Consider the following 113735-nt stretch of genomic DNA (forward strand, 5'->3'; position numbering starts at 1 on the left):
CGAGTTGGTGCTGAAGTCGCGGCGCATGGTCGAGTTGCGCCATTTCACCGATAAATCCTTGAACGAACCCGATTGCACTACATAGGCCAGTTCGGTCTCCCGCGCCCATTCCTTGCCATCGTCAACACCGCCCGCGGTGACATTGTCACCCTTGATATAGCGGTTCATCAGCGTCAGCCCAGGGATACCGACACTGACGAAATTGAAGTCGTGGCGCACCTGCCAGGAGCGTTCCTTGGCGTTGTCGAAGCTCGAGTTGTAACTGTCGTTGGCCAAGGTGCCACCGCTGGTGCCGTTGACCCGCAGCCAGGCATCGTCGCCGCTGACTTTCTGCAAACCGACGTAGAAAGTGTTGCCCTTGTAGCGCGCCGAGAGCATCGCCGAAGCGGTGCGGTTGTCGAGTTGGCCGGCGCGTTCGGCGCCATCTTCCTTGCCGATGAAATAGCCGAGGTTGGCGCCCAGTGTCCATTCGCCGAGTGGCTGGCTGTGCACCAGGTTGAGGTATTGCTGGCGGTAGATGTCCTTGAGCTGGGCATCCCACAAGCCGATCATGGTGCGCTTGTCGTTGAAGGTGTACTCACCGCCGCCGAAGTTGAAGCGGTCGGAGGTGAAGGCCGCACGGCCGTTGAGCGACATGTCTTCCATGCTGGCATCGTTGCGCGGGCTGTTGCCGCGGAACTGGCCGGCATACAGGGTCAGGCCGTCTATTTCCTTCGAGGTAAGCTGGCCGCCGCGGAAGGTCTGCGGCAGTGAGCGGCCGTCATCCGAGCGCAGGATCGGCAACACCGGCATCCATTCACCGACTTTCAATTCGGTTTGCGATAGCTTGGCTTTCAGTGCCACGCCCAGCCGGCCGAAGTCGTCGGCGGGGCGGCCATCGTCGTGTACCGGCAGCAGGTGGGTATTGGTGGTGCCTTTACCGCCATCGAGCTTGACCGAGTACAAACCCAGTACGTCCACGCCGAAACCCACGGTGCCCTGGGTGAAACCGGAGCGGGCATCGAGGATGAAGCTTTGCGTCCATTCTTCGCCTTTGGCCTGGGGGTGGGCCGGGTCGACGAAGTTGCGGTTGATGTAGAAGTTGCGCAGGTTGAGGCTGGCTTTGGCGTCCTCCATGAAACCGCCTTCGGCGGCAAACGCGGGGAACGCGCAGGACATGGCCAACAGGCCGGGCAGCAGCTGGCGTGCGGGGTGCGAAGTGCTCATCTGTCGTGGATCTCTTGTTTTTATTGGCGAACCGCTGTGCTGCAGGATGCGGCCTGCAGGGCGGTCTTTTTTGATGAACGTGGGCAACGTTGCTGGGTGCGATGGTGCGGGGAAGGGAAGGGGCGAGGCAATTCGTCGCACACGGTAGCGGGCGATAATCGAACGGAATGTTCCGGTTGGTTAATTTTTTGTGGTGGCAACAAAAAGCCCACCGCGAGGGTGGGCTTGAGGTTGCAGCCGTTGGTTCAGCCCTTCGGTGTATTCACCGAGGCCTGCTGATTGGCTTGGCCGGTCCGCTCGTACCAGCCGCCACCCAGCGCCTTGTACAAGTTGACCTCGCTGGTCAGCTGCGACAGGCGATCGGTGATCAGTGCCTGCTGCGCGCTGAACAGGTTGCGCTGGGCGTCGAGGAAGGTCAGGTTGCTGTCGATGCCGATGCGGTAACGGCGTTCAGCCAGGCGGTAGTAGTCCTGGTTCGCTTGCACCAGGTCACGTTGCGCCTGCAACTGCTCTTCGAAGGTCTTGCGCGCCGCCAGGCCATCGGAGACTTCCTGGAAGGCGGTCTGGATGGTCTTTTCGTACTTGGCGACGTTGATGTCCTTCTGAATCTTCGAATAGTCCAGGCTGGCCTTCAGGCTGCCGGCGTTGAAGATCGGCAGGTTGATCTGCGGCTGGAACAGCCAGGTACCCGAACCGCCCTTGAACAGCCCGTCCATGTCCGGGCTCAGGGTACCCGCGTTGGCGGTCAGGCTGATGCTCGGGAAGAACGCAGCACGCGCAGCGCCGATGTTGGCATTGGCAGCTTTCAGCAGGTGCTCCGCTTCCTGGATGTCCGGGCGGCGGGTCAGCAGGTCGGAGGGCAGGCCCGCCGGAACCTCGGCCAATTGGTCGGCATCGAGTTTCAGCGGGGCCGGCAGGTTGGCCGGCACGCCGGTGCCGAGCAGCACGGCCAGGCTGTTGACGTCCTGGGCGACCAGGCGCTGGTACTGCGAGTACTTGACCCGGGCGCCTTCCACGGCGGTGCGTGCCTGGCTCAGGTCCAGCGCCGACGCCACACCTACCTCGTTGCTGCGGCGGGTGAGGTTGTAGCTTTCCTCATAGGTCTTGAGGGTGTCTTCGGTCAGCTTGAACAGCGCCTGGTCGGCCTGCCAGGTGTAGTAGGCGTTGGCCACGCTGGCCACCAGGGCGATCTGCGTGGAACGACGCGCCTGCTCACTGGACAGGTAAGTCTCCAGGGCCTGCTCGGTCAGGCTGCGTACGCGGCCGAACAGGTCCAGCTCATAGGCGCTGACGCCCAGGGTGGCCGAGTACTGGCTGGTGATGTTGGATTCGCCGGTGGTCGACATGTTGGCCGGTACGCGCTGGCGGCTGCCGCTGCCGGTGGCCGAAACCGCCGGGAACAGGTCGGCACGCTGGATGCGGTACTGGGCGCGGTAGGCGTCCAGGTTCAGCGCCGCGACGCGCAGGTCGCGGTTGTTCACCAGCGAGGTCTGGATCAGCTGCTGCAGGGCCGGGTCCTGGAAGAACTGGCGCCAGCCCTGTTCAGCGGCGGCCACGTCGGCCGACTGGGTCGGCGAGTATGCAGGGCCTTGCGGCCACTGCTGGGCCACCGGGGTTTCCGGGGTCTGGTAATCAGGGATCAGCGAGCAGCCGCCAAGAATGAAAGCGGTTACCGCCAGGGACAACAAAGACTTGGTCATTGCCCAGCCTCATAACGTGGAGTTTCAGGGGTGGCGTCTTTTTTCGGCTCTTTGCTGCCGAACAGCGACGACACTGCGACGAAGAATAGCGGTACCCAGAAGATTGCCAGGATGGTTGCGCTGATCATGCCGCCGATCACGCCGGTGCCGATGGCGTGCTGGCTGCCCGCGCCGGCGCCGCTGGCGATGGTCAACGGTACCACGCCGAGGATGAACGCCAGCGAGGTCATGATGATCGGGCGCAGACGCATGCGGCACGCCTCGATCGCTGCGTCGTACAGGCTGCTGCCTTGCTCATGCAGTTCCTTGGCGAATTCGACGATCAGGATGGCGTTTTTCGCCGCCAGGCCGATGGTGGTCAACAGGCCCACCAGGAAGTACACGTCGTTGGACAACCCGCGCAGGCTGGTGGCAATCAGCGCACCGATGATACCCAGCGGTACTACCAGCACGACGGCGATCGGGATCGACCAGCTTTCATACAGTGCTGCCAGGCAGAGGAACACGAACAGTACCGAGAGGGCGAACAGCGCCGGCATTTGCGAGCCGGAGAGTTTTTCCTCGTAGGACATGCCGGTCCAGGAGAAGCCGATACCGTCCGGCAACTCGCCCGCGATACGCTCCACCTCGGCCATGGCGTCACCGGTACTGTAGCCCGGGGCCGGTGCACCGAGGATTTCCATCGCCTCGACGCCGTTGTAACGGGACAGCTTGGGCGAACCGTAGGTCCACTCGCCTTTGGCGAACGAGGAGAACGGCACCATCTCGCCAGCACCGTTGCGCACGTACCACTTCTGCAGGTCTTCAGGGCTCATGCGGGCGTTTGGTTCACCCTGGATGTACACCTTCTTGACCCGGCCGCGGTCGATAAAGTCGTTGACGTAGCTGGCACCCAGGGCAATCGACAGGGTGTTGTTGATGTCGGCGATGGTCACGCCCAGGGCGCTGGCACGTTCGTCATCGATGGTCAGCTGGTACTGCGGCTCATCGTTCAGGCCGTTCGGGCGCACGGCACTGAGCACCTTGCTTTGTGCCGCTTTGGCCAGGAACTGGTTGCGTGCTTCCATGAGTTTGGCATGGCCGACACCGCCGCGGTCCTGCAGGAACACGTCGAAGCCGGTGGCGTTACCCAGTTCGAGTACGGCAGGCGGCGCGAAGGCGAACACCATCGCATCGCGGAAGGTAAAGAAGTGCTGCTGGGCGCGCTCAGCCAGGGCGAACACACTGTTCTCCTTGGACCGCTCGCCCCACGGCTTGAGCATGATGAACGCCATACCGGAGCTCTGGCCGCGGCCGGCGAAGTTGAAACCGTTGACGGTGAACACCGACGATACGGTGTCTGCTTCGTCTTTGAGCAGGTATTCACGCATCTGGTCGACCACCACCTGAGTGCGCTCGGCACTGGAGCCTGCCGGGGTTTGCACCTGGGCGAACAGTACGCCCTGGTCTTCCTCAGGCAGGAACGCCGTTGGAATACGGGCGAACAGCCAGATCATGCCGACCACGATCAGGGCATAGGCGAGCAGGAACGGCACCTTGTTGCGCAAGATGGTACCGACGCTGCGCTCGTAGCCGTTTACGCTGCGGTCGAAGTTGCGGTTGAACCAGCCGAAGAAACCGCCCTTGGCCACATGGTGCTCGCCCTTCTTCAGCGGCTTGAGCATGGTGGCGCACAGCGCCGGGGTGAAGATCAGCGCCACCAGCACCGACAGGCCCATGGCCGAGACGATGGTGATGGAGAACTGCCGGTAGATCACACCCGTGGAGCCGCCGAAGAAGGCCATCGGCAGCAGTACCGCCGACAGCACCAGGGCGATACCCACCAGGGCGCCCTGGATCTGCTCCATCGAGCGCTTGGTCGCCTCCTTGGGCGGCAAGCCTTCCTCGGACATCACCCGTTCGACGTTTTCCACCACGACGATGGCGTCGTCCACCAGCAAGCCGATGGCCAGGACCATGGCGAACATGGTCAGGGTGTTGATGCTGAAGCCCGCAGCGGCAAGGATGCCGAAGGTACCCAGCAATACCACCGGTACGGTCATGGTGGTAATGATGGTGGCGCGGAAGTTCTGCAGGAACAGGTACATCACCAGGAACACCAGGACCACGGCTTCGATCAGGGTGTGGATTACCCCGCTGATCGATTCGGTGACCACCGGGGTGGTGTCATACGGGAATACCGCTTTCACCCCAGGCGGGAAGAACGGTTCCAGGTCGCTGATGGTCTGGCGCAGCGCCTTGGCGGTGTCCAGGGCGTTGGCGCCGGTCGCCAGCTTGACCGCCAGGCCGGATGCCGGCTTGCCGTTGAACTGGGCGCTGACGGCGTAGTTCTCGCCACCCAGGCCTACCTGGGCGACATCACCCAGGCGCACTTGCGAACCGTCCTTGTTGACCTTGAGCAGAATCTTCTCGAACTGCTCGGCGGTCTGCAGGCGGGTCTTGCCGATGATGGTCGCGTTGAGCTGGGTACCCGGCAGTGCAGGGAGGCCGCCGAGCTGGCCGGACGACACCTGCACGTTCTGCGCGGCAACTGCGGTCTTGACGTCGACCGGGGTCAGCTGGAACTTGTTCAGCTTGGCCGGATCCAGCCAGATACGCATGGCGTACTGCGCACCGAACACCTGGAAGTCACCTACACCGGCGGTCCGCGAGATCGGGTCTTGCATGTTGGAGACGATGTAGTTGGCCAAGTCATCCTTGGTCATGCTGCCGTCTTCGGACACCAGGCCGATCACCAGCAGGAAGTTCTTCACTGCCTTGGTCACGCGGATACCTTGCTGCTGCACCTCTTGCGGCAGCAGCGGGGTGGCCAGGTTCAGCTTGTTCTGTACCTGTACCTGCGCGGTGTCGGCATTGGTGCCTTGCTCGAAGGTGGCCGTGATGGTCATGCTGCCGTCGGAGTTACTCTCCGAAGACACATAGCGCAGGTTGTCGATACCGTTGAGCTGCTGCTCGATCACCTGCACCACGGTGTCCTGCACGGTCTGCGCCGAAGCGCCCGGGTAAGTCACGGCGATGGCGATGGCCGGCGGCGCGATGCTTGGGTACTGGTTGATCGGCAGCTTCAGGATCGACAAGGCGCCGACCAGCATGATCACCAAGGCAATCACCCAGGCGAAGATCGGGCGATCGATAAAGAACTTCGACATGGTTTACTCCGCTTTGGCGTCTGCTTTGGCCGCGTTGGCCTGATCAGGGCTGCCTGGCTTCTTGACGTTGGTGGCATCGCTGACCTTGACCTCGACACCAGGGCGCACGTACTGCAGGCCTTCGGTGATCAGGCGGTCGCCCGGGTTCAGGCCTTCCTCGATCAGCCAGTCGCTGCCCAGGGTGCGGCTGGCCTTGAGCTGGCGCAGTTCGACCTTGTTCTCCTGGTTGACCACCAGCGCGGTCGGTGCACCCTTGAGGTCACGGGTGACGCCTTGCTGCGGGGCCAGGATAGCTTGGCTGTTGACCCCGGCCTTGAGCCGCGCATGCACGAACATGCCTGGCAGCAGGGTGTGGTCCGGGTTGGGGAAGATGGCGCGCAGGGTCACCGAGCCGGTGGTCTCGTCGACCGCGACTTCCGAGAACTCCAGGCGACCTTCCTGCTTGAACAGGCTGCCGTCTTCCAGCACCAGCTGAACCGATGCGGTGTTGGCGCCGGACTTCTGCAGTTGGCCGCTTTCCAGCTCACGGCGCAGCTTGAGCAGCTCGGCGGTGGACTGGGTGACGTCGACGTAGATCGGGTCGAGCTGCTGGATGGTGGCCATGGCGTTGGTCTGACCATTGCTCACCAATGCGCCTTCGGTGAACGACGAGCGACCGATGCGACCGCTGATCGGCGCCAGTACCTTGGTGTAGCGCAGGTCGATCTGGGCGCTTTTGAGCGATGCATCGGCCTGCAATCGTTTGGCATTGGCGTCGTCGTATTCCTGCTTGGACACCGCCTGTTCGTCGATCAGCTGCTTGTAGCGCTCGGCCAGCGAGCGGGTAGCTTGCAGGTTGGCCTGGGCGTTGGCCAGGTTGGCCTCGTACACGGCAGGGTCGATCTGGTACAGCTGCTGGCCTTCCTTGACCTCGCTGCCTTCCTTGAACAGGCGCTTGAGGATGATGCCATTGACCTGTGGGCGGACTTCAGCGACGCGGAACGCGCTGGTGCGCCCCGGCAGTTCCGAGGTCAAGGTGAAGGCTTGGGGCTGAATGGTCACTACGCCGACCTGAGGAGCCTGTGCTGCGGGCGCGGCTTCTTCTTTCTTGCAGCCACTGAGCAGGGTTGCCAGGGCGACGGCGGAAACCAGAGCGGTAACGGCTGGCTTGAATTGCATGAGGATCCTCGGATCGCTAGAGCTGGGAGATGCTCAAGGGTAATGGAAGAGTCTTGACGGAAAAAATGCTACCAGGTGGATAAATAGCTTACTAACGAATATACTTACATTCATGGTTGTTTGTAAATACCGTTGGGTGGTACTTGGCTACTACCCCGGCCCCTTTGTTAGCCAATCCGGGAAGCACCCTGCAGAGGTGTGGCCCCGGCGGATTCCCTGCACGCGATGCGCCTGCGGGCCCAGATGAGGTTGTACTGCCATGGTCCGTCGAACCAAAGAAGAAGCCCAGGAAACCCGCACGCAAATCATTGAGGCAGCGGAAAAGGCCTTCTACAAGCGCGGGGTTGCGCGCACCACCCTGGCGGACATCGCCGAGCTGGCGGGCGTGACTCGGGGTGCGATCTACTGGCATTTCAATAATAAGGCAGAGCTGGTGCAGGCGTTGCTCGACAGCTTGCACGAAACCCATGACCACTTGGCGCGTGCCAGTGAAAGCGAGGACGAAGTCGACCCGCTTGGGTGCATGCGCAAGCTGCTGCTGCAAGTGTTCAACGAGCTGGTGCTGGACGCCCGTACCCGTCGTATCAACGAAATCCTGCATCACAAGTGCGAGTTCACCGATGACATGTGTGAAATTCGCCAGCAGCGCCAGAGCGCTGTACTGGATTGCCACGTGGGCATCAACCTGGCGCTGGCCAATGCCGTACGCCGCGAACAATTGCCGGCCGAGCTGGATGTAGAGCGCGCAGCCGTGGCCCTGTTTGCCTATGTCGATGGCCTGATCGGGCGCTGGTTGCTGCTGCCGGACAGCTTCGAGCTGCTGCGCGATGCCGAAAAATGGGTCGACACCGGGCTGGATATGCTGCGCTTGAGCCCGGCCCTGCGCAAATGACACTTTGTTAAGGATTGTGAGGGAGTGTTTCCTCCTGATGTTAAGGGGGGATTAATACCTCAGGCTGCTCCCTCACGCCCGCGCAATTGCCGGTCCGGTAATGCCAGGGCCGCCATCAGGCCGAGCAACGCCACCGCCGCACTGCCCAGTAACAGATGCCGGAAGGTTGCCAGCAACCGCGCCTGGGTTGCCGGGTCTGCTTCGCCGGCCTGCAGGCTGCCCAGCAACGGGTTACCCTGCAACTCGAAACCGCCTTGGTGCAACAGCGCCAGCAGCAGGCTGGACATGCACGCCACGCCCATCGCCCCGCCCAGTGAGCGGAACAGGTTGGTGGTGCTGGTGGCCACGCCGATGTCCTTGCTGCCCACCGCACTCTGCGTGCCCACCAGCGAGGTCGGGAACTGTAGGCCGCAGGCGATGCCGGTCAGCAGCATGAACGCGGCACTGAGCAGGGCCGACTGTGGCGGGGTGATGGCCATGGCGAAGACCGCGACCGGCATCAGCAGCGCGCCGGCGAGGATCTGCGGTTTGTAGCGGCCCGTGATGCTGGTCATGCGCCCGCCGGTAAAGGCCCCTATGGGCAGGCCAATGGCCAAGGGCAGCAGGTGCAGCGCTGCACTGTCGGCGCCGGCGCCGGTGATGCCCTGGTAGCGCAGAGGCATCAGCATGGTCAGTGAAATAGACTGGAAGCTGGCGAAGAAAATCACCCCCCAGCACAGCACGGCAACCCGGTTACCGAACAGGCCTAGCGGCAGCAACGGTTCCTGGCAGCGGCGTTCGTGGGCGATGAACACGGCCGTGCCAAGCCCGGCGCAGGCAAACAGGCCCATGACCGCGGGCGCGGTCCAGGCCTGGCCTTGGCCGACCAGGGTAATGCCCAGCAACAGGCTGCCCAGGCCAACGATCAGCAACACGGCGCCCAGGTAGTCCACCCGTGCTTCGCGGCGTTGCACCGGCAGGCCACTCAAGGCACGGTGGATCGCCCACAATGCGACCAGGCCCAGCGGCAGGTTGATCCAGAATACCCAGCGCCATGACAGATACTCGGTCAGCCAGCCGCCCAGCACGGGCCCGGCAACGCTTGCTGCGGCGTACATGCTGCTGAAATAGCCCTGGTAGCGGCCCCGCTCACGCGGTGGCACGAAGTCACCGATGATCGCCTGGCTGACCGAGACCATACCGCCCGCGCCGACCCCCTGCAGTACGCGCGCCAGCACCAGCTGCTGCATGTCCTGGGCCAGGGCGCAGGCGATTGAAGCCAGGGTGAACAGGCTGATACCGGTAAGGATCATGCGCCGACGCCCGTACAGATCACCCAGCTTGCCGTAGATCGGCACCGCCACGGTCATCGCCACCATGTACCCGGAGATCACCCACGCCAGCAAGCCGACGTCATTGAACTGGGCGGAGATGGCCGGCAAGGAAACGGCGACGATGGTCTGGTCGAGGGCACCTAGGAAGATGGCCAGCATCAACGCGGTGAGTACGTTGCGCAGGGCGGTGGGGGGCAGGGCAGCTGTCACGGAGCACCTTGTCTAATGGCGGTGACTTTTCCGGCCCCTTCACGGGTAAAGCCGCCGCCGCAGGTTCAGCACTGGCCGTAAGAACAGTGGCGAGCCTGTGGCAGCGGCTTTACCCGCACAGGGGCCGACATGAATAGCCGGATTGTAACCCGACTTAGGTAGCTTCCTATGTACTATCTGCATCCCCTATGCAAGATCGGCATTGGCGCATTCATCCAGTGGTGCATGGCCGCGTGATATCGTGCATGGGCCGCAGGGGCTGAAATCCGGGGCTTGCACCAGCTTGGTGCAGCAAGATGTCGCAGGATTTCGGTGCCGCTGTATCCCACACCTTTTATTCCTCTGCCTGCATGTCGAGCATGACCGCCCAGATGGCGACGGTTGGAACAGGTCAGGTAGACCCGATTCAGGGGTCGGTAGCAACCGTTCAATTTCACGTATAAGCGGAGTGATCATGCCCAGGGCTTCCCACCAAGATTTGCGTTTTGCATTCCGCGAGCTGCTCGCTTCAGGTTCCTGCTACCACACAGCGTCTGTGTTCGACCCGATGTCGGCGCGTATTGCCGCCGACCTGGGTTTCGAGGTTGGAATTCTCGGCGGCTCGGTCGCTTCGTTGCAGGTGCTGGCTGCGCCAGACTTCGCCTTGATCACCCTGAGCGAATTCGTCGAACAGGCTACCCGCATCGGCCGCGTGGCCCAATTGCCGGTGCTCGCCGATGCCGACCATGGCTACGGCAATGCGCTGAATGTGATGCGCACGGTCATCGAGTTGGAGCGCGCCGGCGTGGCTGCGCTGACCATCGAAGACACCCTGCTGCCGGCCCAGTTCGGGCGCAAGTCCACCGACCTGATCCCGGTCGACGAAGGTGTCGGCAAGATCCGTGCAGCCCTGGAAGCACGCGTGGATTCGTCGCTGTCGATCATTGCCCGCACCAACGCCGGGGTGCTCAGCACCGAAGAGATCATCGTGCGCACGCAGAGCTACCAGAAGGCCGGTGCCGACGGCATCTGCATGGTGGGTGTGAAGGACTTCGAACAACTGGAGCAGATTGCCGAGCACCTGACCGTGCCCTTGATGCTGGTGACCTACGCCAACCCCAACCTGCGTGACGACGAGCGCCTGGCGCGCCTGGGCGTGCGTATCGTGGTCGATGGCCACGCCGCGTACTTCGCTGCGATCAAGGCCACTTACGACTGCCTGCGGCTGCAACGCGGCCAGCAGAACAAGTCGGAGAACCTCACCGCCACCGAGCTCTCGCACACCTACACCCAGCCTGAGGACTACATCCGCTGGGCCAAGGAGTATATGAGCGTCGACGAGTGACCGGCGTGGCGCCGTTCAGCTCAACGGACGGCGCTCAAGGTGGCAGTGTGCGGCACGCAATGCGCCTGCTCGCAACTCGCTGCCGCGTTAGGCTGGCTGCGTAGCAGCTCGGCGCGCCAGCAGGCGGAGCCGTAAAGCCCGGCAACGGCGGTCAAGGCCATGACAAGGGCGACTCTTCTGGACTTGATACCCATGATGCTCACCTCCTGTTGCAAAAACAGGTGATACCTCAAGCATAGGTCAACTGCAGGCGGGCGCTTGCCGCCACGGCCTGCTTGCGCGCCAGTTCACAACAAATCTGTCATGGATCGGGCAACTAAGCTGGGGGGAGATCAACTGTTAAGTCTATCCAGCTGAAGGAGTGTTCCTCATGAGCAACATCGCAATCATCGGTGCCACCGGCCGCGCTGGCAGCCAACTGCTGGAAGAAGCCCTGCGCCGGGGGCACAGTGTGCTGGCCATCGCCCGCGACCCTTCAGCACTGCAGGGGCGTGGGGGGGTTACCGTGCAGGCGCTTGATGTCAACGACAGCGCGGCGCTGCAAAAGGCCGTCGCCGGCATGGATGCGGTGCTGAGTGCGGCGCATTTTTCGACCATCGCGCCGCACGCGATCATCGAACCGGTCAAGCGTGCGGGCGTGAAGCGCCTGTTGGTGGTGGGCGGCGCCGGTAGCCTGTTGCTGCCTTCCGGGCATCGGGTCATCGACAGCCCGGATTTCCCCGAGGCTTACAAGGCCGAAGCCAGCGCGGGTGGGCGTTTTCTCGAGGCGCTGCGCCAGGAGCAGAACCTGGACTGGACCTTCCTGTCGCCGTCGGCCGAATTCGTCGAAGGGGAACGCACCGGGCACTACACCTTGGGCAAGGACCATCTGCTGATTGGTGCCGATGGCAAGAGCTGGATCACCTTTGCCGACTTTGCCATTGCCATGATCGATGAGCTGGAGAAGCCGGCGCATTCGCGGCAACGCTTCACCGTCGGTTACTGAACCGACCTGTCACTGTTCGGCACGCCCTGCCAGCCAGTCCATCAGCTCGACCAGCCCTGCTGGCAGGCTCTTGGCCTGGCTGACCAGGTAGTAGCCCTTGCCGGTGCTTACCTTCAAGCCGAATGGCATGCACAAGCGCCCGCCGCGCAGGTCATCGCCAATCAGCGCCCAGTCGCCAATGGCCACCCCTGTGCCTTGGGACGCCATCGCCATGGCCATGTCCAGGGTCTCGAAATGCTGCTTAGGGCCGTGCAGCTCGAACGACGCGCCGGCCGCCTGCAGCCACAGGCGCCAGTCGTGCCCATCCCGTGAGGGGTGTAACAGCATATGGCGCGCCAGGTCTTCAACCTGCTTCAACGGTACAGGGCCTGCCAGCAGCGAGGGTGCACACACGGGCGTCAGCTGCTCATCGAACAGCTTGAGCGCCCGCAGCCCGTGATTGGGCAAGCCGCCATAGACCACCGCCGCATCGAACCCTTCACGGCGAAAGTCCACGCCATGCTGCACGGTGGTGGTCAGCTCCACGGGTACGTCCGGGCGCAGGGCCTGCCATTCCATCAGCCGCGGCAACAACCAGCGCATCACACAAGTTGGCGCCTTGAGCTGCAGGGTAGTGCTGCGCCCACCTACCTCACGCACGCCTTGTTCGATCAGGGCGAATACCTGCTGAACGCGTGGCAACCAGTCCTGCCCCTCACGCGTAAGGGTCAAGCCGCGGGCCTGGCGCTGGAACAAGGCGTAACCCAGGTGTTCTTCCAACCCAGCGATCTGCCGGCTGACGGCGCCTTGGGTGATATGCAACTGCTGAGCGGCACGGGTGAAATTGCAATGCTGCGCGGTGATGAGGAACGTGTGCAGCGCGGGGAGGGGCGGAAGGCGTTTCATCGTGGCGAGCCATGATTAAAGGACATGGCTAGTATGTGTTTTTTTGCCTTGTGGCGATAGCTGCACGTTGGGTCCAATGCGCACAGATTCCAACAAGATCCAAGGTGAAACCCGATGGCAACTTGCGGCGAAGTATTGGTCAAACTCCTCGAAGGCTATGGCGTTGACCATGTTTTCGGTATCCCGGGCGTACATACCGTGGAGCTCTACCGAGGGCTGGCGGGCTCGTCGATCCGCCATATCACGCCACGCCACGAGCAAGGTGCTGGTTTCATGGCTGACGGCTACTCGCGCACACGTGGCAAGCCCGGGGTGTGTTTCATCATCACCGGCCCTGGGATGACCAACATCACCACCGCCATGGGCCAGGCCTACGCCGACTCTATCCCGATGCTGGTGATTTCCAGCGTGCAGTCGCGTGACCAGCTGGGCGGTGGCCGTGGCAAGCTGCACGAGCTGCCCAACCAGAGCGCGCTGGTGGCAGGTGTGGCGGCGTTTTCGCAGACGCTGATGAGCGCCGACGACCTGCCGCAAGTACTGGCCCGTGCCTTTGCCGTATTCGACGGCGCCCGCCCGCGGCCGGTGCATATCGAGATCCCGCTGGATGTACTGGTTGAGCCTGCCGACCACCTGCTGCCGGGCCGCCCGGTGCGCAGCAGCCGCGCAGGCGCCGCACCACAGGCCGTGGCGCAGATGGCCGAACGCCTGGCCAAGGCGCGCAAGCCGTTGATCCTCGCAGGGGGGGGGGCGCTGGATGCAGGTGCTGCGCTGGCGGGCCTGGCCGAACATCTGCAAGCCCCGGTGGCGCTGACCATCAATGCCAAGGGCCTGCTGCCTTCCAGCCACCCGCTGCAGCTCGGTTCGACCCAGTCGCTGGTCGCCACCCGCGCGCTGGTGGCGGAGGCCGATGTGGTGCTGGCGATCGGTACCGAGCTGGCCGAAACCGACTACGACGTGACATTCAAGGGCGGCTTCGAAATCCCTGGCAGCCTGCTGCGCATCGATATCGACCCGGACCAGACCGTGCGCAATTACCTGCCGGAGCTGGCGCTGGTTGCCGATGCGGCGTTGGCGGCTCAGGCGTTGCTCGACTGCTTGCAGGCGCTGCCGCAACCGGCCCGCGACGGAAGCTGGGGGGCTGCACGTGTTCGGCACCTGCGTGATGCGCTGAATGCTGGCTGGGATCAGCCGACCCTCAGCCAGACTCGCCTGCTGACCAGCATCCTGGAGCGTCTGCCCAATGCCATCCTGGTCGGCGATTCGACGCAGCCGGTGTACACCGGCAACCTGACGCTGGACATGGATCAGCCACGTCGCTGGTTCAATGCCTCGACCGGCTACGGCACTTTGGGCTATGCACTGCCCGCGGCGATGGGGGCCTGGCTGGGCAGCGCCGAGCAACCGGCCGCGCGTGCACCGGCGGTTTGCCTGATTGGCGATGGTGGGCTGCAGTTCACCCTGCCGGAACTGGCCAGCGCGGTGGAGGCCCAGGTGCCATTGATCGTGCTGCTGTGGAATAACCAGGGCTACGAGGAAATCAAGAAGTACATGGTCAATCGCGCCATCGAGCCGGTCGGGGTGGACATCCATACCCCGGACTTCATCGGCGTGGCCCGTGCCTTGGGCGCTGAGGCCGAAGATGTCGGCGATGTGGCGCAATTGCACGCTGCCCTTGGCCGGGCCGTAGAGCGCAAGGGGCCGACCCTGATTCAGGTTGATCAGAACCGGTGGCAGGCAGCTGTACTGGGCTGAGGATAATCAGCCGGTACTGGCGCGCAACCGCGCAACATCGCGGATCGGTGGCGCGCCATACAACCGGCTGTACTCGCGGCTGAACTGGGACGGGCTTTCATACCCTACCCGATACCCCGCCACCGCCGCCTCCAGGCCATCGTTGAGCATTAGCCGGCGCGCCTCCTGCAGGCGCAACTGCTTCTGGTACTGCAACGGGCTCATGGAGGTAACGGCCTTGAACCTGTGGTGCAGGGTCGAGGTGCTGAGGTTGACCTCCCGCGCCAAGTCCTCGATGCGCAGCGGTTGCTGGAAGTTCTGGTTGAGCCAGGTGATGGCCTGGCACACCCGGTGCGTCTGGCTGTTGGCCAGAGCAATCTCGTACAGGCGGTAGCCCTGGGGGCCGCGCAGCAGTCGGTAGAGAATTTCCCGACGGATCAGCGGCGCCAGCATGGCGATGTCACGTGGCGAGTCCAGCAGGCGAATCAACCGCAGCAAGGCGTCGAGCAGTTGCGGGTCAGTCCTTTCCACATAAAGGCCGCGGCCGGAAGGCAGGTTGGGCACCAGCATCGGCCCGCTTTCGGCAATCAGCTGGCTGATCTCGGCCGGGTCAAGGTCCAGGCGCAGGCCGAGGCTCGGGTTTTCCGGGCTGGCATCGAGCCTCGCGCCGCTCAGCGGCAGCGTCACCGACACCACCATGTAGTGCAAAGGGTCGTAAGCGTACTGTTCGTCGCCGAGGAACAAGCTTTTGCTGCCCTGGGCCAGGATGCACAGCGCGGGTTGGGCCAAGGTTGGCACAGAGCGGACATTCTCGGTATAGCGCACCAGGTACAGGTCGTCGATGGCGGACGCCGGGCCGTGAACGTCGCTGGCATGGCGGCCGATCAGCTCGGCCAGCTCTTGGCGCTGCACTTCCAGGGTCGGGTCGATGGACGGGGTGGTGGTCATGATGGCTTTCCTCTACTGACCGACGCAGCATAGGTTTGGGCAATGGCGGGCGCTAGTCGAAAGCTGCACGTCGATTGCCTGATCCTGCACCGCTGCAGGATCAGGCAATCGACGTGCAGTATTGGCCTAACGCGCCGCGCGGGCGCGGCCCTAACCTTGGCAGCCTGGTTTTTCCGTCCGCCTGCTTCAAGGAGATTGTGCAATGGCCCTTTCCCAACCGGTCACCCACTTGGCTTTCATCCGTGCCAGCAGCGGTCGTTCGGCGGAGCTTGGCGCGCGCCTGCGTGACCTGCTCGAGCCGTCGTTGCGCACGCCCGGCTGCCTGAGTTTCACCGTACAGCGCTCGCAAGCCGATGCCGACCTGTGGCTGCTCAGCGGCAGCTGGCGTGACCAGCAGGCAATGAGCGGCTATTTCGCCTCGCCGACCCTGCAGGTGTTTGGCGATCTGGTGCAGGCCCAGGTGGTCAGCAGCCTGGATCTGCATACCTTCGATTGAAAGGCACACGCCACGGGTTAGAATGCCGCCCCTCGATCAATCACGCGGATAGCGACATGGCACGTAGAGAATTCCCGCATTTTGAAGCGGTTTCGGCGATGGTCCCGGTACACGGCGGTGGCTACAACGCCGCCATCGCAGTCAAGGCTTTGGGCATGGGCGGTGCGCCGCGCTTTCACAAGGTGCTGGAAGGCCAGGTGTTCAAAGGCGCCATTGCGGCCGATGAGGCCGCCTGCGCCGAGCTCGAGCGCCTTCAGGGCGTGGCTGAAGACGGCGAGCTGATCTGGTAACCCGCCCTGTCGATCAGGCCTGCGGCCTGCGCATCTTGAACAGGTTGCCCAGCTCGAAATAATCCGCCGGCCCACCGCCACGCAGAATCGGCTCGGCGGCGGCGGTGTCGTAGATGCCGTCCTTGAGCAGGTGTTCGGCAATGTGCACCGCCACCACTTCGCCAAGGATCAGCCAGCTTGGCACCAGCTCCTGGTCCGCCCGCTTGAGCTGGACGATCTGGCTCACCTTGCATTCGAACGCCACGGGGCTTTCGCCCACACGTGGCACCTGGACGATGCTCGACGGCGCGGCAGTCAGGCCGCTCAGCTGGAATTCATTCACATCGGCGGGCACTGCAGCGCAGCTCTGGTTCATCTGCTCCGCCAGCGGGCGGGTGGCCAGGTTCCAGACGAACTCACCGGTCTGCTCGATGTTGTTCAGGCTGTCTTTACGCCCGACACTGCAGAACCCGATGATCGGGGGGATGTAGTTGAACGCGTTGAAAAAGGAGTAGGGCGCGAGGTTCAGTTGGCCTTCGCTGCTCTGCGAGGAGATCCAGCCGATCGGGCGCGGGCCGACGATGGCATTGAACGGGTCGTGGGGCAGGCCGTGGCCTTTGGCGGGTTCGTAGTAATACATCTGCGTTGGGCTTGCTGGCCCTACCTCTGGTTGGACGAGGCGCCTAGTGTGCCAAGTCTGCGGCCGCCTGCAAATGATCAAGCCCGGCCAAGGCCGGGCTGGTTGCACGCATCCGTTATCAACTGATGCGGTGGGCGTTGGTGCGGTCGAAACCATCTTCGGCAAAGCGTTGGCCGCCAGTGCGGTCGAAGCCGTCTTCGGCGAAGCGTTGTGCACCTGTGCGGTCAAAACCATCTTCAGCGTAAGTGGCGGTTTGCGTTTGCACCGCAGTGAAGCTGTGGGCGTTGGTGCGGTCGAAGCCATCTTCGGCGAAGGCGCCAGCCGCGAAAACCGAAAGGGCCAGGGTGAGGATCAATTTGTTTTTCATGGTCGTTGCTCCGTTGGATGCGAGAAGTTGTTTGTTTCTATGGATTCAATGCTACGCCAATTAATTTGATTAAAAAGCGCAAAAAATAGCGCTTAAGAATCGAATTGATAGATGTATATTGGCGTGAGCGTCGCCATTCAGCATTCGGTTTTGGTACCTCTTGAGATACAAGCGCCTCGAGTGCTGAATGCTTTGCCAGCCTCTGCAGGATGCAGACGCTGAATTAATCGGGGGTTAAGAGCAGAAAATCGAGTAGGGTCGTCGGCCGTGATGGGAGGGGTGCTGCTGGTGCGGGTAATGATTGCCAGCTGGTATCAGCTACGTGAACCGCGTCAGGGGGTGGGGATACCCTGGGTATTGATCTGATAACGCGTACTGCGTCCTCCACCGGCTAGTTTCACCAGGCATGCTTTGTCCAGCAGGTCAGTGAGGTGGCGCGTTGCAGTGGCCTTCGACACCTTAGCCACTGCCTGGTATTGCGCTGCATTGATGCCATCTTCGAAACCGCGTGGGCCTCCATCGAGCAACCTGTTCAGTACCTTGACCTGCTCAGGCAGCAAACCGTCAGCGCGGTGCGCATTCCAGAACCGCGCCTTGACCAGTACACGGTCGATACGCAAAAGGGCGTGCTCGAGGCTGCGCAGCAACGTTTCGAGAAACCAGGCCAGCCAATGGGTAATGTCCATCCCACCTTTCTGGCTGTTTTCCAATATGCGGTAATAGCCCGCTCGATCTTCGAGAATGCTCGCCGACATGGCGTAGAAACGAATGGCCTGACGCTCCCCCTGAGCGAGTGCCAAATCAGTCAGGGCGCGGGTCAAGCGCCCATTGCCATCGTCGAAGGGATGCAGGGTGACGAACCAGAAATGAGCGATGCCGGCCCGCAGCAACGGATCGAGTTCAACGCTGCTTTGGCTGTTCTCAAACCAGTCGAGAAAGCCTGTTAGCTGGTCTTCAAGGCCAATACGCGGTGGTGCTTCAAAATGTACGGTGGGTTTGTCGAGACGACCGGAGATGACCTGCATCGGTGCTTCGTCGCGCAGTTGGCCAACCAGTATCGGCTTCGACAGGCCATCGTTGCTGTCTGGGAACAAACAGTGGTGCCATGTGAACAGCCGCTGCAGGGTCAGGGGTTGGTCGTATGCCTGCGTCGCATCCAGCATGAGTTCCGCCAGGCCTTCACTTCGCGCATTGGTGGCACCTTGCTCCTTGATGCCAAGACGACGGGCGAGGGAAGAGCGTACTGAGCCAACATTCAGTTGCTCGCCCTCGATGGCAGATGAGGTGACGATATTTTGCAGGAGGGTATCGAGGATATTCTGGCTCTCGCTGAACGCATCGACGGCTCCCATCCTGCCCAGCAGACGGCCTTGAGCCTCTACACAACTGCGCAACAATGGCGCGAGCTGCTCACTCTGCCATTGGAAGTGGGGCCATTTCGGCTGCTGCCAGATCCATCGATGAGCGTTCATGGTTGCCTCGCAATCTATGGTGAGCCGAATAATAACCCTATTCGGCTCATTTTGTGAGCCGAATAGGCTGGATATTTGGCTCAGGATTGGCTAGACAAAAGAAAAAAGGCGCCCGTTGTCCACGAGGCGCCTTTTGTTCAAGCTGGCGGCAGGGTCAGTCAGTCGTAATCCGCGAATGCTGCTTGGTGTCTTTCATAGTCGCGTACACCAACAGCGAACACGCGATGCACGCGGTGACGTACCAGTAGAAACCGCTCTCCATGCCTGCACTCTTGAACCACAGGGCCACGTATTCCGCGGTGCCGCCGAAGATCGAAACGGTCAGCGCGTACGGCAGGCCAACCCCCAGTGCGCGGATTTCGGTGGGGAACAGTTCGGCTTTGACCACGGCGTTGATCGAGGTGTAGCCGCTGACGATGATCAGCGCTGCCATGATCAGGAAGAACGCGCCCCACCAGGTCTGGATGGTGTGCAGGGTGGTGAGGATCGGTACGGTGAACAGCGTGCCGAGTACACCGAAGGCGATCAGGATCGGGCGACGGCCGATCTTGTCCGACAGGCCGCCGATGATCGGCTGCAGGCACATGAACAGGAACAACGTGGCCGCCGAGATGGTGGTGGAGTCACTGATGCTCATGCCCACGGTGTTGACCAGGTACTTCTGCATGTAGGTGGTGTAGGTGTAGAAGGCCAGGGTGCCGCCCATGGTCAGGCCGACCACGGTCATCAGTTCCTTGGGGTGGCGCAGCAGGGTGCGCATCAGGCTTTCCTTGGCCTTTTCCTTCTTGGTGAACGAGGCGGTTTCTTCCATGCCACGGCGCAGGTACAGGGCGACCACTGCGCACAGCGCGCCGATCACGAACGGTACACGCCAGCCCCAGGCATACAGCTGCTCGGTGGTCAGCGTCTGCTGCAGGACAATCAGCACCGCCAGGGCGATGAGCTGGCCGGAGATCAGGGTCACGTACTGGAAGCTGGAGAAGAAGCCGCGGCGCTCCTTGCTGGCCATCTCGCTCAGGTAGGTGGCCGAGGTGCCGTATTCACCACCCACCGACAGGCCCTGCAGCAGGCGGGCGACCACCAGCAGCACCGGCGCGGCGACGCCGATGGTTTCATAACCTGGGGTCAGGGCGATGACGAGGGAGCCGGCGCACATCAGCAGGACCGAGGCCATCAGTGCGGCCTTGCGCCCCTTGCGGTCGGCGTAAAGGCCCATCAGCCAGCCACCGATCGGGCGCATGAGGAAGCCCACGGCAAAGATGGCGGCGGTGTTGAGCAGTTGTGCGGTGGAGTCGCCGGCAGGGAAGAACGCTTTGGCGAAGTACAGCGAGAACGCGGCGTAGACGTACCAGTCGTACCATTCGACCATGTTGCCGATGGAGCCGCTGAAAATCGACTTGAGGCGGCTGGCGGTGGTTTTTTCTGCGGCGGGCGCGACGGCCGCCCCGGTTGGCAGGGAGGTGGCGTTATCCATCAGGGATACCTTCTCGTTGTTTTTGTGGAGCGCGCCTGAAGCGCTGCTTGCCAGGACGATTGCAGAAGGTGTGCCAAATGGGTGCGGGATGATCCAAATGGGGGCGTAGAGCGTGCGGCCGCTGGCGTGCCGGTGATTGACTGGTCAGCGGCTTATCGTGTCGTGATGACCTGGGTGAGCGGATTTCCGCTTATCGATTGGTGTTGATCGGCAATAATCCGCTCATCAGAGAAAGTCCTCACGCACCAGGCCGTGCCGCTGCATCTTCTCATTCAGCGTACGCCTGGGTAGCTGCAACGCCTCCATCACCGCCTTGATCTCGCCAGCATGCTGGCGCAAGGCTGCCCGCAGGCACTGTGCCTCGAACGCCTCCATCTGCTCGCCCAGCGATTGCCCGGCCGGTGCTGCCTCGATGCTGGGTGACCCCAGGCCCAAGGCATGGCGCTCGGCCGCGTTGGCAAGCTCACGTACGTTGCCAGGCCAGTCATGGGTCAGCAATTGCGCCAACTGCGTCGCCGACAGCGGCGGGGCTGTGCGGCTCAGCTTCTCGGCTGCAGCGTGGGCGAAATGCTCGAACAGTAACGGGATGTCTTCACGCCGTTCGCGCAGCGGCGCCAAGCGCAATTCCGCGACATTCAGCCTATAGGCCAGGTCTTCGCGAAAACGCCCGGCGCGGGCTTCTTCAAGCAGGTCGGGCTTGGTCGCGGCGATGATACGCAGGTCGACACTGATGCTCTGGTTGGCCCCCAGCCGTTCCAGCTTCTGCTCCTGGATCACCCGTAGCAGCTTGGCCTGTTGGGCCAGCGGCATGCTTTCGATTTCGTCGAGGAACACCGTACCGCCATTGGCATACTCCAGCTTGCCGATGCGCTTGCCCTGGGCCCCGGTAAAGGCGCCGCTCTCGTGGCCGAACAGCTCGGCTTCGAACAGCGATTCCGGGATCGCTGCGCAGTTGAGCGCGACGAAGGGCTTGCCTGCACGCGGGCCGAAGTCGTGCAGGCAGCGCGCCACACGCTCTTTGCCACTGCCGGTTTCGCCGCGGATCAGCACATTGACCGGCAGGCTGGCCAGGTCGAGCACCTGCCGGCGCAGTTGCTGCAGGCCTTGCGACATGCCCAGCAGCGCGGCCTCCAGGCGTGACTTCAGGTCAGCCTGCTCGTGCAGGCGGCGGTTCTCCAGCACCAGTTGGCGTTTCTCCAGGGCACGGCGCAGGCTGCCCAGCAGATGCTGCGGCGTGAAGGGCTTTTCGAGAAAGTCATAGGCGCCGTTACGCATGGCCTCGACGGCCATCGGCACATCGCCATGGCCGGTCAGCAGGATTACCGGCAGGTCCGGGTCATCGGCCTGCAGGCGCTCCAGCAACTGCATGCCACCCATGCCCGGCATGCGCACATCGCTGATGACGACGCCTGGAAAGTGCCGGGGCAGGTGAGCCAGGCATTCCTCGGCGCGCGCGAACAACTGCACGCTGAACCCGGACAGGTTCAGCCATTGCTCGACTGCACTGCGGATGCTCGCCTCATCATCGACGACGATCACTGAATTCAACATACAGGCTCCAGGTCACGGGGTAGGGTGAAGCTCAGGCGCGCGCCGCCCGGCAGGTTCTCTGCCTGCAGCTGGCCGCCGGCCTCGTGAATGATGCCATAGGAAATTGCCAGGCCCAGACCGAGCCCTTCACCCACCGGCTTGGTGGTGAAGAAGGGGTCGAAGACCTTGGCCAGATGGGTGTCGGCAATCCCCCCGCCAGAGTCGAGGACGCTAAGGCGCCATTGATCCTGTTCGGGTTCGATACGGATTTCCAGGCGTTTGTAGCGTTTGTCGGCCATGGCGTCGAGGGCGTTGCGCAGCAGGTTGATCAGCACTTGCTCCAGGCGGATCGCATCGCCCCGCACCCAGGCGGGGCGTGCCAGGTACAGGGCCACGTCGACCTCGTCGCTGCGCAAGCGCGTATCCAGCAGGTGCAGGGCCTGATCGACCACGGTCGCCAGGTCCAGCCGTTCGCGCAGGCCGACCGGGCTGTTGCGGGCGAACGTCTTCAGATGGCTGGTGAGCGCGGCCATGCGTGTGAGCATCTGCTCCAGCGGCTCCAGTGCCAGGCGCGCTTCGTCGTAGCGGCCGTGGTCGAGCAGCAGGCGCAGGGTTTCCAGCTGCATGCGTTGGGTGGTCAGCGGCTGGTTGATCTCGTGGGCCATGGCCGCAGACATTTGCCCAAGCGCAGCCAACTTGGCCGACTGCACCAGGCCTTCCTGTGCGGTGCGCAGTTCGCGGGTACGCTCCTCGACCTGGCGCTTGAGTTCTTCACGGCTGCGCTGGCGCAGGCGGGCCAGGCGCAGGCGCTGGCTGACGAACAGTGCGGCGAACACCAGGCTCAGCCATACGGCGGCGGCGCCCAGGCCAGCGTTGCGCCCGGCAGCGCTGACCTGCGGTTTGCGCAACAGATGCAGGGTCCAGGCCTCACCCGCGAGCGGCAGGCTCTCCCACAGGTACTCGGCAGTGCCGGCGGGGCCCTGCACCCGGCTCAGGTGGCTGTTTTCGGCAAAGCGGGTGAGGACCTGATGCTGCAACGGCACCAGTGGTTGCTTGTCGTATTGACGCGTTTCGGCCAGTTCGGCGCGGTCGGCGCCGCTCAGCGGTTGCAGCTCGCGGTAGCGCCAGCCGTCCTGGTTGGCGATGAAGGTGATGCCGCGCGCGTCGCTGACCAGCAACACATCACTGCCCTGGCGCCACTCGCGCTCCAGTTCGGGAAACTCCAGCTTGACCACCATGGCGCCGAGGAAGCGCCCCTGTTCGTCGGTGACGGCGCTGGACAGGAAGTAACCCGGTACGCCGCTGGTCACCCCAACCGCATAGAAGCGGCCGCTGCCCTGGCTGCGGGTTTGCTTGAAGTAGGGGCGAAAGCCGTAGTTTGAACCCACGTAGGTAGTGGGCAGGCGCCAGTTGCTGGCGGCGATGGCCAGGCCGGTACGGTCGAGCAATTCGAGGGTGGAGGAATTGGCCGCGCCATTGATGCGTTCGAGTTTGCGGTTGAGGGCGTCCTGCATGGCGTCGTCGACCGGCCCACGCAGGGCCTGGATCAGCTCCGGGTCCAAGGCCAGCACGGCGGGCAGGGCGCGGTAGCGGTCGATCAAGGTATGCAGGGCCGTGGCGTACAACCCCAGCTGCTGGCTGGCGCGGCGGGCGTCGTCCTCCATGGCCTGGCGCTTGGCCTGATGCATGGCCCAGCCCGCGCTGAGCGCAGTGCCGGCCACAATCAGCAGGATGATCAGCCCCAGACGCAGGGCGCGAAAGGAAAAGGGCATGGGGCAGATCCGGATGATTGAGTGGCGGGTAGGGCCCTATCGCCGGCAAGCCGGCTCCTACAGGTACTGCGCTGGGCCATCGCGCGGTGGAAGCCTGTGGGAGCCGGCTTGCCGGCGAGAGGGCCAGTGCGGCTTACAACAATTCGAAGCTCTGCTGCTGTACAGCTTCGGAATCCAGCCCGACCTGAACATTGAACTCGCCAGGCTCGGCGACCCGCTGCAGCTGCCCATTGTAGAACTTCAGGTCGTCCTCGCTGATGCGGAAGGTCACGGTTCGCGACTCGCCAGCCTTGAGCAGCAGTTTCTGGAAGTTCTTCAGTTCCTTGACCGGGCGGCTCATGGAGCCCGCGACATCCTGCAGGTACAACTGCACCACGGTCTCGCCATCTAGCTTGCCGGTGTTCTTCACCGTCACCTTGGCCTCCAGCGTGTTACCGCGCTTGAGGTCCTTGCCCGACAGGGTCAACCCCGACAGCTCGAAGCTGCTGTAGCTCAGGCCATAACCGAACGGGTACAGCGGGCCGTTTGGCTCCTCGAAATACTGCGAGGTGTAGTTGCCTGGCTTGCCCGGCGTGAACGGCCGGCCGATGCGCGTGTGGTTGTAGTACATCGGAATCTGCCCGACCGAGCGCGGGAAGGTGATGGCCAGCTTGCCCGACGGGTTGTAGTCGCCGAACAGCACGTCGGCGATGGCGTTGCCGCCCTCGGTACCGGCGAACCAGGTCTCGAGGATGGCGTCAGCCTGCTCACGCTCCCAGGCAATCGACAGCGGGCGGCCGTTCATCAATACCAGCACCAGCGGCTTGCCGGTGGCCTTCAAGGCCTTGATCAGCTCGCGCTGGCTGGCCGGGATCTCCAGCGTGGTGCGGCTGGACGACTCGTGGGACATACCGCGGGACTCACCGACTACGGCCACCACCACGTCGGACTGTTTCGCAGCCTTGACCGCTTCGTCGATCAGCACCGCTGCCGGGCGCGGGTCATCGACGATTTCCGGGGCATCGAAGTTGAGGAAGTTCAGGTAATCGAGAATCGCCTTGTCGCCGGTGACGTTGGCACCTTTGGCGTAGACCAGCTTGGCCTTGCCCTCGACAGCGCGGCGCAGGCCTTCGCGTACGGTGACCGAGTGCATCGGCTTACCGTCGGCAGCCCAGCTGCCCATCATGTCGATCGGTGCATCGGCCAGCGGGCCGACCAGGGCGATGGTGCCGGCTTTGTTCAGCGGCAGGGTCTGCTGGCGGTTTTCCAGCAGCACCAGGCTGCGGCGGGCCACGTCGCGGGCGGCATCACGGTGCAGGCGGTCTTCGCTGTAGTAGTCCTTGAGGTCGGTTTCGGCCTTGCCGATGCGCACGTAGGGGTCCTTGAACAGGCCCATCTCGTACTTGGCCCCCAGCACTTCGCGCACGGCCTGGTCCAGTTCACCCTGGGTCACTTCGCCGGTCTTGAGCAGCCCGGGCAGCTCTTCGCCATACAGGGTGTCGTTCATGCTCATGTCGATGCCGGCCTTGATCGCCAGCTTGGCGGCCTCGCGGCCGTCGCGCGCGACGCCATGGCGGATCAGCTCCTGGATGGCGCCGTGGTCGCTGATGGTCACGCCCTTGAAGCCCCACTCCTTGCGCAGCAGGTCGTTCATCAGCCAGGTATTGGAGGTGGCCGGCACGCCGTTGATCGAGTTCAGCGCCACCATCACCCCGCCGGCGCCGGCGTCCAGCGCGGCGCGGTAAGGCGGCAGGTAGTCGTTGTACATCTTCGGCAGGCTCATATCGACCGTGTTGTAGTCGCGCCCGCCTTCCACTGCGCCATACAAGGCGAAGTGCTTGACGATGGCCATGATGCTGTCGGCGTTGGCCGGGCTGCTGCCCTGGAACGAGCGGACCATTACCTGGCCGATCTTCGAGGTGAGGTAGGTGTCCTCGCCAAAGCCCTCGCTGGTGCGGCCCCAGCGTGGGTCGCGGGCGATGTCGACCATCGGCGCGAAGGTCATGTCCAGGGCGTCGGCGGAGGCCTCGATGGCCGAGGTGCGGCCGACCTTGGCGATGGCGTCCATGTCCCAGGTAGCGGCCAGCCCCAGGCCGATCGGGAAGATGGTGCGTTCGCCGTGGATGGTGTCGTAGGCGAAGAACATCGGGATCTTCAGGCGGCTGCGCATGGCGGCGTCCTGCATCGGCCGGTTCTCGGGGGCGGTGCGCGAGTTGAAGGTGCCGCCGATGCGCCCGGCGGCGATTTCTTCACGGATCTTCTCGTGTGGCATCTCCGGGCCGATGCTGATCAGGCGCAGCTGGCCGATCTTTTCGGCTTCGGTCATCTGGCTGATCAGGTGCTCGATGAACGCCTGCTTGTCTTGCAGGGGCGGGGCGGTTTGGGCGGCAAGGGCCGCCTGACTGGCAAGGCTCATCATGGCCAGGCCCAGCAAAGACAGTTTCATCATGAATTCCGTTGTCGGGGCCTGTGCCGTATCCACGGTGATACGTGCGCGGCCGAAGTTTTCAGGCGGCTATTGTTGTACGATTCACGGGCATTAATTCCAGCGGCGGATTATGCCTGAATATGTCGCTCGCTGAGGAACACCCGAACGCCGGGACAACAACAATAAGAACGATCGAGAGACCGAAGGCATGACCCCCCTCAACGAATACCAGCAGCGCCAGATCGCCGAGGCCATTGCCCGCGTGGAGCGGCGCACCGATGCCGAGCTGGTGACCGTGCTGGCGCGCCGCGCCGATGACTATGCCTACCTGCCGCTGCTCTGGGCCGCCGTGCTGGCCCTGGCCGTGCCAGGGCTGTGTCACCTGCTGCTGGGCTGGCCGGGTGTGCGCGGCCTGCTGGTGGCGAATGTGTTGCTGTTCTTTGGCTTGTGTGTGCTGCTGCGCAACCCGCGCCTGGCCGCCTGGCTGATCCCAGGCGCGCTGCGCCGCTGGCGGGCATCGCGCCTGGCCCGGCAACAGTTTCGCGAACAGAACCTGCAGCGCACTGCCGCCGGCACCGGGGTGCTGATCTTTGTCGCCGAGGCTGAGCGGCATGTGGAGATCCTCGTCGATCAGGGCATCGATCGCCATCTGGATGCCAAGGCCCGTGCGGTCATCGTTGCCCGTTTTGCCGAGCAGGTACGCCAGGGCCGCACCTTGCAGGGCTTTGTCGAGTGTATCGAGGCCTGCGGTGAGCGGCTGTGCGAGCACGTGCCGCGCACCCATGCGCGCAACGAGTTGCCCAACCGCCTGGTCGTTCTCGACTGAGCCACGCCCATCGCGAAAACCTTCGCCTGAGGCGGCCATCGACGTAGAATGCGCGGCATTGCGCAACGCGCTTCCCGCTACCCGAGGCACCTGTTTTCCATGTCCGCCAATCCTTCCGCTTCTTCCGCGCCGGATGCGCGCGCCCAGTTTCTCGACCTGCTGAGCGCTGCCTTGCACGGCAACACCCTGGTCAAGCTGGTGCTGGCGCGCCACGTTGGTGCCGACCCGACCTTGCAGCGGATCATCGCCAAACCGGTGCAGGTGAAGGGGCAGCCGAACCTGTCGCTGGTGTACCGCCACCAGACCCGCGACATCACCCGCAACCTGCCGCTGGACCAAGCCCTGGCGCTGGTCGCCGAACTGCTGCCGGCAAGCTTTCGCAATGCCCACCTGTTCGATGCCGAGGGGGAGCAGCAGCTGACTTTCAGCAAGAAGGGCAAGCCGATGCTCCAGCGTCACGGTGCCCAGGCGCCCCGCGAGGCGGTCACCAGCAGCGGCCACGACCGTGAGAAAAAACGCCACCTGGAGTTGTCACGGCCCTTCCTGCGCGACCTTGGGGTGACCGACGCGCAAGGCGCGCTGATCCCCTCCATGTCGCGCAAGTGGAAGCAGATCAACAAGTTCATCGAAGTCTTCGAACATGCCCTGGCCAATGCGCCGGTGCCTGCAGAGCAGGCGTTGCGGGTGGCCGACTTCGGCTCCGGCAAGGGTTACCTGACCTTTGCCATGCATGACTACCTGCGCAACACCCTGGGTCGTGACGCTCAGGTGACGGGCGTAGAGTTGCGCCAGGACATGGTCGACCTGTGCAACGCCGCAGCTTCGCGCCTGGAGCACCCGGGCCTGGAGTTCCAGTGCGGTGACGTGCGCAGCGTGGTGCCCGAGGCCATCGAGGTGATGATCGCCCTGCATGCCTGCGACATCGCCACCGATTACGCGATCCATACCGGCATACGCTGCAATGCCGCGATCATCATGTGCTCACCGTGCTGCCACAAACAGATCCGCCCGCAACTGCACAGCCCGGGGCTGCTGCAGCCGATGCTGCAATACGGGCTGCACCTGGGCCAGCAGGCCGAGATGCTGACCGACAGCTTGCGCGCCTTGTACCTGGAGGCTTGTGGTTACGAGACCAAGGTGTTCGAGTTCATCTCGTTGGAGCACACCAACAAGAACAAGATGATTCTTGCGGTGAAGCGTAAGCAGCCGGTGGAAGCGGGGGCGTTGCTGGAGAAGATCGCGCAGCTGAAAGGGTTTTATGGCGTGCAGGAGCATTGCCTGGAAACGTTGTTGCGGGGGGATGGGTTGATCGCCGGGCAATGAACGTGTGCTGGGCATCATTCCCAACAGTGCGTAGGACGATTCCCAAGTGCATCAAGTGGCTGATTTGATCGTCAACAGACCTGTAGTGTGGTCGACACCAAACGGTACCATGGTTGTCATTTGACAACCTTGAGGTCCGAGCCCACACTGGAGAAGATTTGATGTCACGGCCGGTTCATGCCAAGAAAGAGGTCGAGCATGCCTTGAGGCACGCTGAGTCACAGGGATGGCGGATCGTTGTGGGGGGCGGGCACTGTTGGGGAAAGATGTACTGCCCGTTCAACGATGCCGATTGCCGGTGCGGGGAGCGTTGCATTACCAGTGTCTGGAGCACCCCGAAGAATCCTGGCAATTTTGCGCGCCAGCTAAAGCGTGTAGTGGACCATTGCACAGGCAGCAGTGAAACCGCTACCGCAGCGAAGGGTGGTGAGGAGCAGTAGCGATGGAATACGAGTTTACCCTCAAGTACCAATTGGTCGAGGACGAAGATATCGATGCGCTCCTGGAGCGCCTGGCCGAGGCGGGTTGTGATGACGCACTGGTCGGGATCGGCCAGCCGGGGCGCCTTTCACTTGAATTTGTACGGGAATCTGCTGGTGCACACGAGGCGATCGAAAGCGCTCTCAGGGATGTCCGTACGGCAGTGCCTGGCGCACGACTGATCGAGGCGACGCCAGACCTCGTCGGTTTAACAGATGTGGCAGAGATCGTCGGTGTATCGCGTCAGAACATGCGCAAGCTGATGCTCGCGCATATTCACAGTTTCCCGGCTCCCATACATGAAGGCAGCACTTCGCTGTGGCATCTCGCAGACGTCCTGGCCTGGTTGCTGGCCCGAGGGAGTTACACCATCGGCCAAGAGATGCTGGACCTGGCTCGGGTTGCGATGGCCGTCAATGTGTCAAGCGCACATGCACGGTTAGTCAAAGGTGCCACGGGTTTCGCTCATTGAAGTTGCACCGCTGGTGCAGTGTTAGTGGCGCACCGTCTGCACTTCGATCGCCAACGCCACTGCCCCCAGCGGATGGGTACCCGCATCGAAGAAATGCAGCGCAGTCCCCGTCAGGTCGCCAAACCGCTCCACAAAATGGCGTTTCTGATTCATCACCGAGGCCTCGCCCAGCGCCCTGATGGCAATCGAAAGATGCGCCGGCCGCGCTTGGCGAATCGCTTCGAGCAGGTGTTGGTCACTGCTGTCCAGGTGCTGCCCGAACAGGCAGAGGCCTTGGCTTTCCTGCGCCAGCTGCCCCAGGCACCAGCCCAGGTAATCCGAGTTGCGGATCGCACGCAGTTTCTCGTCGCTGCGGTCTTCGTTGACGAACAAGGGCACTTCACCCGGGATGTTCACGGCAAAGCCATCGAGCAATTCAGCGCTTTCGGCGCTGCGCTGGCGGGTGGCGCCGTCGGGCAGCTTGAGCAGGTGCAGCCCGCCGTGCAGGTGCAGCACGCGTGTCCCTGCACTTCGCGTGCGGCGCACGTCGAAGAAGCCTTCCTCATCGAACAGGGCGGCAAAGCCCTGTGGGTCGTGCTGCACGGCCCACGGCAGGATCAGGTCGTAGTTGCTGGTATAGACACTGCGATAGCTGCGCAACGCCTGGTTGATCGCTGTCAGGGTGGCTGCAGGCATCAGCGGCCACGGCACGTGCACGGTGCGCATGGCGTGGATCAGTGCTTCCTTGATCGAGTAATAGCGGTTCAGCGGCGCGGTGGAGTTGATCGCCAGGGCGGCGTTGGCGCGCACGGTGTGGTTGAGGGTGCTCAGCACAGGCTCGAACAGCTCGGTGCCCAGCGACTTGAACAAGGCCTGGTCGCTGATCGCCAGGCCTTTCTTGCGCCCGGCGCGCTGGGCTTCCTCGAACAGCGAGAAGTAGCCGAACGGCTTCCACAGTGCACGGCTGGCGCCGTTGCCCAGCAGCAGGGCGTCGCAGGGGTGGCGTTGGGCGAGTTCCTGCCAGGTGGCGAGGTGGGCGTCTAGTGCGGGCATGATGGGTCCATTCGCTGGAGCGGAAAACGGTGGCGACTTTAGCATGTCATGCAAGGTGTGCGAGGGTTGGCTCAGGTACGACACGGTTGGCAGGATGAAAGAGGACTTCACCATGCGCAAAAGCTTGATCGCAATGTTGGGCTTGGCGGCCCTGGGTTCGGCCTCGGCGGGCTGGGCAACGGAGGGCAAAAGCCTGGCTGCGGCTCAGGGTATTCCATACCCCTCCGTGATCGCTCACCGCGGTGCCTCTTATGATGCCCCCGAATCAACCACACCTGCGTACCTGCTGGCGCGCGATCTGGGTGCTGACTACCTGGAGCTCGACCTGCAACGCACGCGTGACGGGGTGCTGGTGGTGGTCCATGACGATGAGCTGTCACGCACCAGCGATGTCGCCGAGCGCTTTCCCGAGCGTAAGCTCAGCCCGGTCAGCGCGTTCACCTTGGCCGAGCTCAAAACCCTGGACGCGGGCAGTTGGTTCAACGAGGCGTATCCGGAGCGTGCCCGGCCGTCGTTCAGCAAATTGTCCATCCTTACCCTGGACGAAGTCATCGACATCGCCGAAGGCAACCCCGAGCGTCAACCGGGCTTGTATATCGAGACCAAGGTGCCTAACCAGTTCCCGGGGATTGAAAAGCAGCTCAAGCAGCGGCTCGAGGCCCGTGGCTGGCTGAGCCGCCCTGGGCGTGTGGTGTTGCAGACATTCGATCGCAACAGCCTGGCGCTGCTGCACGAGGCCATGCCCCAGGTGCCGAAGATTCTCCTGCTGTGGGTGGGAACCAAGGCCATCGCACCCGCCTCTGGCCAGGATTTCGCTGATTCAGGCGAAAGCGACAAGGCCGCCTTTTCCGCGCGACAACAACCGAAGGATCGGGCGGAATTCCTGCGCTGGCTGAACATTGCCAAGCAGGGCGGGGCGATCGGCACCGGCCCCTCGGCCAAGCGCGGCAAGCTGGGTGAACAGAGCTATGCCGACCTCATTCAGCCGTGGATGAACCAGGCCAGCCATGAGCGCGGGTTGCTGGTGCATGTTTACACGCTCGATGAGCCGCAGGACTACGCCAACGCCATGCAGGCCGGGGTGGACGGGATCTTCACTAACCGGGCTGCGCAATTGCTGCGCTTCTACCAGCGCCCCACCGAAAACGAGTCGGCGTTACTGGACAAATCAGGTTACTGAGCGAGCCAGGTTTTTGCCCTGGGATGATCAACCAAAGGACAGAAACGAAAAAAGGAGCCAAGGCTCCTTTTGACAGCGATGACGTTGCTGGAACGCCATGCGGGAATGCGGTGTGGAGCGGGTAGAGGGAATCGAACCCTCAACTAAAGCTTGGGAAGCTTTCGTTTTGCCACTAAACTATACCCGCGTCTGCGATCGACTTTGTACCAGAACGCTCCTCGAATTAGAAGCCCCAGTTATAAACCAGGCCTAAAAAAAGCTGTCGGCGCCCATAGCCTGCGGGTCATGGCTACAGGACGCCGATGCACTCAGATCGCCCATGCATGCTGCCCTTGGGTGTTGCTGTAGAGGTTACGAGCCCTGGATTCGCGCACGGTCGGCTTGAGGAAGCCAAGCAGGGCGCTGCGCGTGGCTTCGCAAGCCGTCTTGTTTTCCATGTCGAGGAAGTGGCCGGCATCACGGATCACCGTGAAGTGGCTCTTGCCGACATGGTTGCCGAACTGTCGGGCGTCTTCGGCGGTGGTGTATTCGTCACGGTCGCCGTTGATGAACAGCACCGGGATATCGATGTTGCGCGCACCCTTCAGCGCCCGGTCCAGGTCATGCTGCAGCACCTGGTTGATGTGGTAGTGCATCTGCGCGTACTCGTGCGTGTCCAGGCTGCTGACGTGCCGATAGTTGAAACGCTTGAACAGCGAGGGCAGGTGCTTGCCGATGGTGTCGTTGACCAGGTTGCCGACCTGGTAGCGATCGCAGGCGGCCAGGTACTGGCAGCCGCGGTCGAGGTAGTCGCGCATCGGTTCATTGATCACCGGCGAGAACGAACTGACCACTGCCTTTTTCACCAGCCGCGGCTGGTGCGCCAGCGCCAGCAGGGTGCAGGCACCGCCCCAGGAAAACGACATCACGTGGTCGGCGCGGAAGTGCTCGATCAGCTCCAGCAGGATATGCGCTTCGTCCTCTTTGCTGATCAGGCGCTCCTGGCGGTTGTGCGGTTTGGACTTGCCGGCATACGGCTGGTCGTACAGCACCACGTTGAATTGCGGGTGCAGGTTACGCACCGTCTGGGCGAACGAGGCCGTGGTAGCCAGCGAGCCGTTGATCAGGATGATCGTTTTCTCGGCGGCATCGGCGCGATGGAACTCCGTGTAAACCCGATACTGACCTTGGATATCAAGTACAGCGATTTCTGGCCTCATGTCATCGACTCCTGGCGCAAAAAGGGTATTCGCGTCACCTAGGGTGCACGTTCAATATGACAGGTAGGCATTTGCCTGAAGAAATTACCGGGGCCCTGTGTCGATCCTTGGCACACGTGTCGACGGTATTGTTTTTGGCGGGCAATTTGCCGTGCCCCAAAGCATCGAGGCCTTGGGTGGCCGGCAAAAAGTGTCCTGGTCCGCGTTTGTGACTCGTGAGTCACGTGCAGACCGACAAGTTAGGATTCAAGCAGTGGGTTGGGGATCCCGCAAGGGTCGCCTGGGGAAATTTGTGACTTTTGCCGCTGGGCGGTCGTATGACCGCTGCGCAGCGCCTGTGGCGGGCTATACCGCGGCGATTTCCTCGGCAGTCAGCGCCCGGAATTCACCCGGCGCCAACCCTGGGTCGAGGCGTATCGAACCCATGCTTTCCCGGTGCAACCCCACCACCTTGTTGTCGAAATGCCCGAACATCCGCTTGACCTGGTGGTAGCGGCCTTCGACGATTGCCAGCCTTGCATGGCGCGGGCCAAGTATGTCCAGTTGCGCGGGGAGAGTGGTGAGGTCTTCGAAGGCGAAGTAGAACCCTGCACGAAACTTGTCGACGTAATGGCCACCGATTTCGTCCTCGGTCTGCACCAGGTAGTGTTTGGGCAGTTTGGTCGCTGGCTGGGTCAGGCGGCGCGACCATTGGCCATCGTTGGTCAGGATCAGCAGCCCGGTGGTGTTGTAGTCCAGCCGGCCGGCGATGTGCAGATCGTCGCGCAATTCGGCGGGCAGCAGGTCAAGCACGGTGCGGTGCTGAGGGTCCTGGGTGGCGCTCACGCAACCGGCCGGTTTGTGCAGCATCAGGTAACGCGCCGGGCGGCCGGCCTGCAGTACCTGGTCATCCACCTCGATACGGCTGAATTCGCGTACTTCGGTGCGCGGGTCGGCGACGGCCGCACCATCCACACGCACACGCCGCTGCACCAGCAGCAGGCGGGCTTGCTGGCGGTTATAACTGGGCAGGTTGGCGAGGAAGCGGTCGAGGCGCATGGGGCACGAGCGTAGGTAAAAGGCCGCGCAGTCTAGCGCTTTTCACTGTCGACCGGGGTGGCGGTGTTCGCCGCCAGGCTGGCGCCCGCCGCACAGCGCGGGCACAGGCAGGACTGGTCACGCAGCTCTGTTGGCAGCGCCTGCAGCACCGCCGGGTCGATGGCCACGGCAAAGCACCAGCACGGCTCAGTGGCGGTGCGTGGGTCGGCCAGGGTGCACTGGTTGAGGGCGCCGCAAGCGGGGCAGCGCTGGTTTTCATTCATAAACGAGTCCGGGTGTTTCACTGCATACACGGTTGCGGCCGGCCTGCTTGGCACGATAAAGCGCGCGGTCGGCGCGGGTCAGCAGGGCGTGCAGGGTGTCGCCTGGCTGCAGGCCACTGAGGCCGATGCTGGTGGTCAGGCGCAGCGGCTGTTCGTCGTAGATGAAGGTCAGCTGCTCGGTGCGCCGACGGATCTTTTCCGCCACGTCGAGCGCTTGCCGGCCTTCGGTTTCGCGCAGCAGCACGATGAATTCCTCGCCGCCCCAGCGGCAGAGTATATCCGACTGGCGCAGGCTGCCTTGCAGCACATTGGCGAACTGGCGCAGCACTTCGTCGCCGGCCAGGTGGCCGTGGGTATCGTTTAGCGCCTTGAAGTGGTCGAGGTCGATCAGCAGCGCCACCAGCGGCGCGCAATCACGCTGGGCCTCCTGCAGGGCCTGGGCCGCCAGCAGGTCGAAGCTGCGCCGGTTGGGCAGCCCGGTGAGGCTGTCGAGGGTGGCCAGGGCCTCGATGCTGGCCTGATGACGCCTGAGCATGGCATGCAACAGCGACAGCACCACCAGCGTGATCATCGCGCAGATCGCAAGGTTCAGGTACAGCGAGTGGCGTACCCGGTCCAGGGCGCCAGTCTCGCGCTTGTCCACCAGCAAGTACCAGTCAAGCTCCGGCAGGTGCCGCACATTCAGGAAATGGCTGTGGCCCTCGCTGTCCCTGTATTCATGGCTGCCTTCGGCGGGTACCGGCCCCTGCATCAGCAGCTCGTCCAGGCCGGGGTTGTCGCGCAGTGGCTGGCCGGCCCGCAGGCCATGTGGGCCGCCATCCGAACCGCTGAGCAAGACCTTGCCCTTGGCATCGGTGAAGAACACCGAGCGTTGGTAACGCCGCTGGTAGGTGTCGATCAGTTTGACCACCGCGTCCACGCTAAGGCCTACCCCCGTTGCGCCGATGAAGCGCTGCTGGTAGTCCAGCACCTTGTAGTTGATGAAGACCGTGAGGCTGTCGTGGTTGGCCATGTCCAGGTCGACGTTGATTTCGTAAGGCGCCTTGAGCGCGCGCAGGCGGAAGTACCAGGCATCACGCCAGGTGCCCGGCTCGACATGCTTGAGTACCCCCTTGGCCTGGTAATAGGTCAGGCTGCTGTCAGAGACGAAGAAGGAGGTGAAGGTATCCTGCTTGCCCATCACCTCGCCGAGAAAACGCGTGACGCGTTGGGGATCCTGTTCGCCGGCGAGCACCCAGTCGCGCAGGAATGTGTCCTGGGCCATCATCGACGCGATCAGCACCGGGCGGATGAGGTCTTTTTGAATTTCCGAATAGACGGTATCGGAGGTCAGCGGCAACTCGGTGTTGACGATGCCATCGCGGATTGCGCTGCGTGAAGCGAAGTAGCTGAGCAGCGAGGTGGCGAGAAAGCCACAGGCCAGCAGCATCAGCAGGGTGAGGATCAACGAGCGCTGCGAAAACAATGCGGAGCGTGAAGGCATGATCGTCCCGTGATGTGTGCCGAGGCGATCATTCTAGTGACATGACCGGAAAAAGACTGCAGGTTTTTTGTGGGTATCCGTGCTGTTTCAAATTGTTGCAGAAATGGCACTGCACGTTGGCCGTAATGTCTTATTCAGTGTCGATGAACGCTTTGCGGTCGACGCTCGCCAGCGCCGCTGTTCGGGCACCCCAGCGGTCCAGGAGGCCGCCATGTCCTATCGAATTCTGTTGATCGCCCTGTTGGGTCTGATGACAACCGCCTGTGTACCCTACTACCAGGGGGGCAGGTACTACCGCTCCGATTACTACACCACCGACCGCTATGTGTCGCCGGGTTACTACCGCCATGACCGCTACTATGTAGCGCCACAACCGCGCTACTACTATCAACCGGCGCCGCGTTACTACCGGCCGGCGCCCGTGCCTCAATACCGGCCACATCCGCAGCCGGGGATGAACCAGTGGCATGGCAACCCGCGCTATGACTATGGCAACCGTCAGCGCTATGACTACGGGCGCGATCGCGACCGGCACGACTACCGCAATGACAGCCGGCGGTATCAGAACGACCGCTGGCATTCCAACGGCCGGGGTGATCGTGACCGCCGGCCTGATGGTAGGCGCGGCGGTGATCGCAACTGGCAACGCTGAGCATGAAGGGGCCGCTGCTGCGGCCCTTGTTCATGCCAGGTCAGCCAGCGGATGTCGCCCCTCCCATATCTTGACGAAATGCGCCTCGACCACCGCGTCGGGCACCTGCGCCACATCTGGCCAGTGCCAGCGCGGCTGGTTGTCCTTGTCCAGCAGGCGGGCGCGCACCCCTTCGCTGAACTCGGGGTGACGGCAACAATTGAGGCTCATGCTGTACTCCATCTGGAACACCTGCGCCAATGACAGGTGCCGGGCGCGGCGTATCTGCTCCCAGACCAGGTGCGCCGTCAGCGGGCAACCCTGGTGCAAGCGTTGGCCTGCCTCGGCCAGCAGCGGGTCTTCATGGTGTGCAAGCCCTTCGAGTGCCCGCCATGCGGCCGCAGGGTCCGCGACATCCAGCAGCGCATCGATCGCCTGGCGCCGCGGCAGCCATTGCGCCTTGGGCAGTTCGGCAAAGGCACGGTGCTGCTCTGACTTGAGCAGGCTGTTGAGCTGCAAATCGGTCTGCTCCTGCCAGTTCATCTGCAGCAACTCTTCGATCAGGCCTTCTTGCTGATGCTCGCCAAGGAACCGGTCGGCCAGGCCCAGGTCGAGGGCGTCTCGGGCATTGATGGGCGCGCCAGTCAGCCCGAGGAACAGCCCCAGCTTGCCCGGCAGGCGGGCAAGGAACCAGCTGGCACCCACGTCGGGGTAAAGGCCGATGCTGATCTCCGGCATTGCCAGTCGGCTGCTGGGCGTGACGATGCGTACCCTGGCACCCTGCAGCAGCCCCATGCCGCCACCCAGCACATGGCCATGGCCCCAGCACAGCAGCGGTTTGGGGTAGGTGTGGATCAGATAGTCGAGGCGATACTCGGCGGCAAAGAACGACGCCGCCAGGGGTGGCACGCTGCCTGGGTGTTTGCGGCAGGCCTGGGCCAGCGCACGCACGTCGCCACCCGCGCAAAACGCCTTGGCGCCATTGCCACGCAGCAATACGCAGACCACGCCCGGGTCGCGGGCCCACTCATGCAACTGTTCGCCGAGCACCTCGATCATCGGCAGGTTGAGGGCATTGAGCGCCTTGGGCGCATCCAGGGTGGCAATGCCGATTCGGGCGCCGTCGACGCCGGTGAGTACCTCGCAGTGAATGGCCATGGACTACCTCGCTCCAGTCGTCCCCCTAGTATGGCCTGCCTGGCCGATCACGCCGGTCGTCGGTCGGACCGATTGACAAGGGGGGATGGCTTACCTAGTGTCGCGCCATTGATTACGGACGCTCCCATGACTGACGACGATCGCATCAAACTCGAGCCCGGCTGGAAAGACGCACTGCGTGCCGAATTCGACCAGCCCTACATGCACCAGTTGCGTGAATTCCTGCGCCAGGAATACGCTGCCGGCAAGGAAATCTACCCGCCAGGGCCGCTGATTTTCAACGCGCTCAACTCCACGCCGCTGGAGCGGGTGAAGGTGGTGATCCTCGGCCAGGACCCGTACCACGGCCCGGGTCAGGCCCACGGCTTGTGCTTCTCGGTGCAGCCAGGCGTACCCACGCCGCCGTCGCTGGTGAACATCTACAAGGAGCTGCAGCGCGACCTGAACATTCCCATCGCCAACCACGGTTACCTGCAGAGCTGGGCCGAGCAGGGCGTACTGCTGCTGAATACGACCATGACTGTCGAACGCGCCAATGCCGCCTCGCATGCCAAGAAAGGTTGGGAGTTCTTCACCGACCGTATCATCCAGGTCGTCAGCGAGCGTTGCCCGAACGTGGTGTTCCTGTTGTGGGGCGCGCACGCTCAGAGCAAGCAGAAGCTGATCGACGGCACCAAGCATTTGGTGCTGAAGTCGGTGCACCCGTCGCCGTTGTCGGCCTACCGTGGGTTCCTCGGCTGCGGGCACTTCAGCCGGACCAACGGCTTCCTTCAACAGCGTGGGCTGGCGCCGATCGACTGGGCGTTGCCGCCCTTGTAGATTCAGTTTTTTCGCGGTTGCCGCTGATCAGCGTTCCACACCCTGAACAGCGGCTCCGCCAGAAACAGCACGAACAACAACCGCATCACCTGCAACGCCGTCACCAGCGGCACTGACAACTGCAAGGTTTCCGCCGTCAGGCTCATCTCGGCAATCCCGCCGGGCATCATCCCCAGGGTCAGCGAACGCAGGTCCAGCGCAGTCAGCACGCTCAACCCCCATGCGGCACTGCCAGCAATCAGCATGCAAAGCGCTGTGGCCAGCAAGGTGCGCCCCAGAAACGAGGGTGCGCGACGGAAAAACGCGCGGTTGAAGTGGCAGGCCAGGCCACTGCCGATCAGCCATTGGCCGATCTGGCTGGCGCCGTTGGGCAAGGCTATCTGCAGATCGCCCGCCAGGCTTGCTGTCGCGGCCACCAGCAAGGGCCCGAACAGCCAAGGGTTAGGCTGGCGCAAGCGCTGCCAGACGAAACCCACCGCCACCCCCAGCGGTGCGATCAATGCCAGCCAGCCCCAGCTTACACTGCCGGCATGATTGAGCGGCACGCCATCACCGATGAGGAACTTGAACAGCGCCGGCACGCACAGCACCACCGCCAGCACGCGCAGGCTCTGCGCGGCGGCGACCTGGCTGAGCACTGCGCCATTGCGTGCGCCCAGGTTGACCATCTCCCCAGAGCCGCCAGGCATGCTGGCGAAAAATGCCGTGGCCCGGTCCTCGCCGGTGCGCCGCAGCAACCACACGCCGACCACGCTGGAAACGGTGGTGAACAGCGCAGCAAAGAAGATCAGCACGAAATGGCTGGCCACCTGTTCGATCACCGCCGGGGTGAAATGCAGGCCAATCCCCAGGCCGATGATGCATTGCCCGCATTTGCGGCCGTTGGGGATTTCCGACAACTGCCACGGCGTCAGGCAGCGCACCAGGATGATCGCCAGCAACGAGCCGACCATCCAGGGCAGCGGCCAGCCGACCAGACTGGCGAGATACCCGCCCGCCAGGCCGACCAGCCCCGTCGCCCAGTACAGCGGCAACGACCGGTCAGGCATCGGCCATCGCCCGGCGCTGTTGCGCGCGCTTGCGCCAGATGCGCAGCAGCGGCAGGGTCAGCATGCAAAGGGTCAATACCCATACCGACATGCTGATCGGGCTCGACCAGAGAATGCCCAGCTCACCGTTGGAAATCGACAGCGCGCGGCGCAGGTTCTGCTCCATCAGGCCGCCGAGGATGAACCCCAGCAGAATCGGCGACAGCGGGAAGTCCAGCTTGCGCAGGATGTAACCCATGATGCCGATGCCGACCATCAGGAACAGGTCGAAGGTGGTGGCATGCACGGCGTATACACCGATCGCGGTGATGATCGCGATCACCGGCACCAGCGCCCAGTTCGGCACGGCGAGGATGCGGGTGAAGATGCGGATCATCGGGATGTTCAGGATCACCAGCATGATGTTGGCGATGAACAGCGACGCGATCAGGCCCCAGACGATGTCTGGTTGCTGTTCGAACAGCAGCGGGCCCGGGGTGATGTTGTACAGCGTCAGTGCGCCGATCATTACTGCCGTGGTACCCGAGCCAGGCACGCCCAAGGTCAGCATGGGCACCAGGGCACCGCAGCAGGAGGCACCGATGGCGGTTTCCGGCGCGGCAAGGCCGCGTGCATCACCCTTGCCGAAGTTGCCCTTGGTACCGGCAATGCGTTTTTCGGTCATGTAGGCCACGGCGCTGGCCAGCGTTGCGCCGGCGCCCGGCAGCACGCCCATGATGAAACCGAGCAGGCCGCAGCGGATGTTGACCGCGAACACCGACGCGGCTTCCTTGACGTTGAACAACATGCGCCCGGTGGCCTTGACCGCCTGGTGGCCATGGTGAGTCTTCTCCAGCAGCAGGAGAATTTCGCTGATCGAGAACAGCCCCAGCACCAGCACCACGAACTGTATACCGTCCGCCAGGTGCACGCTGTCACCGGTGAAGCGGTACACGCCGCTGTTGGCATCAATGCCGACTGCCGACAGGAACAGGCCGATCAGCGCGGCGATGAAGGTCTTCAACGGTTTGTCGCCGGCCATGCCGCCGAGGCAGACGATGGCGAACACCATCAGCACGAAATACTCCGCCGGGCCGAAGGCTATCGCCCATTTCGCCAGCAGCGGGGCGAACAGCACCATGCCGCAGGTGGCGATGAAGGCGCCGATGAACGAACTCCACGCCGACAACGACAAGGCCACGCCGGCCAAGCCCTTGCGGGCCATCGGGTAGCCGTCGAGGGTGGTCATCACGGTCGAGGCTTCGCCGGGGATGTTCAGCAGGATCGAGCTGATCCGCCCGCCGTATTCGCAGCCCAGGTACACCGCAGCCAGCAGGATCAGCGCCGACTCCGGTGGCAGGCCGAGGGCGAAGGCGATCGGGATCAGCAGCGCCACGCCGTTGATCGGGCCCAGGCCCGGCAGCAGGCCGACCACGGTGCCGATCAACGTGCCCGACAGGGCGGTGACCAGGTTGTACGGGCTCAGGGCGACGCCGAAGCCCTGGCCCAGGTAGCTCAAGGTATCCATGTGTCAGTTCTCCAGTGCGCTCAGCAGGCCAAGGGGGAGGGGGACGTCCATCACGCGGTCGAACAGCCAGTAGAGGAACAGGCTCATGCCCACCACCACGATGGCGCTGTGCAGCCAGCGGCCGCCATACAGCCGGGCCATGGGAATGCCGACCAGCATGGCGCTGAGGATGAAGCCCAGGGCCTCGAAGGTAGCGGCGAAGACGATCAGCAGGCCGACGCAGGCGGCGATCTTGATCAGGGTTTCGCGGTCCAGCGCTGGCTCGTCGTCCTTGCGTACGATCGGCGTAGGGCGGATGGCGAGGTACAGCAGGCCCAGGCCCATCAGGCCGAGCATCAGCAGCGGGTAGGCGCGGGGGCCGACCGGTTCGTAGGAAAACGCCGCCTGGTAGGGCCAGGCCATCACGGCCAGGGCGGCGCACACCGCCAGCAGAACCAGGGCGAAGATACGTTGCAGGATCATGAGTAAATCCTCATTGGGCGCGGACTTTGTGGGAGCGGGCTTGCCTCGCGAACACCGGCAAAGCCGGTGCCATGCACCGTGGTGTCAGTCTCGCGGGCAAGCCCGCTCCTACAGGGATCGGTTCAGGTAATCGGCGATTTACTGAATCAGGCCAAATTCCTTGGCCAGCGCCTTGTAGTCCGCCACCTGTTTTTTCACATAGCCGTCCAACTCTTCACCGGTCATGGCAAACGGGAACAGCTCGCGCTGGTCACGCAGCTGGGCGAAGTCCTCGGAGGCGAGCATCTTGTCGAACGACGCTTTCCACCAGGCGTAGTCTTCATCGCTCACCTTCGGCCCCAGGTAGAAGCCGCGCACCACCGGCCAGACGATGTCGTAGCCCTGTTCCTTGGCGGTCGGGATATCCTTCATTTCCGGCTCGTCCAGGCGGTTTTCCGAGAACACGGCGAGGATGCGCATGTTGCCGCTCTGGATGTGCGGCATGGAGTCGGAAATGTCGGTGGAGCCGACCTGGATGTGGCCACCCAGCAGCGCCGTGGCGATTTCGCCGCCGCCTTCCAGCGCCACGTAGCGCAGGTCGCGCGGGTTGATGCCGGCGGCCTTGGCGATCAGCGCTGTCTGCATCCAGTCCTGGCTGCCGACGGTGCCACCGGAACCAATGACCACCTTGCTCGGGTCTTTTTTCAACGCCGCGACCAGGTCGTCGAGGGTCTTGTAGGGCGAATCGCTTTTCACCGCGATGGCGCCGTAGCTGGTGCCGACCGCCGCCAGCCATTTCACGGCATTTTCGTCGAAGCGGCCGAATTTGCCCTGGGCCAGGTTCAGCAGGGAGCCGCTGGACCACGCCACCAGCGTGCCGGCATCGCCTGGGCGCTGGGCAACCACAGCGTTGTACGCCACCGCGCCGACACCGCCGGGCATGTAGGTAACGCGCATCGGTTTGCTGAGGATCTTCTCCTGCACAAGGGCACTTTGCACCAGCTTGCAGGTCAGGTCGAAACCGCCGCCGGGCGAGGCCGGGGCGATGCATTCAGGGCGTTTCGGTTCGGCAGCGAGGGCATTGCCGGCCAGCAGCAGGCAACCGGTAGCCAGGACGAGGCGGCGCAGTGAAAAGGTCATCGTCTATCTCCGTGAGCATTGTTGTTATTGGGTTACCACAGGGCCACGCTGTAGCTCACCAGCAGCCGCACTTCGTCGGCATCGCGGGCGAAGTTGGAACGGAAGGTGGCGTTGCGCAGGCGCACGGCGACGTTTTTCAACGGGCCGCTTTGTACCACGTACTTGAACTCGGTGTTGCGCTCCCACTCCTTGCCCTCGCCACCGGCGGCGCGGCTGACGTTGTCGCCGTTGATGTAGCGGGTCATGAAGGTCAGCCCAGGGATACCCAGGGCGGCGAAGTTGTAGTCGTAGCGGGCCTGCCAGGAGCGTTCGTCGGCACCGGCGAAGTCGTTGATCTGGACGAAGTTGACCAGGTAAGGGTCGGCACCATCGATGTAGGGGAAGACGCTGTCACCAGACAGCTGCTGCCAGGCGCCACTGACCTTGTGCCCGCCCAGGCTGTAACTGAGCATGCCGTTGAACGTGGTGTTTTCGATGCGCCCGGCCTTGGCCGCGCCTGCGTCGTCGCTGATCGCCAGGCGCAGATCGGCGCCGAAGGTGCCCGGGCCCCAGGGCTGGGTGGCGAGCATGCCGAAGAAGTGCTGGCGGTAGATGTCATCGAGCTGGGCGAAGTGGTAGCTGCCGGTGATGCGGTCGGTGAACGTGTAGTCGAGGCCGGCCAGGGCGAGGTTGTCGGCGCTGAACGTGCCGCCAAAGCGGCCGTTCTTGTTGTTCAGGGCCAGGTCTTCCCAGTTGGTGTCATTGCGGTCCTTGGCCTTGTCCAGGCGCCCGCCGGTGAAGGTCAGGCCTTTGACTTCCTGCGAGGTGAGCAGGCCGCCTTCGAAGGTTTGCGGCAGGATGCGCCCGTCGTTGGGCTGCAGGGTCGGCAATTCGGGGATCAGCGTGCCGACTTTCAGTTCGGTCTTCGACACCTTCACTTTGCCGGTCAGGCCGAGCTTGGAGTACTCATCGGCGGCCTTGCCATCATCGTGGGTCGGCAGCAGGCCGGTGTCGGTGCGGTCCGGGCTGGAGTCGAGCTTGATACCGAGCATGCCCAGCGCGTCCAGGCCAAAGCCTACGGGGCCATCGGTGTAGCCGGACTCGAAGTTGAGCATGAAGCCCTGGGCCCATTCGTCGCGCTTGGATTGCTGCGCGCTGGTGCCGTCGCGAAAGTCGCGGTTGAAGTACATATTGCGGGTTTCGAAGGTCGCCGTGCTGTCTTCGAAGAAGGCGGCCTGGCTGGTCGGGGCAACGCCGGCAAGCGCAAGTGCGCAGGCATAGGCGGGCGGGCGTGCGGACAGGGAACGGGTAGGCGCGTACGCCTGCGGCTGCGATGACAGCATCGAGGATGGCTCCGTTATTGTTCTTATTCGTTGCACCTTGCTGGTGCTTTTTTCGGCGCGCGGGGCGACCGTGGTGCGATGCTAGGTAACGAACCTTTCGCTAACCTTTCAGCCTGAAAGGTTTGTCACATGGGGCTTCACAGACGGGGTGACGGCGGTACACTCCGCGCCACCGCCCCACCCGAGCAGGGAGAATCCGATGCGTGTGCTGCTGGTCGAAGACCATCTGCAACTGGCCGAAAGCGTGGCCCAGGCCCTCAAGAGCCACGGTTTGACCGTGGATGTATTGCACGATGGCGTGGCCGCCGACCTGGCCCTGGCCAGCGAGGAATATGCCGTTGCCGTCCTCGACGTGGGCCTGCCGCGCATGGATGGCTTCGAGGTGCTGGCGCGTCTGCGCGGCCGTGGCAAGACCCTGCCGGTGCTGATGCTGACCGCCCGCAGCGACGTGAAAGACCGTGTGCATGGCCTGAACCTGGGGGCGGATGATTACCTGGCCAAGCCCTTCGAACTGACCGAGCTGGAAGCGCGAGTCAAAGCACTGCTGCGACGCAGCGTGCTCGGTGGCGAACGCCAGCAGCGCTGCGGGCCGCTGGTGTATGACCTCGATACCCGGCGCTTCAGCCTGGGCGAGGACAACCTGACCCTGACCTCCCGCGAGCAGAGCGTCCTGGAAGCGTTGATCGCCCGCCCGGGCCGGGTGATGAGCAAGGAACAGCTGGCCGCCCAGGTATTCGGCCTGGACGAAGAAGCCAGCCCCGACGCCATCGAAATCTACATCCATCGCCTGCGCAAGAAGCTCGATGGCCAGCAGGTGGCTATCGTCACCTTCCGCGGCCTGGGTTATCTGCTTGAGCACCGTGATGCGTGACGACGGCAGCCTGCGCGGGCGCTTGCTGGGCAACCTGGCGCTGTTGCTGGTGGTGTTGATGCTGGCCAGCGGCCTGAGTGCTTACTGGAATGGCCGCGAGGCTGCCGACACCGCCTACGACCGCACCTTGCTGGCCTCGGCGCGCACCATCGCCGCCGGCCTGTCCCAGCGTGACGGTACCCTGAGCGCCGATGTGCCCTATGTGGCGCTGGACACCTTTGCCTATGACAGCGCCGGGCGCATCTACTACCAGGTGCTGGACATCAACCAGAAGCTGATCTCGGGCTACGAGAAACTGCCGCCGCCACCGCCCGGCACGCCGCGCACCGACGATTATCCGGCGCTTGCGCGTTTCTACAACGCCACCTACCTCGGCCAGGACGTGCGTGTGGTCAGCCTGCTCAAGGCAGTGAGTGAGCCCAACATGAACGGCATGGCAGAAATCCGTGTGGCCGAGACAGAGGAAGCGCGGGTCAGCATGGCCCGTGGGCTGATGGCCGACACCTTGCTGCGCCTGGGCATGCTCGCGTTGGGTGCGTTGGTGATGGTCTGGTTTGCGATCAGCGCGGCGTTGCGCCCGCTTGAGCGCCTGCGCACGGCTGTGGAGGAGCGCCAGCCTGATGACCTGCGCGCACTGCCGCTGGTGCAGGTGCAGCGCGAGCTAAGCCCGCTGGTGCGCGCGTTGAACCACTTCACTGAACGGCTGCGCGAGCAGTTCGAACGCCAGGCGCAGTTCATCGCCGAGGCCGCCCACGAGCTGCGTACACCGCTGGCGGCGCTCAAGGCGCGGGTCGAACTCGGCTTGCGTTCGCAACGGCCCGAGGAGTGGCGCCAGACCCTGGAGGCCGCTGCGCAAGGCACCGATCGGCTGACCCACCTGGCCAACCAGCTGCTGTCGTTGGCGCGGGTTGAAAATGGCCTTGGTTGACGGTTTTCTTGAGCTGGAACGCTCAAGTGGAAAATTGGAGTGGAGCGCCATCCTGCAGAAGATGGCGAGCGACCTTGGATTCTCGAAGATCCTGTTCGGCCTGTTGCCTAAGGACAGCCAGGACTACGAGAACGCCTTCATCGTCGGCAACTACCCGGCCGCCTGGCGCGAGCATTACGACCGGGCTGGCTACGCGCGGGTCGACCCGACGGTCAGTCACTGTACCCAGAGCGTACTGCCGATTTTCTGGGAACCGTCCATCTACCAGACGCGAAAGCAGCACGAGTTCTTCGAGGAAGCCTCGGCCGCCGGCCTGGTGTATGGGCTGACCATGCCGCTGCATGGTGCTCGCGGCGAACTCGGCGCGCTGAGCCTCAGCGTGGAAGCGGAAAACCGGGCCGAGGCCAACCGTTTCATAGAGTCGGTCCTGCCGACCCTGTGGATGCTCAAGGACTACGCACTGCAGAGCGGTGCCGGACTGGCCTTCGAACATCCGGTCAGCAAACCGGTGGTTCTGACCAGCCGGGAGAAGGAAGTGTTGCAGTGGTGCGCCATCGGCAAGACCAGTTGGGAGATATCGGTTATCTGCAACTGCTCGGAAGCCAATGTGAACTTCCATATGGGAAATATTCGGCGGAAGTTCGGTGTGACCTCCCGCCGCGTAGCGGCCATTATGGCCGTTAATTTGGGTCTTATTACTCTCTGAATGGCGCACGGGCGATTGCCGAAGGGGGCGCCCAGCGCCTGGACCTCAGCCAGCTGGCCCGTGAGCTGGGCATGGCCATGGCGCCGCTCGCGCACAAGCGCGGCGTGGCGCTCGCGCTGGAGGCCGAGGCACCGGTGTGGCTCAAGGGCGAACCCACGTTGTTGAACGAACTGCTGAGCAACCTGGTGGACAATGCCTTGGCCCACACGCCTGCGGGCGGTAACGTGATCTTGCGGGTGATGGCGCCGGCGGTGCTGGAGGTCGAGGACGATGGGCCCGGCATCCCCGAGGATGAGCGCGAACGGGTGTTCGAGCGCTTCTACCGGCGCAGTGCCCAGGGGAGCGGGTTGGGCCTGACAATCGTCGGGGAGATTTGCCGCGCCCATCTGGCACAGATCAGCCTGCACGATGGCGAGAACGGCGGGTTGAAGGTGCGGGTGAGCTTTATCGCGGATTGATGGGGGCAAGTACCGCCCCTTCGCTGATGCAGTCCACCTTGTGGGAGCGGGCTTGCCCCGCGAAAAGGCCGGCCCAGGCAGCCCAGGTCAGCGCAACAGGCTCCGCGCTTCCAGCAGCTCGCCCATTTCCAGCTCGGTGCCAAAGGGCAACCCCAGGTGCCGGTAGGCCGGCAGCGCCGCCAGCGGCCGGCTACGCCCGCGTTGGCTGATGCACCGGGCAATCTGCACCACGTCGATGTAGTCGACCTTGTCGGTTTGCCGGTCCAGGTCCTGCACCTGGCTAGGCAGTTGCACCAACTGCTCGGGGAATTCCCATGAGGACAGGATCTTGTCGCCCAGCACCGGTTGGATCTGCTCGATCACGTAGTGCAGGCAGACCGGGTCGGAGAGCAATTCGTTGTGCTCTTCGGCATAGATCAGCACCGGCAGCGCGCCAATCTGATGGACCAGGCCGCCAAGGGTCGCCTGGTCAGGTTTCAGCTGGGTGAAACGACGGCAGAGTTCGTAGCTGATGCCCGCTACTTCGAGGCTGTTGGCCCAGATATCCCTGAGCTTCTGCTCTACCGCAGACGAGCGGGCATGGAAGATCTGCTCGATCACCAGGCCGATCGCCAGGTTGCAGCTGTAGTTGATGCCCAACCGCGTGATGGCGGTGTGCAGGTCGGTGACCTCGACCGCCGCGCGCAACAGCGGGCTGTTGACCACCTTGATCAGGCGTGCCGAGAGCGCGGCATCGCGCCCGATCACCTTGCTCAGCGCGGCAACGCTGATCTCGGTGTCCTCCGCCGCCTCGCGGATGCTCAAGGCCACTTCCGGGAGGGTCGGCAAGACCAGGTCATCGTTGGCGATGGCCGCGAGCAACTGTGCTTGGACCATCTCGGCCAGCTTGTTCATGTACTTCTCTACCGCAGGGGTGGCGGGCTGGTCAGCGCTGGATTTCCCGGTCGCGGTCCAGTTCGTAAGGCAGGCTCGACACGTGCAGGCGTGGGCCTTCAAGGCTGCCCAGGTGCAGGTTGTTGTCCGCCACTGCCTCGGCAGTCAGCACCGCAAGCAGTTCGCAGCCCTGGCCAGTGCTGGCCGCAAGCACCACTTCACCCACGGACGAGCCGTGGGTAGGCGAGAAGATTTCGGCGCCCGGCGCAGGGATGTCCCGTTGGTCGAGCAGCAGGCGGTACTGACGGCGCTTGAGCTTGCCCAGGTACTGCATGCGGGCGACGATTTCCTGGCCGGTGTAGCAACCTTTCTTGAAACTCACGCCATCGACGGCCTGCAGGTTGATCATCTGCGGGATGAACAGCTCGCGGGTCGGGCCCATGACCTGGCCAATCCCTGCGCGGATCTGGCCCAGCAGCCAGTCGTTGAGGCTGCCTTCGGGCAATACCGCACTGAGTTTTTCGCGCACGCTGGCAGCAGCGTCTGCGGGCACCCAGAGCTCGGCCCGGCCTTCGGACACGGCAATGGCGATCAGGCCTTCATGGCGCACGGTGGCGCCTGCGCCGGTCGGCACGCTCAAACCCAGCGCCTGCAGCGCGGCGTCACCGCCCTGCAGGCCGAACCGCGCCCAGGCGGCACTTTCGTCGCTGAGCGTGGCCTTGGAGAACACGGCGTACTTCTTCAGGTCGGCCAGTTGCGCCTCGAGCAGTTCGCTGGCCATGGCCAGCAGGTAGCCGTTGCCTTCGGGCAGGATACGGAAGCTCGACTGCATGCGCCCTTTGACCATGCAGCGGGCGCCAAGGCTGGCGTGCTCCAGGCTGAGGTAGTTGATGTTGCAGGTCAGCTGGCCCTGCAGGAACTTGCCGGCGTCGGAGCCGCGGACGGCGAGGATGCCCTCGTGGGACAAGGGGCTGAAGAAAGCGGAATCGGCCATGGGGGATCGCGGTGGCTAAAGACTGGCGGCCATCATAGAACGCCAGTAACAAAATAGGTAGGTGACTAGACCAACGCCTCGTGCCGCTTCGTGCGCCGGGCTGTATACTGGCGGCCCATTTGAGGAGGGCCCCATGGTCGAACAAACTGAACTCAACCGGCTTTTCTGGCACAGCCGCCGTGGCATGTTGGAACTCGACGTACTGCTGGTGCCTTTCACCCAGGAGGTCTATGCGACCCTGAGCGATGCCGACCGCGAACTCTATGTGCGCCTGTTGAGCTGTGAAGATCAGGACATGTTCGGCTGGTTCATGGAGCGCACCGAGTCCGAAGACCCGGAGCTGCAGCGCATGGTCCGCATCATCCTGGACCGTGTCCAGCCCAAGTGAGTGTTTCGAGTGCCGTTGGCAAGGCTCACGCCTGTTGCTGACGGCCTACCTGATCTGCCAGGGGCTGGCACAGTCTGCCTTGTGGCTGAGTACGACACCCTGGTGGCTTTGCCTTCCTGCTGTAGCCCTTTGCCTCGCCCATGCTTGCTGGGCCATCCCTCGACGTATCCTGCTGAACCATGCTCGCGCCGTCACCGGCCTGAGGCGTGATGCGCTTGGCTGGCGGCTGTTCTGCCGTGCCGAGGGCTGGCAGGCCGTGCGTTTGTGTCGGGACAGCGTGGCGCTGCCGGGGTTGGTGGTGTTGCGGTTCGTGCGGCCGGGGCACTGGTTTGGTGAAAGCCAATGCATTGTTCGCGATGCCCTGGAGGGCGAACAGCACCGGCGCTTGCGGGTAAGGCTGAAGTTTAGCCGGCGCCGGTGGGCTGAGGTTGCTGGGTATTAGCGATATTCAGTGTCGGCTTCTTCGCGGGTACTTTGCGAACGGGCTTGCCCGCGAAAAGGCGACGCCGACCTTCAGGTCGGGCTCAGAATGGTGTCCTTGGCCTCGGGCAGCATCGACGGGTAATCCAGGGTGTAATGCAAGCCGCGGCTTTCCTTGCGCTGCATTGCCGAGCGAATCATCAGTTCCGCCACCTGGGCCAGGTTGCGCAGCTCGATCAGATCGCGGCTGACCTTGTAGTTGCTGTAGAACTCGTCGATCTCGTCGAGCAGCAGGCGAACGCGGTGCTCGGCACGTTGCAGGCGCTTGCTGGTGCGCACGATCCCCACGTAGTCCCACATGAACCGGCGCAACTCATCCCAGTTGTGCGCAATGATCACGTCCTCATCCGAGTCGGTGACCTGGCTGGCGTCCCAGCAGGGCAGAGCCTTGGGCATCGCGACCTGGTCCAGGTGCGCCTGGATGTCCGCAGCAGCGGCGCGGCCATAGACGAAGCACTCGAGCAGCGAGTTGCTGGCCATGCGGTTGGCGCCGTGCAGGCCGGTGAAGCTGGTCTCGCCGATGGCATACAGGCCTGGCACGTCAGTGTGCCCACGATCGTCGACCACCACCCCGCCACAGGTGTAGTGGGCAGCCGGCACCACCGGGATCGGCTGACGGGTAATGTCGATACCGTACGTCAGGCAGCGTTCGTAGACGGTCGGGAAGTGGCTCTTGATGAAGTCAGCCGGTTTGTGGGTGATGTCCAGGTACACGCAGTCCACACCCAGGCGCTTCATTTCGTGGTCGATGGCGCGCGCGACGATATCGCGCGGGGCCAGTTCTTCGCGCGGGTCGAAACGCGGCATGAAGCGCTCACCGTTGGGCAGGCGCAGCAGGGCGCCTTCGCCGCGCAAGGCCTCGGTGACCAGGAAGCTCTTGGCCTGCGGGTGGTACAGGCAGGTCGGGTGGAACTGGTTGAACTCAAGGTTGGCTACCCGGCAGCCGGCGCGCCAGGCCATGGCGATTCCATCACCGCAGGCACCGTCGGGGTTGCTGGTGTACAGGTAGACCTTGGCCGCGCCGCCGGTGGCCAGCACGGTAAAGCGCGCACCAAAGGTGTCCACCTCACCGCTGTTGCGGTTCAGCACATAAGCACCCAGGCAGCGATCGCCGGGCAGGCCCAGGCGGCGCTCGGTGATCAGGTCGACCGCTACAAGCTGCTCGAGCAGCTCGATGTTCGCGCGCTTGCGGGCCTGTTCCAGCAACGTGGTGAAAATGGCGGCGCCCGTGGCATCGGCGGCGTGGATGATGCGCCGGTGGCTATGCCCGCCTTCGCGGGTCAGGTGAAATTCGAAACCGCCGTCGTCGACACTGTGCCGATCGTCGCGGGTAAAGGGCACGCCTTGTTCGATAAGCCACTGGATGGCTTCACGGCTGTGCTCCACGGTGAAACGCACCGCATCTTCGTGGCACAGGCCGCCGCCAGCGTTGAGCGTGTCCTCGACATGGGACTGCACGGTATCGGTGTCGTCCAGTACTGCGGCGACACCGCCCTGGGCCCAGAACGTCGAACCGTTGGCCAGGTCGCCCTTGCTCAGCACGGCAATGCGCAGGTGGCTGGGAAGGTTAAGTGCCAAGCTGAGACCGGCAGCGCCGCTGCCGATCACCAGGACATCATGTTGGAATTGTTGGCTCATGTCGGGACACTAGTAATCTTTGGAAAGGGCACGGCACAATAGTCACGCGCAGATGGCATTGTGAAACTATCGTGAAAGGTGGCCGGGCAGCCTTTATAGCAGCCTGCGGTGGCCAATTTCCATGCCACCTGCGACGTTACGGCGATCTTCGTGGGAACTTTCCTACATGGCTGGAAATCCTATGAAGGCTGCCCGTGCGCCAGCAATTCGCGCGGCGACGCGTGGCGGCGGCTCTATCCGGGCTGACACCTGCGTATCCGAAACCTGATTATCGACGCAGCCGGCCGTGCCCGCGCCGCGTCTTCCGTGCGAGCCAGACCAAGGGCCGCAGGAAACTTGCTTGGAGGAGAGAACTTTTGCGAAAAGCCCGAGTCTATGTTTGCAAGCCTGAACGATGGCTTTTGCAACGCTCCTTCGAGTTCACTGAGGAGTGTTCATGCTAACCCAGGAAGAGGATCAGCAGCTTGTCGAGCGCGTGCAGCGCGGCGACAGGCGAGCGTTCGATCTGTTGGTGCTGAAGTATCAGCACAAGATTCTCGGGTTGATCGTGCGGTTCGTTCACGATACCCACGAGGCCCAGGATGTGGCGCAGGAAGCCTTTATCAAGGCCTACCGTGCGCTTGGCAATTTCCGCGGAGACAGTGCGTTTTATACCTGGCTGTACCGCATCGCCATCAACACGGCGAAGAACTACCTGGTGTCCCGTGGAAGACGGCCGCCAGACAGTGATGTGAGCTCCGAGGATGCGGAGTTTTACGACGGCGATCATGGTCTCAAGGATCTCGAGTCCCCAGAACGCTCCCTGTTGCGGGATGAAATCGAAGGCACTGTCCATCGCACCATCCAGCAACTGCCCGAAGATCTGCGCACGGCCCTGACCCTGCGTGAGTTCGATGGGTTGAGTTACGAAGACATTGCCAGTGTCATGCAATGTCCGGTGGGTACCGTGCGCTCTCGAATCTTCCGCGCTCGGGAGGCCATAGATAAAGCCCTGCAGCCGTTGTTGCAGGAAACCTGAGACAGCGGCGACAGCCAAGAGAGGAACCGCCATGAGTCGTGAAGCTTTGCAGGAATCGCTGTCCGCGGTAATGGATAACGAAGCGGACGAACTGGAATTACGACGGGTGTTGAACGCCGTCGATGATGCCGAAACCCGTGCCACCTGGTCGCGTTACCAGGTAGCCCGCGCAGCGATGCACAAGGAGCTGCTGCTGCCCCAACTGGATATCGCCTCGGCGGTGTCTGCAGCGCTGGCTGACGAGGCCGTGCCGGCCAAAGTCAACAAAGGCCCATGGCGCAGCCTTGGCCGCCTGGCCGTTGCCGCCTCGGTCACCGTTGCGGTGCTGGCTGGCGTACGGATGTACAACCAGGACGAAATCACCGGTGCCGAACTGGCTTCGCAGCAACCTGTCCAGCAAGGCCTGAGCATGCCACAAACTCAGGGCCCGGCTGTTTTGGCAGGCTATAGTGAAAGCAGTGAGCAACCGACCGGGCCAATGGCCAACGGCGTGCTGCAGAACCAGGCCGGCTGGGACCAGCGTCTGCCAGGCTATCTGCGTCAGCATGCGCAGGAATCCGCGCTCAAGGGCACTGAAACTGCCCTGCCGTATGCCCGCGCCGCCAGCCTGGAAAACCGCTAAGTAAGGAGGATCATGCGCGCGCTACCTCTCTTGTCGCTGCTGATAGGCAGCTGCATGACGGTGCCAGCGTTGGCAGCCAACTCGTCGCCCGAGGCGAGCGAGTGGTTGAACAAGCTGGCACAGGCCGAGCAAAAGCAGAGTTATCAGGGCTCCTTCGTCTACGAACGAAACGGCAGCTTCTCTTCCCACGATATCTGGCATCGAGTTCAGGACGGCAAGGTCAGCGAGCGGCTTCTGCAGCTCGATGGCACCGCCCAGGAAATCGTGCGGGTTGATGGCAAGGTGCAATGCGTCAGCGGTGCCCTGGCCAGTGGAGTGAGCAGCCTGCCTGACGCTGCGCCGCGCATGCTCGATCCCTTGAAGTTGATGAGTTGGTACGACTTGAGTGTGCAGGGCAAGTCGCGCGTCGCCGGCCGCGATGCGGTGATCGTCTCGCTCAGCCCGCGTGACCAGCATCGTTATGCGTTCGAGTTGCATCTGGATCGTAAAACCGGCCTGCCACTGCGCTCGTTGATGCTCAACGAAAAGGGGCAGTTGCTCGAACGCTTCCAGATGACCAGCCTCGATACCGACAATCTGCCGACTGATGCGCAGTTGCATGCCAGTGCTGCCTGCAAGCCGGTGGAGCGCGTCGCCAGTACCAAGACCGAAGCCGTTGCAGGTTGGCGATCGGACTGGCTGCCGCCAGGTTTCGAGTTGATCAACAGCACGGTACGCCGTGACCCCTCCCGTAACAGCGCCGTCAGCAGCCTGATGTACGACGACGGTCTGGCACGCTTCTCGGTGTTCCTCGAGCCGGTGAAGGAAGATGCCAGCGCCGATGTGCGTACTCAGCTTGGCCCTACCTCGGCGGTTTCGCGTCGTCTGAACACGCCCAAGGGCAAGGTGATGGTTACCGTGGTCGGCGAAATTCCACTGGGTACTGCAGAGCGCATTGCGCTGTCGATGCGGCCCCAGGATGCTCAGGCGCGCCAGTGATGGCGCGTTTTTTCGGCCCATTCGAAGGCGTGCGGGCATGCGGCTGAAATGAAATTAAAGCATTGTCATTTGCAATCCCTCTCCAAATTTTCTATAGGTCAGGCTTCTTGAAGTCTGGCCTTTCCTGCTTCTGCAGGGGTCTTACGTTAACTACGCTCGTTGTGACGGGAGCCGTATGTCAATACCACGCTTGAAACCCTACCTATCGATGTTCGCCGCCGTGCTCATGCTCGGTCAGGTGCTCACCGCCCAGGCCGCGGAAGCCCTGCCGGACTTCACCACCCTGGTCGAGCAGGCCTCGCCGGCCGTGGTCAACATCAGTACCAAGCAGAAGCTGCCGGACCGCCGCATTGCCGCCGGGCAGATGCCGGACCTCGAAGGCCTGCCGCCGATGTTCCGCGAGTTCTTCGAGCGCAACATACCGCAGCAGCCGCGTTCGCCGCGGGGTGATCGCCAGCGTGAGGCGCAGTCGCTGGGCTCGGGCTTCATCATTTCCAGCGATGGCTATGTGCTGACCAACAACCATGTGGTCGCCGATGCCGATGAAATCATCGTCCGCCTTTCAGACCGCAGCGAATTGCAGGCCAAGCTGGTCGGCACCGACCCGCGCACCGACGTGGCGCTGCTGAAGGTCGAGGGCAAGAACCTGCCAACGGTGAAACTGGGCGACTCCGAGAAGCTCAAGGTGGGTGAGTGGGTGCTGGCCATCGGTTCGCCGTTCGGCTTCGACCATTCGGTAACCAAAGGTATCGTCAGTGCCAAGGGGCGTACCCTGCCCAATGACACCTATGTGCCGTTCATCCAGACCGACGTGGCGATCAACCCGGGTAACTCTGGCGGCCCGCTGTTCAACATGAATGGTGAGGTGGTGGGTATCAACTCGCAGATCTTTACCCGTTCGGGCGGCTTCATGGGCCTGTCGTTCGCCATTCCGATCGACGTGGCCATCGATGTCTCCGATCAGCTGAAGAAAGACGGCAAGGTCAGCCGTGGCTGGCTGGGTGTGGTGATCCAGGAGGTCAACAAGGACCTCGCGGAATCCTTCGGCCTCGACAAACCGGCCGGTGCCCTGGTGGCGCAGGTGCTGGAAGACGGCCCGGCCGCCAAGAGCGGCCTGCAGGTGGGTGATGTGATCCTGAGCATGAACGGCCAGCCGATCGTCATGTCGGCTGACCTGCCGCACCTGGTCGGTACCCTCAAGGATGGCGCCAAGGCCAAACTGGAGATCATTCGCAATGGCAAGCGCCAGAACCTGGATGTGACCATTGGCGCGATGCCGGATGACGATGCCGATATCGCCACCGGTACCGGCGCCGACGGCAGCGCCGAGCGCAGCAGCAACCGCCTGGGTGTATCTGTCTCTGACCTGACCGCCGAGCAGAAGAAATCGCTGGAGCTCAAAGGCGGCGTCGTCATCAAAGAGGTTCAGGACGGCCCGGCAGCGATGATCGGCCTGCGTCCGGGTGATGTCATCAGTCACTTGAACAACCAGGCGATCGCCTCGGCCAAGCAGTTCACCGAAATCGCCAAGGACCTGCCGAAGAACCGCTCGGTGTCCATGCGTGTGCTACGCCAGGGGCGAGCGAGCTTCATCACCTTCAAACTAGCGGAATAAGCTGGTCTGCAGGTAGGAAAGGGCAGCTTCGGCTGCCCTTTTTCATGAGTGTTCACAATTATTTGCCGGAGTCGGCCTGTATCGTGCGTCAGAGGAATCTCCCATATCCCTGCTGGTTGAGGTACAATTCCCGGCTATTTTTCGGCGGGCGTCCGGCTCGCAGCCTTTTCCGAGTGTTGACCCGTGAGTGATTTGAGTCATATCCGCAATTTCTCCATCATCGCCCACATCGACCATGGCAAGTCGACGCTGGCCGACCGTTTCATCCAGATGTGCGGCGGCCTGTCGGCGCGCGAAATGGAAGCGCAGGTCCTCGATTCCATGGACCTGGAGCGCGAGCGCGGGATCACCATCAAAGCCCACAGCGTCACGCTTCACTACAAGGCACTGGACGGCAAGACCTACCAGCTGAACTTCATCGACACGCCTGGCCACGTTGACTTCACCTATGAGGTTTCGCGCTCGCTGGCTGCCTGTGAAGGCGCATTGCTGGTGGTGGATGCCGGCCAGGGCGTTGAAGCCCAGTCCGTCGCCAACTGCTACACCGCCATCGAGCAAGGCCTCGAAGTGATGCCGGTGCTGAACAAGATGGACCTGCCCCAGGCCGACCCGGACCGCGTCAAGGACGAGATCGAGAAGATCATCGGTATCGACGCCACCGACGCCGTGGCCTGCAGCGCCAAGAGCGGCATGGGCGTGGACGAGGTGCTCGAGCGCCTGGTGCACACCATTCCCGCGCCCGAAGGCGAGATCGACGCACCGCTGCAAGCGCTGATCATCGATTCCTGGTTCGACAACTACCTGGGCGTGGTCTCGCTGGTGCGTGTGCGCCAGGGCCGCGTCAAGAAGGGCGACAAGATCCTGGTCAAGTCCACCGGCAAGGTGCACCTGGTCGACAGCGTCGGTGTCTTCACGCCCAAGCATACCCAGACCGCTGATCTGAAAGCCGGTGAAGTAGGCTTCATCATCGCCAGCATCAAGGACATTCACGGTGCACCGGTCGGTGACACCCTGACCCTGTCCTCGACCCCCGAGGTCGAAGTCCTGTCAGGCTTCAAGAAGATCCAGCCACAGGTCTATGCCGGCCTGTTCCCGGTCAGCTCCGACGACTTCGAGGACTTCCGCGACGCCCTGCAGAAGCTGACCCTGAACGACTCGTCGCTGCAGTACATGCCGGAAAGCTCCGACGCACTGGGCTTTGGCTTCCGCTGCGGCTTCCTGGGCATGCTGCACATGGAGATCATCCAGGAGCGCCTGGAGCGCGAATACGACCTGGACCTGATCACCACCGCCCCGAGCGTGATCTACGAGCTGGAGCTCAAGACCGGCGAAACCATCATCGTCGACAACCCGTCGAAGCTGCCTGATGTCTCGTCTGTCACCGATTTCCGCGAGCCGATCGTCACCGCGACCATTCTGGTGCCGCAGGAACACCTGGGCAACGTCATCACCCTGTGCATCGAGAAACGTGGCGTACAGCGCGACATGCAGTTCCTCGGCAGCCAGGTGCAAGTGCGTTACGACATGCCGATGAACGAGGTGGTGCTGGACTTCTTCGACCGCCTCAAGTCCACCAGCCGCGGCTATGCTTCGCTGGACTATCATTTCGATCGCTACCAGTCGGCCAACCTGGTCAAGCTGGATGTACTGATCAACGGCGACAAGGTCGATGCCCTGGCATTGATCGTGCACCGCGACAACGCGGCCTACAAAGGCCGTGCGTTGACCGAGAAGATGAAGGAGCTGATCCCTCGGCAGATGTTCGATGTGGCGATCCAGGCAGCCATCGGCGGCCAGATCATTGCGCGGACAACCGTCAAGGCGCTCAGAAAGAACGTACTGGCCAAGTGCTACGGTGGTGACGTCAGCCGTAAGAAAAAGCTGCTGGAGAAGCAGAAGGCCGGTAAGAAACGCATGAAACAGGTGGGCAACGTGGAGATTCCACAAGAAGCCTTCCTCGCCGTGCTCAGGTTGGATAGCTAGGTCCTATGTCGCTAAATTTCCCGCTGTTGCTCGTCATCGCCGTAGCCGTTTGCGGTCTGTTGGGTTTGATCGATCTGCTGTTCCTGGCCCCGCGCCGGCGGGCAGCGATCGCCAACTACCAGGGTAGCGTCACCCAGCCAGAAATGGCCGTGGTCGAGCGCCTGAACAAGGAACCGTTGCTGGTCGAGTACGGCAAGTCGTTTTTCCCGGTGCTGTTCATCGTGCTGGTGTTGCGTTCGTTCCTGGTCGAGCCGTTCCAGATCCCTTCCGGGTCGATGAAGCCGACCCTGGAAGTGGGCGATTTCATCCTGGTGAACAAGTTCTCCTACGGCATTCGCCTGCCGGTGATCGACAAGAAAGTCATCGAAGTCGGTGACCCGCAGCGCGGCGATGTGATGGTGTTCCGCTACCCAAGCGACCCTAACGTCAACTACATCAAGCGTGTGGTTGGCCTGCCGGGCGACCAGATCCGCTATACCAACGACAAGCGGTTGTACGTCAATGGTCAGCCGATCGCCGAGCAACTGGTCGGCGCCGAGCCAGGCACCCTGGGCAGCGCCGAGCTGTACAAGGAAAAACTGGGCGAGGCCGAACACCTGATCCGCAAGGAAATGACCCGTTATCGCATGCCGCCGGACCAGCAATGGACCGTGCCAGCCGGCCATTACTTCATGATGGGCGACAACCGCGACAACTCCAACGACAGCCGTTACTGGGATGATCCGAACATTCCCAAGGAACTGCACGGCATGGTTCCGGACCGGAACATCGTCGGCAAGGCCTTCGCGGTCTGGATGAGCTGGCCAGAGCCAAAACTCAGCCACTTGCCCAACCTGTCGCGGGTCGGCCTGATCCATTGATACCCATCGGCGCTGTCCAGCAGACAGCGCCGAATGCATTTCTGACATAGGCTGTGTTCTCAGGGATCGAGAGTTTCGTTGCTCGCCGCGACGGGCCACAGCCAAACAGTCTTTCAGGAAGTTGATTTGAACAACGCGTTGAACAACCAACGGGTGGCTGCATGAGTGCTTCCCTTGCCCGTCTCGAGCGCAAGCTCGGTTACACCTTCAAAGACCAGGACCAGATGGTACTGGCCCTGACCCATCGCAGCTATGCCGGGCGCAACAATGAGCGCCTGGAGTTTCTTGGCGATGCCATCCTCAACTTCGTCGCCGGCGAGGCGCTGTTCGAGCGCTTCCCGCAGGCCCGCGAAGGCCAGCTGTCGCGCCTGCGCGCGCGGCTGGTCAAGGGCGAGACCCTGGCCCGCCTGGCCCGGGGCTTCGACCTGGGTGAGTACCTGCGTCTGGGCTCCGGTGAGCTCAAGAGCGGCGGTTTCCGTCGCGAGTCGATCCTGGCGGATGCCCTCGAAGCCCTGATCGGTGCCATCTACCTGGATGCCGACATGCAGACCGCCCGCGAGCGCGTGCTGGCCTGGTTGACCGACGAGTTCGACAGCCTGACCCTGGTCGATACCAACAAAGACCCGAAAACCCGCCTGCAGGAATTTCTGCAGTCGCGTAGCTGTGAGCTGCCTCGTTACGAGGTCGTGGACATCCAGGGCGAACCGCACTGCCGTACCTTCTTCGTCGAATGCGAAGTGGTGCTGCTGAACAACAAGAGCCGTGGCCAGGGCGTGAGCCGGCGTATTGCCGAGCAAGTCGCCGCCGCCGCTGCATTGATCGCCCTGGGCGTGGAGAATGGCAATGACTGAGAACAATCCGACCCGCTGCGGCTACGTGGCCATCGTCGGCCGCCCCAACGTGGGCAAATCGACCTTGCTCAACCACATCCTCGGGCAGAAGCTGGCGATCACCTCGCGCAAGCCGCAGACCACCCGTCACAACATGCTCGGCATCAAGACCGAGGGTGATGTGCAGGCGATCTACGTCGATACCCCAGGCATGCACAAGGCCAACGACAAGGCCTTGAACCGCTACATGAACCGCAATGCCTCGGCCGCGTTGAAAGACGTCGACGTGGTGATTTTCGTGGTTGACCGTACGCGCTGGACCGACGAAGACCAGCTGGTGCTCGAACGCGTCCAGTACGTGACCGGCCCGCTGATCATTGCGGTCAACAAGACCGACCGCATGGACGAAAAGGCCGACCTCATCCCGCATCTTCAGTGGCTGCAGGAGCAACTGCCGAATGCCGAGGTCGTGCCGATCTCCGCGCAGCAGGGTCACAACCTCGAATCGCTCGAAGGCCTGATCGCCAAGCACCTGCCGGAAAACGACCACTTCTTCCCGGAAGACCAGATCACCGACCGCAGCAGCCGCTTCCTGGCCGCCGAGCTGGTGCGCGAGAAGATCATGCGTCAGCTGGGTGCGGAGCTTCCGTACCAGATTACCGTGGAGATCGAAGAGTTCAAGCAGCAGGGCCATGTGCTGCACATCCACGCTCTGATCCTGGTGGAGCGTGACGGGCAGAAGAAGATCATCATTGGCGACAAGGGCGAGCGCATCAAACGCATCGGTTCCGACGCGCGCAAGGACATGGAAACCCTGTTCGACGCCAAGGTCATGCTCAACCTCTGGGTCAAGGTCAAAGGCGGTTGGTCCGACGACGAGCGCGCCCTGCGTTCGCTGGGCTACGGCGACCTGTAACCCCCATCAGTGGCCCGGATTTATCCGGGCTTCTGCTTTCAGGCCAATCCCATGGAACGACCTGTCGGCCAGCCGGCCTACGTGCTGCACAGCCGTGCCTACAAGGAGACCAGCGCACTGGTGGACTTCTTCACGCCGCAGGGCCGCCTGCGCGCGGTGTTGCGCCGTGCACGGGGCAAGGGTGGCAGCCTGGTGCGGCCGTTCGTGCCGCTGGAAGTGGAACTGCGCGGGCGTGGCGAGCTGAAGAACGTCGGGCGCCTGGACAGCGTCGGTATTGCCGCCTGGTTGCATGGTGATGCGCTGTTCAGCGGGCTGTACCTGAACGAATTGTTGATGCGCCTGCTGCCTGCCGAAGCACCCCAACCCGAATTGTTCGAGCATTACGCCCTGACCCTGCAGGCGCTGGCGGCCGGGCGTGCGCTCGAGCCGCTGTTGCGCTCTTTCGAATGGCGCCTGCTGGAAGATCTGGGCTACGCCTTCGCCCTGGACCATGACGTCAATGACGCGCCCATAGAAGCCGAAGGCCTGTACCGCCTGCGGGTCGATGCCGGCCTGGAACGCGTGTACTTGCTACAGCCGGGCCTGTTCAACGGCGTCGAGCTGTTGGCCCTGGCCCAGGCCGACTGGGAGGCCCCCGGCGCCTTGCTCGCGGCCAAGCGCCTGATGCGCCAGGCACTGGCCGTGCACCTGGGGCCAAAACCACTGGTCAGCCGGGAACTGTTTCGCAAGCGCTGAGCACATCGTATGCTGTGGGGCTAAATCTTCAGGAGAGCTTTCGTGACTCACAGCAACCGCATGCTTCTCGGCGTCAACATCGACCACGTGGCAACTTTGCGCCAGGCCCGCGGCACACGTTACCCGGACCCGGTCAAAGCGGCGCTGGACGCCGAGGAAGCGGGTGCCGACGGCATTACCGTGCACCTGCGCGAAGACCGTCGGCATATCCAGGAGCGCGACGTGCTGGTGCTCAAGGACGTGCTGCAAACGCGCATGAACTTCGAGATGGGCGTCACTGAAGAGATGATGCTGTTCGCCGAAAAGATCCGCCCGGCGCATATCTGCCTGGTACCCGAAACCCGTCAGGAGCTGACCACCGAAGGTGGCCTGGACGTGGCGGGTCAGGAGGCACGGATCAAGGCTGCGGTGGAGCGCCTGGCGCGCACCGGCGCTGAAGTGTCGCTGTTCATCGATGCGGACGAGCGGCAGATCGAAGCCTCGCGCCGCGTGGGTGCACCTGCCATCGAGCTGCACACCGGCCGTTATGCCGACGCTGAAACCCCCACCGACGTGGCTGAAGAGCTCAAGCGTATTGCCGATGGCGTCGCCTTTGGCGTTGGTCAGGGGCTGATCGTCAATGCCGGCCATGGCCTGCACTACCACAACGTGGAGGCAGTGGCGGCGATCAAGGGCATCAATGAACTGAACATCGGCCATGCGCTGGTGGCCCATGCGCTGTTCGTCGGCTTCAAGGCGGCGGTGGCGGAGATGAAGGCACTGATAGTGGCAGCTTCGCGCTGAATTCATGTTGTCAGTACCGGCCCCATCGCCGGCAAGCCGGCTCCCACCCCTTGAGCGCGGCGCGGTACCGGTGGGGGCGGGCTTGCCGGCGATGAGGCCTGAACTGACAACAACCTATTCGGTTTGAAACACCAGCGAAAACCGGGTAGGTCCTGTGGGACTGCTGATCACCTCAACGCGCCCCCCATGCAGCTGCATGATCGACTTCACGATCGCCAGCCCCAGCCCGGTCCCGCCCTCCAGCCGTGAACGCCCCGACCCCGCGCGGTAGAACCGCTCGAACAGCCGCGGTTGATGTTCATCGGCAATCCCCAGCCCCTGGTTGGCCACCCACAGCCAGACCTCTTCGCCATGGCGTTCGATGCCCAGGTTTACTTCATGGTCTTCAGGGCTGTGCCGAATCGCATTGCTCAACAGGTTTGACAGCGCTCGCTGGAACATCAACCTGTCCGACAGCGCGGTGCCCCAACCCTGCAGCCGCAGCGTCAGCCGTTTGTGTTCGGCGCTGAAGGCAAACAGCTCCATCACCTGTTCAGCCTCGTCCGCCAACGCCAGCGGCTTGAGCGCTACTCGCGCCTGCGGCTGGCTGACCTGGGCAAGGAACAACATATCGTTGATGATGCGGTTGAGCCGGGTCAGTTCCTCGACGCTGTCTTCCAGCACTTCGCGGTAGTGTTCGCTGTCCCGCTCGCGGGCCAGGGTTACCTGGGCCTTGCCCATCAAATTGCTCAACGGCGTACGCAGTTCATGGGCGAGGTCATCGGAGAACTGCGACAGCTGGCTTACACCTTGGACCAGGCGGTCGAGCATCACGTTGATGCCGTGGGCCAGCTCGGCGAGCTCCAATGGCAACCCTTTGTCGGGCAGGCGGTGCTGCAGATCGTGCGCGGACACCTGCCCGGCAATTCGCCGGAACTGGCGCAGCGGCTTGAGGCCACGCTGCATCAGCCACCACGCGCCAGCGCCAATCAGCACCAGCAGCAGCGGCAGGGCGAGCAGGGTAGAGCGCAGGTAGGCCTGCAGCAGGTCGCTGTCGTCGGCACGGTCGAGTGTCATCATCACCCGCACCGGCGTGTCGTCGCGCAGGCGCATCAGGCGGGTCGCGGTCAGCAGCTGCTTGCCGGTGCTGTCGCGCCATTCGTGGTAGCTCAAGCGCGCCTCGGCGTGCAGCTCGCCCACCCGTGCTTCCAGCGCCGGGCCCAGGCTGAGCAGGTGCGGGTGGCGGCCATCGAGTGCCCGCACGGTGAGGCTGAGGTTGTCATGGCCCATCACCAGGTCGAGCAGCGGGTGAGCGCGAGTGCCGAGGTCTTCGCTGCGCAGGTCGACCCGCAGGTTGTGCTCCACCTGCAGCATCTTGCGGGCCAGGTCCTTGCGCGCGCGGCTGTCCAGTTCATGGTCGAGGGCAAAGACCGCCAGGCACGCCAGCAGCAGAACGAGCGCAGCGCCCATCAGGGTCACGCTCAGGCCAAGGCGCAGGGACAGGCTGGCCTGCTTCACGCGCGCGCTTCCAGCACGTAGCCAACGCCGCGCAGGGTGTGGATCAGCTTGTCTTCGAACGGGTCGTCGATCTTCGCCCGCAGGCGGCGGATCGACACCTCGACCACGTTGGTGTCGCAGTCGAAATTCATGTCCCACACCAGCGAAATGATCTGGGTACGCGACAGCACCTCACCGCTCTGGCGCATCAACAGGTGCAGCAGGGCGAACTCCTTGGCCGTCAGGTCGATGCGTTGCCCGGCGCGGTAGGCGCGGTGGCGGCCTGGGTCGAGTTCCAGGTCGGCAACGCGCAGGGTGCTGGGCTGCAGTTGCTGATCGTTACGGCGTAGCAGGCTGCGGATGCGCGCCAGCAGTTCGGGAAACTCGAACGGCTTGAGCAGGTAGTCGTCGGCACCCAGGTCCAGCCCTTTGACCCGATCGGCCAGGCGGCCGTGGGCGGTGAGCATCATGATGCGCGTGGCCGATTCGGCGCGCAGGCGCTGCAGCACGGTCCAGCCATCGAGTTCGGGCAGGTTGACGTCGAGAATGACCAGGTCGTAGGGCTGTTGACGTGCCAGGTGCAGGCCGTCGATGCCGGTGTGGGCGCAGTCAACCACATAGCCGTTTTCGCGCAGGCCTTGCTGCAGGTAGTCGGCGGTACGCAGTTCGTCCTCGATGATCAATAGGCGCATGGCGGGCTCAGGGTGGTGAAAGGGGAGCGATTCTTCACCCTGTAGCAGGATCAGGGTCAAGCGGCAGGATGTTACGGCATGAGAACGGCCGAGTGACGCAGATAACAGATTTGTAACCCGGGTGTTATCTGGCTGTTGCACATTGCAGGACTGTAATACCCGCCTCACCTTGCCGTTACCTGGGCCTCGCTAGCATGAGCCCATCTGATCGGTTATCACGAGGCAACCACGATGCACCTGAGCAAATACCTGCTGCTGGCAATCCTCGCCCTGGGCAGCGCCTGCGCCTACGCCGAAGGCGGCGCCGAACGCTCCCGCCAGTTCTGGCAAGCCTTCCGCGAAGACCAGCAACGCCTGCACGGCGACAAGCAGCAGGCAGTGGCCGAGCGCGAGCGCAAGGCGCAGGAAAAAGCCCGCGAGGTAGCGAAGGACTAGTACGGCACCACCTGTGCCGCGTCTGCTCCTCGGCACAGGTGTATTCAGGCGCCCGGATGGGCGCCTTTTTTATTTGCGCGCCACCAGTGTGGCGCGGCGCGGGGCCGGGAGGCCTTCGATGGTTTTGCTGTGGTCGTTCGGGTCGAGGAAATCGCCCAGCGACTGGTAGCGCATCCATTCGGTGCTGCGCTGCTCCTCGACGCTGGTCACGCTGACATCCACGCAGCGCACATCGCTGAAGCCGGCGCGCCGCAACCAGCGCTCCAGCGCAGGCACCGAAGGCAGGAACCAGACGTTGCGCATCTGCGCATAACGGTCTTCGGGCACCAGCACCTGCTGCTCGTCACCTTCGATAATCAGGGTTTCCAGCACCAGTTCGCCGCCTTTGACCAGGCAGTCCTTCAGCGCCAGCAAGTGCTCGATGGGCGAGCGACGGTGGTAGAACACGCCCATGGAAAACACCGTGTCGAAGCCTTCGAGGTTGGCCGGCAACTCTTCCAGTGCAAACGGCAGGTGCCAGGCGGGCAGGTCGGGCAGGTATTGCTGCACGGCCTGGAACTGGCAGAAGAACAGCCAGTTGGGGTCGACGCCGATGACCATGTCGGCGCCGGCACCGAGCATGCGCCACTGGTAGTAGCCGTTGCCGCAGCCGACATCGAGCACGCGTTTGCCCCTGAGGTCCAGGTGCGGGCCGACACGCGACCACTTCCAGTCCGAGCGCCACTCGGTGTCCACATGCACGCCGAACAGGTCGAACGGCCCTTTGCGCCAGGGCGACAGGCCCATCAGGGCTTCACGCATCTGCATGCGCGTGGCGTCGTCACAGTCGCAATCCAGGCGCAGGCCGTTGACCAGGTCGATTTCGCTTGGCTTTACGGCCGGCAGGGCATCCAGGGCACCGCGCCAGCGGTCGAGGTCGCCGTGGCCTTTTTCCAGTTTGGCTTGCAGTTGTGCTTGCAGGCCTTGCGACCAGCAAGCCAGTGGCGTGCCCGCCAGGCGGCGGACGAGGGGGGACAGATCGATCATGGCAGGGCTATCAGCGAGGCGAAGTTAAGGCATTGGAACCACGGCACCACCTTGCTGAAGCCCGCAGCGCGCAGGCGCTCGGTATGGGCTTGCAGGGTATCGGGCCTCATCACGTTCTCGATGGCGCTGCGCTTCTGGGCAATTTCCAGTTCGCTGTAGCCATTGGCCCGTTTGAAGTCCAGGTGCAGGTCGTTGAGCAGCGTCTGCTCCTCGTCATCGGCAAAACGCAGTTTCTCCGAGAGGATCAGCGCACCGCCGGGCAGCAGGGCCTGGCGGATACCGGCGAGCAGCGCCAGGCGTTGCTCGGGGGCGATGAACTGCAGGGTGAAGTTCATCGCCACCACCGAGGCGGGCTCGAAGGGCAGGGCGAGGATGTCCGCTTCCAGCACCTGCACCGGCAGCAGCTCCTGGAACATCGAGTCCTGGGCGGTGAGGTATTGGCGGCAGCGTTCGACCATGGCCGCCGAGTTGTCCACGGCAATCACTCGGCAGCCTTCGCTGCGCACATGGCGGCGCAACGATTGGGTGACGGCGCCCAGCGACGCGCCAAGGTCATACAAGGCGGTGTTCGGCTGGGCGAAGCGCGCCGCGAGCACGCCGAGGTTCTCGACGATGGTCGGGTAACCGGGCACCGAGCGCTTGATCATGTCCGGGAACACGCGCACCACGTCTTCGTTGAACACGAAGTCGGGGACTTGCTCCAAAGGCTGGGCGAAAAGGCGGTCGGGCTGTTTGCTCACGGTGAATCCAGGCGGCTGACAAGAGGCAGGGCCGGCATTCTAGCCAAACCGCGACAAGGATGCATGGTTGGCTGACCAGCGCTGTGCGATCAGTAGACCTGCACGGCGCAATCGAAGGTCTGCACCGGGCGAACTTCCGGGGCCCAGGGCTGCTGGTAGACCAGCACCAGGTGACCCTCACCGGCGGCACGGGCTTCGAAGCGCCAGGTGGAGATACCCGCGCTGCCGACGATCCCTGCGTCCTCAGGGGCGCTGTACACCTCGGGGCCAAGGCTGCGCAAAACGTTCGAGGCCGGGTTCTGCACCAGCCAGCGGTAGCCGGTTGTGGGGTTGCTGGGCAGGGTCAGCGTCAGGCTCTGGCCTACCTGCAGGCGCTGTGGGCATTCGCTTTCGGCATCGAGTTCTACCGGCTGCCTGGGTGGATGGGCGCAGGCGGTCAGCAGGGCAAGGCTCAGGGGAACGAGCAGACGAGCAGTAGTCATGGTGGCTCCGAAGGCTGTCGATGGCCTGAGGATAACCGAAGCAGGTGCGGTTTTGTGCTGGCACTTCTGGCCTCATCGCCGGCAAGCCGGCTCCCACAGGTACCGCGCCACGCTCAAGGGCAGCGCTGTACCTGTGGGTGCCGGCTTGCCGGCGATAAGGCCAGTGCAGGTTAGAACAATATTTTCGCCACGTCGGCAAAGCGCTTGGCGAAGTGGACGGTCAGGCCTTCACGCAGGTACTCCGGCAATTCTTCGAAGTCACCACGGTTTGGCTCCGGCAGGATCAGCTCGAAGATTTTCTGACGCCGCGCCGCGATCACCTTCTCGCGCACGCCGCCAATCGGCAGCACCTGGCCGGTGAGGGTCAACTCGCCGGTCATCGCTACGCCTTTTTTCGGCGCCTGGTCGCGGGCCAGCGACAGCAGTGCGCTGGCCATGGTGATACCCGCACTCGGGCCATCCTTGGGGGTAGCGCCTTCAGGTACATGCAGGTGAATGAACGCCTCGTTGAAGAAGCTCGGGTCACCGCCAAACTGCTTGAGGTTGGAGCTGACATAGCTGTAGGCGATTTCGGCAGATTCCTTCATCACGTCACCCAGCTTGCCGGTGAGTTTGAAGCCGCGGTTCAGCGTATGGATGCGGGTTGCCTCGATCGGCAGGGTCGCGCCACCCATGCTGGTCCAGGCAAGGCCGGTAATCACGCCTTTGCCAGCCAGCACCTGCTCACTGCGGAACACTGGCATGCCGAGCGCGGCCTCCAGGTCCTTGGTGCCGATCTTGAGCTTGGCATCCGGGTCTTCCAGCAGCCTGACCACAGCCTTGCGCACGAGCTTGCCGAGCTGTTTTTCCAGCTGGCGCACGCCGGCTTCGCGGGCGTAACCCTCGATCACCAGGCGCAGGGCACTGTCGCTGATGCTCAGGCTGTTTTTCGACACGCCGGCCTTTGCCAGCTGCTTGGGCCATAGGTGGCGCTTGGCGATGGCCAGCTTTTCTTCAGTGATGTAGCCAGACAGGCGGATCACTTCCATGCGGTCGAGCAGCGGGCCGGGGATCGAGTCCAGAGTGTTGGCGGTGCACACGAACAGCACCTTGGACAGGTCCAGGCGCAGGTCCAGGTAGTGGTCGAGGAAATCGACGTTCTGCTCGGGGTCGAGGGTTTCCAGCAGGGCCGAGGCTGGGTCGCCCTGGTAGCTCTGGCCCATCTTGTCGATCTCGTCGAGCATGATCACCGGGTTCATCACCTCGACGTCCTTCAGCGCCTGCACCAGCTTGCCCGGCTGGGCGCCGATGTAGGTGCGGCGGTGGCCCTTGATCTCGGCTTCATCGCGCATGCCACCGACGCTGAAGCGATAGAACGGGCGGCCGAGCGATTCGGCGATAGACTTGCCGATGCTGGTCTTGCCCACGCCGGGCGGGCCCACCAGCAGCACGATCGAGCCGCTGATCTCGCCCTTCCAGGCGCCAACGGCAAGAAACTCGAGAATACGTTCCTTGATGTCATCCAGGCCGGCGTGGTGCTGGTCGAGCACCTTGCGCGCATGCTTGAGGTCAAGTTTGTCCTTGCCATACACGCCCCAGGGCAGGGCGCTGGCCCACTCCAGGTAGTTGCGGGTGACGGCGTATTCGGGGGAGCCGGTTTCCAGGATGGCCAGCTTGGCCATTTCTTCGTCGATACGCTTCCTGGCCTGCTCCGGCAGCGTCTTGCCTTGCAGGCGCTGCTCGAACTGCTCCAGGTCGGCGCTGCGGTCGTCCTTGGTCAGGCCCAGCTCCTGCTGGATGACCTTGAGCTGTTCCTTGAGGAAGAACTCACGCTGGTGCTCGCCGATCTGCCGGTTGACCTCTGCGGAGATCTCGTTCTGCAGGCGTGCGACCTCGACTTCCTTGCGCAGCATCGGCAAGACCTTCTCCATGCGCTTGAGCATGGGCACGCAGTCGAGCACTTCCTGCAGCTGGTTGCCGGTGGCCGAGGTGAGCGCTGCGGCAAAGTCGGTGAGCGGCGACGGGTCATTGGGGCTGAAGCGGTTGAGGTAGTTCTTCAACTCTTCGCTGTACAGCGGGTTGAGCGGCAGCAGTTCCTTGATCGCATTGATCAGGGCCATGCCGTAGGCCTTGACCTCGTCGGTCGGCTCGCTTGGCTGGCGCGGGTATTCGACCTCGACCAGGTAGGGCGGGCGATGGTGCTTGAGCCAGGTGCGGATGCGCACCCGGGTGAGGCCCTGGGCGACGAACTGCAGTTTGCCGTTTTCACGGCTGGCATGGTGCACTTTGACCAGGGTGCCGTACTCCGGCAAAGCCGAAGTGTCGAAATGGCGGTGGTCTTCTGGCGGGGTGTCCATGAAGAACAGGGCCAGGCAGTGGTCCTGTGACTTGGCAACCAGGTCGAGGGTTTCGGCCCAGGGTTCTTCGTTGACGATAACCGGCAGCACTTGGGCCGGGAAGAACGGGCGGTTGTGGATCGGGATCACATGCACCTTGTCCGGCAAACGTTGGCCGGGCAGGGCGAGGGCGTGGCCATGGCCGGTTTCGGCCTGGGCATCGAGGTGTTCGATTTCGCTGTGTTCGTCAGGTTGTTCCGGGAAATCCTGCTGGTCGCTCATGGTGCACCTGCGTGAATGACTATGGTGCTTAGATGGGGCGCGGGGGGATGGGTTTCAATGGTAGACGAAGGGAGGAGGGGAGGGGTTTCATCTTCGCGGGCCTGCGCCGGCCTCATCGCCGGCAAGCCGGCTCCCACAAGTACGGCGCAGCGCTTGAATACAGCGCCGTACCTGTGGGAGCCGGCTTGCCGGCGAATGCGGCGGTAAGGTCACCGCCGCAGTTGAGGGTTACTCAGCGAGTTTGTAAGCGATGATGTAATCGCCCATCTTGGTGCCCAGCGAGCCGTGGCCGCCGGCGACGATCAGCACATACTGCTTGCCGTCCTTGCCGGTGTAGGTCATCGGCGTGGCCTGGCCACCCGCTGGCAGGCGGGCTTTCCACAGCTCCTTGCCGTTGTTCACGTCATAGGCGCGCAGGTACTGGTCGAGGGTGCCGCTGAGGAAGCCAACGCCACCGGCGGTGACGATCGAGCCGCCCATGCTAGGCACACCCACCGGCATGCCGATCGGTACCGGGGTGCTGTCGCGGGTAGTGCCGTTCTTGCGCTTCCACACCACCTTGTTGGTGAACAGGTCGATGGCCGCCACATAGCCCCAGGCCGGCGCCTGGCACGGTACGCCCAGCGGCGACATGAACGGGTGCATGATCACCGCGTAAGGTGCGCCGGTGTTCGGCTGCACGCCGCTGGTCTCGCTTTCGCGCTTGCTGCCGGCGGCAACCTGCTCACGCGGGACCATTTTCGACACGAAGGCCATGTAGTTGGGCGAGGTGAACAACAGTTGGCGCACCGGGTCGACCGAGACGCCGCCCCAGTTGAACACGCCAACGTTGCCCGGGTAGATCAGCGAGCCCTGCTCGGACGGCGGGGTGTACTGGCCTTCGTAGCGCAGTTCGCGGAACTGGATACGGCACAGCATCTGGTCGAACGGCGTGGCGCCCCACATGGCCTGTTCGGTCAGGTCCGGGCCGAGCAGGTTGAGATCGGAGCGGGCCTGGGTGGGCGCGGTGTGGTCGCCTTTGACAGCGCCCTGCGGTACCGGGATCTCGCGAACCGGCACGATCGGCGTACCGTCGCGGCGGTCGAGCACGTACAGGCTGCCCTGCTTGGTCGGCACGATGATCGCGGGTTTCACGTCGTCCTTGGTCTTCAGGTGCACCAGGGTCGGCTGGCTGCCAACGTCCATGTCCCACAGGTCGTGGTGAGTGAACTGGTAGTTCCAGCGCGCCTTGCCGGTGGCCAGGTCCAGGGCGACCACGCCGGCGCTGTATTTCTCGGCGCCTGGGGTGCGGTTGGCGCCGTACTGGTCGGGGGTCTGGTTGCCCAGCGGCAGGTAGACCATGCCCAGGTCTTCATCGACGCTGGCCAGCGACCACATGTTGGCCGAGTTGCGGCTGTAGGTCTTGCCCGGGGCCAGTGGCTTGGTGTCGTCCGGGTTGTTGCTGTCCCAGTTCCAGACCAGGCGGCCATCGTGCACGTCATAGGCACGGATCACACCGGATGGCTCGTTGGTCGACTCGTTGTCGGTGACGTGGCCACCGATGATCACCAGGCTGCGGGTCACTGCCACCGGCGAGGTGGAGTAGTAGCCGCCGGCGGTGAACGGGCCGATACCGGTGGTCAGGTCGATCGCGCCCTGGTTGGCGAAGCCTTCGCAGACCTTGCCGTTGTCGGCGTTGATGGCGATCAGGCGGGCATCGGCGGTGGGCAGGTAGAGGCGGCGTGGGCAGGCCTGGGCGACGGCCTGGCCAGCGTCCGAGACTTTCGGCGCGGGGCTGCCATCGCGGCTGACGTAGCTGTTCTCGTCATAGTACGAGACGCCACGGCAGGTCATGTGGGCGAAGCCCTTGAAGGTGCCGACCGGGGTCTTGATCTGCGGGTCGTAGCGCCAGATCTCGGCACCGGTGTCCGGGTCCAGGGCCAGCACCTTGCTGTGGGCGGTGCAGGCGTAGAGCATGCCGTTGGCTTTGAGCGGCGTGTTCTCGTTGGTCAGCTCGACCGGGTCGTTGTCGGTAGGCAGGTCACCGGTGCGGATGCGCCAGGCTTCTTCCAGGCGGTAGGCATTCTGTGCGGTGATCTGGCGCAGCGGCGAATAGCGGTCGCCATGCTCGGTGCGGCCATAGGCCTGCCAGTCGCCGTCAGGCATGGCCGGCGCGGCGCTGCCCATTTCGCTGTTGTCGCGGCCCAGCTCGCCGAACACTTCGCCCGGGTGGGTGAACTGGCTGCCCAGCGCGCAGGCGCCGGAGGCCAGCACCGCGACGCTGAGCACGGCGACGTTGGCCTTGTTGGCCGGGCCAATCAGCGGGCGGCGTGCCCATGGCAGCAGCAGCACCACGCCGATGGCGAACCAGATGGCCAGGCGCGGCACCAGCTGCCACCAGTCCAGGCCGACTTCCAGCAATGCCCATACCGTGCTGCCCAGCAGCACCAGGCCGTACAGGCCCAGGCCCAGGCGGCGCTGGGCCAGCAGCAGGACGCCCGACAGGGCAAAGCCGATACCGGCGACCAGGTAATACAGCGACCCGCCCAGCTGGCTCAGCTTGATGCCGCCCGCCAGCAGGGCCAGGCCCATCAGCAACAGCAGCACGCCCATCAGGCGCGGTAGCCAGCGGCTTCCATTCTTGGCACCGTCAGTGCTCATCGTATGTTCTCCGTTAGGTGAAAGGTTGTCAGAAAGTGCTTTGGATCTTCAGGCCGCCGATCAGGGCGTCGTCAATCTGCGACACCCCGCCCGGGTGGCGGATGTATTGCAGGTTCGGACGCACCGTGAGCCAGTCGGCCAGGTGAATGCCGTAATAGAGTTCAGCGCTGTATTCGGTGTCCTGCACAGGCAGGAAACCTGGGTTGTCATAGTCGTAGACGCCGGCAGCCTGGTTGGCCAGGCGGGCGTTCTTGCGGTAGGCAGGGTTGACGTGCACGCGGGCGAGGGCGAAACCGATGTCGTCCTTGGCGCGGGCGTCGAAGGGGCCCTTGTATACCAGTCCTGCCTGCACATAGTTGTCGATGGCATTGGTCTTCTTGTCGTGCACCGTGGCGTTGGCGAACAGGCTCAGGCCGCGCGACTGGTCGGAGGCCAGCGAAGTGACTTGCTGCTGGGCACCGATCCACAGGCCGTGCTTGCTCGAACTGCTGCGGTAGGCGGCGCCACTGATGGCGGCCGGCTGGCCGTTGCTGTCCTTTAGAACATCCTGTGCCTTGGCATTACTGTAGTAGTACCCGGCGCGATATTCCCCTTTCAGGCCATTCAGCCGTGGGCTCCAGACCAGTTCGACCGGCATCACGGCGCCTTGGGTGCCGCTGCCGCTGAGCTTGAAGCCGTTGCCGGATTCGAGGTTGGAAGGGTTCTGCTCGAACACTCCGACCTGGGCGTAGAGCGCTTCGTTCAGGTTGTAGCGCACGCGCAGGGCCCACTGGCTGACCGGCCAGTTGTACCAGATGCCACCCACCCAGTTGCCCACCTGCGAGCCGCAGAAGGCCAGGTTCTGGAAGTCGCAGGGGAAGCTGTTGAAGTCTTCGCCTTCGCCGAAGCGGCCGAATTTGACGTCCAGTGCGCCATCGAAGTACTTCTGCTTGATCCACATCTGCGTCAGCCGCCAGGTTTCGCCACGGCCCCAGACTTCCTGGGCCGAGGTGAAGCCGCCGACCCGCGGGTCGTTGATGCGGTCGTTGCTGATGTTGTCGCCGTGGCGTTCGGTGATGGTCAGCTGCAGTTCAGTGTCTTGCCAGCCGAGGATCTTCTCCAGGTCCAGGTGGCTACCGAACGTGAACTGGTCGCTGTAGCGCGCGGTGCGGTCGTGGTCGTAGCCGCCGTGCAGGTTGCTGCCCATCTCGCCGGTGTAGCCAAGGGTGAAGTCGTAGCCTTGTTCGAGCAGCTCGCTGCGCGTGCCGCCCCAGTCCCCAAGCATCCACGGGGAGTCGCTGGCGAACATTTCGCTGGCGCTGACGCTGGGCGACAGGCTGGCGGCGAGGGCGAGAAAAACTGGGCCGATGTAGCGGTTGTCAGGCATGAGATAGCGCTATCTTTTGATTATTTAAAAAATGGCAAGCGCACCGATGAGCGGGCTCTTCGATGGATATGGCGACAGATCAGGAAGTGAAGCGATTCAGCTTGCGGCGGGGAGGATATAGGGGAAGTTGTAAGAAAAAAAGACAAATTGTCGCAGTTGATTGTTGCTGGTTTGGTAACAGTAATGATTTGGGGGCTGCTTTGCAGCCCATCGCCGGCAAGCCGGGCTCCCACAGGTAAAGTGCGGCGAAGATCCTGTGGGAGCGGGCTTGCCCCGCGAAGGCCTCCATGCAATCAGAAGGTTGTACGCAAACCCACCTCCACACTGCGCCCCGGCGCCGGCGCGATATCCCGCAGAATCGAGCTGGCGTAACGCACCGTCTGATCTGTCAGGTTCTCACCGCGCACGAACGCCAGCCACTGGCTCTGCCCGATATCGAAGCGATAACCGACGCTGGCCCCCAGTGTGGTGTAGCCATCGGTGCTGGTTTCATTGGCCGGTTTGCGGTGCTGCGCCGTTGCATGCTGCACATCCACCCGTGCCTGCCACCGGTCCAGTTCCCAGACCAGGCCGCTGTTCAGGCGCAGCGGTGCAATGCGTGGCAACGGCTCGCCGCTGTCGAGGTTCTTGGCCCGGGTGTAATCGCCTGACAGCTCCAGCGCAAAGCTGCCGTAGCGGTTCTCGAGCAACTGCCAGCGGTCCTGGGCCTCGATACCATAGAAGCGCGCCCGCACGCCCTGATACCGATACTCCGGGAACCCACCGTCGTCGTGATCGTGGTCATGATCGTCCTCGCCGTGATCGTGATCATGCCCTTCACGCACATTGCCCGTGCCGATCAAGCCGATGTAGTTGCGAAAATGGCTGTAGAACACCCCGACACTGCCCTTGTGGGTGCCGTTGTCGAAGCGCAGGGCAAGGTCGGCGGAGATCGCCTTCTCCTTGTTCAGGCTGGCATCACCGACCTCATAGGCGCCGGTGGCGACGTGGGCGCCATTGGCATACAGCTCGTAGAACGTCGGGGCGCGTTCGGTGTAGCCAAGGTTGGCGGCCAGTGCCCAGACCGGGTCGAGCTGGTACACCGCGCCTGACGACAGGCTGAAGGCGTTGAAGCTGCTGGCGCTGTCCGCGTCGACGAAATTCTCGTTGCCCTTGGCGTCCGGGTCGACGCGAGTATGGTCAAGGCGCGCGCCGAGGCTGAGGTTGAGGCGCTCGGTGGCCTGCCATTGCTCGAGCATGAACAACGCCAGGCTGTCGGTATCGGTGTGCGGCACGAAGGCTTCTTCACCCAGCGCCGAGAACTCGTTGCGGCTGACCTGCGCACCGATCACCCCTTCAAGCGGGCCGAGCGGTTGGTGACGGGCCTCGATACGTGCCTCGTAGCCCTTGTTCTTGAAGGTGGTGTGCACCTCGCCTTGTTCGATTTCGCTGTGTTCGTAGTCGGTGTAGCCGGCATCGACCTTCACCGAACTGAACGGGCCCTCCAGGTCCCGCAGTTCGGAGGCGAACGCGTAGTGGTCCTGCTTCATGTCCAGGCGCACGCCGGGTTCTGCGACCGAGCCGTAGTTACTGTCGTAACGGCTGTAAGACAAGCCCGCATAGCCGTGATCCCAGTGATAGGAACCACCCATCGCGCCGCCATCCTGGCGCCCGTCGCTGTTCTCCAGGCGGTGCTTGCTACCGGGTTCGTCAGCGTCGCGCACCTTTGAGCTGAGGGCGTAGCCGGGGATGCGCAGGTCGTTGAACTGGCGGCTATTGGCATCCAGGTGCAGGGCGAAGGTGCCGTCGCCCGCTTCCAGCTTGCCGGCGCTGCTGCGGGTGGTGTCGGCGCCGCCGTAACGCAGCTCGCCGGCGCCATGGATGCCGTCGATGGGCGAGTCGGGGATGCGATTGTCGAAGGTGTTGACCACGCCACCGATGGCGTTGCCGCCATACAGCAGGGCGGCCGGGCCCCGGACGATTTCGACGCGCTCGACGGTGACCGGGTCCAGCGGCACCGCGTGGTCGTAGGACAGCGCCGAGGCATCGAGAGCGCCGACACCGTTACGCAGGATGCGGATGCGGTCGCCGTCAAGGCCACGGATCACCGGGCGGCTGGCGCCAGGGCCAAACCAGGTGGAGGCGACACCCGGCTGTTTGTTGAGGGTTTCGCCGAGGCTGCCGTGCTGTTGCTGCAGCAGGTCGTCACCGTCGAGCACCGTGCTCGGGGCGGCTAGCTGGCGGTTGCCCAGCGGATTGGCGGTGATCACCTGGGGTTCGAGTTCCACGGCCTGGCTGGGTGATGAAGCGAGCCAGAGGGCGACGGCGAGGGGTGAGAGGCGTAGGGGAGAGCACAACATGGAAAGTGACGGTCCTTGGCAGATGCTTGTGTGTTGTTACAATATAACATCGCTATTTCAGCACAGAGGTTTCGCCGTTTGCCAGCTGTTTTTGCATTGGCATCTGCTGCATCCCCTTCGCCACTACACTCGTGTAAGGTGCGCATCTTTCCAACGCTGGAGCACTGGCATGAGCACGGCCCAACACAACGCGCTGCACGGCAAGACCCTCGAACAGATCCTCAACGAGCTGGTGGCGCACTACCAATGGCAGGGCCTGGCCGAGCGCGTGGACGTGCGTTGCTTCAAGAGCAACCCGAGCATCAAGTCGAGCCTGGCCTTCCTGCGCAAGACGCCCTGGGCGCGTGAGAAAGTCGAGCAGTTGTACGTGAAGCTGCAGCGCAACGCCTGAGATGCCGCGTCGTCCGTGGCTGACCCTGGCCGCCATGCTCGGCTGGCTGGGCCTGACCGTGCAGGTTTACCTGGTGCTGCTGGCGCGCTGGCAGGAGCAGGCCAGCCTGATTGGCGGGTTGATCAATGTGTTCGGCTATTTCACGGTGCTGACCAATACCTTGGTGGCTACGGTGCTCAGCTATGCGGCCTTCGGGCGCGAGTGTGGCGCGAAGCGTTTCTTCCTTTCGCCCTCGGTGAGCTCTGCGGTGGCTGCCAGTATCGTGCTGGTGGCGCTGGCCTACAGCGTGCTGCTGAGGCACCTGTGGCAACCGCAAGGTTGGCAGTGGCTGGCGGATGAGCTGCTGCACGATGTGATGCCTGCGCTGTACGTCCTGTACTGGTGGTTCGAGGTGCCCAAAGGGCATCTGCGCCTTTGGCACCTGGCGCTGTGGGCGCTGTATCCAGCTGTGTATTTAGCTTATGCGCTGTGGCGTGGCAGCGAGATCGGGGTTTACCCGTACCCGTTCATCGATGTGGCGACCCTGGGGTATGGGCAGGTGATGCTCAATGCGTTTGGCGTGCTGGCGGGGTTCTGGGTGATTTCGCTGGTGTTGCTGGGGCTGGATCGGTGGCGTGGGTGGCGGTTGCGGGATATTGCTTAGCTTGTGCCGGCCTCATCGCGGGCAAGCCCGCTCCTACAAGTTCTGTGGAGATCCTGTAGGAGCGGGCTTGCCCGCGATGAGGCCAGTACCGGCGCGACAGACTATTCGTCGTCTGCAGCCCCATCAGCTCGCCAGTAGGCAGCTGCCTTGAGCGCATCTTCTGCAGCACCCTTTTCCAGCAGCAGCGCTTTGACCTGCCGCGTCAGCGACTTCTCCAAGGCCACCCAGCTGTAGAGTTTCCCTTCAGGCAAGCTCAGCCCCTGCAGCACCGCCAGCAAGTCTTCCGCGCGCTTGACCCAGATGATTTCCACCTCAGCCTTGCTCGGCAGCGGCTGGCGCTCCTGCTCATCCTCGATCTGCACCACCGCCAGCACACGTCGCCCGGCTGGCAGTTCCTCGAGGCGCCGCCCGATCGCCGGAATGGCCGTTTCATCGCCAATCAGCAGGTAGCTGTCGAAGATATCCGGCACCACCATCGAAGCACGGGGGCCGGCAATGTTCAGCGTCTGCCCCGGTGCAGCCTGTGCGGCCCAGGTTGAAGCGGGGCCATCGCCGTGCAATACGAAGTCGATGTCCAGTTCATGGGTGACGAGGTCGATACGCCGTGGGGTGTACTCGCGCATGGTCGGCCGGGCACCGCCGTCGCGGCCCAGGTTGCGGGCGTCGATGGCCTGCTGTTGCTCGGCGGTTTCGGCGAACAGCAACTTGATGTGGTCGTCGCTACCCAGGCTGGTGAAGCCCTGCAGTTCGGGGCCGCCGAGGGTGATGCGGCGCATGCGCGGGGTCAGGTCGGTAACCCGCAGCACCTGCAGGCGACGCTGGCGGATTTCGTGGTTGACGCGGTGAATGGTGTCACTCATGGGCGTTCTCCATGGCAGGTTCGGCCGGCCCGGAGGCGATGGCCTTGGCGGTATCGTTGAGCAGCGTGCGGACCCGTTCGATCTCGTCCGGGTTCCAGCGGCCGCTGTGCATGTGCAGGGCATGGCGCAGGTTGCCGACCGCTTCATGAATCTCGGGCGGGCGGTCATGGCCGCGCAGGGCGCGCTTGCTGACTTCGATGCGCATGCGCACCCCGTCGAGGGCCACGGCCTGGTCGGTGAGGGCCGTGCGGCCGGCTGCGGTGATGGCGTAAAGGCGTTTGCTGCCTTGCACCTGGCCACTGATCAGCTCGGCCTCTTCAAGAAAGTTGAGCGTGGGGTAGATGACCCCGGGGCTGGGCGTGTAGCTGCCGTCGAACAGGTTCTCGATCTGGCGGATCAGGTCATAGCCATGGCCAGGCTGCTCGGCCAGCAGCGACAGCATCAGTAGTTTCAGGTCGCCCGGGGCGAATACCCGCGGGCCGCGTTCACCGCGGCCGGGGCGACGCTCGAAGGGGTCGTGGCTGGAATGGTCGCGCATCGATGACGGGCTCCGTGTGTTTAGATATATCGCAAGATATTACTCAAGATATATCTAAACACAAGCCGTCAAATGCAGATGATTATCATCTAAATGTTCGATGGGTGGGTCGCATGCATCGCCACCTGTGGCGGTTTGCACTCGTTGGGGTTGCCTGGCTCCAGGTACGGCATGAGGATCGGTGCCATGCCCTTGAGCACCTGAACGGGCAGCGCCGAGGTGAACTTGAACGCTTCCGCCGAGCGCCCCGGGACGAAGGCCGTCAGCGTGCCGAAGTGGTTGTCGCCAAGGAAGAACACGAACGTGGCGGTCCGGTTCAGCGAGCGCGAGCCGATCAGCCGGCCGCCGGCACCGAAGCTTTCGATGCGGTTGTCGCCGGTGCCGGTCTTGCCGCCCATCACCAACGGGGTGCCGTCATGCAGCTTGAAGCTGCCGGAGATACGCCGCGCGGTGCCTGCGTCGACCACTTGCGACATTGCCCCCTTGAGCGCCCTGGCCACTTCCACCGGGAGAATCCGTTGGCCACGGTCGGGGTCGCTGTTCAGCTTGGTTTCGTAGGGGGTGTCGGCGGCGAAGTGCAGGGTGTCGATACGCAGGGTGGGCAGGCGCACGCCGTCGTTCTGGATGATGCCCACCAGCTCTGAAAGCGCTGCCGGGCGGTCGCCGGAGCTGCCAATGGCGGTAGCCAGCGACGGCACCAGGTGATCGAACGGGTAGCCCACGCGCTTCCAGCGCTGATGGATGTCGGTAAAGGCTTCGATTTCGACCATGGTGCGGATGCGGCTGTCGCGGGCGCCCTGGTAACGGCTCTTGAACAGCCAGCCATAGACTTCCTGGCGCTCGAAACGGCTGGCGTTGACCATTTCGGTCAGCGTGGAACTCGGGTTTTTCAGCAGATAACCAAGCAACCACAGGTCCAAAGGATGGACCTTGGCGATATAGCCCTGGTCGGGCAGGTCGTATTTGCCGGGGCCGTAGCCTTCGTACATCTCCGCCAGGCGGCCGTCGGTGAGCTTGCCCAGGGCGATCTTGTCACCCTTGCTGTGGGCGCGGACAAAGGCGTTGAAAGTTTCCTGGCCGGCTTCAGGGAACAGATAACGGTGTACCGCCGCCAGGCGTTGCGGGGTGACCCGCATGCTGTCGAGGAAGGTGTCCAGGCGTTGCTGCGACGTCTTGCGCTGGTACTTCCTCCAGAAGCGCATCAGGTAGTTGGTGCCCTCCTTGTCGGCAAAGCGTGCGAGGTATTCCTGGCGGCGCGGGTCGGAGTCGTCCTTGAGCAGCGGTACCCGGTTGTACGGCTGCTGGTAGGTGACGTAGCGCACCAGGTCGCGCATCAGGCGGATGAACGGCAGGTTGATCGACTCGCGCAGGGCATCCTTGAGGGTCGGGTTGCGGCTGTTGTCTTCCTTGCGGAAGTTGTTGAACACGTGCATGCCGCCGCCGGTGAAGAAGGCCTCGCCAGTGTTGGCCGAATACTTGCGCTCCAGGGCGGCGTCGAGCATGGCGTCCAGGCTCTGGTTCTTGCTGTTCTGCGCCAGCCATTCCAGCGACCACTGGGAGATGCGGTCCAGTTCTGCAACGTCGACTTTCTTCAATTCGGCAGCGGGTTTGCCGGCGTACTTGTCGTGCAGTTCGGCAATGATCTCCAGGTAGGTGGTGAGTACCCGCAGCTTGGCCGTCGAGCCCAGTTCCAGCTTGCTGCCCTCGTTGATGTCGAAAGGCTGGTCGGTGCTGTCGGTCTGCACCCGTACCCGCGAACCATCAGCGGTGCGCTCGAACAGGGTGAAGCTGTAGCGCACCTGGTCGGTGGTCTTGGTGGTCAGCAGGCGCTCGCCGATCAGGCCCATCTGCGCGGCGAATACCGGGTCGGAAAGGTTCTTCAGGTACTGGCTGGCCTGCAGCTGCAGGTCGGCCTGCAAGGTGCTGGTGGCCGAGACGTCGAGGCGGTCGAGGTCGTACAACGGGCGGTTGAGCATCGCCGCCAGCCGGTTGCGCGCCAGGCTGATGCCTTTGTTGGTGATGATTGGCACGATAGTCGGCTGTGCTACCCAGTCGCGATAGACCGCCTTGCTGGCCAGGGCCGCGTCGGCCAATGGGCGGTCGATGATGGCGTTGGCAGCGAGCACGCGGATGTGCGAGTCGGTGAGCTCGGCAAGCTCCACCCGCCCCTTGGACAGGTAATGTGAAGGGCGGCGCTGGGCGATCATCAGCGACAGCACCTGGCGCAGCGCCAGGCCGCGTGCGGCCATGCTGTCGGCGTCTGTCGCGGTCGAGGTGAGCGCCTGGTTGACCTGGTCGAAATCGGCGCCGTACCACACCCGCAGCCCCTCGGCCATGCCGTGCACCTCGCCGTGGCCCGGCACCGCCGACAGCGGCACGCTGTTGAGGTAGTCGCGCACGATGCGCTGGCGGGCCTCTGTGGTATCAGGGCCACCCTGGTAAGCGCGCACGCTGGCGGAAATCATCTGGCGGATCTTCTCGGCGCCGGAGACGGTCAGGCCATCCGGCGAATGGCGGTACTTTTCCAGCTGCGTGGCCAGGGTACTGCCGCCGGCGGACTGGCCGGGCAGGGCCAGGTACTTGGCGACCTGGCTGTAGGCGGCCTTGGCAAAGCGTGGCCAGTCGACCGCCGGGTTGTTCTTCGGGTCTTTCGGGTCGAGCAGGTCGCGGTTTTCGATGAACAGCAGGCTGTTGACCATTACCGGCGGGATGGCGGCGAAGTCCGGGTACAGGTGTTGCGGGTAGTTGTACTGATACAGCGTGTCGCCACGGCAATCGGTGATCGACAGGCCAGCCTGAATTTTCTCGATATAGGGTGCGAACAGGCCGTGATCGACGTAGTTCATCAACGCCGGCGAGAACTTTACCTGCTCGCTGATCAGGTAGTCGCGTTTGAGCAGGCGCGGCAAGAACTCGCCCAGCGCGCTGTAACCCAGGCGTTTGTCGAACGGCCCTTCACCCGGGTAGACGATGGCATCGCTGGGCCCGGGCTGCAGCGAATAGGTCAGGGTGGTGGCCAGCCTGCTGAATTCCCGCGATTGCAGGTCGGACGTGCGGAATTCGTCATAGGCGGCGAAGCCGATGGCAATGATGCCCACCACCAGGATCAGCAGTATCAGCCGCCACCACAGCCGGCGCTGACGGGGGGACTTCGGCTGTGGCGTCTGGTCCAGAGGAGGTTCGGCTGCTTCCGTTCTGGTTGGTTCCGATTGCCACAGTGCGCCCATAGTCTTCAATCCGGCCAGGTATTTTCGTCTTGCTTGTCTGAAGCTTAGACGTTGACGGCAGGAGGTGAAAATTTTGTAGGAACTGCAGAAATGCAATGTGGGATATGCGGCTTTGGTGTGGGTTTCTTCATACAGCGATATTGCTAGGGTGGCTGCTACAGGCGTGGGGCAGGCCAGCCGGCCCCGGTTTCTCGCCAAATTTCTACGAATTAACAGTGAAAAGCCCTACCGCGGGCTTCCTATACTGCTCGGCCCCTTCGCCTTGCCGGCCGCTCTATTCCGGCATACGGGCCGGCCCACAAGGCCAGCCTGGCAAGCCACCGCCACGCCTACCGGCATGGCGGCTGCTGCACGAAGGTCATATCCAATAACAAAATGAGGTTGTATTGCTATGCCAGTCGGCAACCACCCTGCCCATGGCGAGACCGCACAAGGCGGCCCGCTCAAGCGTGAACTGGGCGAACGTCACATTCGCTTGATGGCACTGGGCGCCTGTATCGGCGTCGGTCTTTTCCTTGGTTCGGCCAAAGCAATTGAAATGGCCGGCCCTGCGATCATGCTTTCCTACATTATTGGCGGCCTGGCGATCCTGGTGATCATGCGCGCCCTTGGCGAGATGGCCGTGCACAACCCGGTCGCCGGGTCGTTCAGCCGCTATGCCCAGGACTACCTTGGCCCGTTGGCGGGCTTTCTGACCGGTTGGAACTACTGGTTCCTGTGGCTGGTGACCTGTGTCGCCGAAATCACCGCCGTGGCCATCTACATGGGCATCTGGTTCCCCGACGTGCCACGCTGGATCTGGGCGCTGGCGGCGCTGGGCAGCATGGGTGCGGTAAACCTGATCGCGGTCAAGGCGTTTGGCGAGTTCGAATTCTGGTTCGCCCTGATCAAGATCGTCACCATCATCGCCATGGTCCTGGGGGGCATCGGCATCATCGCCTTCGGCTTCGGTAACGACGGTGTTGCGGTCGGTATCTCCAACCTGTGGGGCAATGGCGGCTTCATGCCTAATGGCGTGACCGGCGTGCTGATGTCGCTGCAGATGGTGATGTTCGCCTACCTGGGCGTTGAAATGATCGGCCTCACCGCCGGCGAAGCGCGCAACCCGCAGAAAACCATCCCCCAGGCCATCGGCTCGGTGTTCTGGCGCATCCTGCTGTTCTACGTCGGTGCGCTGTTCGTGATCCTGTCGATCTACCCGTGGAACGAGATCGGCAGCCAGGGCAGCCCGTTCGTCATGACTTTCGAGCGCCTGGGGATCAAGACTGCCGCCGGCATCATCAACTTCGTCGTCATCACCGCCGCACTGTCGTCCTGCAACGGCGGCATCTTCAGCACCGGCCGCATGCTCTACAGCCTGGCGCAGAACGGCCAGGCCCCGGCCACCTTCGCCCGCACCTCGAAAAGCGGGGTACCGCGCAATGCGCTGCTGCTGTCGATCGGTGCCTTGCTGCTGGGCGTGCTGGCCAACTACCTGGTGCCGGAGAAGGTGTTCGTCTGGGTGACCTCGATCGCCACCTTCGGGGCGATCTGGACCTGGGTGATGATCCTGCTGGCGCAGATCAAGTTCCGCGCCGGGCTGTCTACCGCCGAGAGCAAGGCCTTGAAATACCGCATGTGGCTGTGGCCGCTGAGCTCCTACCTGGCCCTGGCCTTCCTGGTGCTGGTGGTGGGGCTGATGGCGTACTTCGAGGATACCCGCGTGGCGCTGTATATCGGCCCGGCGTTCCTGGTGTTGCTGACGGCCTTGTACTACACCTTCCGCCTGGCGCCGAAGGATCACCACGCGGTAGCCCGCACCGCCTCCTGATCTGAAGCCATGGGGGCCGCACACAGCGGCCCCCATGGTTGTCAGGCTGCCACTTCGCTGTTGGGCTCGAAGCTGTCCGCCCGGGCCAGTTGCCACATCCGCGAATAGAACTGCCCGTCCACCTCGCCCGTCAGCAACTCACCCGGCTTGAGGAACACGTGCATCTGCGAGAACAGCTTGATCTCGGTGGCCGAAACACGCCGCACCAGGTGCTTGGCTTCCAACTGCGCCGGATGTTCCAGGCCCGCTGCGGCAAGCATCTCTGCCAGCGCGCGCAGGGTATTGTGGTGGAAATTCAGCACCCGTTGGGCTTTGTCCGGCACCACCAGCGCCCGCTGGCGCAGCGGGTCCTGGGTGGCAACGCCGGTCGGGCATTTGTTGGTGTGGCAGCTTTGCGACTGGATGCAGCCGATGGCGAACATGAAACCGCGCGCCGAGTTGGCCCAGTCGGCGCCGATGGCGAGCACGCTGGCGATGTCGAAGGCACTGACGATCTTGCCACTGGCCCCTAGCTTGATCTTGTCGCGCAGGTTCAGGCCGACCAGGGTGTTGTGCACGAACAGCAGGCCTTCGCGCAGCGGTACGCCGATATGGTCGGTGAACTCCACCGGCGCCGCGCCGGTGCCGCCCTCCTTGCCGTCGACGACGATGAAGTCAGGCAGGATGCCGGTTTCCAGCATGGCTTTGGCGATGCCCATGAATTCCCACGGGTGGCCCAGGCAGAACTTGAAGCCCACCGGTTTGCCGCCGGACAGCTCGCGCAGCTGGGCGATGAACTGCATCATCTCGATGGGCGTGGAGAAGGCGCTGTGGCGCGACGGCGAGATGCAGTCCTCGCCCATGAGGATGCCGCGGGTTTCGGCAATTTCCTCGGTCACCTTGTGCTTGGGCAGGATGCCGCCGTGGCCGGGCTTGGCGCCCTGGCTCATCTTGATCTCGATCATCCGCACCTGTGGGCTGCGCGCCTGGGCGGCAAAGCGCTCGGGGTCGAAACGGCCGTCTGCCGTGCGGCAACCGAAGTAACCGCTGCCCAGTTCCCAGACCAGATCGCCGCCGTGTTCGCGGTGGTAGGGGCTGATGCTGCCTTCGCCGGTGTCATGGTGGAAGTTGCCCAGCTTGGCGCCCTGGTTGAGGGCGCGGATGGCATTGGCGCTGAGCGAGCCGAAACTCATGGCGGAAATGTTGAAGATCGACGCCGAATACGGCTGGCTGCACTGTGGCCCGCCGACGATGATGCGAAAGCTCGCAGGGTCGGCCAGCGGCGCCGGGCGCATGGAGTGGCCGATGAATTCGAAACCTGACTCGTAGACGTCGATCAGGGTACCGAAGGGTTTGTCCGAGGCTTCGTTCTTGGCCCGCGCATACACCAGCGAACGTTGCGCCCGGGAGAAGGGCAGGGCGTCGCTGTCGGCCTCCAGCAGGTACTGGCGGATTTCCGGGCGGATGCCCTCGACCAGGTAGCGGATGTTGCCCAGGATCGGGTAGTTGCGGCGCACCGCGTGGCGCTGCTGCAGCAGGTCGAACAAGCCGATCAGGCTGAGCACGGCGGTGGTCAGGGTGAACGGCCATAGCCATTCGTGGTGGAGGAACGGCAGGCTGGCCAGGGTGAACAACACACACGCGGCAAACACTGCATAGCGACTGAGAAGTGACAGGCTCATACGGGGTCCTTACGATGGCGCGGTCAGGCTCAGGGCCTGGGGCAAACCCCGACCATAGCCGGGTTGAGCGACGCTGAAAATTAAATTCGGGGTATCGAAAATCATTCGCGCCGGCTGCTTGCCAGTGGCGGCCTCACTCAGATGTATCGCGCAGCAACTTCTGCCGCCACGCTTGTTGCTCATGCGCCGGTCCATCCGCCAGGAACGCGTACCGCCCGGCCACCCGCACCGCCACCGGCACGCCATCGCGGTACAGCAAGCGGTTGCCGCTGACAGCCGGCACTTTCGCCCCAGGCAACAAAGACCCGACCAGATTCAGCGGGTCGCTGGCACTGACCAGCACCAGCGCGCCGTCCAGCGCTCGCCGGCGCACCTGGCGCAACAACCCGACGGCCTCCGGCAAGGCAAACTGTTCCCCGGCCAACCCCGCGATGAAGCGCCCACCCCGAATCTCACCGCGTGCCTCCAGCCGGTGATAGCAGCGCAGCAGGTCGCGCCAAGCGGGCAGCACATCGCTTTCGCGCTCCAGCAGCCGCCAGCAGATCACCCCATAACGACGCAGCAGGCTGCGGGCGATGTGTTCCAGGCGCTGGCTTTCATCCAGCGCGGCACTGCCCCTGCGCAACAGCGCCCAGCGCCCGGCGTGGGCCATGCTGCTGGACATCGGCGGGTGGCCACGCCTGCTGTTGCGCGATGTGCGTTTCGCCGCCGGGGTGATCAGGCTGCGCAGCCCGGTGAAACTGTCGGCGCCCACCAGGCCGGAGCCGACCAGCTCCTGCAGGGCTGCCTCCAGCTCGCTGGGCAGCAGGTGGGCCTCCTGTGTCAGCTCGTCGAAGAACAGCGCGCCATGCGCTTGCAGCACTTCATGCACGCGTTGGGCACGCGGGCCGAGCCCCTCCAGTGCAGGTAGGGGGGCGAGGCTGCGCCAGAGCGCCAGGTGCTCCCGGGGCAGCAGCACCAGCGGCGTACTCGCCAAGGTATTGCTGGAAACCGTTGTCGCCAGCCGGCTCCAGGCAAACTGCCCGCTGCGGCAGGCATCGTCGAGCCAGTGCCGGCTGTAGTCCTTGATCCGCGCGGGCAGCAACTCCGCCTCCCAAGCGCCAGCGGCGCCAGGGAAGCCTTGCAACTGCTCGAGCACTTCGGCTACCGCCAGCGGCCCGCGCAGTCGTTCGTCGTTTGCCAGGTGCTGCCAGTCGAACAGAAAGCGCATGAAGTCCTGCAGGCTGACCGGCTCGATTTCCCGGCGCAGGCGCTTCACCGTGTAGCGATGGATGCGCGCGAGCAGGTGGCGTTCGCACCATTGCGGCTGAGTTTGGCCAGGGCTGAAGTGGCCACGCAGCACGTACCCTTCGGCTTCGAGCCGGGCCAAGGCCTGTTCGACGGCCGCTGCAGGCTTGCCGAGCGGTTCGGCGATCTGCGCCAGAGTCAGCGGGCCATGGCCGCTCAGGCGCGAGCGCAGCAACTCGATCAACGCGCTGTCCGGATCGAGGGCCTGATCGAACCCGGGCAGCACGTCCAGGTCGGGCTCATGGCGGGCGTGGGGATACAGCGCTTGCAGCAGGTTCATGCGCTCACGGGCCAGCCACAACTGCTCAGCGGGCAGGCGCAGCGCCCGGCCGGCCTTGGCCAACTGCCGGAGCAGCAGCGCCCAGGTCGGGTTGGCCTGCACTTCGTGCTGGCTGATGGCGCCGAGGCTCATCAACGCTTCGTGCATCTCGTCAGTGCCACCGGGCTGCGGCCAGGCTTCAGCCTCTACGGCGCTGATGGCGTCGGCATCCAGCGCACCCAGGTCATCGCCGCTGTGCACCTCGTTCCAGCGCCGGTTGAGCACCGCCTGGGTGCGCCGTTCTTCCAGTGGCGCATCGTCGAGGAAGGCGTAGGGCCTGGCATTGAGAATGGCCGAGGCCAGAGGCGATGGCGCAGGCAAGTCGCGGCACAGCAGGCGCACTTCGCCGTTTTCCATGCGCCGTAGCAGGGCTAGCCAGCCTTCGCTGTCCATGGCTTCGTGCAGGCAGTCGTCGAGCGTCTGCTCGACCAGCGGGTGATCAGGGATCTGCCGTTCCCCGGCGATGTTTTCCAGGCAAGCGATCTGGTCGGGGAACACCGCGGCGATCAGGTCTTCGCTCTTCATGCGCTGGATCTGCGGGGCAACCTTGCGCCCGCCGACGAAGCGCGGCAGCGCCATCGCTACCGCCGCATTCCAGCGCCAGCGCACTCCGAACAAGGGGGCGTCGAGCAGTGCCTGGACCAGCGTCGCCTCGGCGTTGCGGCTGGACAGGTAGCGCCAGACCTCGTCCAGATCGAAGCTGTGGCTGGTGGAAAGCGACAGTACGATGGCGTCCTCGCTGGCCGCGGCCTGCAGCTCGAAATTGAACGTGCGGCAGAAGCGTTTGCGCAGCGCCAGCCCCCAGGCGCGGTTGATGCGGCTGCCGTAGGGCGAATGGATGATCAGCTGGGTGCCGCCAGACTCGTCGAAAAAACGCTCCATGATCAAGGTTTGTTGCGAGGGCAGGGCGCCCAGCACTTCACGGGTGCGGCCAAGATAGTCGAGCAGTTGGCTGGCACAGGCCTGGTCCAGCGCGAAAGCGCTTTGCAACCACGCCAGCACGGGGGCGAGATCGCCGCCGCTCAGCCGCAATTGTTCATCGATGCGGGCCTGCAGGCGGGCCACCGCAGCGGATAATTCGTCACTGCGCCCCGGTGCCTCGCCCAGCCAGAACGGAATGGTCGGCGGCAGGCCATGGGCGTCCTCCACCCGCACCCGGCCGGGTTCGACCCGCACGATGCGGTAAGAGGCATTGCCCAGCTGGAAAATGTCACCGGCGATGCTCTCCACCGCAAAATCTTCGTTGACGCTGCCGATGTTCAGCGCCTGCGGCTCCAGCAGCACGGCATAGTCGGCCGTCTCGGGGATGGTGCCGCCACTGGTCAGCGCGGTCAGCTGGCTACCCCGGCGCCCGCGCAAGGTGCCGGTGACTGCATCGCGGTGCAGGTAGGCGCTGCGCACGCCCAGGCGGCCGTTGTAGCCCTCGGCGAGTATGCGCAGCAACGCCTGGTAATGGGTGACGTCGAGTTCGGCATAGGGCGTAGCCTGGCGCAGGCAGTCGAACAGCGCCTGTTCCTGCCAGGGCTGGTTGCTGGTTTCGGCGACGATCTGTTGGGCCAGCACATCCAGCGGGGCGTTGGGGATATGCAACCGGTCGAGTTCGCCCTGGCGCACGCAGTCGAGCAGGGCCGTGCATTCGATCAGGTCATCGCGCGAGGTGGGGAACAAGCGCCCTTTGGGGATGCCCTCCACCTGGTGGCCGGAGCGGCCGACCCGCTGCAGGAAGCCGGCAATCGACCCAGGTGAAGCGATCTGGCAGACCAGGTCGACATCGCCGATATCGATGCCCAACTCCAGTGACGCAGTGGCCACCAGCACCTGCAACTGGCCGCGCTTCAGGCGTTGTTCCGCGTCCAGGCGCAGCTCCTTGGCCAGGCTGCCGTGGTGCGCGGCCACGGCCTCCTTGCCCAGGCGGTCGCCGAGGTGGCGAGTGAGGCGTTCGGCCAGGCGCCGGGTGTTGACGAACACCAGCGTCGTGCGGTGCTCGCGGGCGAGGGTTGCCAGGCGGTCGTAAACCAGGTTCCAGACGTCCGTGGCCATGACTGCGCCCAAGGGCACTGGCGGCACTTCAAGGGCCAGGTCGCGCTGGCGGGCATGGCCGATATCGACGATCGCGCAGGGTCGTTGATGGCCGACCAGAAACTGCGCCACGCGCTCGACCGGGCGCTGGGTAGCGGACAGACCCACGCGCCTTAGTGGCCGCCCCGACAACACCTGCAGGCGTTCCAGCGTCAGCGCCAGGTGAGCGCCGCGCTTGTTGCCGGCGAGGGCATGGATCTCGTCGATGATCACCGTGTGCACGCTGGCCAGCCCGGCGCGGCCCGAGGCCGAGCCCATCAGCACATAGAGCGATTCCGGCGTGGTCACCAGGATATGCGGCGCCAGCTTGCGCATGGCTGCACGGTCTTTCTGAGGCGTGTCGCCGGTACGCACCGCGGTGCTGATACGCGGCGCCTTGAGGCCTTGATCTTCGAGCGCCTGGCTGATGCCTTCCAGCGGCGTCTGCAGGTTCAGGCGAATGTCGTTGGACAGCGCCTTGAGCGGGGAAACGTAGACGACCTGGGTTTGCGCGGGCAATTCGCCGCCGTGTTCAAGGCCTTGGCGGAACAATTCGTCGAGTACCGCGAGAAAGGCACTCAAGGTCTTGCCCGAGCCGGTCGGTGCGGCCAGCAGCATCGACTGGCCGGCGTGGATCAATGGCCAGGCACGGGCCTGGGCGTCGGTGACCGTGGCGAAATGGCGACGGAACCAGGTGCCGACGGCGGGGTGGAACAGCTCCAGCACCGGGTGCTGATGGGCGGGCAGGTTCATGCCATGGTTATGGCGGCTCGGCGGCGGCTTGGCAAGGGGCCGTTCGTCTGTGAGATTTTTCTGTCTGCGCTGGCCCTATCGCGGGTAAACCCGCTCCTACAGGGATTGCGAAGAACCTGTAGGAGCGGGTTTACCCGCGATAGGGCCAGCCTTGTCAGGCCCACAAGCCCATGGGATCCTCCCTCCGCCATTTTCCAGCGAGCCCACCCATGCCCAACATCATCCGTATCGCCGCCGCCCTGCTCATCGACCCTCAAGGCCGCACCCTGCTGGTGCGCAAGCGCGGCACCCAGGCCTTCATGCAGCCGGGTGGCAAGATCGATGCGGGCGAGTCGCCGGTAGAGGCGCTGGTGCGTGAACTGCATGAGGAGCTTGGCCTGCGCATCGATCCGGCACAGGCCGCACCTATGGGCGTCTTCAGCGCCCCGGCTGCCAACGAGCCGGGCTTTGAAGTGCACGCTGAGCTGTTTCGGGTCGACACTGCCGAGGCCGTGGTGCCGGCAGCAGAAATCGAAGAGGTGGTCTGGGTGGCTGCAGACCAGGCGCTGGCTGTAGCGCTGGCGCCGCTGACCCGCGACCTGATCCTGCCGTTGTACCGCCAGGCCGTCAGCGTACCGCGCTGACCCCATCGAGGGTGGCGAACGACGTGTCCTTGGCGGTCAGCAGGAAGTCGCGCATGTACGGCGCATCGAGCATGTCGGTGCGTACCGCCGCATAAAGCGTGGCAAACAGGCCTTTCTCGCCCAGGCGCTTGCCTTTGACGTAGCCGCGCGAGCTGTATTCATGCAGCGCCCAATGCGGCATGCCGCATACCCCGCGCCCGCTGGCTACCAGCTGCATCATCATCACTGTCAGCTCCGAGGTGCGCACGGCGGCCGGCTCGATGTCGGCCGGCTCCAGGAAACGGGTGAAGATGTCCAGGCGGTCGCGTTCCACCGGGTAGGTGATGAGGGTCTGGTCGAGCAGGTCCTGGGGCACGATGAACGGCTTGCTCGCGAGCGGGTGCTGGTTGGCCACGGCAATCATGGCTTCGTAGGTGAACAGTGGCACGTAGGTAATGCCGGGCAGGTCCAGCGGATCGGAAGTCACCACCAGGTCCAGGTCGCCGCGGGCCAAGGCAGGCAGCGGGGCAAAGGCAAACCCCGAGGCCAGGTCCAGCTCGACTTCAGGCCAGGCATCGCGGAACTGGTCGATGGTTGGCATCAGCCACTGGAAGCAGCTATGGCATTCGATGGCCATGTGCAGCCGCCCCGCTGTACCGCCGGCCAGGCGGGCGATATCACGCTCGGCGCCGCGCAGCAGCGGCAGGGTGGCATCGGCCAGCTGCAGCAGGCGCAAGCCGGCGCTGGTGAAGCGGATCGGCTTGGTCTTGCGCACGAACAGCGGCAAGCCCAGGCGCTCTTCCAGCTCCTTGAACTGGTGCGACAGCGCCGATTGGGTCAGGTGCAGGCGCTCAGCGGCCTCCACCAGGCTATCGGCCTCGCGTAGCGCGTGAAGGGTTTTCAGGTGGCGCATCTCCAGCACGGCAGGCTCCGAGAGAAAAATTTGAGTTAACAAGGAATGAGTTGAGTTTCCCTCATGCTGCGGGTGCTGTCGACTGGACCTTCGGCCGCACCGCTCGGCAGCGTTCATCAAACTGTCACCGAACTGTGGCAGCGCGGCTGAATTGAATTCATCAGACTCGCGCTCTACTGGGGATCTGCATTCTGGTGTTTCTTTCATGCGGGCTTTACTGCTGTTTTTGTGCTTTCTGGTCAGCGTTCCGGCGAGCTTCGCCGATCAGCGCTGTGATGCTCACGTAGCGGTTCAACGGGCCGAACTGGGTGACCTGAGCCTGGTTTACCAGAGCGTCGGTGCGCCCCGTGACCCGGCGTTATTGCTGGTGATGGGGCTGGGTGGGCAATTGATCCACTGGCCGGACGATGTGGTCGAGGCGTTGTGCCGCCAGGGCTTTCGGGTGATTCGCTACGACAATCGCGATGTCGGCCTGTCACGCTGGAACCAGCTGCCCCCTTCGGCCAACCTGACCGTCGAGCTGCTGCGCTACAAGCTTGGGTTGCCAGTTGCCGCACCTTATACGTTGACCGACATGGCGGGTGATGGGCTGCGCCTGATGGATGCATTGGGCATTCGCCAATTCCATGTACTGGGTGTGAGCATGGGTGGAATGATCGCCCAACACCTGGCAGCGATGGCACCGGTGCGGGTGCGCAGCCTGACCCTGGTGATGTCCAGCTCCGGCGCAGCAGGCCTGCCCGCGCCGGACCCTGCACTGGTGCAGCTGCTGGCCCGGCGCAGTGCGCCCAATCGCGAGGTGGCGATCGAACAGCAGGCCGACCTGCTGGCGGCGCTGGGCAGCCCGCAGGTGCGCGATGACCGGGCAGCGCTGTTGGAGCAGGCTGCGGTGGCTTACGACCGGGCGTTCAACCCCGAGGGCGCGAAGCGTCAGATCATGGCGATTCTCGCCGAACCTAGCCGGGTGGCGTTGCTGAACGCATTGCGCGTGCCGACCCTGGTGGTGCATGGCACGGCCGATCCGTTGTTGCCGGTGATGCATGGTGTGCACCTGGCGGCTCATATCCAGGGCAGCCAGTTGCGGCTGATACCGGGGTTGGCGCACCGCTTCCAGGAGCCGTTCAAGGCGCCGTTGCTGGGGGCGGTGTTGCCTTACCTGCAGTCACATCGCCAGGACGTTACGCACATTGCCGGCCTGTGATATCAGCGCTCTTTACGCGGGTTTACCCGCGAAGCAGAGCGCATCTGTTTTCAGCCAAGCCCGTACTTCTTCACCTTGTCGAACAGCGTGGTCTTGGCCATGCCCAGATCCTGGCTGGCCTGGCTGAGGTTGCCACCCGTGCGCTGCAACGCATCGCTGAGCAGGTTGCGCTCGAACGCTTCAACCGCCTCGGCGAACCCCAGGCCTTGGCTGGCACCGCCGCTAGGGCCTTTCTTGAACGCCGGCAGGCCCAGGGCATAGCGCTCGGCAACATTGCGCAGTTCACGCACGTTGCCTGGCCAGTCGTGAGCCATCAGGCGCGACAGGGTCTGGCTGTCCAGGGTCGGCGCTTCGCGGTCGAAGCGTAGCGCCGACTGCTGCAGGAAGTGCTCGAACAACTGCAGGATATCCTCGCGGCGCTCGCGCAGCGGTGGCAGTTCCAGGGTCACGACGTTCAGGCGGTAGTACAAGTCGCTGCGGAACTGCCCGCTCTGGCCAAGGGCATCGAGGTCGGCCTTGGTGGCGGCGATCACCCGGCAATCCACCGCGATGCTCTGGTTCGAGCCCAGGCGCTCCAAGGTACGCTCCTGCAATACCCGCAGCAGTTTGATCTGCAGGTTGATCGGCATGCTCTCGACTTCATCGAGGAACAATGTGCCGCCATTGGCGTGCTCGATCTTGCCGATGCGGCGCTTGCCCGCACCGGTAAAGGCATTCGCCTCGTGGCCGAAAATTTCGCTTTCGAACAGGTTTTCCGGCAGGCCGCCGCAGTTCAACGCGACGAACGGCTGGTTCTGGCGGCGGCTGAAGTCGTGCAGGCAGCGGGCAACCAGCTCTTTGCCGGTACCGGTTTCGCCTTCGATCAGCACGTTGGCCGAGGTGTCGGCGACGTTGGCGATCAGTTCACGCAGCTGTTCCATGGCCGGCGAGCGGCCAATGATGCGGCCCTCCAGGCTGCTCTGCTCGGCGAGCTGGCGGCGCAGGGCCAGCACCTCACGCGACAACCCGCGCTGTTCGAGGGCGCGGCGCACCACATCGACCAGGCGCTCTGGCGAGAAGGGCTTTTCCATGAAGTCGTAGGCGCCGTTGCGCATGGCACCCACCGCCATGTCGATATCACCGTGACCTGTGATCAGCACCACCGGCAGGCTGCGGTCGCGCGCCTTGAGGCGGTTGAGCAGTTCGAGGCCGTCGATGCCCGGCAGGCGGATGTCGCTGACGACGATACCGGCGAAGTCATCACCGATACGTTCCAGCGCCTGCTCGGCGCTGCCCACACCTTCGCAGGCGATGTCTTCCAGGGCCAGCGCCTGCTGGCAACCGAGCAGCACATGCGGGTCGTCTTCGACGATCAGGACGGTAAGAGGCGCTTGGTTCATGGTTGCTCTGCCGATTCGTTAGGGGGGGAGACCAGCGGCAGAGCGAGGACGAAGGCCGTTCCGCCGCTGGCTGGGTGTTCGACGTTGAGGCTGCCTTTGGCCGCAGCGGCAAGGCTCGCCGACAGGGTCAGGCCCAGGCCCAGGCCATGTTCGCCCGGCTTGGTGGTGAAGAACGGTTCGAACAGGTGCTTGCGCGCTTCGGCATCGATGCCGTGGCCATTGTCGCGCACCCGCAGGCGGTATTTGTCGCCTTGCAGCTCGCCTTCCAGCCACAGCTCAGGCAGGGGCTGGGTGGCCATGGCATCGAGGGCGTTGCCGATCAGGTTGACCAGGATCTGCTCCAGGCGGGTCTGGTCGATGGCCAGTTGCTGGTCGTCGAACTGGCTGTGCAGCTTCAGGTGGCAACCGCTGATGCGGTTGGCCAACACCTGCAAGGTGGCCTCGACAGCCTTGGCCAGCGAGGCCTGGCCGCGGTCGTCGCCACGCCGGGCGAACGAGCGCAGGCTGGCGGTGATGCGGCCCATGCGGTCGATCAGGTCGTTCATGGTGCGCAGGTTGGTGCTGGCGGTTTCCAGCGCGCCGCGCTCGAGGAAGCGCACGGTATTGCCGGACAAGGTGCGCAGCGCCGCCAGCGGCTGGTTGAGCTCGTGGGCAATGCTGGTGGACATCTGCCCGATGGCCGCCAGCTTGCCGGCCTGTACCAGTTCGTCCTGGGCATGGCGCAGTGTCTGTTCGGCGTGGCGGCGCTCGCGAATCTGGCCCTTGAGCCGTTCGTTGCTGGCGCGCAGGTCGGCGGTGCGGTCGGCGATGCGCCGCTCCAGCTGGCTGTTGGCTTCTTCCAGCGCCTCGCGCGCGGCCAGGCGGGTGGCGATCACCTTGCGCCGCTCGTTCCAGGCGATGCCAAGTATCGCCAGCAGGGCGAACGCCACGCCGACCAGAATGCCTTGCACCATCGATTCGCGGCGCAAGTCCTGCAAAGGGGTGAGCAGGGTGAAATGCCAGGGGGTATCCACCAGGCGCCGCGTTTGCGCCAGGTACGCAACCTCATGGGGTTTGCCGTGGGCGGTTTCGCTGTTGGCCGGGAAGGTCAATTTCTCCACGCCATCGGCCAGCGTCTCGCGGGCCAGCGGCTGCAGCTCGTTCAGTGGCCACCAGTAATATTGCAGGCTACGCGCCAGCCGCTCCTTGATTTGCGGCGTCAGCGGGCGTACCGACTTCAAGCGCCGCGCAGGGTCGCTGGAGAGGATGATGATGCCGTTTTCGTCGCTGACGAAGGCTTCCAGGCGGGCGCGCTGCCAGCGCTCCTCAAGGGTGTCGAGGCGCACCTTGATCACCGCCACGCCAATGATCTTGCCGTGTTCTTCCAGGCCATGGGCCAGGTAGTAGCCGGCTTCGCCGGTGGTGCTGCCGATGCCGTAGAAACGGCCCGGTTCGCCACGCACGGCGGTCTGGAAGTAGGCACGGAATGACAGGTCTTCACCGAGGAACGAGTCGGCATCGCGCCAGTTGCTGGTGGCCTGCACCCGGCCATTGGTATCGAGGACGAAGATCGCCCGGCTGCGGCTGCGGCGGTTGAGGCCTTCGAGGTATTCGTTGACGGTCTGCCGGTTGGCGCCATCAGGGTTGGTGAGCAACAGCGACACGCTGTCTTCCAGCTCCAGCAGGCTCGGCAAGTAGGTGTACTTGCTGATTTCGCTTTCGACCGTGCGTGCGTGCAGCTCCAGCTGGCGTTCGCCGTTTTCGCTGAGGGCGCGGATGCCGTTGCTTTCGCTGACCAGATAACCGGCCAGGCCCAAACCGACCATCAACAGGATGACCAGGGGCGGTAGCAACAATTGGCGGATCAGGCGGGATTTCACGGCAGGCTTGGCAGGGAGAAGTAGCGAGGGGTCGCATTTCATCACAGTGGCCTTGTCACGACCAGCATCCGCTGCCCGGAGCAACCCGGGGCAGCGGAAACTGTGGCCGGCTTAGTGTTGCAGGATCTTGCTGAGGAAGTGCTGGGTGCGCTGGTCGCGGGCACTCTGGTCACCGAAGAACTCTTCCTTGGTGCAGTCTTCGATGATGCTGCCTTTGTCCATGAAGATGACCCGGTTGGCAACCTTGCGGGCAAAGCCCATTTCGTGGGTCACGCACATCATGGTCATGCCTTCGTGAGCCAGCTGCACCATCACGTCCAGTACTTCGCTGACCATTTCCGGGTCCAGCGCCGAGGTGGGCTCGTCGAACAGCATGACGATCGGGTCCATTGCCAGCGCGCGGGCGATCGCCACACGCTGCTGCTGGCCACCGGAGAGCTGGCCGGGGTGTTTCTTGGCGTGCGCGCTGAGGCCCACACGCTCGAGCAGGGCCAGGCCTTTCTGGGTGGCTTCCGCCTCACTGCGGCCCAGCACCTTGCGCTGGGCGATGGTCAGGTTTTCGGTAATGGTCAGGTGCGGGAACAGCTCGAAGTGCTGAAACACCATGCCCACCCGCGAACGCAGCTTGGGCAGGTTGGTTTTCGGGTCGGCAATCGAGGTGCCATCGACCACCACGTCGCCCTTCTGGAACGGTTCCAGCGCATTGACGCACTTGATCAGGGTGGACTTGCCCGAGCCCGAAGGGCCGCACACCACCACCACTTCACCCTTCTTGACGTCGGTGCTGCAGTCGGTCAGTACCTGGAAGTCGCCGTACCACTTGTTGACGTTCTTGATGGAAATCATACGGTGATCCTTTTTTGCAGGCGCTTGACCAGCCACGAAGCGGAGAAGCTGATGAGGAAGTAGACGACCCCGGCGAAGATCAGGAACTCATGGGAGCGCCCGATGATGTCGCCGTTGGAGCGTGCCGAGTTGAGGAAGTCCACCAGGCCCACGGTGTATACCAGCGAGGTGTCCTGGAACAGGATGATGCTCTGCTGCAACAGCAGCGGGGTCATCTTGCGGAAGGCCTGGGGCAGGATGATCAGGCGCATGGTCTGCGCGTAGTTCATGCCCAGCGCTTGCGCCGCGCCCATCTGCCCTTTGGAGATCGACTGCACGCCGGCACGGACGATCTCGCAGAAGTACGCCGCCTCGAACATCATGAAGGCGACCACGCAAGAGGTGAAGGCACCCACCGGGGTGTCTTCGCCGGTGATCCAGCGCAGCACGAACGGCACCGCCAGGTAGAACCAGGTGATCACCAGCAGCAGCGGGATCGAGCGGAAGTAGTTGACGTAAGCGCCAGCTACCCGCGACAGCAGCTTGCTCGACGACAGGCGCATCAATGCCAGGATGGTGCCCAGCGCGATACCGCCGATCACTCCCATGACCATCAGCTTCAGGGTCATCACCATGCCTTCCCAGAGGGCGGGCAGGGCGGGGATGATTTCGCTGAAATCCATTTCCATTTACTTGCCCCCCACGGAAATCAGGCCCGGCACCGCGACTTTCTTCTCGACCACGCGCATGAGCAGCATCAGGCCCATGTTCAGGGTGAAGTAGATGAGGGTGGCCAGGGTGAATGCCTCGAACAGGTTGGCGGAGAATTCTGCGGTCTGTTTGGTCTGCGCCAGCAGCTCCATCAGGCCGATCAACGACGCCACCGAGGAGTTCTTGAAGACGTTGAGAAACTCCGAAGTGAGCGGCGGGATGATGATCCGGTAGGCCTGCGGCAGCAGCACATTGTTGTAGATCTGCGGCAGGCTGAAGCCCATGGCGCGTGCGGCGGCTTCCTGGCCCCTGGGCAGCGCCTGGATACCGGTGCGCACCTGTTCGCAGACGCGGGCGGCGGTAAACAGGCCAAGGCAGACGATCACGCTGATCAACGCCGAGGTGGTCGGGTTGAGGTCCTGCTTGAACCATTCCTGCAGGCCTTCGGGCAGCAGGTCGGGTACCAGGAAGTACCAGATGAACAGCTGCACCAGCAGTGGCACGTTGCGGAACAGCTCCACGTAAGCGGTGGCTATGCCCGATACCAAGCGGTTGGGCACGGTACGCATGACCCCGAGGACAGACCCCAGCAGCAGCGCGATGATCCAGGCGGTGATGGCGATGGCGATGGTCCAGCCCAGGCCGGTGATGTACCAGTCCAGATAGGTTTCGCTGCCCACGCCGGTGGACTTGAAGAACACGCCCCAGTCCCAGTTGTAATTCATCGGGATTTCCCCTCAGACGGTTGTTTCACGGGCACCTTCGAGCATCCAAGGGCGGCATGCGCCCTCGGATGAAAGGTTAGACACTAATGAGTGGCCTGTAGAATTGATTCGTGCGCTTGCGCACCAGGCCACTATCTGAGGATCAGGACTTCTTCTCGTCCGCGGCCTTGTCGGTCGGCTCGGCGATCAGTTTTTTCAGCTCATCGCTCATCTGGAACTGCAGGTTCAGGCCTTTAGGTGGAATAGGCTGCATGAACCACTTGTCGTAGCTCTTGTTGACCTCGCCCGACTTGAAGTAGGCGACGATGGCCTCGTCGACCGCTTTCTTGAATGCAGCGTCTTCCTTACGCACCATGCAGCCGTAGATTTCGTACGACTGAGGGGTGCCGGTGATGACCCAGTCCGCTGGCTTGCGCGCCTTGGCCATTTCACCGGCCAGCAGGGCGTCGTCCATCATGAAGGCCACGGCGCGGCCGCTTTCGAGCATGTTGAAGGCTTCACCGTGGTCCTTGGCGGAAATCACGTTCATCTTCATCTGCTTGTCGGCGTTCATCGCCTTGAGGATGCGCTCGGAGGTGGTGCCGGCGGTGGTCACCACGTTCTTGCCGGCGAGGTCCGGGAAGTCTTTATACGATGGCTGACCATCTTTGACCTTGGTCAGCAGGCGCGTGCCGACTTCGAAGATACCGACCGAAAAGCCGACTTGCTGCTGGCGCTCGACGTTGTTGGTGGTGGAGCCGCACTCAAGGTCCACAGTGCCGTTCTGCACCAGCGGGATGCGGGTCTGGGAGGTGACGAGGTTGTACTTGACCTTGATGTCGGTGCCCAGTTGCTTCTTCAGGGCGTCGACCACGGCCAGCTGGATGTCGTGGGAGTAGCCCACGGGTTCCGGCTTGCCTGCCAGGTAGGAAAACGGAATGGAGGAGTCGCGGTGGCCCAGGGTGATGGTGCCCGAATCCTTGATCTTCTTCAGGGTGCCGGTCAGCTCTTCGGCCATGGCGGGCGAAGCGATGACCGCAGCCGCGATGGCGGCGCCCAGCAATTGACGAACGATACGCATCAAATTTTCCTCGACGTGTTTGTTTTTTTTATGGAGCCGTTGGCGGACTCTTTCGTTCAACGAATACAGCATGAAGCGGTGTGCATTCGGCTTCCAAGTGTAGAGCATGACTCGTGCCAAGCTCTGCCAATGATCATAACCCCCTGCAAAGCCTGGGCATGAACCCAATATGAAGGTTTTTGAAGTTTGATACGTGGTCGGAACACCGAATGCGTGGGTTTTTTTCGTTCGGCAATCCGAATGAGGTCTGCCCGGTAGCCCTGTGCGTCAGCTTTAAGTAACACCTTGGCATGAACGGCAAATGTTGAGCTTGCTGCCTCATCATCAGGAGCTCATATCGTGTCCGTCATTCCCATCCCTTCCGATTCCGTCGATGCCTTCATTGCCCGCCAGCTTGCAGATTGGTTGAAAGGCGCCAATGTCGACCTTCTTCTGACACTGCACAGGGCGCTGCGTCATCAGCAGGCTGCTGCGGAAAATGTAAAAAACGCCTTGGCAGGCATTCCCAGCCTGGAGGCATTTGCCACGCCGCGGCTGGAGCAGGCGTTGCGTGACCGGGGCTTGGCCGAGGTCAATGTACGCACCATGCAGGTGTGCATCGAGCAAGATGTGCCGATGCCCAGCGCCGCGCCGCGCCTGCATACGCCCTGGAGAACCCTGCACAGCGTGCAACCCTTGCTGACAGCGGCGCTGCACAACTTTCACGAGAGTGAGACCTCGCCGTCACTGCATCGGCGAGCGTATCTGCAAGACGCTGACAAAGTAAGACTGCCAATGGCGTTCGAGGCGTTTGCCCAGTGCTGCAGAACGCTGGATATCGGTGGGCAGTATCAGCAGCTGCTGCGTGCGCAACTGTTTCCGAAGAGCAGGCCTACGGCGCCGAAGGATTTCGCTCGTGTGGCGGTGGAGCGCATGCTGGAAGAGAGTCTGCGCGCCAAGCTGGACGTCGCGGTGCGCATGGCAAGAATCAAGTCCGAGTTGGACGAAGGCGACTACCTGCGCTTGTTGTCTGTCATTGCAAGCAAACCCATCGTACCGGCGGTGCCCGGTATCGTCACACCTCGCCAGTTGTTCCTGTTGGGCAAGCGTATCCATGGTCTCGTCACCCTGGAGCTGCGCGAGAGCGCCGAGGGGCCATTGGAGGGGATTATCTGCTGGGTACCGCAGGACCCGCATCGCCCGGTGGCCAAACACGCCTCGTGGGACGCCCTCTATCTGTCGTTGGCGAAAAAGCTCCGCGCGCCTCACTACCGATCCTTTTTCAGTCGTTTCATCAGTGAGCGTGATCGGGTGACCTTCACCGCCACCCTGGAGCGTCTGATCGAAGCCAGCAGCGTGCGAGCACCGGCTGTTCTGGATGGACGCAACCTCGCCGTCGAAACGCCGCTGTTCGCCTATCTGCGTGGCTTGCAGGTGGACAAGATGCTTGATGATGCAAGTATTCTTGCGGTACCCACTGCTGACGAAACCGCCATCGAACGCCATCAGCGGCTGGAAGCGCTCAAGAGCGCGGGGCTCGATGCGCTCAACCTGGCTGCACTGTTCATTCCGGTTCTAGGGGAGGTGATGTTCGCCGTGGCTGCGGTGGACGTGGTCAGCGAAGTCTACAAAGGCTATGCCGATTGGCAGATTGGCGACCGCCAAGGGGCACTGGACCACCTGTTTGGCGTGGCCGAGAACGTTGCTGTCGGAGCCCTGGTGGGCGTCGGGGTCGCGGGGGTGGGCCGGGTGCTTGAGCGGGTGCCGTTTGTCGATGCGCTCACGCCCTTGCACGAGGGCGAGGGCCGCTCCAGGTTGGCGGCCTGGCAGGTCTCGGCCCATCACCTGGATGGCGGCGGCCCGCTGCTGCGCAGATTTGGCGGGGACTTCGCGCAAGCTTCCGACCAGGCCGCCGAAACGCTTCTTCGTATCACCGGGCTCGAACACGATCAACTGCGCCATCTGCATCTGCAAGAGCTGCCAGCCCCTGCACGGCTGTTCGATGCCCACGCACGCTATGAATGCCATGCAGTTAATCCTCTGCTGCGTGGCGACGCGTTCGAACGAGAGCTGGCGACTTGGCAAGGTACGCCCTCTGCGGCCGGGGCCGTATTGCTCAGGGCATTCCCAGGCTTGTCCGTGCGTGGCAGCGAAGAAATCCTCGAACATGCAAGCGGTGAGCACATCGAGGCGCTGCTGGCCGGTGGCCGTGTGCCATTGGTCATGGCCGAGCGTGCACGCTGGTTCTTGCGCGAGAGTCGGCTGGATCGAGCACTGATGGGGTTCGAGTACGAAGGTGCGGTCAATACCGATACCCAGCGTTTAGCTTTGGAACTGATCGATGAACTGGCGCCATGGCCGCCGTCGGTGCGTATTGAATTGCGCCTTGGGGAGTCGGGTGGTCGTCTGCTGGCGTCGAAGGGCGCTGACGACGCGTCGCACATCACAAGCATTATCCAGACCGAGCAGGGCTATCACTTGGGTGAGCCCACCGCAGCAGGCCCAGCCACGGGCTTGTTGCCCTGTTTGCTGCTCACCGTTGAGGACGCTCAGAAGGTGGCGCTTGGCGGTCCGCGACTGACGGCCACTGAACTTGGCCAAAAGCTCTCTCGACACGCCAGCGTCGATCGTGAAAAAACCGCGAGATCAATGGGCTTGCAGCCTATCGCAGAGCGCTATCGCCCGCCGCAGCGAATGGCCGACGGCCGCAGCGGCTACGCATTGAGTGGCGGCGGCGAGAGCAGTCGCCAGGCGATTCGCCGCGGCATCCATGACATCTTTCCGACCTTGACCGACGCACAGCTGGACGCTTACCTGCGCGAACTGACGCGTCGTCGTATCGGGCTCTGGGAGCACTTGAGCAGTCTCCAGCAGCAGCTGGAAAACCTGCGCGGGGCGCTGGATACCTGGCAGGGGCAGCGTGTGAGCTTCGTGGATGGGCTCAGGCGGCAACGCGTGGCCAACCAGATCCGTCGCGCCTGGCGGCGCAAGACTGCTGGCATTGCCGGTGACGACTTCGTGGTGCATATCGACGGCGAACAGGTGGGCAGTTTGCCGACCTTGCCGGCCGGCATCGAGTTCGGCCATGTTCGGCGCCTGACCTTGCGCAACATGAGCCTTGAGCAGATTGATGAAGACTTTCTGCGTAGGTTCTCCGACCTGCGCGAGCTGGACTTGCGGGACAATCAGTTGACCAGCTTGCCGGTAGGCCTGGAGCATTTGACCGAGTTGCGTTCGTTACGACTGGCGGGTAACCGGATTACCGTTGATGCCGCAGGCAACCAAAGGTTGGCAAGCCTTTCGATGCTTCAGCGACTGGATCTGAACTTTAACCCGCTGGGCCAGGTTCCCGAGCTGTCAGGGTTGCCTCATTTACGCGAGGTGTCGCTGCGCGCAACCGGCCTGCAGGCCTTGCCAGAGGAGGCGCAGATGCCCTGGAGAGGCTTGGTGGATATTCGCGAGAACCAGATACGCCAGCTGAACGGGGATTTGCGCAGCCTGCGCAATCGCCTGCAGCGGCTCTCAGTACATGACAACCCCTTGGACGAAGCCAGTGAAGCACTGGTGGCCCGCAGTAGCACTGTGGCGGCCACCCACCGCAACGACTCCTATCGTCACGCTGTTGCCGACGGCAACTTGCTGGAACGATGGATGGGCGCCGCCGACGATGCCATGCGTTCCCAGCGCATGCAGATCTGGACGCATCTGTCCCAGGAGTCGCAGTCGACAGACCTGTTTCGCTTTCTAGCGGATTTTGCACACTCAGATGACTTTCTCGATCACCCGCGCTACTACCGCGCCAGGGTATGGCGCATCCTCGAACTGTGCGCGGATAACACCGATGTGCGCGAAGCGGTGTTCTGGCAGACGCAGGGCCGCAGAACCTGTGAGGACCGCCTGTTGCTGATCCTCAGCCAACTGGAAGTCAGAGCCCATATTGCCTTGCATGCGGCAGGGGAAGGGGGCAGGCGGGCCGAAGCGACCTTGCTGAGGCTGGGACGATCGCTTTATCGCCTGGACGAAGTGGACAGCATTGCCGCTCGGCATATCCAGGAAATGCGCCAGAACCCCTATACCGCTGTGGATGACATCGAAGTTTACCTGGCCTATCGGGTTCATCTGGCCGACAGGCTTGACCTGCCGGCCCAACCGCGGCACATGAACTACATCGAGCACAGCGGTGTGAGTTCCATGCAGATCACGCGTGCGGGCGCAACTGTCCTCGCCGGCGAGAACACCAACGTGCTGAGCCAGGCACTGGCGCAACGAGAGTTCTGGCAAGGCTATGTGCGCAATCGCTACCCCGAGCGCTTCGAAGCCCTGGCTGCGCCGTTTCATGAACAGCTGGAGGCCTATGAGCGCCAGGCTGGGGAGGCGGGCGAACAGCAGTACATCGAGCACGCCGCAGCCTTGATGGAAGCGCTCAATGGCGAAGAACGTGCTCTTTACCTGGAGTTGGCAAAGGAGGCATACGAGCGGGAGGGTTGAGCGCGGACGACCTTCAGGCGGTCGCCCGCGCAAGGTTCAGGCAGCGTTGCTGCGGGCGTCGCGCTGAGCCAGGTAATCGGCCAGCGCGCGCTGTTCGCTTGCACTGGTAAACAGCCCCAGTTTGGTCCTGCGCCAGAGGATATCCTGCGTGCTGACGGCCCATTCGGTCTCGCGCAGGTAATCGACTTCCCGGGTGAACAGGCCACCGCCAATCGCCTGGCCTAGATCGTCCGGGCCGGTTACCCCTTCGAGCAGCTGCCAGGTGCGGCTGCCGTAGGTCACGGCCCAGCGCTTGGCAATGTCTGGTGCAAGCCACTGATGACGCGCGAGCAGTTCTTCGACCAGTGCCTGAGGCGTGCTCATGCCTTCACCGCCGGGCAGCGCTGCGTGGGCTGTCCAGCTTTGGCCCATCTGGGTGAAGAACGGCTTGAGCTCTGCCATGGCCGACTCGGCAAGCTTGCGGTACGTGGTCAGTTTGCCGCCAAACACCGACAGCAACGGCGCTTCGCCTTGTGCGGCGGACAGCGCAAGGGTGTAGTCACGCGTGACCGCGGACGGGTTGTCCGACTCGTCGTTGCACAGCGGCCGCACGCCGGAGTAGGTGTGCAGGATATCGCCGCGGCTCAGCTGATGATTGAAGTGCGCGTTGACCACCTTCAGCAGGTAGTCGGTTTCCTGCTCGGTAATCGCCACCTTGGCCGGGTCGCCGCTGTACTCACGGTCAGTGGTGCCGATCAGGGTGAAACGGTCCAGATACGGGATGCAGAAGACGATGCGTTGGTCTTCGTTCTGCAGGATATAGGCGTGGTCGCCCTCGTACAGGCGCGGCACGATCAGGTGGCTGCCCTGGATCAGGCGAATGCCGTACGGCGCGTCGAGCTTGAGGTCGTCCTTGATGAAGCTGGCGACCCACGGCCCGGCGGCGTTGACCAGGGCGCGCGCACGGATGCTCTGCAGGCTGCCATCGGCGTGTTGCAAGTCGACCTGCCAGAGGCCGTCGACTCGTTCGGCACGCAAGCAGCGGGTGCGGGTCAGAATGTCGGCACCGTTTTCCCGCGCGGCCATGGCGTTGAGCACTACCAGGCGGGCGTCATCGACGGCGCAGTCGGCATATTCGAAGCCGCGGGTAATGGCCGGTTTGAGCGGGTAGCCCGGGCCGAAGCGCAGGCTGCGCGAGGCGCCCAGGCGCTTGCGCTTGCCCAGGTGGTCATAGAGGAACAGGCCGGCACGGATCATCCAGGCCGGGCGCAGGTGCGGCCGATGGGGCAGTACGAAGCGCATTGGCTTGACGATATGCGGCGCCTTGGCCAGCAGTACTTCGCGCTCGGCCAGCGCCTCGCGCACCAGGCGGAATTCATAGTGCTCCAGGTAGCGCAGGCCACCGTGGATCAGCTTGCTGCTGGCCGACGAGGTGTGTTGCGCAAGGTCGTCCTTTTCACACAGGAACACTTTCAGGCCACGCCCGGCGGCGTCGGCAGCAATGCCCACGCCATTGATGCCACCGCCGATCACGGCGAGGTCATAGCAGTCGGCGAGTGGTGGCTGGGACGAAACGGACTGGGACACGGGCAAGGCCTCCTGGGGCTGTTCACATCGAATATGAACATTGATGTTCGTTTTCGAAAATACTAACGCAACAGAAAGCCAGTCGCCAGTCAGTCTTCATAGAAAAAACTGATCATATGGCAACAAAGTGAACAATTTCGAAAATATCGGGGCCGCTTAAGCGGCCCGTTTGCGGCTTAGACCACGTCCAGGCGAATCTTGTACTGGTTAAGCAATTGATGCAGGGCAGGCGTGGGCGGCTGGTCGGTCACCAGGCAGTCGACCAGGCTGATCGAACCCAGGCGCACCATGGCATTGCGCCCGAACTTGCTGGAGTCGGCAGCCAGAATGACCTGGCGCGCGTTGGTAATGATGGCCTGGGATACCCGTACTTCCTGGTAGTCGAAGTCCAGCAGGCTGCCATCTTCATCGATGCCGCTGATACCGACCAGGGCGAAGTCGACCTTGAATTGGCTGATGAAGTCGACACTCGCCTGGCCGACCACACCCCCATCGCGGCGCACCGTGCCACCGGCCACCAACACCTCGAAATCATCCTTGGCAGCGAGAATGGCGGCCACGTGCAGGTTGTTGGTGATCACCTTGAGGTGGCTGTGGTTGAGCAAAGCCCGCGCGATGGATTCGGTAGTGGTGCCGATGTTGATGAACAGCGAAGCATGGTCGGGGATCTGTCGCGCCACGGCATCGGCGATACGTTGCTTTTCGTCGCGCATCTGGTCGGCGCGCATGGCATAGGCGGTGTTCTCGATGCTCGAGTCATAGGCCGCGCCACCGTGGTAGCGGCGTAGCAGGTTGAGTTCGGCGAGCTGATTGATGTCGCGGCGGATGGTTTGCGGGGTGACGATGAACAACTGCGCCATTTCTTCGATGCTGACGTAGCCGCGTTCGCGCACCAGCTCGAGGATTTGTTGTTGGCGTGGGGGCAGATTCATGGGCGGTCCTTATGGGCTGCCGGACAAATTCTGCAATGATGCCGCAGGAAGCGGATGACGGCCAGTAGACGATGGGGCCGCCAGGCGGCCCCTGCCTATGGATCAAGCGTCGTGATCTTCCCAGTCACGGGTACGGTCGACCGCTTTGCGCCAGCCGGCATACAGCTTCTCTTTTTGCGTTTCGTCCAGCTGCGGGCTGAATTCACGCTCGATGATCGCCTTGTCGCGCAGCTCGTCCAGGCCACTCCAGAAACCACAGGCCAGGCCCGCGAGGTAGGCAGCACCCAGCGCTGTGGTTTCGCGCATTTGCGGGCGTTCGACGCAGGTACCGAGGATATCGGCCTGGAACTGCATGAGGAAGTTGTTGGCCACCGCGCCACCGTCGACGCGCAGTTCGGACAGGCGTTGGCCGCAGTCCTGTTGCATGGCGTCGAGCACGTCGCGGGTCTGGTAGGCGATCGACTCCAGCGCGGCGCGGATGATGTGGTCGACCTTGACCCCACGGGTCAGGCCGAACAGCGCGCCACGGGCGTACGGGTCCCAGTAAGGGGCGCCGAGGCCGGTGAAGGCAGGTACCAGGTAGACGCCGTTGCTGTCCTTGACCTTGCTGGCAAAGTACTCGGTGTCCAGGGCGTCGTTGACGATCTTCAGTTCGTCGCGCAGCCATTGCACGGTTGAACCGCCATTGAACACGGCGCCTTCCAGGGCATAGGCCACTTCGCCACGCGGGCCGCAGGCAATGGTGGTGAGCAGGCCGTGGGACGAGTTGACCGCCTTGTTGCCGGTGTTCATCAGCAGGAAGCAGCCGGTGCCATAGGTATTCTTGGCCTGGCCGGGTTCTACACACATCTGACCGAACAGCGCGGACTGCTGGTCACCGGCGATACCGGCGATGGCGATGCCGCTCTTGGTGTGGCCATAGACTTCGGAAGACGGACGCACCTCGGGCAGCATCTGGCGTGGGATGCCGAGGATTTCCAGCAGCTTTTCGTCCCACTGCAGGCTGTGGATGTTGAACATCAGCGTACGCGAGGCGTTGGTGTAATCAGTGACATGCACCTTGCCACCGGAGAACTTCCAGATCAGCCAGGTATCGATGGTGCCGAACAGCAGTTCGCCGCGCTCGGCGCGCTCACGGGCGCCTTCGACGTTGTCGAGGATCCACTTGAGCTTGGTGCCGGAGAAGTACGGGTCGGTGACCAGGCCAGTGGTTTCGCGGATGTACGCTTCGTGGCCGTCACGCTTGAGCTGGGCGCAGATTTCGGTGCTGCGGCGGCACTGCCAGACGATGGCGTTGTACACCGGGCGGCCGGTCTCTTTGTCCCACACCACGGTGGTTTCACGCTGGTTGGTGATACCGATGGCTGCCACCTGGGCATGGCTGATGCCGGCCTGGGCGAGCGCCTCGACCATGGTCGCGCTCTGCGTGGCGAAGATTTCCATCGGGTCATGCTCGACCCAGCCCGCTTGCGGATAGTGCTGGGCGAATTCGCGCTGCGAGGTGCCGACCACATTGGCGTCGCGGTCGAAAATGATCGCCCGCGAACTGGTGGTGCCCTGGTCCAGGGCGATGATGTAGTTCTTATCCTGGGTGTCTGTCATGGTCGTAGGCCTTGCAAAAATAGGGGGTCAGGGCGCAAGCATCAGTTGGCTTGAGTATCGCCCTGGCGATTGTCGTTTGTCTCAGGGTTCGCGTTTTGCGCCACTGGCAGGTTGCGGGCGATCAGGCCGCGATAAGTCGCGGCGCCCAGGCAAGCGCCCAGTATCGGTGCACACACCGGAACCAGGAAATACGGGATGTCCCGGCCGCCAGTGAAGGCGATTTCGCCCCAGCCGGCCAGGAAGGTCATCAGTTTTGGCCCGAAATCACGGGCCGGGTTCATCGCGAAGCCGGTCAGCGGGCCCATGGCACTGCCAATCACGGCGATCAGCAGGCCGATCAGCAGCGGTGCCATGGCACCGCGGGGCAAGCCGTTATTGTCGTCGGTCAGGGCCATGATCACCGCCATCAGGATCGCGGTGATCACCACTTCGACCAGAAAGGCCTGGCCAGTGGTGAGGGAAGGGTGCGGGTACGTGGAAAACACCGAGGCCAATTCAAGGCTTTCTGTGCTGCCGCGCAGCATGGCGTGGGTTTGTTCGAAATCGAAGAAGAGGCTGCTGTACAAGGTGTAGACCAGCGCCGCGCCGCAGAACGCGCCGCACACCTGGGCCAGCATGTAGAACGGCAGTTTGCGCTTGTCGAAACCAGCGAAAAGCGTCAGTGCGATGCTCACGGCCGGGTTCAGGTGCGCGCCGGAAATGCCGGCGGTGAGGTAGATCGCCATGCTCACACCTACGCCCCAGATGATACTGATCTCCCATAGCCCAAAGCTGGCGCCCGCTACCTTGAGCGCGGCGACACAACCGGTGCCGAAGAATATGAGCAGCGCCGTGCCGAGGAACTCGGCCAGGCATTGGCTGGACAGCGTGGGTTCGCGTAGAGCAGTCGTCATTATGACCTCGTTTTTTTTGTTGTGAGGCGCGTGGGCGCTCGACAGCAAAGCCTGGTGTCTATCCCCGTTGACCCCAGGCAGATGTAGGAATGCACCTTATAAGTGCACCATTTATTCAGAAACGAAAAAATATAGACAAGAAACGCTTATGTCAAAGGTCGAAAGTGAACGGTCGGTCACGTTCTGGACGGTATTTGCGCTGCTGAGTCCGCGTGCTAGACAGGCGCGTAGGGCATAAATTGGCTGGGTTGTGGGAATTGTCATAAAGTAGCCGCCGATCTGTCCTAGACCGGAGCCCTGCATGACCCCCGCCCTCGATTTGCTGAAAAAAGCCCGCGCCGAGCACCGCGTGCACAGTTACGAACATGACCCCAAATCGGCGTCATACGGCCTGGAGGCAGCGGAGAAGCTAGGGCTGGATCCACAGCAGGTTTTCAAGACCTTGCTGGCCAGCAGCGAAAAGGGCGAATTGCTGGTGGCGGTGGTGCCGGTAGTGGGCACGCTGGACCTCAAGGCATTGGCGCATGCCGCGGGCGTGAAGAAATGCGAGATGGCAGACCCCGCAGCAGCGCAGCGGGCCACAGGCTACCTGGTCGGGGGCATCAGCCCGTTGGGGCAGAAGAAGCGCCTGCGCACCTTCATCGATGATTCGGCGCAAAACTTTGCAACTATCCATGTCAGCGCTGGGCGCCGTGGATTGGAAGTGGAGTTGGCAGCTGCGGTGTTGGCCGCACATACCCAGGGCACGTTTGCCGGAATCGGCCGGGGCTGATTCCACAAAGCGTGCGTTTTCTCAAGGAGAACACAGTACCTGTGGGAGCCGGCTTGCCGGCGATGGGCCGCGAAAGCGGCCCTAGTTTCACGATCAGGTCGCCGAGCTGTACCGACGAACCCCGTTCTCCTGGCGCGGCAATTGCGCCGCGACACTGCCCGGCACCGGGAACAGCACCAGGTGATCAGCCTTCACGGCAATCCCGACCGCTTCACCGACCTGGTGGTCGATATGGCTTGGGAATATCGCTTCCAGCTGGCTACCGGTGGGCAGCTGCAGGCGGTACAGGGTCGATGCGCCGAGGAAACTCTTGCCGACGATGTTCGCCCGAAGCGTGCTGTCTGCGGCAGGCACGATGTCGTCTGGGCGCAGCAGCACGTCCACCGAGCTGCCCGGTGCCATGATGTAGGCGCGGTTGCCGCGCAGCTCACCGAGTTCGGTATTGACCGACTCGTGGCTGCTCATCTGGCCGCGGATGAAGTAACCCTGGCCGATGAAGCTCGCAACGAACGGGGTTTGCGGCTCATGGTAAAGGTTGTAGGGCGTGTCCCACTGCTCCAGGCGGCCTTCCTTGAATACGCCCACGTGGTCGCTGACCGCAAAGGCTTCTTCCTGGTCATGGGTGACCAGGATCGCGCTGGTACCGCGGCTTTTGAGGATGTCGCGGACCTCATGGCTGAGGCGCCGGCGCAGCTCCACATCGAGGTTGGAAAACGGCTCGTCGAGCAGTAGCAGTTGCGGTTCGGGGGCCAGCGCCCGGGCCAGGGCAACGCGCTGCTGCTGGCCACCGGAAAGCTCGTGCGGGTAACGCCCGCCCAGGCCACCGAGTTTGACCAGCTCGAGCATTTCTTCCACCACCTGCGCCTGTTCAGGGTGCTTGGCGATGCCGAAAGCGATGTTCTGCGCCACGGTCAGGTGCGGGAACAGTGCGTAGTCCTGAAACACCATGCCGATCCGGCGTTTTTCCGGCGACAGGGTGAAACCGGCGCGGGAAATAACCTCGCCGGCCAGCTGGATCTCACCCTCGTGCACCGGCTCGAAGCCGGCGATCGCACGCAGGGTGGTGGTCTTGCCGCAACCCGACGAGCCCAGCAGGCAACCGATGTCGCCTGCGTTCAAGTGCAGGTTGAGGTTCTGGACGATGCGCTGGTCGCCGTAGCCGCAGGCGAGGTCGCGCAGGTTGAGCAGTAGAGGTTGACTCATGCGTGGTGGTAAGCCGGTTCGACAAGGAATTCGAGAAGGGCCTTCTGTGCATGCAGGCGGTTTTCAGCCTGGTCCCAGGCGACCGAACGAGGGTCGTCGAGCAGGTCATGGCTGATTTCCTCACCGCGATGGGCGGGCAGGCAGTGCATGAACAGGGCGTCGGGTGCCGCCAGGTCGAGCAGAGCGCGGGTGACCTGGTAAGGCGCGAAATGCGCCAGGCGCCGTGCAGTTTCCTCCTCTTGACCCATGGAAGTCCAGACATCGGTGGTTACCAGGTGCGCACCGCGGACGGCTTCACGCGGGTCACGGATGAGCTGCACGCGATCACCGCCCAGTGCCATGAAGCGTGGATCGGGGTCGTAGCCTTCCGGGCAGGCGATGCGCAGCTGGAAGTCGAACTGCTGGGCAGCTTCGATGTACGAGTTGCACATGTTGAAGCCGTCGCCGATCCAGGCAACGGTCTTGCCCTGGATCGAGCCGCGGTGCTCATGGAAGGTCTGCATGTCGGCCAGCAACTGGCACGGGTGCGACTCGTCGGACAGGCCGTTGATCAGCGGCACGCGCGAGTTGGCGGCGAATTCGGTGAGGGTGCTGTGGGCGTGGGTGCGGATCATCACCGCATCGACCATGCTCGACAACACGATGGCGCTGTCACTGATCGGCTCGCCTCGGCCCAACTGGGTGTCGCGCGGGGACAGGAAGATCGCCTGGCCGCCGAGCTGGATCATGCCAGCCTCGAACGACACCCGAGTACGGGTCGAGGACTTTTCGAAGATCATGCCCAGAACGCGGTTTTTCAGGGGTTCGAACAGCACGCCGCGCTTGCGCAGGTCCTTCAGCTCGATGCCTCGGCGGATCACCCCGAGCAATTCGTCGGTGGTGAAATCCAGCAGGGAGAGAAAGTGCCTAGCGCTCATGATTGACTACCTTATCTGCAACGGTATGCAGGTCGACCGTATGGTTTTTTTTGACAACGGGAGTGACCTGCGGCGTAAGCCGCACGGGGCGGACGAAATAGGGAAAGGCGCAATACTATAATTAAATGTCGCCTGAAACCAAGAGGGGAAACAGCGGCTCTGTTGCAAAGGGTGTAATTACCCATTGAGCCTGCGCTGTTTTTTATTTGCTACAGGGGTTGTACACGGCTTGCTGGCGATTTGGCAAATGGCCGTCGCAAATCGTGTGCCTGATGTCGGGGGATTCACACCACGAAGCGCGCTGGCAGGGGGCAAGGGCAGGGCGCATAGTCGGCTTCGGATAACAACCAAAGGCAGAGGCGGCCATGACCAAGACCCTGCATCACCGTGCCTGTCACCTGTGCGAAGCGATCTGCGGGCTGAACATCGAAGTCAGCCATGACCAAGGGCGGGCGCGTATCAGTTCGATCAAGGGAGATCCGCTGGACCCGTTCAGCCGCGGCCATATTTGCCCCAAGGCAGTGGCCTTGCAAGATATCCAGGACGACCCTGACCGCTTGCGTCAACCGCACCGGCGGGTCGGCGACCAGTGGCAGGCCATCAGCTGGGAGCAAGCCTTCGCCCTGGCGGCCGACAGGCTGTGGTCGATCCAGCAGGCCCATGGGCGTAATGCCGTGGCGGTCTATCAGGGCAACCCCAGCGTGCACAACTATGGGTTGATGACCCACAGCAACTATTTCCTGGGCCTGCTGAAAACGCGCAACCGCTTTTCCGCCACGTCGGTTGACCAACTGCCACAGCACCTGACCAGCTACCTGATGTACGGCCACGGCCTGCTGCTGCCGGTTCCGGACATCGACCACACCGATTTCATGCTGATTCTTGGCGGCAACCCGTTGGCCTCCAACGGCAGCATCATGACCGTGCCAGACGTGGAAAAGCGCCTCAAAGCCCTCAAGGCACGTGGCGGACAGTTGGTCGTGGTGGACCCGCGGCGTAGCGAAACGGCGGCCATGGCGGACCGGCACCTGTTCATTCGCCCAGGTGGGGATGCCGCCTTGCTGTCCGGGCTGCTCAACACCCTGTTCGACGAGGGCTTGGCCCGCGGCTCGCATTTGCCGGTCAACGGGCTGGAGCAAGTGCAGGCAGCGATTGCGCCTTTCAGCGCCGAGGCCATGAGTGCGCTTTGCGGCATCGACGCCGCCTGCATCCGCCAGCTGGCGCGGGATTTTGCCGCCGCCGACAAAGCTGTCTGTTATGGCCGCATGGGCGTGTCGACCCAGTCATTCGGCACGCTGTGCCACTGGCTGGTGCAAGTGATCAACCTGGTGACGGGCAACCTCGACCGCGAAGGCGGAGCGCTGTGCACCGAACCCGCCGTTGACCTGGTGGCGAGCACCTCGGGTGGCCATTTCAATGCCTGGCAGAGCCGGGTTTCAGGCTTGCCCGAATACGCTGGCGAATTGCCTGTGGCCGCCCTGGCCGAAGAAATGCTGACACCTGGCGATGGGCAGGTACGGGCCTTGGTGACCGTCGCTGGCAACCCGGTGCTCTCCACGCCCAATGGTCGACAGCTGGATGTGGCCTTGCAGGGGCTGGAGTTCATGCTCAGCATCGACCTGTACATCAATGAGACGACCCGCCATGCCGACCTGATCCTGCCATCAACGTCAGCGCTGGAAAACGACCATTACGACAGCACCTTCAACCTGCTGGCGGTGCGTAATGTCACCCGCTTCAATCGGGCGATCCTGGCCAAGCCGCAAGGCGCTCTGCACGACTGGGAAATCTTCGTTGGCCTGGCGCAGGCTTTTGCCCAGCGCGCAGGGCTGGAACTCAAACCGACCCTTGCACCGGCGCAGATGATCGACCTGGCGTTGCGTAAAGGGCGGTATGGCGAGGAGAGCGCCTGGAAGCTTTCCCTCCAAGCGTTGGATGAACACCCGCATGGCCTCGATCTGGGGCCGTTGGGGGCCAATCTGGGGGCACGCCTGACGACCGCGAGCAAGGCGGTGGAAGCAGCCCCCCAGGCCGTACTGGATGACCTGCGCCGGCTTCGCGAACAATCCCCACCCGGGCCGGGCGAATTGTTGCTGATCGGGCGGCGGCATGTGCGCAGCAACAACTCCTGGATGCACAACTTCCACCGGCTGGTCAAAGGCAAGCCGCGCCATCAGTTGCTCATGCATCCGCAGGATTTACTGCAGCGGCAGTTGGAGGATGGCCAGCGAGTACGCATCCGTTCACGTACCGGCAGCCTGGAAGTCGAGGTGCAGGCGTGCGAGGACATGATGCCAGGGGTGGTCAGCCTGCCGCATGGTTTCGGCCATGGCCGCCAGGGCGTGCACATGCAGATTGCGCAGGCGCAGCCTGGTGTCAGTGCCAATGACTTGACCGATGAGTGTTTGCGCGATGCCGTATCCGGTAACGCAGCGCTCAATGGCGTGCCCGTGCAAGTGGAGGCCGCCTGAGGCTTGGCAAGGCCGAGCACGGCGCTTGGGTTTCCGATACAATGCGTCACCGTGCCGACGACCGTGTCGGAAAGTTCAGCCGAGGTGCTACATGGATATCATCGAAACCATCAAAGAGCAGATTGCCAACAACACCATTCTGCTTTACATGAAAGGCTCGCCGAATGCCCCGCAGTGTGGCTTCTCGTCCCGTGCCTCGCAGGCCGTCATGCAGTGTGGCGAGAAGTTCGCCTACGTCGACATCCTGCAGAACCCGGAAATCCGCGCCAACCTGCCCAAGTACGCCAACTGGCCTACCTTCCCGCAGCTGTGGGTCGCCGGTGAACTGGTCGGCGGTAGCGACATCGTCCTCGAGATGTTCGAGAAGGGCGAGTTGCAGACCCTGATCAAGGAAGCCGCCGCCAAGGCCAAAGCTTCCGAAGCCTGACCTTCCGGCAGGCATAAAAAAACCCGCTCATGGCGGGTTTTTTATTGGGCGCTGATTTTACTCTTCGCCCATCTGCGACTGCAGGTAGTTCTCGATGCTGATCTTGTCGATCAGGCTCAATTGAGTTTCCAGCCAGTCGATGTGCTCTTCCTCGGACTCGAGGATGTCTTCGAGCATGTCACGCGAGCCGAAGTCGCCGACTGTTTCGCAGTGGGCAATGGCGGCTTTCAGGTCGGCCAGGCCTTTCTGTTCGAGCTTCAGGTCGCACTCGAGCATTTCCCTGGTGTGCTCGCCGATCAGCAGCTTGCCCAGGTCCTGAACGTTAGGGATGCCCTCGAGGAAGAGAATACGCTTGATCAGTTTGTCAGCGTGTTTCATCTCATCGATGGATTCCTTGTACTCGTGCTTGCCGAGCTTGTTCAGGCCCCAATCTTCGTACATGCGCGCGTGCAGGAAGTACTGGTTGATCGCGACCAGCTCGTTTCCGAGGATCTTGTTGAGATGCTGGATGACGCTTACGTCGCCTTTCATTGCGGGTTCCTGCCCTGTAGAAGTGTGCCAATACAGAGAAGTTTGAGCCTGATACTTAGGGCTGTCAAACCTAAGTTCTTGAATAATAAGTGAAAATTAATAGGAATAAGAATGTTTGTGAACCGCGTTGGTGAGCTAACTTATTGAATTCTAGGCATAAAAAAACCGGACACGAGGTCCGGTTCTTCAAATTCGGCGTTATCAAGCGGCAGTAAATTCTACCGGATAGGGCAGGGCGGCTTGCTGGCTGACCTGAAGCTTGGTGAGCGTCTCACGCACCACCTCCTTGGCCAGGCAGGCACACTTGCCACATTGGCTGGCGACATTGGTCGCGGCTCGAACTTCCTTGTAGCTGCAGCATCCTTCATAGAT

The 113735-nt window shown here is 63.2% G+C and carries 94 protein-coding genes, 1 tRNA gene and 3 pseudogenes (2 of these 98 cut by a window edge); 39 read left to right on the forward strand and 59 right to left on the reverse strand.

The window, feature by feature from the left end:
- From ACNQPL_RS11780 to ttgA, 4 genes are all read right to left on the reverse strand, one after another.
- Positions 1-1206 carry the 5' portion of an OprD family porin gene (locus ACNQPL_RS11780; protein ID WP_416466809.1) on the reverse strand. 48 nt of this gene lie to the left of the window's left edge, so 1206 of the gene's 1254 nt are visible here — the first part of the coding sequence; its start codon is at positions 1204-1206; the stop codon falls past the left edge of the window.
- 245 nt (positions 1207-1451) lie between these two features.
- Positions 1452-2906 (reverse strand): AdeC/AdeK/OprM family multidrug efflux complex outer membrane factor, encoded by a 1455-nt coding sequence (locus tag ACNQPL_RS11785; RefSeq protein ID WP_346614521.1) that lies wholly within the window; start codon positions 2904-2906, stop codon positions 1452-1454.
- Positions 2903-6055, reverse strand: a complete 3153-nt coding sequence (gene ttgB / locus ACNQPL_RS11790; RefSeq protein WP_346614520.1) for a multidrug efflux RND transporter permease subunit TtgB — start codon at positions 6053-6055, stop codon at positions 2903-2905. Before ttgB ends, ACNQPL_RS11785 begins: the two co-directional genes overlap by 4 nt.
- A gap of 3 nt (positions 6056-6058) precedes the next feature.
- Positions 6059-7213: a toluene efflux RND transporter periplasmic adaptor subunit TtgA gene (ttgA, locus tag ACNQPL_RS11795; RefSeq protein WP_387525532.1), complete on the reverse strand. Its 1155-nt coding sequence runs from the start codon at positions 7211-7213 to the stop codon at positions 6059-6061.
- Between the two features lie 259 nt (positions 7214-7472).
- Between ttgA and ttgR the strand changes: the two genes are divergently transcribed.
- Positions 7473-8105 carry an efflux transport transcriptional regulator TtgR gene (ttgR, locus tag ACNQPL_RS11800; protein ID WP_346614518.1) on the forward strand — a complete coding sequence of 211 codons (633 nt, stop codon included), beginning with the start codon at positions 7473-7475 and terminating at the stop codon, positions 8103-8105.
- Between the two features lie 59 nt (positions 8106-8164).
- On the opposite strand, the gene ACNQPL_RS11805 is transcribed toward ttgR, so the two are convergent.
- Positions 8165-9628: an MDR family MFS transporter gene (locus tag ACNQPL_RS11805; protein WP_416466810.1), complete on the reverse strand. Its 1464-nt coding sequence runs from the start codon at positions 9626-9628 to the stop codon at positions 8165-8167.
- 454 nt (positions 9629-10082) lie between these two features.
- Here ACNQPL_RS11805 and ACNQPL_RS11810 point away from each other — a divergent pair, with 454 nt between their 5' ends.
- The gene (locus ACNQPL_RS11810) at positions 10083-10952 is read left to right on the forward strand and encodes an isocitrate lyase/PEP mutase family protein (RefSeq protein WP_346614516.1); all 870 of its coding nucleotides are present in this window, start codon (positions 10083-10085) and stop codon (positions 10950-10952) included.
- A 20-nt stretch (positions 10953-10972) separates the two neighbouring features.
- Here ACNQPL_RS11810 and ACNQPL_RS11815 read toward each other — a convergent pair whose 3' ends face one another.
- Positions 10973-11146: a hypothetical protein gene (locus ACNQPL_RS11815; protein ID WP_346614515.1), complete on the reverse strand. Its 174-nt coding sequence runs from the start codon at positions 11144-11146 to the stop codon at positions 10973-10975.
- 176 nt (positions 11147-11322) lie between these two features.
- Between ACNQPL_RS11815 and ACNQPL_RS11820 the strand changes: the two genes are divergently transcribed.
- Positions 11323-11937: an NAD(P)-dependent oxidoreductase gene (locus ACNQPL_RS11820; protein WP_346614514.1), complete on the forward strand. Its 615-nt coding sequence runs from the start codon at positions 11323-11325 to the stop codon at positions 11935-11937.
- Positions 11938-11946: 9 nt separating this feature from the next.
- Here ACNQPL_RS11820 and ACNQPL_RS11825 read toward each other — a convergent pair whose 3' ends face one another.
- Positions 11947-12822: a LysR substrate-binding domain-containing protein gene (locus tag ACNQPL_RS11825; RefSeq protein ID WP_416466812.1), complete on the reverse strand. Its 876-nt coding sequence runs from the start codon at positions 12820-12822 to the stop codon at positions 11947-11949.
- A gap of 114 nt (positions 12823-12936) precedes the next feature.
- On the opposite strand from ACNQPL_RS11825, the gene ACNQPL_RS11830 reads away from it, so the two are divergent.
- Positions 12937-14574 carry a 5-guanidino-2-oxopentanoate decarboxylase gene (locus ACNQPL_RS11830; RefSeq protein WP_416466815.1) on the forward strand — a complete coding sequence of 546 codons (1638 nt, stop codon included), beginning with the start codon at positions 12937-12939 and terminating at the stop codon, positions 14572-14574.
- 6 nt (positions 14575-14580) lie between these two features.
- Here the strand turns inward: ACNQPL_RS11830 and ACNQPL_RS11835 are convergent, their stop codons facing one another.
- On the reverse strand, positions 14581-15501 hold the full coding sequence (locus ACNQPL_RS11835; protein WP_346614511.1) for an AraC family transcriptional regulator: 921 nt from the start codon (positions 15499-15501) through the stop codon (positions 14581-14583).
- 202 nt (positions 15502-15703) lie between these two features.
- Between ACNQPL_RS11835 and ACNQPL_RS11840 the strand changes: the two genes are divergently transcribed.
- Together ACNQPL_RS11840 and ACNQPL_RS11845 are read left to right on the forward strand one after the other, a co-directional pair.
- Entirely contained in the window at positions 15704-15997 is a 294-nt protein-coding gene (locus ACNQPL_RS11840) for a putative quinol monooxygenase (protein ID WP_346614510.1), read from the forward strand.
- Between the two features lie 56 nt (positions 15998-16053).
- Positions 16054-16287, forward strand: a complete 234-nt coding sequence (locus tag ACNQPL_RS11845) for a hypothetical protein (RefSeq protein WP_416466818.1) — start codon at positions 16054-16056, stop codon at positions 16285-16287.
- A gap of 13 nt (positions 16288-16300) precedes the next feature.
- Here the strand turns inward: ACNQPL_RS11845 and ACNQPL_RS11850 are convergent, their stop codons facing one another.
- The 7 genes and pseudogenes from ACNQPL_RS11850 to bglX all read right to left on the reverse strand — a co-directional run bounded on the left by ACNQPL_RS11850 (position 16301) and on the right by bglX (position 25949).
- The gene (locus ACNQPL_RS11850) at positions 16301-16906 is read right to left on the reverse strand and encodes a flavin reductase family protein (protein WP_346614508.1); all 606 of its coding nucleotides are present in this window, start codon (positions 16904-16906) and stop codon (positions 16301-16303) included.
- Between the two features lie 121 nt (positions 16907-17027).
- Positions 17028-17273: pseudogene (locus tag ACNQPL_RS11855) on the reverse strand (hypothetical protein); the annotation flags it as partial.
- A gap of 332 nt (positions 17274-17605) precedes the next feature.
- Complete coding sequence (locus ACNQPL_RS11860) at positions 17606-18745, reverse strand: Fic family protein (protein ID WP_416466819.1); 1140 nt, start codon at positions 18743-18745, stop codon at positions 17606-17608.
- A 154-nt stretch (positions 18746-18899) separates the two neighbouring features.
- Positions 18900-20219, reverse strand: coding sequence for an MFS transporter (locus tag ACNQPL_RS11865; RefSeq protein WP_346614505.1), 1320 nt, complete (start codon positions 20217-20219; stop codon positions 18900-18902).
- A gap of 225 nt (positions 20220-20444) precedes the next feature.
- Complete coding sequence (locus tag ACNQPL_RS11870; RefSeq protein ID WP_416466820.1) at positions 20445-21770, reverse strand: sigma-54-dependent transcriptional regulator; 1326 nt, start codon at positions 21768-21770, stop codon at positions 20445-20447.
- A complete protein-coding gene (locus tag ACNQPL_RS11875) occupies positions 21764-23521 on the reverse strand; it encodes an ATP-binding protein (RefSeq protein WP_346614503.1) in 1758 nt (585 codons plus the stop codon). Before ACNQPL_RS11875 ends, ACNQPL_RS11870 begins: the two co-directional genes overlap by 7 nt.
- Before the next feature lie 133 nt (positions 23522-23654).
- Entirely contained in the window at positions 23655-25949 is a 2295-nt protein-coding gene (bglX, locus tag ACNQPL_RS11880) for a beta-glucosidase BglX (protein ID WP_416466821.1), read from the reverse strand.
- A gap of 187 nt (positions 25950-26136) precedes the next feature.
- Here bglX and ACNQPL_RS11885 point away from each other — a divergent pair, with 187 nt between their 5' ends.
- The 4 genes from ACNQPL_RS11885 to ACNQPL_RS11900 all read left to right on the forward strand — a co-directional run bounded on the left by ACNQPL_RS11885 (position 26137) and on the right by ACNQPL_RS11900 (position 29029).
- Entirely contained in the window at positions 26137-26754 is a 618-nt protein-coding gene (locus tag ACNQPL_RS11885) for a TPM domain-containing protein (protein ID WP_416466822.1), read from the forward strand.
- Between the two features lie 99 nt (positions 26755-26853).
- On the forward strand, positions 26854-28077 hold the full coding sequence (locus ACNQPL_RS11890) for a class I SAM-dependent methyltransferase (protein WP_416466823.1): 1224 nt from the start codon (positions 26854-26856) through the stop codon (positions 28075-28077).
- Positions 28078-28238: 161 nt separating this feature from the next.
- Positions 28239-28517 carry a hypothetical protein gene (locus tag ACNQPL_RS11895; RefSeq protein ID WP_416466825.1) on the forward strand — a complete coding sequence of 93 codons (279 nt, stop codon included), beginning with the start codon at positions 28239-28241 and terminating at the stop codon, positions 28515-28517.
- Positions 28518-28519: 2 nt separating this feature from the next.
- A complete protein-coding gene (locus tag ACNQPL_RS11900; RefSeq protein WP_416466826.1) occupies positions 28520-29029 on the forward strand; it encodes a helix-turn-helix transcriptional regulator in 510 nt (169 codons plus the stop codon).
- 21 nt (positions 29030-29050) lie between these two features.
- On the opposite strand, the gene ACNQPL_RS11905 is transcribed toward ACNQPL_RS11900, so the two are convergent.
- Complete coding sequence (locus ACNQPL_RS11905; RefSeq protein ID WP_416466827.1) at positions 29051-30061, reverse strand: DUF4917 family protein; 1011 nt, start codon at positions 30059-30061, stop codon at positions 29051-29053.
- Between the two features lie 112 nt (positions 30062-30173).
- On the opposite strand from ACNQPL_RS11905, the gene ACNQPL_RS11910 reads away from it, so the two are divergent.
- Positions 30174-31241, forward strand: coding sequence for a glycerophosphodiester phosphodiesterase (locus ACNQPL_RS11910; RefSeq protein ID WP_416466828.1), 1068 nt, complete (start codon positions 30174-30176; stop codon positions 31239-31241).
- A gap of 113 nt (positions 31242-31354) precedes the next feature.
- Here the strand turns inward: ACNQPL_RS11910 and ACNQPL_RS11915 are convergent.
- The 5 genes from ACNQPL_RS11915 to ACNQPL_RS11935 all read right to left on the reverse strand — a co-directional run bounded on the left by ACNQPL_RS11915 (position 31355) and on the right by ACNQPL_RS11935 (position 35224).
- Positions 31355-31428: transfer RNA gene (locus ACNQPL_RS11915), tRNA-Gly, on the reverse strand.
- A gap of 121 nt (positions 31429-31549) precedes the next feature.
- Entirely contained in the window at positions 31550-32440 is an 891-nt protein-coding gene (locus tag ACNQPL_RS11920) for an alpha/beta fold hydrolase (RefSeq protein ID WP_346614495.1), read from the reverse strand.
- A gap of 345 nt (positions 32441-32785) precedes the next feature.
- Positions 32786-33478, reverse strand: a complete 693-nt coding sequence (locus ACNQPL_RS11925; protein ID WP_416466830.1) for a pseudouridine synthase — start codon at positions 33476-33478, stop codon at positions 32786-32788.
- A 32-nt stretch (positions 33479-33510) separates the two neighbouring features.
- Positions 33511-33741, reverse strand: a complete 231-nt coding sequence (locus tag ACNQPL_RS11930; RefSeq protein WP_416466832.1) for a cysteine-rich CWC family protein — start codon at positions 33739-33741, stop codon at positions 33511-33513.
- Positions 33734-35224, reverse strand: coding sequence for a diguanylate cyclase (locus ACNQPL_RS11935; RefSeq protein ID WP_416466833.1), 1491 nt, complete (start codon positions 35222-35224; stop codon positions 33734-33736). The genes ACNQPL_RS11930 and ACNQPL_RS11935 overlap by 8 nt, the downstream gene beginning before the upstream one ends.
- A 211-nt stretch (positions 35225-35435) precedes the next feature.
- Here ACNQPL_RS11935 and ACNQPL_RS11940 point away from each other — a divergent pair, with 211 nt between their 5' ends.
- Positions 35436-35876: a hypothetical protein gene (locus tag ACNQPL_RS11940; RefSeq protein WP_416466834.1), complete on the forward strand. Its 441-nt coding sequence runs from the start codon at positions 35436-35438 to the stop codon at positions 35874-35876.
- Positions 35877-35906: 30 nt separating this feature from the next.
- Here the strand turns inward: ACNQPL_RS11940 and ACNQPL_RS11945 are convergent, their stop codons facing one another.
- Positions 35907-37013, reverse strand: a complete 1107-nt coding sequence (locus ACNQPL_RS11945) for an enoyl-CoA hydratase/isomerase family protein (RefSeq protein ID WP_416466835.1) — start codon at positions 37011-37013, stop codon at positions 35907-35909.
- Between the two features lie 126 nt (positions 37014-37139).
- Between ACNQPL_RS11945 and ung the strand changes: the two genes are divergently transcribed.
- Positions 37140-37832, forward strand: coding sequence for a uracil-DNA glycosylase (gene ung, locus ACNQPL_RS11950; protein ID WP_416466836.1), 693 nt, complete (start codon positions 37140-37142; stop codon positions 37830-37832).
- 2 nt (positions 37833-37834) lie between these two features.
- Here ung and ACNQPL_RS11955 read toward each other — a convergent pair whose 3' ends face one another.
- The 5 genes from ACNQPL_RS11955 to ACNQPL_RS11975 form a co-directional block, all read right to left on the reverse strand.
- Entirely contained in the window at positions 37835-38881 is a 1047-nt protein-coding gene (locus ACNQPL_RS11955; RefSeq protein WP_416466837.1) for an AbrB family transcriptional regulator, read from the reverse strand.
- Positions 38874-40388, reverse strand: coding sequence for a tripartite tricarboxylate transporter permease (locus tag ACNQPL_RS11960; RefSeq protein ID WP_346614487.1), 1515 nt, complete (start codon positions 40386-40388; stop codon positions 38874-38876). Before ACNQPL_RS11960 ends, ACNQPL_RS11955 begins: the two co-directional genes overlap by 8 nt.
- Positions 40389-40391: 3 nt before the next feature.
- Positions 40392-40850, reverse strand: coding sequence for a tripartite tricarboxylate transporter TctB family protein (locus ACNQPL_RS11965; RefSeq protein WP_346614486.1), 459 nt, complete (start codon positions 40848-40850; stop codon positions 40392-40394).
- Positions 40851-40988: 138 nt separating this feature from the next.
- Positions 40989-41969, reverse strand: a complete 981-nt coding sequence (locus ACNQPL_RS11970; RefSeq protein WP_300029687.1) for a Bug family tripartite tricarboxylate transporter substrate binding protein — start codon at positions 41967-41969, stop codon at positions 40989-40991.
- A 32-nt stretch (positions 41970-42001) separates the two neighbouring features.
- Positions 42002-43291 (reverse strand): OprD family porin, encoded by a 1290-nt coding sequence (locus ACNQPL_RS11975; RefSeq protein WP_416466839.1) that lies wholly within the window; start codon positions 43289-43291, stop codon positions 42002-42004.
- A gap of 199 nt (positions 43292-43490) precedes the next feature.
- Here ACNQPL_RS11975 and ACNQPL_RS11980 point away from each other — a divergent pair, with 199 nt between their 5' ends.
- From ACNQPL_RS11980 to ACNQPL_RS11995, 4 genes and pseudogenes are all read left to right on the forward strand, one after another.
- On the forward strand, positions 43491-44162 hold the full coding sequence (locus ACNQPL_RS11980; RefSeq protein WP_346614484.1) for a response regulator: 672 nt from the start codon (positions 43491-43493) through the stop codon (positions 44160-44162).
- Positions 44155-45081 (forward strand): annotated as a pseudogene (locus ACNQPL_RS11985) (sensor histidine kinase N-terminal domain-containing protein); the annotation flags it as partial. The gene ACNQPL_RS11980 and the pseudogene ACNQPL_RS11985, both read left to right, overlap by 8 nt.
- Positions 45077-45796: a transcriptional regulator LasR gene (lasR, locus tag ACNQPL_RS11990; RefSeq protein ID WP_347032980.1), complete on the forward strand. Its 720-nt coding sequence runs from the start codon at positions 45077-45079 to the stop codon at positions 45794-45796. The pseudogene ACNQPL_RS11985 and the gene lasR, both read left to right, overlap by 5 nt.
- Positions 45796-46254, forward strand: a pseudogene (locus ACNQPL_RS11995) (sensor histidine kinase); the annotation flags it as partial. The gene lasR and the pseudogene ACNQPL_RS11995, both read left to right, overlap by 1 nt.
- 87 nt (positions 46255-46341) lie before the next feature.
- Here the strand turns inward: ACNQPL_RS11995 and ACNQPL_RS12000 are convergent.
- Both ACNQPL_RS12000 and ACNQPL_RS12005 read right to left on the reverse strand, forming a co-directional pair.
- Positions 46342-47148, reverse strand: coding sequence for an HDOD domain-containing protein (locus tag ACNQPL_RS12000; protein WP_346614482.1), 807 nt, complete (start codon positions 47146-47148; stop codon positions 46342-46344).
- 31 nt (positions 47149-47179) lie between these two features.
- On the reverse strand, positions 47180-48121 hold the full coding sequence (locus tag ACNQPL_RS12005; RefSeq protein WP_416466840.1) for a YgfZ/GcvT domain-containing protein: 942 nt from the start codon (positions 48119-48121) through the stop codon (positions 47180-47182).
- A gap of 133 nt (positions 48122-48254) precedes the next feature.
- On the opposite strand from ACNQPL_RS12005, the gene ACNQPL_RS12010 reads away from it, so the two are divergent.
- Together ACNQPL_RS12010 and ACNQPL_RS12015 are read left to right on the forward strand one after the other, a co-directional pair.
- Complete coding sequence (locus ACNQPL_RS12010) at positions 48255-48509, forward strand: succinate dehydrogenase assembly factor 2 (protein ID WP_346614480.1); 255 nt, start codon at positions 48255-48257, stop codon at positions 48507-48509.
- Positions 48493-48951: a protein YgfX gene (locus ACNQPL_RS12015; RefSeq protein WP_416466841.1), complete on the forward strand. Its 459-nt coding sequence runs from the start codon at positions 48493-48495 to the stop codon at positions 48949-48951. The genes ACNQPL_RS12010 and ACNQPL_RS12015 overlap by 17 nt, the downstream gene beginning before the upstream one ends.
- Before the next feature lie 71 nt (positions 48952-49022).
- On the opposite strand, the gene nadB is transcribed toward ACNQPL_RS12015, so the two are convergent.
- Complete coding sequence (nadB, locus tag ACNQPL_RS12020; protein WP_416466842.1) at positions 49023-50627, reverse strand: L-aspartate oxidase; 1605 nt, start codon at positions 50625-50627, stop codon at positions 49023-49025.
- A gap of 436 nt (positions 50628-51063) precedes the next feature.
- On the opposite strand from nadB, the gene rpoE reads away from it, so the two are divergent.
- From rpoE to pdxJ, 10 genes are all read left to right on the forward strand, one after another.
- Positions 51064-51645, forward strand: coding sequence for an RNA polymerase sigma factor RpoE (gene rpoE / locus ACNQPL_RS12025; RefSeq protein WP_003252049.1), 582 nt, complete (start codon positions 51064-51066; stop codon positions 51643-51645).
- Positions 51646-51676: 31 nt separating this feature from the next.
- Positions 51677-52267 (forward strand): sigma-E factor negative regulatory protein, encoded by a 591-nt coding sequence (locus ACNQPL_RS12030; RefSeq protein WP_346614477.1) that lies wholly within the window; start codon positions 51677-51679, stop codon positions 52265-52267.
- A 12-nt stretch (positions 52268-52279) separates the two neighbouring features.
- The gene (locus ACNQPL_RS12035) at positions 52280-53245 is read left to right on the forward strand and encodes a MucB/RseB C-terminal domain-containing protein (protein WP_416466844.1); all 966 of its coding nucleotides are present in this window, start codon (positions 52280-52282) and stop codon (positions 53243-53245) included.
- 208 nt (positions 53246-53453) lie between these two features.
- Positions 53454-54860, forward strand: a complete 1407-nt coding sequence (locus tag ACNQPL_RS12040; RefSeq protein WP_416466866.1) for a DegQ family serine endoprotease — start codon at positions 53454-53456, stop codon at positions 54858-54860.
- Positions 54861-55043: 183 nt separating this feature from the next.
- Positions 55044-56843, forward strand: coding sequence for a translation elongation factor 4 (gene lepA / locus ACNQPL_RS12045; RefSeq protein WP_346614474.1), 1800 nt, complete (start codon positions 55044-55046; stop codon positions 56841-56843).
- 5 nt (positions 56844-56848) lie between these two features.
- Positions 56849-57703 carry a signal peptidase I gene (gene lepB / locus ACNQPL_RS12050; protein WP_346614473.1) on the forward strand — a complete coding sequence of 285 codons (855 nt, stop codon included), beginning with the start codon at positions 56849-56851 and terminating at the stop codon, positions 57701-57703.
- Positions 57704-57864: 161 nt separating this feature from the next.
- Positions 57865-58554: a ribonuclease III gene (gene rnc, locus ACNQPL_RS12055; protein ID WP_346614472.1), complete on the forward strand. Its 690-nt coding sequence runs from the start codon at positions 57865-57867 to the stop codon at positions 58552-58554.
- A complete protein-coding gene (gene era, locus ACNQPL_RS12060; RefSeq protein WP_346614471.1) occupies positions 58547-59449 on the forward strand; it encodes a GTPase Era in 903 nt (300 codons plus the stop codon). The genes rnc and era overlap by 8 nt, the downstream gene beginning before the upstream one ends.
- Before the next feature lie 51 nt (positions 59450-59500).
- Positions 59501-60184 carry a DNA repair protein RecO gene (recO, locus tag ACNQPL_RS12065; protein WP_416466845.1) on the forward strand — a complete coding sequence of 228 codons (684 nt, stop codon included), beginning with the start codon at positions 59501-59503 and terminating at the stop codon, positions 60182-60184.
- A gap of 60 nt (positions 60185-60244) precedes the next feature.
- Positions 60245-60967: a pyridoxine 5'-phosphate synthase gene (gene pdxJ, locus ACNQPL_RS12070; protein ID WP_387525869.1), complete on the forward strand. Its 723-nt coding sequence runs from the start codon at positions 60245-60247 to the stop codon at positions 60965-60967.
- Positions 60968-61081: 114 nt separating this feature from the next.
- Here the strand turns inward: pdxJ and ACNQPL_RS12075 are convergent, their stop codons facing one another.
- Together ACNQPL_RS12075 and ACNQPL_RS12080 are read right to left on the reverse strand one after the other, a co-directional pair.
- The gene (locus ACNQPL_RS12075) at positions 61082-62464 is read right to left on the reverse strand and encodes a heavy metal sensor histidine kinase (RefSeq protein WP_416466846.1); all 1383 of its coding nucleotides are present in this window, start codon (positions 62462-62464) and stop codon (positions 61082-61084) included.
- Complete coding sequence (locus ACNQPL_RS12080; RefSeq protein WP_346614467.1) at positions 62461-63135, reverse strand: heavy metal response regulator transcription factor; 675 nt, start codon at positions 63133-63135, stop codon at positions 62461-62463. Before ACNQPL_RS12080 ends, ACNQPL_RS12075 begins: the two co-directional genes overlap by 4 nt.
- A 231-nt stretch (positions 63136-63366) precedes the next feature.
- Between ACNQPL_RS12080 and ACNQPL_RS12085 the strand changes: the two genes are divergently transcribed.
- On the forward strand, positions 63367-63570 hold the full coding sequence (locus ACNQPL_RS12085; RefSeq protein WP_416466847.1) for a hypothetical protein: 204 nt from the start codon (positions 63367-63369) through the stop codon (positions 63568-63570).
- A 69-nt stretch (positions 63571-63639) separates the two neighbouring features.
- Here ACNQPL_RS12085 and cmoB read toward each other — a convergent pair whose 3' ends face one another.
- The 7 genes from cmoB to ACNQPL_RS12120 all read right to left on the reverse strand — a co-directional run bounded on the left by cmoB (position 63640) and on the right by ACNQPL_RS12120 (position 74760).
- Complete coding sequence (cmoB, locus tag ACNQPL_RS12090; protein WP_416466848.1) at positions 63640-64596, reverse strand: tRNA 5-methoxyuridine(34)/uridine 5-oxyacetic acid(34) synthase CmoB; 957 nt, start codon at positions 64594-64596, stop codon at positions 63640-63642.
- Complete coding sequence (gene cmoA, locus ACNQPL_RS12095) at positions 64593-65336, reverse strand: carboxy-S-adenosyl-L-methionine synthase CmoA (protein ID WP_346614464.1); 744 nt, start codon at positions 65334-65336, stop codon at positions 64593-64595. Before cmoA ends, cmoB begins: the two co-directional genes overlap by 4 nt.
- An 89-nt stretch (positions 65337-65425) precedes the next feature.
- Positions 65426-65818, reverse strand: coding sequence for a protease inhibitor I42 family protein (locus ACNQPL_RS12100; RefSeq protein WP_416466849.1), 393 nt, complete (start codon positions 65816-65818; stop codon positions 65426-65428).
- 170 nt (positions 65819-65988) lie between these two features.
- Positions 65989-68415, reverse strand: coding sequence for an endopeptidase La (lon, locus tag ACNQPL_RS12105; RefSeq protein ID WP_346614462.1), 2427 nt, complete (start codon positions 68413-68415; stop codon positions 65989-65991).
- Positions 68416-68643: 228 nt separating this feature from the next.
- Complete coding sequence (locus ACNQPL_RS12110; protein WP_346614461.1) at positions 68644-71055, reverse strand: glucose/quinate/shikimate family membrane-bound PQQ-dependent dehydrogenase; 2412 nt, start codon at positions 71053-71055, stop codon at positions 68644-68646.
- 28 nt (positions 71056-71083) lie between these two features.
- Entirely contained in the window at positions 71084-72421 is a 1338-nt protein-coding gene (locus ACNQPL_RS12115) for a carbohydrate porin (protein ID WP_416466850.1), read from the reverse strand.
- Positions 72422-72714: 293 nt separating this feature from the next.
- Entirely contained in the window at positions 72715-74760 is a 2046-nt protein-coding gene (locus ACNQPL_RS12120; protein ID WP_416466851.1) for a TonB-dependent receptor, read from the reverse strand.
- 169 nt (positions 74761-74929) lie between these two features.
- Here ACNQPL_RS12120 and ACNQPL_RS12125 point away from each other — a divergent pair, with 169 nt between their 5' ends.
- Both ACNQPL_RS12125 and ACNQPL_RS12130 read left to right on the forward strand, forming a co-directional pair.
- Positions 74930-75151 (forward strand): VF530 family protein, encoded by a 222-nt coding sequence (locus ACNQPL_RS12125; RefSeq protein ID WP_346614458.1) that lies wholly within the window; start codon positions 74930-74932, stop codon positions 75149-75151.
- A gap of 1 nt (position 75152) precedes the next feature.
- Positions 75153-75794, forward strand: a complete 642-nt coding sequence (locus tag ACNQPL_RS12130) for a Pr6Pr family membrane protein (protein ID WP_416466852.1) — start codon at positions 75153-75155, stop codon at positions 75792-75794.
- Positions 75795-75895: 101 nt separating this feature from the next.
- Here ACNQPL_RS12130 and ACNQPL_RS12135 read toward each other — a convergent pair whose 3' ends face one another.
- The 3 genes from ACNQPL_RS12135 to ACNQPL_RS12145 all read right to left on the reverse strand — a co-directional run bounded on the left by ACNQPL_RS12135 (position 75896) and on the right by ACNQPL_RS12145 (position 80419).
- Complete coding sequence (locus tag ACNQPL_RS12135) at positions 75896-76654, reverse strand: siderophore-interacting protein (RefSeq protein WP_416466853.1); 759 nt, start codon at positions 76652-76654, stop codon at positions 75896-75898.
- Positions 76647-77192 (reverse strand): PadR family transcriptional regulator, encoded by a 546-nt coding sequence (locus ACNQPL_RS12140; protein WP_346614455.1) that lies wholly within the window; start codon positions 77190-77192, stop codon positions 76647-76649. The genes ACNQPL_RS12135 and ACNQPL_RS12140 overlap by 8 nt, the downstream gene beginning before the upstream one ends.
- Positions 77193-77281: 89 nt before the next feature.
- Positions 77282-80419, reverse strand: a complete 3138-nt coding sequence (locus ACNQPL_RS12145) for a transglycosylase domain-containing protein (RefSeq protein ID WP_346614454.1) — start codon at positions 80417-80419, stop codon at positions 77282-77284.
- 391 nt (positions 80420-80810) lie between these two features.
- On the opposite strand from ACNQPL_RS12145, the gene ACNQPL_RS12150 reads away from it, so the two are divergent.
- The gene (locus tag ACNQPL_RS12150) at positions 80811-82229 is read left to right on the forward strand and encodes an amino acid permease (RefSeq protein ID WP_346614453.1); all 1419 of its coding nucleotides are present in this window, start codon (positions 80811-80813) and stop codon (positions 82227-82229) included.
- Positions 82230-82270: 41 nt separating this feature from the next.
- On the opposite strand, the gene ACNQPL_RS12155 is transcribed toward ACNQPL_RS12150, so the two are convergent.
- Positions 82271-83890, reverse strand: coding sequence for an FMN-binding glutamate synthase family protein (locus ACNQPL_RS12155; protein WP_346614452.1), 1620 nt, complete (start codon positions 83888-83890; stop codon positions 82271-82273).
- Positions 83891-84023: 133 nt separating this feature from the next.
- Positions 84024-88307, reverse strand: a complete 4284-nt coding sequence (locus tag ACNQPL_RS12160; protein ID WP_416466854.1) for a DEAD/DEAH box helicase — start codon at positions 88305-88307, stop codon at positions 84024-84026.
- 209 nt (positions 88308-88516) lie between these two features.
- On the opposite strand from ACNQPL_RS12160, the gene ACNQPL_RS12165 reads away from it, so the two are divergent.
- Entirely contained in the window at positions 88517-88930 is a 414-nt protein-coding gene (locus ACNQPL_RS12165) for an NUDIX domain-containing protein (protein WP_346614450.1), read from the forward strand.
- Here the strand turns inward: ACNQPL_RS12165 and metR are convergent.
- A complete protein-coding gene (gene metR / locus ACNQPL_RS12170; RefSeq protein ID WP_346614449.1) occupies positions 88914-89831 on the reverse strand; it encodes a transcriptional regulator MetR in 918 nt (305 codons plus the stop codon). The two genes, ACNQPL_RS12165 and metR, sit on opposite strands and share 17 nt — an antisense overlap.
- A 196-nt stretch (positions 89832-90027) precedes the next feature.
- Between metR and ACNQPL_RS12175 the strand changes: the two genes are divergently transcribed.
- Positions 90028-91023, forward strand: a complete 996-nt coding sequence (locus ACNQPL_RS12175; RefSeq protein WP_416466855.1) for an alpha/beta fold hydrolase — start codon at positions 90028-90030, stop codon at positions 91021-91023.
- 50 nt (positions 91024-91073) lie between these two features.
- On the opposite strand, the gene ACNQPL_RS12180 is transcribed toward ACNQPL_RS12175, so the two are convergent.
- The 6 genes from ACNQPL_RS12180 to ACNQPL_RS12205 form a co-directional block, all read right to left on the reverse strand.
- Positions 91074-92402, reverse strand: coding sequence for a sigma-54-dependent transcriptional regulator (locus ACNQPL_RS12180; RefSeq protein WP_416466856.1), 1329 nt, complete (start codon positions 92400-92402; stop codon positions 91074-91076).
- Entirely contained in the window at positions 92399-94303 is a 1905-nt protein-coding gene (locus ACNQPL_RS12185) for a sensor histidine kinase (RefSeq protein ID WP_416466857.1), read from the reverse strand. Before ACNQPL_RS12185 ends, ACNQPL_RS12180 begins: the two co-directional genes overlap by 4 nt.
- 69 nt (positions 94304-94372) lie before the next feature.
- Positions 94373-95107 carry an amino acid ABC transporter ATP-binding protein gene (locus ACNQPL_RS12190; RefSeq protein WP_346614445.1) on the reverse strand — a complete coding sequence of 245 codons (735 nt, stop codon included), beginning with the start codon at positions 95105-95107 and terminating at the stop codon, positions 94373-94375.
- The gene (locus ACNQPL_RS12195; RefSeq protein WP_346614444.1) at positions 95104-95775 is read right to left on the reverse strand and encodes an amino acid ABC transporter permease; all 672 of its coding nucleotides are present in this window, start codon (positions 95773-95775) and stop codon (positions 95104-95106) included. Before ACNQPL_RS12195 ends, ACNQPL_RS12190 begins: the two co-directional genes overlap by 4 nt.
- Entirely contained in the window at positions 95776-96522 is a 747-nt protein-coding gene (locus ACNQPL_RS12200; RefSeq protein ID WP_346614443.1) for an amino acid ABC transporter permease, read from the reverse strand.
- 142 nt (positions 96523-96664) lie between these two features.
- Positions 96665-97582 (reverse strand): glutamate/aspartate ABC transporter substrate-binding protein, encoded by a 918-nt coding sequence (locus tag ACNQPL_RS12205; RefSeq protein ID WP_346614442.1) that lies wholly within the window; start codon positions 97580-97582, stop codon positions 96665-96667.
- Positions 97583-97921: 339 nt separating this feature from the next.
- Here ACNQPL_RS12205 and ACNQPL_RS12210 point away from each other — a divergent pair, with 339 nt between their 5' ends.
- Entirely contained in the window at positions 97922-102049 is a 4128-nt protein-coding gene (locus ACNQPL_RS12210) for an NEL-type E3 ubiquitin ligase domain-containing protein (protein ID WP_416466859.1), read from the forward strand.
- Between the two features lie 36 nt (positions 102050-102085).
- Here ACNQPL_RS12210 and glpD read toward each other — a convergent pair whose 3' ends face one another.
- From glpD to ACNQPL_RS12230, 4 genes are all read right to left on the reverse strand, one after another.
- Complete coding sequence (gene glpD, locus ACNQPL_RS12215) at positions 102086-103615, reverse strand: glycerol-3-phosphate dehydrogenase (RefSeq protein ID WP_346614440.1); 1530 nt, start codon at positions 103613-103615, stop codon at positions 102086-102088.
- A 176-nt stretch (positions 103616-103791) separates the two neighbouring features.
- Positions 103792-104547, reverse strand: coding sequence for a DNA-binding transcriptional repressor GlpR (glpR, locus tag ACNQPL_RS12220; RefSeq protein WP_233691111.1), 756 nt, complete (start codon positions 104545-104547; stop codon positions 103792-103794).
- A 102-nt stretch (positions 104548-104649) separates the two neighbouring features.
- Positions 104650-106149: a glycerol kinase GlpK gene (gene glpK, locus ACNQPL_RS12225; protein ID WP_346614439.1), complete on the reverse strand. Its 1500-nt coding sequence runs from the start codon at positions 106147-106149 to the stop codon at positions 104650-104652.
- A 41-nt stretch (positions 106150-106190) separates the two neighbouring features.
- Positions 106191-107042 carry an MIP/aquaporin family protein gene (locus ACNQPL_RS12230; protein ID WP_346614438.1) on the reverse strand — a complete coding sequence of 284 codons (852 nt, stop codon included), beginning with the start codon at positions 107040-107042 and terminating at the stop codon, positions 106191-106193.
- A 301-nt stretch (positions 107043-107343) separates the two neighbouring features.
- On the opposite strand from ACNQPL_RS12230, the gene ybaK reads away from it, so the two are divergent.
- Positions 107344-107814 (forward strand): Cys-tRNA(Pro) deacylase, encoded by a 471-nt coding sequence (gene ybaK / locus ACNQPL_RS12235; protein WP_346614437.1) that lies wholly within the window; start codon positions 107344-107346, stop codon positions 107812-107814.
- Positions 107815-107907: 93 nt separating this feature from the next.
- On the opposite strand, the gene ACNQPL_RS12240 is transcribed toward ybaK, so the two are convergent.
- Entirely contained in the window at positions 107908-109017 is a 1110-nt protein-coding gene (locus ACNQPL_RS12240; RefSeq protein WP_416466860.1) for an ABC transporter ATP-binding protein, read from the reverse strand.
- Positions 109014-109934 (reverse strand): ornithine carbamoyltransferase, encoded by a 921-nt coding sequence (argF, locus tag ACNQPL_RS12245; protein ID WP_233691116.1) that lies wholly within the window; start codon positions 109932-109934, stop codon positions 109014-109016. The genes ACNQPL_RS12240 and argF overlap by 4 nt, the downstream gene beginning before the upstream one ends.
- A 365-nt stretch (positions 109935-110299) precedes the next feature.
- Here argF and ACNQPL_RS12250 point away from each other — a divergent pair, with 365 nt between their 5' ends.
- Positions 110300-112405 carry a molybdopterin oxidoreductase family protein gene (locus tag ACNQPL_RS12250; RefSeq protein WP_416466861.1) on the forward strand — a complete coding sequence of 702 codons (2106 nt, stop codon included), beginning with the start codon at positions 110300-110302 and terminating at the stop codon, positions 112403-112405.
- 91 nt (positions 112406-112496) lie between these two features.
- Positions 112497-112832, forward strand: coding sequence for a Grx4 family monothiol glutaredoxin (grxD, locus tag ACNQPL_RS12255; protein WP_054899444.1), 336 nt, complete (start codon positions 112497-112499; stop codon positions 112830-112832).
- A gap of 57 nt (positions 112833-112889) precedes the next feature.
- Here the strand turns inward: grxD and bfr are convergent, their stop codons facing one another.
- Together bfr and ACNQPL_RS12265 are read right to left on the reverse strand one after the other, a co-directional pair.
- A complete protein-coding gene (gene bfr, locus ACNQPL_RS12260; protein ID WP_416466862.1) occupies positions 112890-113363 on the reverse strand; it encodes a bacterioferritin in 474 nt (157 codons plus the stop codon).
- Positions 113364-113564: 201 nt separating this feature from the next.
- Positions 113565-113735 carry the 3' portion of a bacterioferritin-associated ferredoxin gene (locus ACNQPL_RS12265; protein WP_346614433.1) on the reverse strand. 51 nt of this gene lie beyond the right edge of the window, so only the last 171 of its 222 coding nucleotides appear in the window; its start codon lies off the right edge, out of view — the gene reads right to left on this strand; its stop codon occupies positions 113565-113567.

Origin of the sequence: Pseudomonas sp. LFS044 (assembly GCF_047978245.1) — a bacterium.
In the GTDB taxonomy this organism is placed as follows: Bacteria; Pseudomonadota; Gammaproteobacteria; order Pseudomonadales; family Pseudomonadaceae; genus Aquipseudomonas.

Coding starts and splice junctions, on each gene's coding strand:
- ACNQPL_RS11785 (WP_346614521.1), bottom strand. CDS start 2,906: ATGACCAAGTCTTTGTTGTCCCTGGCGGTAACCGCTTTCATTCTTGGC.
- ttgB (WP_346614520.1), bottom strand. CDS start 6,055: ATGTCGAAGTTCTTTATCGATCGCCCGATCTTCGCCTGGGTGATTGCC.
- ttgA (WP_387525532.1), bottom strand. CDS start 7,213: ATGCAATTCAAGCCAGCCGTTACCGCTCTGGTTTCCGCCGTCGCCCTG.
- ttgR (WP_346614518.1), top strand. CDS start 7,473: ATGGTCCGTCGAACCAAAGAAGAAGCCCAGGAAACCCGCACGCAAATC.
- ACNQPL_RS11810 (WP_346614516.1), top strand. CDS start 10,083: ATGCCCAGGGCTTCCCACCAAGATTTGCGTTTTGCATTCCGCGAGCTG.
- ACNQPL_RS11815 (WP_346614515.1), bottom strand. CDS start 11,146: ATGGGTATCAAGTCCAGAAGAGTCGCCCTTGTCATGGCCTTGACCGCC.
- ACNQPL_RS11820 (WP_346614514.1), top strand. CDS start 11,323: ATGAGCAACATCGCAATCATCGGTGCCACCGGCCGCGCTGGCAGCCAA.
- ACNQPL_RS11825 (WP_416466812.1), bottom strand. CDS start 12,822: ATGAAACGCCTTCCGCCCCTCCCCGCGCTGCACACGTTCCTCATCACC.
- ACNQPL_RS11830 (WP_416466815.1), top strand. CDS start 12,937: ATGGCAACTTGCGGCGAAGTATTGGTCAAACTCCTCGAAGGCTATGGC.
- ACNQPL_RS11835 (WP_346614511.1), bottom strand. CDS start 15,501: ATGACCACCACCCCGTCCATCGACCCGACCCTGGAAGTGCAGCGCCAA.
- ACNQPL_RS11840 (WP_346614510.1), top strand. CDS start 15,704: ATGGCCCTTTCCCAACCGGTCACCCACTTGGCTTTCATCCGTGCCAGC.
- ACNQPL_RS11845 (WP_416466818.1), top strand. CDS start 16,054: ATGGCACGTAGAGAATTCCCGCATTTTGAAGCGGTTTCGGCGATGGTC.
- ACNQPL_RS11850 (WP_346614508.1), bottom strand. CDS start 16,906: ATGTATTACTACGAACCCGCCAAAGGCCACGGCCTGCCCCACGACCCG.
- ACNQPL_RS11860 (WP_416466819.1), bottom strand. CDS start 18,745: ATGAACGCTCATCGATGGATCTGGCAGCAGCCGAAATGGCCCCACTTC.
- ACNQPL_RS11865 (WP_346614505.1), bottom strand. CDS start 20,219: ATGGATAACGCCACCTCCCTGCCAACCGGGGCGGCCGTCGCGCCCGCC.
- ACNQPL_RS11870 (WP_416466820.1), bottom strand. CDS start 21,770: ATGTTGAATTCAGTGATCGTCGTCGATGATGAGGCGAGCATCCGCAGT.
- ACNQPL_RS11875 (WP_346614503.1), bottom strand. CDS start 23,521: ATGCCCTTTTCCTTTCGCGCCCTGCGTCTGGGGCTGATCATCCTGCTG.
- bglX (WP_416466821.1), bottom strand. CDS start 25,949: ATGATGAAACTGTCTTTGCTGGGCCTGGCCATGATGAGCCTTGCCAGT.
- ACNQPL_RS11885 (WP_416466822.1), top strand. CDS start 26,137: ATGACCCCCCTCAACGAATACCAGCAGCGCCAGATCGCCGAGGCCATT.
- ACNQPL_RS11890 (WP_416466823.1), top strand. CDS start 26,854: ATGTCCGCCAATCCTTCCGCTTCTTCCGCGCCGGATGCGCGCGCCCAG.
- ACNQPL_RS11895 (WP_416466825.1), top strand. CDS start 28,239: ATGTCACGGCCGGTTCATGCCAAGAAAGAGGTCGAGCATGCCTTGAGG.
- ACNQPL_RS11900 (WP_416466826.1), top strand. CDS start 28,520: ATGGAATACGAGTTTACCCTCAAGTACCAATTGGTCGAGGACGAAGAT.
- ACNQPL_RS11905 (WP_416466827.1), bottom strand. CDS start 30,061: ATGCCCGCACTAGACGCCCACCTCGCCACCTGGCAGGAACTCGCCCAA.
- ACNQPL_RS11910 (WP_416466828.1), top strand. CDS start 30,174: ATGCGCAAAAGCTTGATCGCAATGTTGGGCTTGGCGGCCCTGGGTTCG.
- ACNQPL_RS11920 (WP_346614495.1), bottom strand. CDS start 32,440: ATGAGGCCAGAAATCGCTGTACTTGATATCCAAGGTCAGTATCGGGTT.
- ACNQPL_RS11925 (WP_416466830.1), bottom strand. CDS start 33,478: ATGCGCCTCGACCGCTTCCTCGCCAACCTGCCCAGTTATAACCGCCAG.
- ACNQPL_RS11930 (WP_416466832.1), bottom strand. CDS start 33,741: ATGAATGAAAACCAGCGCTGCCCCGCTTGCGGCGCCCTCAACCAGTGC.
- ACNQPL_RS11935 (WP_416466833.1), bottom strand. CDS start 35,224: ATGCCTTCACGCTCCGCATTGTTTTCGCAGCGCTCGTTGATCCTCACC.
- ACNQPL_RS11940 (WP_416466834.1), top strand. CDS start 35,436: ATGTCCTATCGAATTCTGTTGATCGCCCTGTTGGGTCTGATGACAACC.
- ACNQPL_RS11945 (WP_416466835.1), bottom strand. CDS start 37,013: ATGGCCATTCACTGCGAGGTACTCACCGGCGTCGACGGCGCCCGAATC.
- ung (WP_416466836.1), top strand. CDS start 37,140: ATGACTGACGACGATCGCATCAAACTCGAGCCCGGCTGGAAAGACGCA.
- ACNQPL_RS11955 (WP_416466837.1), bottom strand. CDS start 38,881: ATGCCTGACCGGTCGTTGCCGCTGTACTGGGCGACGGGGCTGGTCGGC.
- ACNQPL_RS11960 (WP_346614487.1), bottom strand. CDS start 40,388: ATGGATACCTTGAGCTACCTGGGCCAGGGCTTCGGCGTCGCCCTGAGC.
- ACNQPL_RS11965 (WP_346614486.1), bottom strand. CDS start 40,850: ATGATCCTGCAACGTATCTTCGCCCTGGTTCTGCTGGCGGTGTGCGCC.
- ACNQPL_RS11970 (WP_300029687.1), bottom strand. CDS start 41,969: ATGACCTTTTCACTGCGCCGCCTCGTCCTGGCTACCGGTTGCCTGCTG.
- ACNQPL_RS11975 (WP_416466839.1), bottom strand. CDS start 43,291: ATGCTGTCATCGCAGCCGCAGGCGTACGCGCCTACCCGTTCCCTGTCC.
- ACNQPL_RS11980 (WP_346614484.1), top strand. CDS start 43,491: ATGCGTGTGCTGCTGGTCGAAGACCATCTGCAACTGGCCGAAAGCGTG.
- lasR (WP_347032980.1), top strand. CDS start 45,077: ATGGCCTTGGTTGACGGTTTTCTTGAGCTGGAACGCTCAAGTGGAAAA.
- ACNQPL_RS12000 (WP_346614482.1), bottom strand. CDS start 47,148: ATGAACAAGCTGGCCGAGATGGTCCAAGCACAGTTGCTCGCGGCCATC.
- ACNQPL_RS12005 (WP_416466840.1), bottom strand. CDS start 48,121: ATGGCCGATTCCGCTTTCTTCAGCCCCTTGTCCCACGAGGGCATCCTC.
- ACNQPL_RS12010 (WP_346614480.1), top strand. CDS start 48,255: ATGGTCGAACAAACTGAACTCAACCGGCTTTTCTGGCACAGCCGCCGT.
- nadB (WP_416466842.1), bottom strand. CDS start 50,627: ATGAGCCAACAATTCCAACATGATGTCCTGGTGATCGGCAGCGGCGCT.
- rpoE (WP_003252049.1), top strand. CDS start 51,064: ATGCTAACCCAGGAAGAGGATCAGCAGCTTGTCGAGCGCGTGCAGCGC.
- ACNQPL_RS12030 (WP_346614477.1), top strand. CDS start 51,677: ATGAGTCGTGAAGCTTTGCAGGAATCGCTGTCCGCGGTAATGGATAAC.
- ACNQPL_RS12035 (WP_416466844.1), top strand. CDS start 52,280: ATGCGCGCGCTACCTCTCTTGTCGCTGCTGATAGGCAGCTGCATGACG.
- ACNQPL_RS12040 (WP_416466866.1), top strand. CDS start 53,454: ATGTTCGCCGCCGTGCTCATGCTCGGTCAGGTGCTCACCGCCCAGGCC.
- lepB (WP_346614473.1), top strand. CDS start 56,849: ATGTCGCTAAATTTCCCGCTGTTGCTCGTCATCGCCGTAGCCGTTTGC.
- rnc (WP_346614472.1), top strand. CDS start 57,865: ATGAGTGCTTCCCTTGCCCGTCTCGAGCGCAAGCTCGGTTACACCTTC.
- era (WP_346614471.1), top strand. CDS start 58,547: ATGACTGAGAACAATCCGACCCGCTGCGGCTACGTGGCCATCGTCGGC.
- recO (WP_416466845.1), top strand. CDS start 59,501: ATGGAACGACCTGTCGGCCAGCCGGCCTACGTGCTGCACAGCCGTGCC.
- pdxJ (WP_387525869.1), top strand. CDS start 60,245: ATGCTTCTCGGCGTCAACATCGACCACGTGGCAACTTTGCGCCAGGCC.
- ACNQPL_RS12080 (WP_346614467.1), bottom strand. CDS start 63,135: ATGCGCCTATTGATCATCGAGGACGAACTGCGTACCGCCGACTACCTG.
- ACNQPL_RS12085 (WP_416466847.1), top strand. CDS start 63,367: ATGCACCTGAGCAAATACCTGCTGCTGGCAATCCTCGCCCTGGGCAGC.
- cmoB (WP_416466848.1), bottom strand. CDS start 64,596: ATGATCGATCTGTCCCCCCTCGTCCGCCGCCTGGCGGGCACGCCACTG.
- ACNQPL_RS12100 (WP_416466849.1), bottom strand. CDS start 65,818: ATGACTACTGCTCGTCTGCTCGTTCCCCTGAGCCTTGCCCTGCTGACC.
- lon (WP_346614462.1), bottom strand. CDS start 68,415: ATGAGCGACCAGCAGGATTTCCCGGAACAACCTGACGAACACAGCGAA.
- ACNQPL_RS12110 (WP_346614461.1), bottom strand. CDS start 71,055: ATGAGCACTGACGGTGCCAAGAATGGAAGCCGCTGGCTACCGCGCCTG.
- ACNQPL_RS12115 (WP_416466850.1), bottom strand. CDS start 72,421: ATGCCTGACAACCGCTACATCGGCCCAGTTTTTCTCGCCCTCGCCGCC.
- ACNQPL_RS12120 (WP_416466851.1), bottom strand. CDS start 74,760: ATGTTGTGCTCTCCCCTACGCCTCTCACCCCTCGCCGTCGCCCTCTGG.
- ACNQPL_RS12125 (WP_346614458.1), top strand. CDS start 74,930: ATGAGCACGGCCCAACACAACGCGCTGCACGGCAAGACCCTCGAACAG.
- ACNQPL_RS12130 (WP_416466852.1), top strand. CDS start 75,153: ATGCCGCGTCGTCCGTGGCTGACCCTGGCCGCCATGCTCGGCTGGCTG.
- ACNQPL_RS12135 (WP_416466853.1), bottom strand. CDS start 76,654: ATGAGTGACACCATTCACCGCGTCAACCACGAAATCCGCCAGCGTCGC.
- ACNQPL_RS12140 (WP_346614455.1), bottom strand. CDS start 77,192: ATGCGCGACCATTCCAGCCACGACCCCTTCGAGCGTCGCCCCGGCCGC.
- ACNQPL_RS12145 (WP_346614454.1), bottom strand. CDS start 80,419: ATGGGCGCACTGTGGCAATCGGAACCAACCAGAACGGAAGCAGCCGAA.
- ACNQPL_RS12150 (WP_346614453.1), top strand. CDS start 80,811: ATGCCAGTCGGCAACCACCCTGCCCATGGCGAGACCGCACAAGGCGGC.
- ACNQPL_RS12155 (WP_346614452.1), bottom strand. CDS start 83,890: ATGAGCCTGTCACTTCTCAGTCGCTATGCAGTGTTTGCCGCGTGTGTG.
- ACNQPL_RS12160 (WP_416466854.1), bottom strand. CDS start 88,307: ATGAACCTGCCCGCCCATCAGCACCCGGTGCTGGAGCTGTTCCACCCC.
- ACNQPL_RS12165 (WP_346614450.1), top strand. CDS start 88,517: ATGCCCAACATCATCCGTATCGCCGCCGCCCTGCTCATCGACCCTCAA.
- ACNQPL_RS12175 (WP_416466855.1), top strand. CDS start 90,028: ATGCGGGCTTTACTGCTGTTTTTGTGCTTTCTGGTCAGCGTTCCGGCG.
- ACNQPL_RS12180 (WP_416466856.1), bottom strand. CDS start 92,402: ATGAACCAAGCGCCTCTTACCGTCCTGATCGTCGAAGACGACCCGCAT.
- ACNQPL_RS12185 (WP_416466857.1), bottom strand. CDS start 94,303: ATGAAATGCGACCCCTCGCTACTTCTCCCTGCCAAGCCTGCCGTGAAA.
- ACNQPL_RS12190 (WP_346614445.1), bottom strand. CDS start 95,107: ATGATTTCCATCAAGAACGTCAACAAGTGGTACGGCGACTTCCAGGTA.
- ACNQPL_RS12195 (WP_346614444.1), bottom strand. CDS start 95,775: ATGGAAATGGATTTCAGCGAAATCATCCCCGCCCTGCCCGCCCTCTGG.
- ACNQPL_RS12200 (WP_346614443.1), bottom strand. CDS start 96,522: ATGAATTACAACTGGGACTGGGGCGTGTTCTTCAAGTCCACCGGCGTG.
- ACNQPL_RS12205 (WP_346614442.1), bottom strand. CDS start 97,582: ATGCGTATCGTTCGTCAATTGCTGGGCGCCGCCATCGCGGCTGCGGTC.
- glpR (WP_233691111.1), bottom strand. CDS start 104,547: ATGAATCTGCCCCCACGCCAACAACAAATCCTCGAGCTGGTGCGCGAA.
- glpK (WP_346614439.1), bottom strand. CDS start 106,149: ATGACAGACACCCAGGATAAGAACTACATCATCGCCCTGGACCAGGGC.
- ACNQPL_RS12230 (WP_346614438.1), bottom strand. CDS start 107,042: ATGACGACTGCTCTACGCGAACCCACGCTGTCCAGCCAATGCCTGGCC.
- ybaK (WP_346614437.1), top strand. CDS start 107,344: ATGACCCCCGCCCTCGATTTGCTGAAAAAAGCCCGCGCCGAGCACCGC.
- ACNQPL_RS12240 (WP_416466860.1), bottom strand. CDS start 109,017: ATGAGTCAACCTCTACTGCTCAACCTGCGCGACCTCGCCTGCGGCTAC.
- argF (WP_233691116.1), bottom strand. CDS start 109,934: ATGAGCGCTAGGCACTTTCTCTCCCTGCTGGATTTCACCACCGACGAA.
- ACNQPL_RS12250 (WP_416466861.1), top strand. CDS start 110,300: ATGACCAAGACCCTGCATCACCGTGCCTGTCACCTGTGCGAAGCGATC.
- grxD (WP_054899444.1), top strand. CDS start 112,497: ATGGATATCATCGAAACCATCAAAGAGCAGATTGCCAACAACACCATT.
- bfr (WP_416466862.1), bottom strand. CDS start 113,363: ATGAAAGGCGACGTAAGCGTCATCCAGCATCTCAACAAGATCCTCGGA.